The following is a 110,438-nucleotide window of genomic DNA, read 5'->3' as shown; positions in this document are numbered from 1 at the left end:
AGTCCTCCCGGGCCCCGCCGCACACCGTTGACCACCACGACGATCCCGATCCCCCTCAACGGGGCGAGCCTCGGATCGTCCGGCTCGGTCCACAACTCCCGGTCTGCCGAGATGAGCTCCAACTCGTAACCGGTCAGCGCCAGTTCCGGGCAGACCAGCACCTCCACGCCGGCCTCTCGCGCCTCCTCCGCCAGATCCGCAATGGTCCTGACATTGGTCGCCACATCTCCGGCAACGCAGGCGAACTGAGCTGCCGCCACCCGCACTTTCCCCATCCGACTCCCTCTCCCATGATCACGATGGCCGTCGGCCCCGCCCGACCCACGCCATTCTTCCCAACCCGGCCCGCACCCCTACGACAGGCCTCCGCCGTCGAAGACCGCACAGGCGGGCATCGTCGACCAACTCTCCCCTTCCCGCCCCCTTCGGCGCTCACTTCTGACACCGAACCCTAGCCGCACCACAAAGGAGCAGGAAATAAATTTCCCATAAGATCCGAAGCCATTCGAGAACCCCCAAGATGGCATCCAGAAAAAACGTTTCTCCTCAAAAAATCAAAGAGGTTCAATCGGCCGCAGAAAATCCGAGATCGCGCCCCGATAATTAATTTGCACACGGCTCCCCCGACCTCTAGCCTCTCGAATCACCGAAGACGGTCAGGTGGCCGGCAGAAGTCGAGCGGAGGTGTGCGATGGTTCCGATAAGCGGTGTCCGTTCCACGGCACCCCCGATCGTGACCGCCCCTGGCAAGCTGGATTCTCCGTGCTGCGGTGAGCGCGGATCGCCATGATCGGTTGGGTGCTTCCACCTCTCCTTCCCAGGAGGCACCGTGATCTTCCGTCCGATCGTCCCTCAAGAAATCGGTTCCGTTCTGGCCCATGTCCGGCCGGACTCCTCGACCACCCTCTCCGCCGATCTCATTCGCTCCCGCCTCGCGTTGGGCGAGTACAGGCCCGGATGGATCTGGATCGCGGAACCCGTACCCGGCAGGGCGCCCATGGCGATCGCCGTCTGGTGGGGACGGCCGCTGGACTGCCATCCCGGCAGCCTGGACGCGCTGTTCGCACCACTCGGCCCGCTCCCGGTTCCCGCCGGTCCACCCCGGCGGACGGCCTGGGCCGCGTCCTGCTCCACCGATCCGCGCAGTGCTGTCGCCGCTGCCCTGCTCACGGCAGCTCATCAGGTCTTTGCCGCCGACGGTCTCGCCATCGCGCCGCCGTTCCACCTCTTCCTCCCGCCCGCATGGCGCGCCCGTTCGGACGTGGCTGCCGCGGTCGCCTGGCGTCGCCGTGCGGCGGAGGCGGCAGGTCTTCACTGCGCCAACGAACGCCTCCGCTTCGAGTGGACGACCGACCGGCCCGTTCCGGCGCTTTCCGGGAGGCTGCGGTTCGTTCCCGAACCCGATGACGAAGTCTTCGTCCGGCTGATACGCCGTGTGCTTCCCGGCACCCTGGAGCGGTCCGGTGCACGTGAATGCATGCTCGTCGGTGCCGAGGCACAGGCCCGGTCCGAAGTCGCCTTCTACCGCCAGGAGATGCTCGGGAAGCGGGCCTGGTGGCGAATAGCCCGCACGACGACGGGCCACGTGGTGGGGTTCGGCATCCCCTCCCACAACTCGGAGGTGCCCGTCACCGGCCCCCTCGGGGTGCTTCCGGAATTCCGCGGTCGCGGCTTCGCGGCCGAGATCCTCGCCGAGACGACCAGAATCCTGGCCGCCGAAACGGGGGCTGCCGTGATCCGTGGAGAGACCGACATCGCCAATCACCCGATGGTCGCCGCCTTCGAGCTGGTCGGCTATCTCGACCACGCCCGCCGCCTCGTCCTGTCCGCCGGCTGACCAGCCACAGGTGCGACGCCCGGTCCCCGCCCCGCCGGGCGTCGCGCCCCACAGTTTCTCCACCTCAACGCGAAGACTCCGAACGACGAAGGAGATCCCGTGCAGTACGACTTCACCTACACCGGACCACCGCAGCCGCTGCTGGGCTCAGTTCAGCGAAAAAGCCCCGGCCGGCGGCGGTGGCGAATCCTCGGCCGTCGCGTCGGTGACCGGCTCTGCCGCCTGCTCCGGCGACTCCGTCAGCCGTGCCGGGAAAGGATCGGCGGCGAGCAGTCGCGCCAGTTCCCCGACCGGGATCGGCCCGTCGGAGCCGATCAGCAGGATGTTCCCGTACCGGCGTCCCCGGAGCACCGAGGGCTCGGCCACCAGACAGACGTGTGCGAACACGGCCGCGAGCGTCGCCGCCTGGGCCTTGGCGAAGGCCAGCGGCGGCCCGTCGGCGAGGTTCGCCGCGTAGTGGCCCCCGGGGCGGAGCGCAGCCGCTGCGGACTGCACGAATTCGACGCTGGTGAGATGGGCCGGCGTCCGCGAGCCGCGGAACACGTCCGCTACGACCACGTCGACGCTCGCGTTCTCGACCTCGGCGAGCACGGCCCGGGCGTCGCCGACGGTCACCTCGATACCGGTCGGCCACGGCAGGTGGTCCGCGACGAACTCCGTCAGCGGGCCGTCCACCTCGACCACCTGCTGCCGCGAGCCCGGGCGCGTCCGAGCCAGGTAGCGGGGCAGCGTCAACGCCCCTCCGCCCAGGTGCAGGGTGTCCAGCGGTTCACCGGGCTCCGCGACCACGTCCAGCAGGTGCGCGATCCGTTGGACGTACTCGAACTCGAGGTACGTGGGGTCCTGGAGATCGACGTAGGACTGCGGGGTGCCGTCGAGAGTGAGCAGCCAGCCACCGTCGCGATCGATGTCGGGCATCAGCTTCGCCGTCCCCAGCGCGACCGCCCGTTCGACCGGAAGCGGCTCCGACGCATCGGCTGGCGTGCCCGTCATCGGCCGGGCCGCCGGAAAGCGACGGGGCGAAGAACGAACGATGAAGCGACGATCATGCGGGCAGCTTAGGCCCCATCAGGGCCGTCTTCCCAAACGGGCGGGGCTACCGACCGGTATGGTCGCTCAGGAGGTCCCGCCCGGGGTGGTCCCTGGCGGTGCGGCGCAGCGGGAAATGGGTGTGGCTGGCGTGGAATTCCGTGAAGACATCCTGGGTGCTCCGTACGAGGCTACGGAGCTCCCCCTCCGCCCGGACGAGGAAGGGGAGGTGAGTGCCACCCTGGTCCGTCGGCTGGTCCAGGGCTCGCGCCAGGCGGTGCTGTACCTGCACGGCTACACCGACTACTTCTTCCAGACCCATCTGGCCGACCACTACAACGCTGCGGGTTTCTCCTTCTACGCGCTGGACCTGCGCAAGTACGGCCGCTCGCTCCGGCCGCACCAGTCGCCGAACTTCGTGACGGACCTCCACACCTACGACGAGGAACTGGACGAGGCGGTCCGAATCATCCGCGAACTCGACGGACACACCAGGCTGTTGGTGAACGGGCACTCGACCGGCGGTCTGGTGGCGGCGCTGTGGGCGGCCCGGCACGAGGGGCACGGCCTGGTCGACGGCCTGTTCCTGAACAGCCCGTTCCTGTCGATGCCGGCCGCTCCCGCCGTCAGGACGCTCGGTGCCCCGGCGCTCGACGCCCTCGGGCGGGCAGCGCCCACCCGCAAGCTCCCGGCCCCGCTGAATCCGCACTACGTGCACAGCCTCCACCGGAACCACCGCGGCAGCTGGGAGTTCGACCTGGCGCTGAAGCCTGCCGAAGGCTTCCCGCTCTTCGCGGGGTGGCTCGCGGCGATCCAACGCGGGCACCGCCAGGTCCGCCGCGGACTTGCCGTCGACTGCCCGGTCCTGCTGATGGCCTCGACCGCCTCCACCATCACCAACAACTGGGACGAGGCGCTGATGCGCACCGACGCGGTCCTCCGGGCCGATGACATCGCCGCACTCGCACCGCGTCTCGGACGGCACGTGACCACCGTCCGGATCGAGGGAGGCGTCCACGACCTGGTCCTGTCCGGCGAGCAGGCCCGCGCCCAGGTGTTCGCCGAACTCGACCGGTGGCTGGCCGCCTACTTCCCGACCCCCTGACGGTCCGTCGGGCCGCGCCTCCTTCGGGGCGCGGCCGCAGGACTGGCGGGGAAGCCGACAGATCGACAGGCTGACCGGCCGGTGTCAGTCCTCGGTGCGGGTGCGCCTGCGTCGACCGGTCGGCACACCCTGCGGCCCGGCGCCGTCACGAAGGACGGAGACCACTCCGAGGCCGGCCGCACTGACCGGGACGGCCAGCAGCGCACCGATGATTCCGGCGATCCCCGAACCCGCCACCACCGCGATCATGATCGTGGCGGGATGCAGTTCGACGGTCCGGCTCTGGATGACGGGCTGCAGGATGTTTCCCTCGATCACCTGGACGGCCAGCACCACGCCCAAGGCCCACAGCGCGGTTCCCAGACCGCCGTTCGCCAGGGCCACGAGCACGGCCACCGTCCCCGACAGGAAGGCCCCGACAAACGGAATGTAGGCCCCCATGAACACCAGTGCGCCGAGGCCGGCCGCGCCGGGCACGCCCAGAACCAGCAGTCCGATGGAGATGAAGGTCGCGTCGATCAGCGCGATCAGGGTGGTCCCGCGCATGAAACCCGCCATCGCCGCGAAGGCCTGCTGACCGCAGGCGATCAAGGTGTCGGCGTGACGGCCGGGGAAGACGTCCTGCACGGCGTCCCCGAAGCGGTGGCCGTCGCGCAGGAAGAAGAAGACCAGGGCGAGGGCCAGGACACCGCCGGTGAGGAGCTGCGTCACCAGGCCGAGGCCGGACAGTACGCCGTTCGCCAGCGAGTCGACCAGTGTGCTCCCGGAACCCGAGCTCTGCTGCAGCGCGTACTGGACCTTGTCGCCGAACGGCCCAAGCCAGGAGGCGATCCGGTCTCCGGCCTGCTGCAGCCCGGAGACGATCTGCGGGGCGCTGTTCACCAGGGAGTTGACCAGCAGCGCGATGCCTCCGGTGACGGTCAGCACCAGGACGGTGCAGGTCAGTCCGGCTGCTGCGCCACGGCCGACGCCCCGGCGGACCAACCACGGCATGACGGGGTAGAGCAGCGCGGTGGCCAGGAGCGCGATCAGGATCGGGATCGTCGCCGCCCTCAGCTCCACCACCACGAACACCGCGAAGGCAGCCACCGTGAGGAGGAGGATCACCGCCGCCGACCAGGCGGCAGCCGCCCGAACCGATGGCGGCAGCATCTGGGAGGGCCGCCGGTCGTCCGGCAAGGACCGTCCCACCGCGACCATCACTCCCGCGGAACCTGATGCCCCGCCAGAGCCCATGGAGGTGTTCCCTGCTGACGACGACTCGCCACCGGGCCCGTCGCCCTGCCCAGGCTCCTGGTACGAGCCCCCATCCCCCTGCGCAGACCCGGGGGCGACCTGATCGCCACCCCGGCCCGGCTGCTCCGGTGGGGCCGGGGCCGGGCCCTGGTCCGACCGGCTCCTCGGACCTCGGGGGTCCTGCGGGCCCTGCGAATTCGAGGAGTCCTCTGCCGCCACCGCCACCTCCGCGACAAGACGCCATCATGATCGTCTCATTCCAGCACATGGGGGTGGTATCCGACGGAACGGACAGAACGGCCCGGCGCGTCGGCCACGCGGCCGCTCCTCCCCGCTCGAACCCTCCGAGCCCTCCGAGCCCTCCGAGCCCGAGCGGCGGGTGTCCGACGGCCGGGGGCGGAACCCGCTCCGGCAGCGGGTCAGCCGCTGTACTCGTCGATCGTCCGACGCAGCAGGGCGACCCGGTTGGAGGTCAGCGAGTCGATGCCCAGGGTGAGCACCTTCCGCATGGTCCTGCGCAGATCGACGGTCCAGGTGGCCAGGCCCATGCCCGCTTCGTGGACCGCCGCGACCAGCCGCTCGTCGACCAGCCCGAACGGCGGGTTGAGGTAGCTGGGGCGCAATTCGTCGAGCAGCCGAGGCTTGGGGAGTTGCAGGCGGTTCCAGGTCAGCGAGATCTCCGCTTCGGGGACGAGTTCCCGGACGGCGAGCATCGCCGGCACCGGTCCGCAGAACGCGACACGGCTCTCCGCCCCGAGGTCCCTGACGACCTGCCAGGCCGCGGCAACGGGGGCCGCGTCGTCGAGATCGATCAGCAGTTGCCTGCCCCCGGTTGCGGCGACAGCGGTGAGCGCCTCCGCCAGGGTGGCGATCCGCAAGCCGGGAGTGGCGACTTCCTCCAGCTGATCGGCCGTCACCCGGGCGATCGGACGGGGGTCGTTCCACAGCCGCGCCAGCGTGCGGTCGTGGAGCAGTACCGGCACCCCGTCCTTGGTGAGCTGGACGTCGACCTCGACGGCGTCGGCGCCGGCCGCGAGAGCCGCCTCGACCGCCGGCAGGGTGTTCTCGCGGTGCAGGTACGGGTCACCCCGGTGGGCGACGGCGCGCACGCGGCTCTTCAACGGAATCGTCCTCTCGCACGGTCGGGCAAGTCACGGTCCGGGCCGCCCCGCCACAGGTCGGCCACCGGACTCCGCATCCTAGGCGGCCCGGGAGCGCGGGCTTCGGCCGGTCACCGGTACCGGCCCGCGGTCCTGGTGAAGGCTCTCTCCTCCGGCGGAGAACGGCGCCGTGCCCGACCGCGCCATTGCCGTCGAACGTCCTGCGAGCGGCCGTCCGTCCTGCGGGGCCGCTGCCGCCGGACGATCCGTCAGCGTCGCTCGACCACCACGTTGGTGGACTTGATCACGGCGGTGGCGGGTGCGCCCGGCACCAGTCCGAGTTCCTCCGCCGAGTCACGGCTGATCAGCGAGACCACCCGGAACGGTCCGGCCTGGATCTCCACCTGCGCGGCCACGTCACCGAGGACCACGGCGGTCACGATCCCGGGGAAGCGGTTCCTGGCCGAGGAGCGCCCCTCCGCCTCGCTGGTCTCCGTCCGGGCCAGTTCCCTTGCGAAAGAGGCGAGTTCGGTCCCGGCAATGATCCGGTGGCCGTGCTCGTCGCGCACCGCGGCCAAGCGCCCCGCGTCCACCCACCGGCGCATCGTGTCGGCGCTCACCCCCAGCATCGAGGCCGCCTCGCCGATGCGGTACGGGTGGACGGGCCGATCGGAGGTGGCCATCGGTGCAGCTCCCGGGCGGTCGGAGGAGGGACGAACTGACCCCGTCATCCTGCCGTACCGCCCGCCCGTCCCGCGCACGCCCCACGCCCAACCCGGCAAGGCCCCACACCGGGCACACCCGCGACCGCGCGACTCGGCGCGCCCGGCCACCTTCCCCGGCCTCCCGCCGACCGGCTCCGAACTCGGACTCGGACTCGGCCCCGGCCCCGGCCCCGGCCCGACGGGGCAGAGCCGCGCCGCAGCCGGAGCTGCCTCACTCTCCTCCGAACAGCTCCCGGCGGGCCGCGTCGCCCGCGGTCAGCACCGCCCCGGCAAGGACGGCACCGCCGCCCGCCGTCCCGGCCTGGACCTCGGTGGCGAGCGGGGAGAGCGCGGCCAGCCGGCGCTCGACCCTGGCCGCCAGGTCGGGGCCGCCTGCCTGGCCGATCTCGCCGCCCAGCACCACGCAGCCCGGGTCGAGGACGACACAGATCGCGGAGGCCCCGAGGGCGATCCGGGCCGCCAGTTCCTCCAAGAACTCCTCGGCCCCGGTCTCCACCGCGTGCCGTACCACCGCCTCGGCGGCGGGCTCGATGACGTCCTCCCCGAGCCGAAGCCGACCGGCCTCAAGGGCGACACCACCGCAGCCGTCCGATCCCGGGCCGCCCGGTGGACGGCCCGCAGGCTCAGCGGCATTGGCGCCAGGCGCTCCGGGCTCGGGCTTCAGACCGTGACGCTCGGCGAGTTCGCAGATCGCCGCACTCGACACCATCGAGTGGAAGCCCCCGTCGCAGTTGGTGGCGCCGGGCAGTCCGACCGTGCCGGGCACCGGGAGGAAGCCGATCTCTCCGGTACCGCCGGAGGCGCCGCGGCGCAGTCGGCCGTCCAGCACCACGGCGGCGCCGACGCCGTGCCCGAGCCAGATCAGGGCGAAGTCCCGTCGGCCCCGGGCGGCGCCGAGCCGGTGCTCGGCGATGCCCGCGAGGTTGACCTCGTTCTCGAGGATCACCTCGGTTCCGGGGCGGGAGCGCAGGGCGGCCAGCAGTTTGGTGTGCCACTCGGGGAGCTTCCCCGAGTTGTTGAGGGCGCCGGTCGAAGGGTCCACCAGACCGGGCGCGCCGACCGCGACGGTGTGCAACTCCTTCGCACCGGCTGCGGCGGCGGTGGCGAGCAGCGTCTCGACGGTCCGCTCGACGAGCAGGTCGCCCTCCGCCCCAGCACCGACGGACGCGCTGTCCGCGCCCTCGCCTCCCAGCACGTGGCCATCGGTCGCCGCCGCCTCCGGCACGGCGGCCGGGATGGTCGCGGTGCCGAGGGTGCGTCCGGTCAGGTCGGCGACCACCAGGCTGACGCCAGTGGAGCGGATGTCGATCCCGGCGAGGTGGGCACGGTCGGCGACCAGCTCGTACAGGCGAGCGTTGGGCCCCCGGCGCAACGCGGCGCTCTCGCCCGCCTGGGCGACCAGGCCGCCCCGCTGGAGGCGGTCGAGCAGGTCTGCGACGGTGGGTCGGGAGAGGCCGGTCAGGGTCCGCAGGTCGGATGCGGTGAGCGGGCCCCGTTCGAGCAGCAGCTCGAGGGCAAGCCGGTCGTTGATGGCCCGGGCGGTGCTCGGCGTGGCAGTGCGAGCGGTCGTCATGAGCCTGCATCCTTCCAGAGGTTTCTATCAGGCAGGGTCCCTGATAGTTTACTGGCATCCGATCGACCCAAGGGGGAGCCCGGCATGGGCGAGACTCTCAAGGACGTCCAGCGCGCAAGGGTGAGCGTGGCGCTGGTGTTCGCCGTTCACGGTGCCGTCACCGGCACCTTCGTCACCCGCATTCCGTGGATCAAGGACCACCTCGATCTGAGTCCCGGTCAGCTGGGCATCGCCCTGGTCTTCCCGGCCGTCGGCGCGTCCGTGGCGATGCCGCTGGCGAGCCGGATCGTGCACCGGCTGGGTGCCCGCACCGCGCTCCAGGGCCTGCTGACGCTCTGGTGCCTCTCGCTGGCCCTCCCGGCCCTGGTCCCGAACCTCGCCACGCTCTGCCTGGCGCTGTTCCTGTACGGCGCCACCGCCGGCATGTCGGACGTGGCGATGAACGCCCAGGGCGTCGAGGTCGAGGAGCGGCTCGGCCGGTCGATCATGTCCGGCCTGCACGGCATGTGGAGCCTCGGCGGGCTGGTCGCCTCCGGGTTCGGCGTGCTGGCGGCCCATCAGAAGGTCGACGCCCGGCTCCAGTACGCGGTGACCGCCGCGGTGCTCACGGTGCTCGCCCAGATCGTCTCGCGCGGGGTGCTCGACGTCCGCCCCGCCGCCGAGGAGGAGGCCCCGCCGCGCTTCGCGCTGCCGCCCAAGGAGGCGCTGCTGATCGGCCTGGTCGGCTTCTGCGCGGTCTTCGCCGAGGGTGCCTCGATGGACTGGAGCGGCGTCTACCTGCGCGACGTCACGGGTGCCTCCGACTCGACCGCGGCCGCCTGCTTCACCGCCTTCGCGGCGACCATGGCCGCGGCCCGGCTGGCGGGCGACGCCGTGGTCCGGCGGCTGGGCCCGGTGCGCGCCGTCCGGCTGAGCGGCGCGGTGGCCACCACCGGCGGCCTGCTGGTGGTGTTCGCCGACCGTCCGTACGTGGCCGTCCCGGGCTTCGCCCTGATCGGCATCGGCATCGCCGTGGTGGTGCCGCTGGCCTTCGCCGCCGCCGGGCGGGCCGGCACCAACCCGAGCCAGTCGATCGCCGGTGTCGCCACCGTCACCTACACCTCCGGCCTGGTCGCCCCGGCCGTGGTCGGCGGCATCGCGCAGGCGAGTTCGCTGACGGTCTCCTTCGTCGCCGTCACCGTGCTGGCCGCCGCGCTGATCCCGGCCGCGACGGCGCTGCGCCACCGCAGGCCGACCGACACCCCGGCCACGACGGCCTCCCTGGAGCCCATCCGCTGACGGGCGGTCCCGGGGCGCGGGCGCCGTCCACCGAGGGGGCACGGCCTCCCCTCGACGCGTCCCGCCCCGCCCGAAAGCGAACCCGAACAGGCCCGAACAGCGCCGGACGGGCGCGAACGAGCCCGGACGAGCCCCGACCCTCCGGAGCATCAACCCGGTTTCCGCTGCGTCACCCGCCACAGTCGGCGCGGGAGTTCGCCCTCCTCGAAGGGCTCGGTCCCGGGCGCCGTCCAGCCCTCCGCCAGCCGGTCCACCAGTTCGCGCGAGAAGAAGTGCACCGCGAAGCCGCCGTGCTCCCAGATGTCGTCGCCGTGCCCCGTCCCGGCGCCGAAGTGCGCGTCGCCGGTGTGCCGCACCGTGTACACCAGGGTGCCGCCGGGTCGGAGCACCCGCCGCACCTCCCCGGCCAGCGCCACCAGTTCGTCGGTCGACAGGGCCATGCAGAACAGCATGTGCGCGTACACCGCGTCCACCGCGCCGTCGGGCAGGCGCAACGGCTCGCGGACGTCCTGCACCAGGGTGTCCACCGCCAGCCCCTCGGCCCCGGCCCGCTCGGCGAGCTGGTCCAGGCCCACGGGGCTGAAGTCGGCCGCGGTGACGGCGAAGCCCCGGCGGCCGAAGTACAGGGCGTCCCGGCCGTGGCCCGCGCCGAGTTCGAGCACCGCCCCGCCCGGGCGGAAGACGGTGGCCCCGTACGCGGCCGACTCGGAGGGCCGCTCGCCGTACATCTCGGGGTGCGCGGCGTACGTCCGCTCCCAGTGCTCGCGCTGTGCCCGCGCCAGTGCCTCGCCCATCGCCTCCGCCTCGTTCCGCGTCCCGCTCCCACCGACACCGACACCGGTGCCGGCACCCGACCACCAGCGCGATCGACCACACCGGCCGCACCGGCCGCACCGGCCGATGAACACACGGACCGACGGGCGGCGCGGGGGAACCCGGTCCGCGGTGCCCACCCCGGGGAGCTGCGGTTCCATCCTGCCGTGCGATGCTCCTGGTCATGGACTCCGCCCCGCGCAACCCGATCGGCGCCCACGTCCCGGTGGCCGGCAAGGGCCTGGCGGGCACGGGGCTGGCCTACGCCGACAAGGTGGGGGCGGAGGCGGTGCAGGTGTTCGTCGCCAACCCGCGCGGCTGGGCGACCCCGGCCGGGAATCCCGCGCACGACCTGGCGTTCCGGACGGCCTGCGCCGAGCGGGGCGTCCCGGCGTACGTGCACGCGCCGTACCTGATCAACTTCGGTTCGGACTCGGCCGCGACCGTGGAGCGCTCGGCCGAGTCGCTGACGCACTCCCTGCACCGCTCGGCGGCGATCGGCGCGCGCGGCGCGGTGGTCCACACCGGGTCCGCGCTCTGCGGCGGCGGCACCCGCGCCGAGGCGCTGGCGCAGGTCCGCGAGCAGGTTCTGCCGATCCTGGACGGCCTGGACCGGTACGGGGCGGACGCCCCGTGGCTGCTGCTGGAGCCGACGGCCGGGCAGGGCAGCTCGCTCTGCGCCCGGATGGAGGACCTCGCCGCCTACCTGGCCGCCCTGGAGCACCACCCGCTGGTCGGGGTCTGCCTGGACACCTGCCACGCTTTCGCCGCCGGGCACGACCTGGCCGCGCCCGGCGGCGTGGACCAGTTGTTCGCCGCGCTGCACGAGGCGGTCGGCCCGGGACGGCTGCGGCTGATCCACGCCAACGACTCGCAGGACGTGGCCGGGGCCCGCAAGGACCGGCACGAGAACATCGGCGCGGGCCACATCGGCGCCCCCGCCTTCGCGGCGCTGCTGGCCCACCCGGCGACGGCCGGGGTCCCGCTGGTCATCGAGACCCCGGACGGCCGCCACGATCCGGCCCGGATCGAGGGTGCCCGCCATGCCGCCGACATCGCGCTGCTCAAACAACTGCGCGACCGCACCGCCGGTTAAGCTCACCGGGTGCCCGCCCCTCACCCGATAGCCGGTCCCGACTCCCCGACCGCCGACGACTCCGGCGCCCCGGCCCGGGGAACGGCGTCCGGAGCAGCCGCCGAAACGGACGCTGCCCCGGCCACCGGCACCCACCCGCCGCACCGCCACGCGCTCCAGCGGCTCGCCCTGCTGGTGGCGCTGCTGGCCGCCGCCGCGTCCTCCCTGCTGCTGTGGGACCCGTCCACGATGCTGACGGCGGTGTCCGGGCCGTGGCGGGTGCCGTTGGCGGTGGCGGTGTACGGCTTCGGGACGGTGGCGTTCCTCCCCCGTCCCGCGCTCAACGCCGGGGTCGGGCTGCTGTTCGGCCCGCTGTGGGGCGTGCCGGTGGCGCTCGCGGGGTCGGCGCTGGGGGCGGCGGTGGCGTTCGGGCTGGGGCGCCGGCTGGGGCGGGACGCGCTGCGGCCGCTGCTGCGCGGCAAGGTGCTGACCGCGATCGACCGGCGGTTGTCCGAACAGGGTTTCCGCAGCGTGCTGCTGGTCCGGCTGTTCCCGGGGGCGCCGTTCCAGGCGGGCAACCTCGCTTGCGCGTTCTCCGGCGTCCGGTTCCGGCCGTACCTGGCGGGCACCGTGCTCGGCGTGGTCCCGACCACCGCCGCGTACGTGGTCGCCGGGGCGAGCGCGGGGTCGCCGACCTCGCCGGTGTTCCTGATCTCCGCCTCGGTGATCGCCGTGATGTGCGTGTTCAGCGCGGTCACGCTCTGGCGGGCCCGCCCGCGCCGCTCCTCGTCCTGACCGCCTCCGCCCCTCCCCCGGGTGCCGCCCGGGGCGCGGCCGTCAGCGCTCGACGGCCGGCGACCACTCGCCGAGCAGCGCCAGCACCACCGTGTTGAGGACCATCACCGCACCGATCCCGAGCGCCCACCCCGGGCGCCCGGTGACCGCGAGCAGCGCCACCGCCCCGCCCCAGACCAGCAGTTGCACGGCGTACCACGCCACCGGGGCGTCCCGGACCGGGCGGCGCGGCGCTGCGTACCGCCCCCACAGCACGATCGCGACGGCGGGCAGCACCAGCGCGAGCAGGACGCGCACCGGCAGCGGGCCGTCCGCCCACAGCCCGTACCCGCCGATCGCGAGCGCCACCAGCGAGACCAGCTCCAGCAGCAGCCGGAGCGCCAGTTGACTTCCCGTCAGCACCTTGCGCATGCCCGTTCCCCCCGTACCGGCGGCCCCCGTGACCACCACGACCGGGAATTCCTACCACAGCACCGGCCCGCCGGACCTGCCCCGGACGGGCCCGAAAAGGGTTCGCCGACCGGGCGGGGCTGCTCCACCATGGCGACATGACGAACGAGACCTCCCCCGAGAATCCCACCGAGACCCCCGCCACCACCCGGGTCGACCCGCCACTCGCCGCCGACGAGGCCACCATGCTCGGCGCCTGGCTGGACTTCCACCGCGCCACGCTGGCCGTCAAGTGCGCGGGCCTGACGCCCGATCAGCTGCGCGAGCGCTCCTGTCCCCCGTCCACGCTGTCGCTGCTCGGCCTGGTGCGGCACATGGCGGAGGTGGAGCGCCACTGGTTCCGCGGGGTGCTGGACGGCCAGGACCTGGGTGGCTCCGGCCGCTACTGGTCGGAGCAGTACCCGGACGGCGACTTCGACCTGATCGACGACGCCGACCCGGTGGCCGACACCGCCGCCTGGCAGGAGGACGTGGCGTTCGCCCGCGAGACCGCGCGCGGCCTGTCGCTGGACACCGTGGCCAAGGGGCGGTCCCGCGACGGCGAGGTGACGCTCCGTTGGATCATGGTCCACATGATCGAGGAGTACGCCCGGCACAACGGCCACGCCGACCTGCTGCGGGAGCGCATCGACGGCGCCACCGGCGAGTAGCCCACGACCGGCGGCCGGCCACCGGTCAGGCCCGACCACGCCCGACCCAGCGTGGCTCGCCCGGGCCGAACCGAAGCCGTTACATGATTGTTGACACCCAGTCAACTGAGCCCGGGCCGTCACCGATATGGTCGTCGCGCGCAACCGTTCAGGGATCATGGGCGTCATTGCGGGTATCCGGGGAGCACGGATTTTCCTCCGCGCCACAACCCGTGCGGCGGGCACAAGCGGGCACATCTGCGGTGATCAGTGCGATACTCGGACAGTTCCAACAAGTGGATGACGTGTCAAAACGACCCGTCGTCCCTCCGGGGGACGAGTACGGAACGAGACAGGGAGGCGCGGCTAATGGGAGCACTTCGCGACGAGCACCACAACGGGTGGCTGATGCCCTCCGGAAGCTACCCGGCCGCGATGTACGAGGAACCGTGGGAGGGCGAGGAGACGCTGCCCGGCGTCCAGATCGGCCCGTCCAGGATCGTCTCGCTCCGCCCGACCGGCTTCGAGGCCGCCCGCACCGTGGGGGAGCACATCCGGGCCTCCACCCCGGTGGTCATGGACCTCACCGAGATGAGCGACGCCGAGGCCAAGCGCATGGTCGACTTCGCCTCCGGCCTGATCTTCGGCACCTGCGGCGGCATCGAGCGGATCGCCCGCCGGGTATTCCTGCTCACCCCGGCCGAGGTCGAGGTGATGGTCATCGACCGCCCGCTGGACGACACCGGCTTCTACAACCAGAGCTGACGCCCGGGCGGCCACGCCCCGCCACCTCGACGCCCCGGCCGAACCTCACGGCCCCGAAGGCCCCGCGCCCCGCGCGGGGCCTTCGTCGTGCCCGCTCCCGGCCCGCCCGGCCTCCCCCTGAGACCCGTGCATTTAAATTGAGACACGAATGTCTCATCCGCGCTATGCTCCTCCCATGGCAACCGACCGCGACTCCGTCCTCGAAGCGGCCGTCGGCGTCCTCTCCCGGCGCCCGACGGCCCATCTCGACGAGATCGCCCGCGCCGCGGGCATCAGCCGGGCGACGCTGCACCGGGTCTTCCCGGGGCGCGAGGCCCTGATCCGCGAGGTGGGCGCCCTCGGCCTGCGCCGGTTCGCCACCGCGCTGGACACCGCGCAGGTCGAGGAGGGCGACGCCGAGGCGGCACTGCGCCGCCTGGTGGACGCGGTGGTGCCGGATGCCGCGCTGTGCGCGTTCCTGGCCGGCGAGAACCAGCTGTACGACGACGAGGAGATCAACGACCTCTGGGAGTTCCAGGACGCCCGGGTCCGCGCACTGTTCCTGCGCGGCCAGCAGGAGGGCGTGTTCCGGGTCGAGCTCTCGACCGGCTGGCTCAGCGAGGCGTTCTTCGACCTGGTGGCCGGCATCGGCTGGGCCGTCCAGGAGGGGCGGCTGGCCCCGCGCGAAAGCGCCTTCTCACTCGCCGAGCTGTTCCTCGGCGGCGCCCTGCGAAGAGACCCCCGGCGGAGCCCCGAGCAGGAGAAGCCGTGGCATTCGCACCAAGAACAGCACCAAGAACAGCACCAAGAACCACGACAGGAACCGCAGCAGAATCCGCAGCGAAACCTGCAGCACGACCTCGAGCACGACCCCGAGCCCGAGAAAGATCCACGGAGATCTGATATCCCATGAGTTCCACCCCCGTCGTCCGGTCCGGCCACCGCTGGACCGGTCTCGGCGTCCTCGTGCTGGCCGTCACCCTGGTGGCGGTCGACGCGACGGTGCTCTCCCTCGCCATCCCTTCGATCACCGAGACCCTCCGCCCGTCCGGCACCCAACTGCTGTGGATCGGTGACGTCTACTCCTTCGTGCTGGCCGGCCTGCTGGTGTCGATGGGCGCGCTCAGCGACCGGCTGGGCCGCAAGCGGGTGCTGCTGGTGGGTTCGGCGGCGTTCGGCGCGGCCTCGCTGCTGGCGGCGTACGCGCCGGGTCCGGGCTGGCTGATCCTGGCCCGGGCGCTGCTCGGCGTGGCCGGTGCGACGATCATGCCGTCCACCCTGTCGCTGATCCGCACGCTGTTCCCGGACACCCGGGAGCGGGCCACCGCGATCGGCATCTGGGGGGCCGGCGCGGCGGCGGGCGCGGCGCTCGGCCCGCTGGTGGGCGGCGTGCTGCTGGAGCACTTCTGGTGGGGGTCGGTGTTCCTGCTGAACCTGCCGGTGATGGTGCTGCTGCTGGTGTTCGGCGCCTGGCTGCTGCCGGAGTCCCGCGATCCGCAGCCGGGCCGCTGGGACATGCCGAGCGTGCTGCTGTCGATGGCGGGTGTGATCGGCGCGGTGTACGGCGTCAAGGAGTTCGCCGCGCACGGCTTCGCCGACTGGTCGACGCCGGTGGTGTTCGTGCTGGGCGCGGGCCTGCTGGTGGCGTTCGTCCGCCGTCAGCTGCGGCTGGAGACGCCGCTGCTGGAGGTCCGGCTGTTCCGGAACCCGCGTTTCACGGCGGCGGTGGTCTCCTCGCTGATCAGCCTGATCGGCCTGTCCGGCGTGATCTTCTTCATGTCGCAGTACCTGCAGCTGGTCCGCGGCTACTCGCCGTTGGACGCGGGCCTGGCCGAGATGCCGGCCTTCGTCGGCTCGGTGGCGGGCGGTCTGCTGACGGCCCGTCTGGTCCGCCGGGCGGGTGCCCGCCGGGTGCTGACGGTGGGCCTGTTCGTGATGGGCGTGGGCATCGGCGTGCTGGGCTTCGTCCGGGTGGACAGCGCCTACCTGCTGCTGGGTGCCTCGTTCCTGGCGCTCGGCACGGCAGAGGGCGTGGTCTACACGCTCTCCTCGGACCTGGTGCTGGGCACCGCCCCGGCCGACAAGGCGGGCGCGGCCTCGGCGGTGTCGGAGACGGCGTACGAGCTGGGCGCGGCGCTGGGCATCGCGCTGGTCGGCTCGGTCGTGACGGCCCTGTACGCGGGGTCGCTGACGGTTCCGGCCGGCGTCGATCCGGCGCTCGCCGATCGGGCGGGCGAATCGCTGGGCGGTGCCCACGAGGCGGCGTCCACGCTGCCGACGGGTCTCGCCGAGCAGCTGATGGGCAGCGCGAGCAGCGCCTTCGTGCACGGCATCACGGTCGCCGCCTGGGTGTCGGCCGCCCTGCTGCTGGGCGCCGCCGTCCTGGCGCACCGCCTGCTGCGCGCCACCGCCCCGGCCCGAACCGCGCCGGACCAGGCGCCGCAGCACGGGGAAAGCCCGCAGGCGCACGAGCACGAGCAGAAGCACGAACGCGAACAGAGCCAGGGACAGGGCCAGGAACAGGGACAGGGACAGGAGGAGCGCATACCCACCGGTCACTGACCGGCGCGCCCGCCCCGGGCGGGCATCCGGCACCCGGCGCCGCGCATCTGACGGCCCGTCGGGCCCGCCCCGCCGGCGCGGGCGCCGCACTCGTCCCAATGGCGCAGCGCCGCTGGCCCGGGGCGCGGGCGGGCTCGGACGATGGGTGGTGGCGGGTCCGGCCGGGCCGGTTCCGCACGTCCGGACGCGGGCCGCGGGCCCGCCGGACCGACCGCGGCGCGCACGGGCCGGCGCGGGGTCCGTCGAGCGAAGGGTGCATCGGCCATGCAGGAGACGGAGCGGGACGGTTCGGGCGGCGGCGGCCTGCGGCGGCAGGGGCCGGCGACGGGCCCGGCGCGGGGTCCGGTGGCGAAGCCGGTCGCGGGTCGGCGCGGGCTGCGGGTGGGGCTGGCGATCGGCGCGGCGGTGGCGGGCATCGCGGGCATCGCCGCGTGCGGCGGCACCTCGGGCGAGGACCCGGTGCAGGCGGCGCTGTCGACGTTCACGGTGGGGGCGCCGCCGGAGACGGCGGGCTTCTCGGGCGAGCCGCCGTCCGCGTTCGCCTCGGCGCACGAGTCGGCGTTGGCCTCGGTGTCGGCGGCGGAGGCGTCGGCCTCGGCCCGGGCGTCGGCGTTCGAGGCGTCGGCGAACGCCCAGTTGGCGGCGACCCACGACAAGGCCGTGCAGGTGCTGGCGAACGTCCCGGACGCGGGCAACGCGATGACCGACGTGACGCTGACGGGGGTGCCGAACTCGGTGTCGGGCGATCTGACGGCGGCGGTGGTGAACGTCACCAACAGCACCGGCGAGACCCGCTCCTACGCGATCCAGGTCGATTTCCTCGACAACACGGGGAAGGCGGTGAGTTCGACGGTGCTGGGTGTGGAGCAGTTGGCGGCGCGCGCGACCGCCAACCCGGTGGCCTTCTCCAAGGCGGGCAAGGACGTGAACGTGAACCCGGTCGTGGTGAAGGCCTACCGGTACTGACGGGTGCCGGGGGCGGCCGTCAGTTGCGGTTCAGCGCGCGGGTGATGCCGGCCACGGCGGCGGTGGTGAGCACCCAGCCCGCGGCGACCAGCAGGTAGCCGACGGTCTGCCGGTAGTCCGTCCAGTACCAGGCGGAGCGCTGCCCGAAGCCGCCGATCGGCACCAGCAGGTCGAGGGTGTAGACGAGCGGGTTGAAGGGCGTGCCGGAGCCGCCGCCGGACTGGGTGGACTGCTGGCCGCCGCCGGAGAACAGCGCGGTGCCGAGCGCGGTGAGGAGCAGCAGCCAGAGCCCGGCCTGCCAGGGGCGGTAGCCGTAGCCGACGGTGGCGTCGAGCAGGCGGCCCCAGGCCCGGCCGGCCGGGCCGAGGGTGTGCCGGCGGCGGCGCTGCTTGGCGAGCAGGACGCGGCGGGCGTCGTCGTCGTGGCCGATCTTGCGGTACCAGGCGGCGAGTTGCTCGTAGGGCTGGGGCGCGTAGCCGGGCAGGGCGGCGAGCCAGTCGAGGCGGTGGGCGAGGGTGCCGGCGTCGCCGTCGGGGTGGATCGAGGTGTAGGTGAAGCCGTCGAGGCGGCTGTCGGCGGGCCAGCTGCGGGCGTGGTCGTGCAGCACGGTGACCTGCGCCTCCTGCAGGTCGACGGCGCCGGTGGGGGTGGCGGCGGGGGTGAGGCGCAGTTCGCCGGCCTTGAGCCGCTGGGCGTCCAGGGCGACCAGGTCGGCCGGGTCGCCGCCGGTGGGCCGGCCGCCGTCGAGGACGGCGCCGTGCAGGGAGAGTCTGCTGCGGACGGTGGCGCCGGGCAGCCGTATCGGGCCGTGCGCGCGGAAGCCGTCGGAGAGCATCATGGTGCCGGTGCTGAGGTCCTCGCCGCTGAGCGCGTCGCCGCAGGGGTTGTGCAGTTCGGCGCCCTCCAGGAAGAGGCCGCCGCCGAGCTGGGCGCCGACCAGGCGCAGGCCGCCGCGCACGGTGAGGCCGTGCCGGCCGAACAGGCCGCCCTCCATCACCAGGCCGCCCGCCCAGAGCGCCCAGACGTCGCCGGCGGGCAGGGCGGCGGCGCGGCCGGCGGGGCCATCAGGACCGTCGGGGCCTTCGGGGGTGTCGGTGCCGACGAGTTCGCGGGCGGTCAGCCGGACGCCGCTGAGCCGGAGTTCGCCGGTGATGTGGGCGCGGGTCAGGGTGAGGCGGCCGTCGATGACGGAGTCCTCGAAGAACAGGTTGCCGTCGACGCGCAGCAGCCAGCCGTCCAGTCCGGGCAGTCGGCAGCCGACCAGCCCGGTGGAGCGCAGTTGGGCGCCGCGCAGCATCACCGGCTGTTCGAAGTGGCAGCCGGTCAGGGTGAGCGCGTGCGGGACGGCGGTGTCGGCGAGGTCGAGGCGGCCGGTGATCCGGGCGCCGGTGAGCCGCAGGGCGCCGGGCGTGCCGGAGGTGAGCAGGGCGTGCAGCGCGGCGGCCCGGACGGTGCGCTCCGCGCCCCAGGCGGCGCCGTCGCACGGGTCCTCCGCCCCGTCGCGCGGGTCCTCGGCCCGGGCGTCCTCGGGTCGCAGGTCCACGTGGGCCCCGGTGGCGAAGCCGTCCCAGACCCGTTGTTCGATCTCGCTCAGTTCGGCGTACGCCAGCACTGCCCGTTCCCCCTGCCCGCCCCGTCGGTCAGCGCACAGCGTACCGGGGCGGCGGGGACGGTCAGTTGACGGAGCGGAGGATGACGTCCTCGTAGTCGCAGACGCCGTCCTCGGCGTAGCGGGGGCCGGTGTGTTCGGCGGCGGGCAGGCCGTCCCCGGCGGGGAGCGGGTCGCCGGGGCGGTGGGCGGTCGGTTCGGCGGGGGCGGTCGGTTCGGTGAGGTGTCCGGTGTACGTGTCCATGGCTCCATAGTGGGCGGGTCCGCCTGTACGGGCCTGGTGCCCGGCCGGAGAGCCCCCCGATCGGGTGTACGGGTGGTACCTTCCTCTCCTTCACCCGGCCGCCGCACCGGGTCGTCCGCGAACCTCCCGGCCGCCGGGGCCGTCCTGACGCCCCGTCACCCGGTCGGCGGGCGGCGGGAACCACCCGGGCGGCGGCGTCGGGCGGCCCGGGTGCGCCGACCGGCTGGCCGGGCCCGGGGCGCGACCTTAGCTTCGAGGCGGCGGGCGTGCCGACGCCGCCCGTGACCGCGACTTCCGGAAGCCGGCCTGTTCGATGACTGCTCCCCCCGCCCCGGCGCGCCCGCGCGCCCGACGTCTGCGCAACCGACGTCTGCGCACCCGACGGCCCAGCGCCCCGCTCCCCGCCGGCCCGTCCCCCCGTGCCCCGCTCCCCGGCGCCCCGCGGCCGCGTCCCCGCACCCGGCTCGCCGCCGCCCTGCTGTCCTGCGCCTGCGCGCTGCCCGCCGTGCTGGCGGTCGCCCCGGCGGCGGCCGCCCCGACCGGCCCGGGGGTGTTCCGGGTGCCGCCCGGCGGCTCGGTGCAGGCGGCGCTGGACGCGGCCCGCCCGGGCGACGTGGTGGAGCTGGCCGAGGGCAGCTATCCGGGCAGTCCGACGCTGGCCACCGACGGGGTGACGCTGCGCGGCGCGGGCCCGGGCACCGTGCTGGTGCCGGACCCGGGCGACCGGGGCGCCTGCGCCCGGACCGGGAACGGCCTGTGCGTGGCGGGCACCGCGGACGACCGGGGCGCGCCGGTGCGGGTGCTGTCGGGGGTGGTGGTGGAGGGGCTGACGGTGGCGGGTTTCGCGCGCGACGGCCTGAGCGCGGCCGTCACCGACGGTCTGACGGTGCGCGGGGTGACGGCCCGGGACAACGGGCTGCAGGGCATCAGTGTCGAGATGTCGACCCGGACGGTGCTGACCGACAACGCGGCGCACGACAACGGCCAGGCCGGGATCTTCGTCGCCAACTGGTACGACCGCAAGGGCGGGGCGCTGGACACCCGGGGCACCGAGGTGTCGGCGAACCGGCTGACCGGCAACCGGATCGGCCTGCAGCTGCGCCGGGTCCGCGGGCTGGCGGCCCGGGCCAACCTGGTGTCGGGCAACTGCGGCGGCGTGTTCGTGGTCGGCGACGACGGGGTGCCGCGGGCCGGGGCGCTGACCGTCGCCGAGAACGTGGTGCGCGCCAACAACCGCTACTGCGCGCCGATCCCGCGCCTGGACGCGGTGCAGGGCACCGGCATCCTGCTGACCGGCACCGAGGACGTCACGGTCTCCGGCAACCGGGTCTCCGACCACACGGGGGCGTCCCCGATGTCGGGCGGCATCGTGCTCTACCCGAGCGTGGTGGGCGCCCCGAACGCCCGCGCCACCGTCACCGGCAACGTGCTGGCCGACAACCTGCCCGCCGACCTCGCCGACCGCGACCCGGCCGGGACCGGGCACCTGTTCACCGCCAACTCCTGCCGCACCTCCGAGCCGGCCGGCCGCTGCTGACCCACCGGCCCGCTCCCCCGCCGAAAGCCCGACAGGCCGCTGGCCCGAGAGCCCGACAGGCTGAGAGCCCCAGAGCCCGAGAGCCCCGCCGGCCGAACAGACCGAAAGGCAGTCCCCCATGACCTCCGCCCCTCCCCTGTCCGTCCCGCCCTCGATGCTGCTGCGCGAGCTGGTCTTCGGCGCGGCCTGCGCGGGCGCGGTCCGCGCCGCCGCGAGCCTGCGGCTGCCGGACGCGCTCGACGAGGAGCCCGCCTCCGCCGCGGAGCTGGCCGCCCGGCTCGGCGTCGAGCCGGGCCCGCTGGAGCGCCTGCTGCGGGCGCTGGCCTGCTACGAGGTGTTCGCCGAGGACGGCGACGGCCGCTACCGGCACACCCCGCTGTCCCGGCTGCTGCGCGCCGACGAGCCGGGCAGCCTGCGCGACATCGCGCTGTGGTGCACCGAGCCGTGGACCTGGCAGTCCTGGTCGCGGCTGGACGACGCGGTGCGCACCGGGCGCAGCGTGTTCGGCGACACCTTCGGCAAGGAGTTCTTCCAGTACCTGCACGACGACGCGCCGGAGTCGGCGGCGCTGTTCAACCGGGCGATGACGCAGTCCAGTCGGCAGTCTGCGCAGGACCTGGCGGGGTTCCTCGACCTGGCGGGCGTCGCCTCGGTGGCGGACGTCGGCGGCGGGCAGGGCCTGGTGCTGGCGGAGCTGATGGAGCGTCACCCGGACCTGCACGGGACGCTGCTGGACCTGCCGAAGGTGGTGGAGCACGCCGATCCGCGGCTGCTGCCGGGCGGGGCGCTGGCCGACCGGGCCCGGCTGGTGCCGGGCGACTGCCGGGTGGCGGTGCCGGTGCAGGCGGACCTGTACATCGTGAAGAACATCCTGGAGTGGGACGACGACTCGACCCGCCGGACGCTGCGCAACCTGCGCGAGGTGGCCCGGCCGGGTGCCCGGGTGGTGATCGTGGAGAACCTGGTGGACGACTCCCCCTCGATGCGGTTCACCACCGCGATGGACCTGCTCCTGCTGCTGAACGTGGGCGGCGCCAAGCACACCCGGGGCAGCCTGACCGCGCTGATCGCCGAGTCCGGCCTGGTGCTGGACTCGCTGGCGCCGGTCAACCCGTACCTGCACGCCTTCTCCTGCACGGTGCCGTAGCCGGCCGCCCGCGCGCGGGCGCGGGGGGGGGGGGCCGGGGGGGGCCGGGGGGCCCCGCCCCCCCCCCCCCGGGGGGGCCGGGGGGCGGGGGGGGGCGGGGGGGGGCCCGCCCCCCGCCCCGGCCCCCCCCCCCCCGCCGGCGCCCGCCCCCCCCCCCCCCGCGCCCCCGCGGGGGGGGGCCGCCGCCCCCCCGGGGGCCCCCCCCCCCGGCGCCCGCGCGCGGGCCTCAGTGCACGGCGGCCTGCGCAGTAGCCTCCTCGGCGGCCATCTCGGCGACCAGCGCGGTGGTGTGCCGGCCGGCCCGGAAGCGCGGGTCGGCGAGGACCCGGCGCAGGTAGCCGGTGGTGGTGCGGACAGCGGGGCCGTCGATCCGGAACTCGTACAGGGCGCGGTCGAGCCGGGCGATCGCCTGGTCGCGGTCGGGGGCCCAGGCGACGGTCTTGGCGAGCAGCGAGTCGTAGTCGGGGCCGACCGGCCAGCCGGGGTAGGCGTGGGTGTCGACCCGGACGAACGGGCCGCCGGGCGGCACGAACTCGGTGAGCAGGCCGGGGGTGGGCAGGAAGCCGCGTTCGGGGTCCTCGGCGTTGACCCGGGCCTCGACGGCGCAGCCGCGCGGCCGGACGGCGTCCTGGCGGATCGTCAGCGGGAGGCCGGCGGCGACGGTGAGCTGTTCGCGGACCAGGTCGATGCCGGTGACCATCTCGGTGACGGGGTGTTCGACCTGGAGCCGGCAGTTGACCTCCATCAGGTAGAACCGGTGGTCGGGGGCGAGCACGAACTCGAAGGTGGCGGCGCCGACGTAGCCGACGGCGAGGGCGCCGCGGACGGCGGCGGCGCAGATCTCGCGGCGCAGCGGGTCGGGCAGGTTGGGCGCCGGGGACTCCTCGACGAGCTTCTGGTGGCGGCGCTGCACGGAGCAGTCGCGTTCGGCGAGGTGGACGGCGTTGCCGTGGGTGTCGCAGAGCACCTGGACCTCGATGTGCCGGGCGCCGTCGACGTAGCGTTCCAGGTAGAGCCGTTCGTCGCCGAAGACGGCGCGGGCGTGCGCCCGGGTCTCCTGGTAGCTGCCGGCCATGTCGGCGGGGTCGCGGACCACGGCCATGCCGCGTCCGCCGCCGCCGGCGACGGCCTTGAGGATGACGGGGTAGCCGGTGCGGGCGGCGGTCTCGCGGGCTTCGGCGGGGCTGCGGAGGGCGCCGGTGGAGCCGGGCAGCACGGGGAGTCCGGCCTCGCCCATCAGGCGGCGGGCGACGGCCTTGTCGCCGAGCTGTTCCATCACCCGGGGCGGCGGGCCGATGAAGGTGAGGCCGTTGGCCTGGCAGATCTCGGCGAAGTCGGGGTCCTCGGAGAGGAAGCCGTAGCCGGGGTGGACGGCGTCGGCGCCGGTGAGCCGGGCGGCCTCGACGATGGAGGGGATGTGCAGGTAGCTGAGCTTGGCGGCGGGCGGGCCGAGGTGGACGGCCCGGTCGGCGAACCGGACCACCGCCGAGTCGCGGTCGGCGGTGGAGTGCACGGCGACGGTGCGGATGCCCATCTCGCGGCAGGTCCGGGCGATCCGCAGCGCGATCTCGCCGCGGTTGGCGATCAGCACGGTGGTGAACACGCCGCCTCCTCAGGCCGGTTCGACGGCGATCAGCCGCTGCTGGAACTCGACGGACGCGCCGTCCTCGACCAGGATCTCGACGACCCGTCCGGCGGTGTCGGCCTCGACCGGGCTCATCATCTTCATCACTTCGAGGATGCCGATCGGCTGGCCGGCCGCGACGGTGTCGCCGACGGTGACGAACGGGGGCGCGCCGGGCTCGGGCGAGCGGAAGAAGGTGCCGACCATCGGGGCGCGCACGTGCCGGGCGGTGCCCCGGTCGGCCGGGGCGTCCCCGGGGGCGTCCACGGGGACGACCGCCGGCACGGCCGAGGCGGCGGCGGTCCCGTCCGCGGGCCATTCGACCTCGACGGCGGTGCCGAGGTGTTCGAGCCGGATGCGGCGGGGCGGCCGGGCGGTGGTGCGGGCGAGTTCGGCGACGCTGCGGCAGAGCGCGGTCAGGTCGGCGACGGGCCCCGCGGCGGAACCGGCGGAACCGGCCGCGGCTTCGGCGGCGGTCGCGGCGGCGGTGCCGATCAGGGCGATCCGGCCGCGGTCGGTCCCGGGGTTCACCTCGGCGGTCATGACTGGCTCCTATCTGCCGCGGCCGGGTCGGCGGGGTCGCCGGAGCCGTAGCGGTGGAAGCGGGCCCGGCGGTCGGCGAGCAGCCGCTCCGGGTGCCACGGGATCAGTTCGTGCAGGGCGGCGGTGACGGCGGCCTCCAGCAGGTCGGCGGCGGCGGCGTGGTCCCGGTGCGCGCCGTCGGGCGGTTCGGGGACGATGCCGTCGACGACGCCGAGGCCGAGCAGGTCGCCGGGGTGCAGCCGGAGCGAGGCGGCGGCGGTGGGCGCGGCCTGCGGGTCCTTCCACAGGATGGCGGCGCAGCCCTCGGGGCTGATCACCGAGTAGGTGCCGTGCGCGGAGACCAGGATCCGGTCGGCGACGGCCAGGGCGAGGGCGCCGCCGCTGCCGCCCTCGCCGATCAGCACGGCGACGATCGGGACGGGCAGCCGGGCCATCAGCCGCAGGTTCTCGGCGATGGCGGCGGCCTGTCCGCCGGTCTCGGCCGCGGGGCCGGGGTGGGCGCCGGGGGTGTCGATCAGGGTGACGACGGGGAGGCCGAGTTTCGCGGCGAGCCGCATCAGCCGGTTGGCCTTGCGGTAGCCGGCGGGTCCGGCCATGCCGAAGTTGCGGCGGCGGCGTTCGCCGAGGTCGTTGCCGCCCTTGTGGTGGCCGATCAGCACCACGGGGGTGCCGGCCAGGCGTCCGGTGCCGGCCACAATGGCGGGGCAGTCCTCGGTGAGGCGGTCGCCGTGCAGTTCCTGGAAGTCGTCGACCAGGCGGCGGACGTAGTCGAGGGTGCTGGGGCGTTCGGGGTGCCGGGCCAGCCGGACGCTCTGCCAGGGGTCGCGGCCGGCCAAGTCGTCGGCGGCGCGCAGGATGGCGTCGGTGTCGCCGGGCGGCAGCGGGCCGGTGGGGGTGCGCAGGCCGAGCAGCCGGCCGAGGACGGGGCGCAGCCCGACCCGGGGGACGACGTCGTCGACCATGCCGTGGGCGAGCAGGAACTCGGCGGTCTGGAAGCCTTCGGGGAGGCTCTCGCCGGTGGTCTGTTCGATGACGCGGGGTCCGGCGAAGCCCATCCGGGCGCCGGGTTCGGCGAGGATGACGTCGGCGAGGGCGGCGAAGGAGGCGGCGACGCCGCCGTAGGTGGGGTCGGTGATGATCGAGACGGTGAGGATGCCGGCCTCGTCGAGTTCGGCCATCGCCTGGGCGGTCTTGGCCATCTGCATCAGCGACAGCACGCCCTCCTGCATCCGGGCGCCGCCGCTGGCGGTGACCAGGACCAGCGGGACGCGGCGGGCCAGCGCGGTGCGGGCGGCGTGCGTGACGAGCGCGCCGGCGCCGCAGCCGAGGCTGCCGCCGAGGAAGCGGAAGTCCATCACGGCGGTGACGCAGGGCTGGCCCTCGACCGTTCCGGCGGCGCACAGCACGGCTTCGTCGAGGCCGGTGTCGGCGCGGGCCCGGTCGAGGCGCTCGGTGTAGGGGCGGCTGTCGACGAAGTCGAGCGGGTCGTGCAGGGCGGGCACCGCCCCGAGAGGTTCGGCGGTGCCCGGGTCGAGCAGCTGGTCGAGCCGTTGCGGGGCGGTGAGCCGCCCGTGGTGCCCGCAGTCGGGGCAGACGTGCAGGGTGCGCGTCCAGCGTTTGCCGTAGACCAGGGCGCCGCAGCCTTCGCAGCGCTCCCAGTCCGCCGGGTGTTCCCGCTCGGCCACGGCGGCTCTCCCTTCCTCGTGTGCGTCGGTGGTTCAGCGGTCCCAGCGGTAGAACTCGTGCGCCATGGCGTCCTTCAGTCCGCGCCAGGTCGCCGGGTCGTAGGCGTCGACGTAGACGGCGAGGCGGTCGCTGATGTCGCGGAACTCGGGGTGGGCGGCGTACTTGGCGACCTCCGGTCCGGCGGGGCGCTCGGACTCGATGAGGTGCAGGTAGACGTCGCCGAACTGGAACAGGCTGCGGCCGCTGACGCCGATCAGGCCGGGCAGTTCGCCGCGGTCGGAGTCGGCGAAGACGCCGGCGATGTGCTCGGCGGTGCCGGGTTTCATCCGGGCGACGATCAGGGTGCGGTGCGGGGCCGGGGTGCGGTGCGGGGCCGGGGTGCGGTGCGGGGCGTTCATCCGGCGGCTCCGGCCCGGTGCTCGACCTTGGCCCGGATCAGCTCCATCTGGACCTTGGAGTTGCGGTCGATCCGGTCGGTCATGCCGAGGTCGTCGACGGGGGCGGTGGGCTTCATGGCGAAGTCCTGGACCCAGCGCATGCTGGTGCCCTGCGGCACCTCCTCGTACTCCCAGCGGATCTCCATGAACTCGAACGGGCCGGGTTCGACCCGGCGGGCCCGGACGGCGAGCCGGTCGCGGTCGGCCTCGCGCTCGGAGACCCAGCTCCAGACCTTCCCGTTCTCGTCGGGGTGCATGGTGAGCCGGAACCGGACGAGCTGGCCCTGCCGGTCGAGGACCTCGACGGCGGCGTACTCGCTGAACAGCTGCGGCCAGTTCTCCAGGTCGTTGGTGACGTCCCAGACCAGGTCGACGGGGGCGTTGATCAGGACGGTGTTGTCGGTGTGTCCGGGCATCTCAGGCACCAGCCTTCACGGTGGAGTTGACGGTCCGCAGGAACTCGGCGACGGGGCGGCCGAGCAGTTCGGAGGAGTCGATGGAGACGCCGTAGCGGTTCTCCAGGTCGGCGAGGACGCCGAGCACGCCGAGCGAGTCGACGCCGAGGTCGAGGAACATCCGGCCGGGGTCGGCGAGGTCGTCGACGGTGACGGCGACGCCGGCCCGGGTCTTGATCAGGGTGGCGAGTTCCTCGTAGGTGATCTCGGAGGACATGGCAGCTCCTTGGGACGGTTCAGGCCCGGCGCAGCAGCAGGGCGGTGTTGGAGCCCATCAGGCCGCGGCTGAGCACCAGCGCGGTGCGCAGTTCGGCGGCGCGCGGACGGCCGGTGACCAGGTCGAGGCCGTACGGGCAGTCCGCGGTGTGCGGGGTGGGCGGGACCAGGCCGTGTTCCAGGGCGAGCACGGCGGCGGCGACGTCGAGCGCGGGGGCGCCGCAGTGGGCCCGGCCGAGGCCGGCCTTGGGGGCGGTGACGGGGACGCGGGCGGCGTGGTCGCCGAGGGCGTCGGCGAGGGCGAGGGCCTCGGCGCGGTCGGCCTCGGGGACGCCGAGGGCGTCGGCGAAGACCACGTCGACCTCGTCGGGGGCGCAGCGTGCCTCGGCGAGGGCGCCGCGGACGGCGTGGGCGAGTCCTTCGCGGCTGTCGGCCCAGCGGGCGGCGCCGGTGAAGGTCGCGGCGTGCCCGGCGATCCGGGCCCGGGCCCGGGCGCCGCGGGCGCGGGCCCGGGCGGCGTCCTCGACGACGAACATGGCGCCGCCCTCGCCGGGCACGAACCCGGTGGCGTCGGAGCCGAAGGGGCGGTAGGCGCGGTCGGGGTCGGCCTCGGTGGACAGCCCGGGGTAGCCGAGCTGGCAGACCATCGAGTAGGGGGCGACGGGGGCCTCGGCGGCGCCGGCCAGGACGGCGTCGGTGCCGCGGGCGACGGCGCGGGCGGCGTGCGCGAGCGCGTCGAGGCCGCCGGCCTCGTCGGAGGCGACCACCCCGCAGGGGCCCTTGAAGCCGCCGCGGATGGAGATCTGGCCGGTGGAGGCGGCGTAGAACCAGGCGATCGACTGGTAGGGGCCGACGTGGTGCGGGCCCTCGGACCACAGGTGCTGGAGTTCGCGCTGGCCGAACTCGCCGCCGCCGGAGCCGGCCGCGGTGACCACGGCGACGCCGAACGGGTCGTCGGGGTGGTCGGCCAGGCCGGCGTCGGCGGCGGCGAGTTCGGCGGCGGCCATCGCGAAGTGCGTGAACCGGTCGGTCTGGACCAGGTAGCGGGGTTCGACGTACGCCTCGGCGTCGAAGCCGCGGACCAGTCCGGCGACCTTGAGCGGCAGGTCCGCGCAGCCCTCGCGGTCGATCGGGGCGAGTGCGGAGCGGCCCTCGGACAGCGCTTTCCAGTGGTCGTCCGCGCCGATGCCGTGCGGGGCGACCACGCCGACGCCGGTGATCACCGCGCTGCGCGCGCTCATGCGGCCGCCCCCGCCCGGCTGAGCACGACGGCGGACTGGAAGCCGCCGAAGCCGCTGCCGACCGACAGGACGTGCCGCAGCGGCGCCTCGCGGGCGGTGCGGGGCACGTAGTCGAGGTCGCACTCGGGGTCGGGTTCGGTGTAGTTGGCGGTGGGCGGGACGACGCCGTGGTGCAGGGCGAGGGTGCAGGCGACGAGTTCGATGGCGCCGATCGCGCCGAGCGAGTGCCCGACCATCGACTTGATGGAGCTCATCGGGGTGCGCCGGGCGTGCGGGCCGAGCGAGCGCTTGACGGCGGCGGTCTCGTGCCGGTCGTTCTGCTTCGTCCCGGAGCCGTGCGCGTTGACGTAGTCGACGGCCTCGCCGGGGAGTCCGGCGTGCCCGAGGGCGCGGTCGATGGCCCGGGACATCTCCAGGCCGTCCTGGGTGAGGCCGGTCATGTGGTAGGCGTTGCCGAAGGTGGCGAAGCCGCCGAGTTCGGCGTAGATCCGGGCGCCGCGGCGCCGGGCGTGCTCCCACTCCTCCAGGACCAGGACGGCGCCGCCCTCGCCGAGGACGAAGCCGTCGCGGCCGGCGTCGAAGGGCCGGGAGGCGTGCGGGGCGTCGTCGTTGCGGGCCGAGGTGGCCTTGATGGCGTCGAAGCAGGCGACGGTGATCGGCGAGATCGGGGAGTCGCCGGCCCCGGCGACGACCACGTCGGCGCGGCCCTCCTCGATGGCGAGGGCGGCGTAGCCGACGGCGTCCAGGCCGGAGGTGCAGCCGGTGGAGACGGTCTGCACGGGGCCGTGCGCGCCGATCCGCTCGGCGACGGCGGAGGCCAGCGTGGAGGGCGAGAAGGCCCGCTCCAGGTGCGGTTCGGCGGGCCGGTGGTCGACGTCCCAGTGTTCGCCGCGGCCGCTGACCAGCACGTAGTCGTGCTCCAGCCGGGTGGTGCCGCCGACGGCGGTGCCGAGCGAGACGCCGATCCGCCAGGGGTCCTCGCGCTCCGGGTCGAGTCCGGCGTCGGCGACCGCCTCGTCGGCGGCGACCAGCGCGAACTGCACGTAGCGGTCGTTGCGGGCGGTCTGCTCGGGGGTGAGGCCGTGCGCGGCGGGGTCGAAGTCGCACTCGGCGGCGATCCGGGAGCGGAAGCCCTCCGGGTCGAACAGGGTGATGCCGCGGGTGGCGGTGCGGCCGGCGGTCAGCAGGTCCCAGAACCGCGGCACGCCGATGCCGCCCGGCGCGACGACGCCGATCCCGGTGACCGCGACCCGGCGGTTCACGAGGCCGCCCCCGCCGGTTCGGGCGGTCCCGCTTCGGTCGCGCCCTGCTCCTCGGTGTCGACGTGCCCGAGTTCGGGGCGCGGGGCGAGCGGGCCGAGGTGGAAGACCATCCGGGCGTCACCGGTGCCGACGTTGCGGAAGCGGTGCCGCATGCCGATCGGGATCATCAGGCCCTGGTCGGGGCGGAGCTTCTGCGGGACGCCGTCGAGGTCGACCTCCAGGTCGCCCTCGACGACGAACACGAACTCCTCGGAGTACGGGTGGTAGTGCTCGCCGATCCGTTCGCCGGGGCCGACGATCGCCACCCCCATGAAGCCGCTGGTGGCGCCGACCGCGGTCGGGGTCAGCATGGCCCGCAGGTCGCCGCCGCGCTTGCGGTTGGGCGGGGCGTCGTCGACGTGGACGACGCGTGGCAGCTCGGTGGTCATGGTGGGTCTTCCTCTCGGTCGGGGGGGCACGGGCCGGGCGGCGTCCGCTCAGTCGTCGGCGGAGCTGCGGTCGGTGACGGGGGTCATCGCGCACTCGGCGAGCAGGCGGCGCAGGCCCTCGGGGGTGCGGTCGGCGGGCGCGGTGAGCTTGCCGAGGACGGCGGCGGCGCCGGGTCCGGCGACGCCGAGCGCGGTCGCCGGGTCCTGGCCGGGGTCGGCCAGCAGGTCGACCAGCCGGACCACCAGGTCCTCGCGGCGGTGCACGGTGGAGCGCACCAGCGGGCTGCCGGGGTCGGCGACGGCGTGCTCGTCCTCGGTGGCGAGCAGGTCGGCGAGGAAGCCGCCGGCGCCGGGGCGGACGGGGTACAGGTAGGCGTGCCGCTGCACGGGGCCGGTCTTGAGCCCGGCGTGGTGGTGGACGGCGGGGAGCGCGGCGCGCTGGAAGAAGTCCCGGGCGGACAGCGGGTCGTCGAGGTCGCGGTCCTCCTCCAGGTACGGGTTGATCGCCTCCTCGACGGCCCGCACTTCGGGCTGCCGGGCGACGTGCCGCAGCGCGGCGACCAGGTCGCCGGCCACTTCGACGCAGCGCACGACCCGGTTGCCGCGGATGAACAGCGAGGTGCGCAGCAGGCGGGTGGTGTCGTCGACCCGGGCCTGCGGGGAGCGGTAGCCGGCGAGCAGTTCGGCGGCCTTCGCCTCGGCGCCGGGCCGGACGGTGAAGCTCAGCCCGTGCCGGACCACGCCGTCCGGGCCGGGCCGGGGCGTGCCGGGGACGCCGGGGTGGTGCTCGCCGGGGCGCAGCGGCGGGGCCGCGGTGTCGGTGGCGGTGGTGCCACGGGTTTCGCGGAGCACGGTGTAGCGCAGCGAGCGGTTGTCGCGGACGCAGCCGTGCATCGGCTTGACCATCTCGCGGTGGGCGGGGCTGTCGACCCAGGCGAGGAACGGTTCGGCGCTCTCCCACTCGCTGGTGATCAGCCAGCGGGACGGGTCGTCGATGGACTGGCAGAGCTGGTCGCTGACGTGGCCGGGGACGGCCGAGACCTGGTAGCGCAGCAGCTCGTAGGCGTCCAGGAAGCGGTCCTGGGCGCCCTCGTAGACCTCCAGCATCAGGATGACGCGGAGCCGGCCCGGGGTGGGCCGGCCGGTGGCGGGCTGTTCGGTCTCGGACAGCAGGGTCATGGCGGGGAATCCTGTCGTTTGCTCACGGAGGGCCCTTGGCCGACTTGGCTTTCGGACGGCGTTCGCCGGAGGTCGGCCGGGCTGGTCGCGGTTCGCCCTCGATCGTCATTGCGGTACGGGGCGGGCGCGAGAGTTCACGGCCATCCGGGCGAAGCACCCTGCGTGGCCGTCCGCGGCGGGGGATGGATGTCCGGTCCGGCGCGTCCCGCGCCCCGCACGGATGGAGCAGAGCAGATGAACACACAGATGGCGGACCGGGTGCCGGTCCTGATCGCGGGCGGCTCGTTGGTGGGGCTGTCCGCCTCGCTCTTCCTCGGCCGCCTCGGCGTCCCGCACCTGCTGGTGGAGCGGCACGCGGAGACCTCCCGGCACCCCCGGGGCCGCGGCAACAACCTGCGCACCATGGAGCTGTTCCGCACCGCCGGGGTGGAGCGGGACGTCCGCGAGGCGGCCTCGGTGCTGGCCGGCAACCACGGCATCCTGCAGGCCCGGACGCTGGCCGGGGACGAGCAGGAGTGGCTGTTCCGGGAGATCGACCCGGGCGGGGGGCTGGCCAGGTTCAGCCCGTCCGGGTGGTGCCTGTGCAGCCAGAACGACCTGGAGCCGGTGCTACTGCGGCACGCCGCGCTCCGCGGCGACCTGCGCTTCAACACCGAGTTGCTCTCCTTCGAGCAGGACGCCGACGGGGTGGCGGCGCGCCTGCGGGACCGGGCCACCGGCGAGGAGCGCGAGGTCCGCGCCGACTACCTGATCGCCGCGGACGGGCCGCGCAGCCCCGTCCGCGAGCGGCTGGGCATCGGGCAGTCCGGGCGCGGCGACCTCTTCCACAACGTCTCCGTCACCTTCCGCGCCAAGCGGCTGCCCGAGGTGGTCGGCGACCGCCTGTTCATCGCCTGCTACCTGACCGACCCGGCGGGGGCGGGCGCGCTGCTGCCCGTCGACAACCGCGAGCAGTGGGTCTTCCACCTGCCCTGGCACCCGGAGCGCGGCGAGCGGGTCGAGGACTTCACCGACGAGCGCTGCACCGCGCACATCCGGGCCGCCGCGGGCGTCCCCGACCTGGAGGTCGAGATCACCGGCCGGGCCCCGTGGCACGCCGCCGAGCGGGTCGCCGACCGGTACGCCGAGGGCCGGGTGTTCCTCTGCGGGGACGCCGCCCACGAGATGCCGCCGACCGGCGCGTTCGGCTCCAACACCGGCATCCAGGACGCCCACAACCTGGCCTGGAAGCTCGCCGCCGTGCTGGCCGGCTGGGGCGGGCCGCGCCTGCTGGAGAGCTACGGGGCGGAGCGGCGCCCGGTCGCCGTGCAGACCGCGGCCCGGGCCGCGGCGCGCTCCGTCGAGCACCGGCACCCCGGCTTCGACGCGGCGCCCGTCGGCGGGCCCCGGACCAACGTGCTCGCGGTCGCGCTCGGCTACCGCTACCTGGAGGGCGCGCTGGTCGGCGCGGACGCCACCGCCGGGGTCGTCCCCGAGAAGTTCGCCGCGACCGGGGAGGTCGGCACCCGCGCCCCGCACCTGTGGCTGCGCGACGCCTCCGGCGAACGGGTCTCCACCCTCGACCTGTTCGAGTCCTCGCTCGTCCTGCTCGCCCCCGCCGAGGGCGGCGGGCGCTGGCCGGAGGCGGCCCGGCGGGTCGCCGAGGAGACCGGGGCCCCGATCCGCTGCCTGCTGCTCGGCCCGGACGGGGACCTCTCCCCCGAGCCCGTCCCCGAGACGCCGCCCGGCCGCGGACCCGCCGGGCCCGCCAACTGGCCCGCCGTCTACGGCCTGCGCCCCGGCGGCGCGGCCCTGGTCCGCCCGGACGGCTTCGTCGGCTGGCGCGCCACCAGCGCCGTCGGCGACCCGGTGGGGGCACTCAGGATCGCGGTGCGGGGGATCGCCTGCGCGTAGGCAGACGCAGGGGCTCGGGGAACTTTTCGGCAGGCGGGACGGGAGAAGTCAGGGGCCCGGGGAGCGGCGGGGCCGAGAGGCTGATCGCCGGAACCCGGCAGGGCGCCACGGGGCGTCGGCCGAGGACCTCGGGCCCGAAACGGGGTGGCGCTCCGCGGCCCGTGGGTCACCCGCCACTGGGCACCGCCGTTCCCCGGGCCCCTGGAGCTTCGCTCACAACGGGCCCGGAAAAGCGAAGCCCCAGCGAGCCCCGGAAGAGAGGAGCCCGGCGGCCCCGGCAGGTGTGGCGCGGATCACTGCGGATCGAGAACCTGGGCGGTGGGCCCGACGTCTGGCTGGTGTGAGAGCACGTGGGAGAGCACTGGACGAGCTGGACGAGCTGGACGAGGAACGTCTGCTCCGGCGGGTCGCCAAGGGGGACCGGGGGGCGTTCGACGAGTTGTACCGGCGGACCGCGCCGTGGTTGGCGGTGCGGTTGCGGCGGCGGTGCGCGGACGAGCAGATCGTCGCCGAGGTGATGCAGGAGACCTACCTCGCGGTGTGGCGGGCCGCCGGGGCGTTCGCCGGGAGCGCGGTGGGCGGTTCGGCGGTGGGCTGGCTGTGGACGATCGCGGCCCGCCGGCTGGTGGACGCCTTCCGGCGGCGGGCGCACCACGCGGAGCCGCCCGCCGCGGCGGCGGGGTGCGCGACGGTCCCGGCCGCCGAGGAGGAGGCGCTGGCCGGCACGGTCGGCGGCGACGTGGGCGACGCGCTGCGCCGGCTGGCGCCGGAGTTGCGCGAGGTGCTGCAGGCCACCGTCCTGGACGGGCTGACCGTCCGGGAGACCGCCGTCCTGCTCAGACTGCCCGAGGGCACGGTGAAGACCCGTGCGCGCCGGGCCCGAATCGCGATGCGGGAGGAGCTGGCATGAGCGCGGAACACGCATCGGCCGGGTTGATCGAGGACTACGCCCGGGGCGGGGCGGCGCTGCCGGTGGACACCGTGTGGGCGCTGGAGGCGCACCTGGAGGGGTGTGCGCGCTGCCGGGGCCGGCTGGCCGCGGTGGTGCCGGCGGCGGCGCCGGACGTCGCGGCGCTGGTGGAGTCGGTCCGGGCCGGTCTCGGGCCGGGGCTGGACGCGGCGGCGGGGGTGCGGCGGGCCCGGCCGCGGCGGTGGCACCACCGCGGCCGGCCGGCCTGGGCGGCGCCGCTGGCGGGGCCGTGGCTGTCGGCGGCGTTCGCGGTGGTGCTGCTGGCGCTGCTGCTGGACTCGGCGGGGCCGCCGGAGCTGTTCGGGGAGGTGTCGGCGCTGCTGCTGGTCGCGCCGGTGCTGCCGCTGTGCGCGGTGGCGGCGGCCTGGTCGCCGGCGCTGGACCCGATGCACGGGCTGGTGGCGTCCACGGCGCGGTCGGGGCTGCCGCTGCTGCTGCGGCGGGCGGTGGGCGCGCTGGCGGTGGTGGTGCCCGGGCTGCTGCTGGCGGGCGGCCTGACCGGGGCGATGACGGCCGGGCAGTGGCTGCTGCCCGGGCTGGCGCTGGCAGCGACGGCCCTGGCGCTGGGCAGCGCGGTGGGCGTCGGGCGGGCCGCGGCCGGGCTGGTCGCGCTCTGGGCCGCCGGGACCGCCGTGCCGGTCTGGCTCACCGGGCAGCTGCCGTTCCTCCTGAAGACCGCTCAACTCCCCTACTGGGCAGTGCTGCTGGCTCTCGGGGCCGCCGTCTCGGCGGTCCGTCGGCGGAGCTACGCCGCCCCCCGCGTCTGATATCCGGAACATGTTCGAAAGGGAACACTTCGCCATGCCACGCACCACCGGCGCGACCGACATCGCGCCCAAGACCCACGCCTGGGAGATCCGGGCCGAGGACCTGCGGGTCCGGGCCGGCCGGACGAAGCTGGCCGTGGACGGGCTGGACCTCGCCCTGGGCACCGGCGCGCACGGGCTGCTCGGCCCGAACGGGGCCGGCAAGACCACGCTGATCCGGGCGCTGGCGACGGTGCTGCGCCCCGCCGGGGGCCGGCTGGAGCTGCTCGGCACCCCGGCGGGGAGCGGCGACCTGCGGGCGCTGCGCCGCCGGATCGGCTACCTGCCGCAGGAGTTCGGCTACTACAAGCGTTTCACCGTAAGGGAGTTCGTCGAGTACATGGCCTGGCTGAAGGAGGTCCCGAAGGCGGAGGTCCCGGGCGCGGTGCAGCGCGCCGTGGAGCGGGTCGGGCTGGCGGACCGGGCCGACCACCGGATGCGGACGCTGTCCGGCGGCATGGTGCGCCGGGCCGGGCTGGCGCAGGCCATCGTCAACGACCCCGAACTGCTGCTGCTGGACGAGCCGACGGCCGGGCTGGACCCGGCGCAGCGGCTGCGGTTCCGGGAGCTGCTGCAGGAGCTGGGCCGGGACGCCTGCGTGCTGGTCTCCACCCACCTGGTCGAGGACGTGGCGGCGGCCTGCTCGGACGTGGTGCTGTTCGCGGACGGCCGCCTGGTGTTCCGGGGCACGCCCGACGAGCTGGCCGCCGCGGGCGGCCCCGAGCACCCGGGCGACAGTCCGCTGGAGCGCGGGTACTCGGCGCTGCTGCGCGACGACTCCGGCGCGCGCGGGGGGAACTGGTGAACCTCCGGATCCTGGGGACGGAGCTGCGGCGCTCGGCCGCGCCGTGGGCGGGGCTGCTGGTGCTGGGCGGCTCGCTGGGCGTGTTCTTCGGGTTCGACGGCATCTGGTGGCAGGGCACGGCCGGGTGGACCGCGCAGTGGACCTCGATGGCATTGTGGAGCCGCTACCTGCTGGCGCTCTGGTGGCCGCTGGTGGTGGGCGTCGGCGCGCTGTACGGCCTGCGGGACGCCCGGTCGGGCACCTCGGAGCTGCTGGGGACCACGTCGCGGCCGGCCTGGCGGCGGGCCGCGCTGCCCGCCGGGGCGCTGGCCGGGGCGCTGGCGGCGGGCTACGGCCTGCTGGTGGCGGTCGGCGCGGTGCTGGTCGCGGACGGCGGGACGGCGTACCGGCCGCTCGGCTGGCTGCCGATCGTGCTGGTGGCGGGCCTGGCGCTGGTCGCGGGCGCGGTGTTCGGGATGGGCGTGGCGCGGGCCGTGCCCTCGGTGCTGACGCCGCCCGCGCTGGTGGTGGGGTTGCTGCTGCTGACCGGCACGCTGCTGCGGCAGAACAACGAGGGCGCGCTGCCCGGCAGTTCGGGCCCGTTGCGGCTCGCGCTGCTCTCCCCCGCGGTCGCCGAGCCGCGCGAGCTGCTGCTGACGCCGTCCGGCCCGGTGCACCTGGGCCAGGCGGTGTGGCTGCTGGGCGTGGCCGGGACGGGTTTCGCCCTGCTGGTGGCGGGCTCGCGCCGGGCCCGGCTGCTGGCCCTGGTGCCGGTGCTGGCCGGGGCGGCGGTGGCGCTGGCGGTGCTGCCGGGCACCGCCCGGGACGCCTGGACGGTGGACCGGGCGGCCGCGCGGGCGGTCTGCGCGGGCCCCGTGTGCGTGACGGCCGCGCACCGGGACCGGCTGCCCGGGCTGGCGGCGAGCGGCGGCGAGGCGCTGCGGGTGCTGGGCGGCGCGCTGGGCGACGGCGCGCCGCGGACGGTCCGCGAGGACACCGAGCTGCGGGCGCTCGGCGACCCCCGGACGCCCGACCCCGGCGCGGTGGTGGTCGACTTCGACGAGCGGGCGTTCGCGGACGCCCGCGGCGCGGCCCTGACCCGGGCGCTGGTCGGCCGGGGCCTGGTCCCGGCCTGCCGGGCCCGCACCGCCTGGGAGGGCGGCTCGGTCGAGGACACCGCGGCGCAGGGCATCGCGGCCGCCTGGGCGCTCGGCGAGCGCACCGTGACACCGCTGGAGAAACCCGGCACCGGCACGTACGAGCAGCAGGTGCGGCAGGACGCCGAGGCGGCCTGGACGAAGTTCTCCGCCGCCGCCCCGGCCGAGCAGCGGGCCCGGATCGCCGCGCTGCGCGAGGCCGCGCTGTCCTGCTCCGGGGACCGTCCGCTGTCGCTGCTGACCGGGGCGGAGGCCCGGTGAACGCCCTTGTGCTGTACGGGCGTTCGCGCCGGTTGCCGGTCTCGGCCGGGGTGCTGGCCGCCGTCGCGGCGGCGCTGTGGGCGGCGCTCCGGGGCACCCGCGCCGGGCCGGACGACCTGCCGCTCGCGGTGTTCGTGCTGACCGGGAACGTGGTCGCCGCCACCCTCGGCCTCGGCGGGCAGGACCTCGCCCTGGACCGTGCCGCCGCGATCCGCTGGGCGCCGCGCCGGGCCGCGCACGTCCTGCTGCTCGGCGCGGCGGCGGCCGGCGCGCTGCTCGCCGTCCAGGCGCTCGGGCCCGACCTCGCCCCGGCCGCCGTGGTGCTGCGCGACAGTGCGGGCCTGGCCGGCCTGGCCGCCCTGGGCGCGGTCTGCTTCGGCCCCGTGTGCGCCTGGACCCTCCCCACCGGCTGGCTGGCCCTGACCCTGTTCGTCCCGCCCCCGGCCGGCCGCACCGGCCAGGTCGTCCACTGGCTGCTCCAGCCCGCGGGCACCACGGCCGCCACGGCCACGGCGGCCCTGCTGCTCACGGCGGGCACCGCCCTGTACGCGGCCCTCGGCCCGCGCGGCTGACCGTCGTACCGGACGCCCCCGGAGCCCCGGCACCCCGCCGGAGCGCCGGGGGCTCCGCCGTTGACGGGGCGTCAGTTGCGGAGGGCGGCGGCCAGGGCGAGGAGGACGAAGGCGAGGACGACGGCGAGGCTGAGCTGGAAGGCGGCCGGGTAGTCGGCGGGGGTGCGGAGGTGGGTGAAGAAGGTGGCGCCGACGGTGGCGATGCCGGCGGCGGAGCCGATGCGCTGGGCGGTCTGGAGGACGCCGCCGGCGGAGCCGGCCCGGGTGACGGGGACGTCGGCGAGGGTGAGGGCCTGGTTCGGGGAGACCACCAGGCCGCTGCCGGTGCCGGCCAGCAGGAGCGGGAGGGCGGTGGCCCAGCCGACCCCGGGGCCGTCGAAGAGGTGGACGGCGAGCGCGGCCAGGGCGAGGCCGACGGTGACGGTGAGCAGCCCGGCGGCGATCAGGCGGCGGCCGTGGCGGGTGACCAGGCGTCCGCCGACGGTGGAGGCGACGGCCGAGGCGAGGGCGAAGGGGGTGATGGCGAGTCCGGCCTGCAGGGCGCTGTAGTGGCGGCCGGACTGCAGGTAGAGCGTGAAGACGAAGAACACGGCCGTGAACCCGGCGAAGTACAGCAGCGACACCAGCGACCCGGAGGTGAAGGAGCGGGTGCGGAACAGCTCGGGGTGGACCAGCGGTTCGCGCCGCCGCGCGTACCGGCGCTCCCAGCCGGTGAAGGCCGCCAGGACGGCCGCCGCGCCGGCCAGCAGCAGCCACTTGCGGGCGTCGTGCCACTGCGCCTGGACCAGCGGCAGGAGCAGCAGCACGGTGCCGGTGCCGAGCAGCAGCACGCCGACCGGGTCGAAGTCGCGGCGGGCGCAGGTGTCGGGGGTGGGGGCGGGGAGCAGGCGGCGGGCGAACGGGAGGGCGGCCAGGCCGATCGGGAGGTTGACGTAGAACACCCAGCGCCAGCCCTCGGCGGTGCCGAAGGCGGCGATCAGCAGGCCGCCGAGCAGCGGGCCGACGGCGGTGGAGAAGCCGATGGTGGTGCCGAGCAGACCGAAGGCGCGGGCCCGTTCGCTGCCGCGGAAGAGCTGCTGGACGAAGCCGGAGACCTGCGGGACGAGCAGTCCGCCGGCCATGCCCTGGAGCAGTCGGGCGAGGACCAGCCAGAGTTCGGTCCGGGCGGCCCCGGCGAGGGCGCTGGTGGCGGTGAACAGGGCGAGGCCGGTCAGGAAGACGGGGCGGCGGCCGATCGCGTCGCCGAGCCGTCCGGCCGGGACCAGGACGAGTCCGAAGGCCAGCGAGTAGCCGGAGAGCACCCACTGGAGTCCGGCCTCGGACATGTGCAGCCCGTCGCGGACGGACGGCAGGGCGACGTTGACGATCGACACGTCGAGCAGGGTCATGAACCCGGCGACCAGGCAGACCGCGAGGGCCCGCCAGCGGCGCGCCTGCGTGAGGGGGGCGGCCTGGGTGGGCTGGGTGGTCATCCGGGGGTTCCTTCCGTCCGCGCCCCAGTCTGGGCGGCGCGGACGGTGCGGGGCGGGCGGCGCGCCGGGGCCGGGGGCCGGTCGGCCGACGGGGCGTCAGGACGCGGGGGCCTGGTCGAGGAGGACCTCGCGGGCGTCGGCGGCGGCGGGCGGGGTCGCGCCGAGGTCGGTGAGGGTGGTGATCAGGACGGCGTCGACGCCGGGCAGCCAGTTGCTGGTCTTGGACGGGACCACCACGGTCTGGGTCTGCTCGGTGCCGTCGCAGACCACCTGGGTGGGCGAGGTGCGGGTCGCCCCGAAGGCGACGGTGGCCGGGTCGGTGGGGTCGGTCTGCTCGGCCGAGGTGTTCAGCGAGCGGGGGCCCTCGGCCGGGGCGCAGGTGTAGGCGAGGGTGACCCGGACCCGGCCGGGGTACTTCGGGTCGATGACGGCGCCGCGCAGCGCGATCACGGTGGTGGCGGGCGCGGCGGTGGTCGGTGCGGTCGGCGCGGCGGTGGTCGGTGCGGTCGGCGCGGAGGAGGGGGCGGGGGACGTCTCGGGGGCGGCGGTGGGCGGCGCGGTGGGTGACGGGCCCGCCGGGTCGCCGGTGGAGGACGGGGGCGGGGACGGGGACAGGGCCTGGGACGGCGGCGGGGCGAGCGCGGCGGTTCCGGCGGTGAGGGCGAGCAGGCCGGCGGCGGTGAGGAGGCGGACGGACACGGCGGGACCTTTCGGCGGGGCGGATTCCTCCGACTCTCCGTCAGCTCCGCCGCCCCGGCGACCGGTTGCCGCCACCCGGGTGCCGGGTCGCCGCCGGGCCCGGTCAGCCCGGGCGGTACGGCAGTTCGATCTCGGCCCAGACGACCTTGCCGTGGCGGGTGGGGCGGCTGCCCCAGCGGTGGGCCAGCTCGCTGACCAGGTGGATGCCGCGGCCGCCCTCGTCCTCCTCGGCGGAGGAGCGCAGCCGGGGCGGCTGGCCGCCGGCGTCGGAGACCTCCAGGGTGAGGGTGCGGTCGCGGAACAGGCGCAGCCGGCGCGGGGCGTCGGCGTGCAGCAGGGCGTTGGTGACGAGTTCGCTGACCACGAGTTCGGCGTAGTCGGTGAGCGCGGACAGGCCCCAGCTCTCCAGGGTGGCGCGGGTGAAGCGGCGGGCCCGGGCGGGCAGCGGGCCCTCGCCGGGCAGCAGCAGGGTGGCGATCCGGTCGGACGGGACGGGCAGCACCCGCGCCATGATCATCGCGATGTCGTCCTCGGTGCCGTCGGTGACGAGCGCGGCGAGCGCGGCGTCGCAGCTCTCCTCCAGGGTGCGGCCGGGGACGGCGAGGGTGCGGGCGAGCAGGTCGATGCCCTCGTCGAGGTCGCGGCCGCGCCGTTCGACCAGGCCGTCGGTGTAGAGCGCGAAGGTGGAGCCGGCGGGGAGGGTGAACTCGGTGGACTCGAAGGCGCCGCCGCCGACGCCGAGCGGGACGCCGGGCGGCAGGTGGACGACGTGGGTGGAGCCGTCGGGGTCGACCCGGACCGGCGGCAGGTGGCCGGCGGAGGCGATCACGAAGCTGCGGTCGACGGGGTCGTAGACGGCGCAGACGCAGGTCGCGAACTGGCCGTCGCCGATCGCCGAGGCGGTCTCGTCCAGGCGGCCGAGGACCTGTTCGGGCGGCAGGTCGAGGGTGGCCAGGGTGCGGGCCACGGTGCGCAGTTGGCCCATCGTGGCGGCGGCCCGGATGCCGTGGCCCATCACGTCGCCGACCACCAGGGCGACCCGTCCGCAGGAGAGCGGGACGACGTCGAACCAGTCGCCGCCGACCTCGCTGACCACGCTGGAGGGCAGGTAGCGGTGGGCGATCTCCAGGCCGAGGGTGCGGTGGATCTCCTGCGGCAGCAGGCTGCGCTGCAGGGTGAGGGCGGTCTCGCGCTCGCGCCGGTAGAGCCGGGCGTTGTCGATGGCGAGGGCGGTGCGGGCGACCAGTTCCTCGGCGAGCGAGACGTCGGCGGCGCCGAACGGCTCGGGGTTGCGGGTGCGGACGAACTCGGCGCCGCCGAGCACCATGCCGCGGGCGATCAGCGGCACCAGCAGGTAGGAGTGGATGCCGGCGGCGAGGCCGGGCGCGACCCGGTCCGGGTCGGGGACGAGGCCGCGCAGCACCTCCTCGTCGACGTGCGCCTTCAGCAGCGGGCGGCCGGAGCGCAGGCACTGGGCGTAGACCCGGTGGGCGCCGTACTCGGTGGTGCCGCCGACCTGGGCGGCGGCACCGGTCAGGCCGGAGCCGTACGCCTCGCCGACCGCGACGGCGCGCACCTCGATGGGCTTGTCCGGCTGGATCGGGGCGGGTTCCTCGCCGCGCAGCACCGGCTCCAGCAGGTCGACGGTGGCGAAGTCGGCGAACCGCGGGATCACCGCCTCGACCATCTCCTCGGCGGTACGCCGCAGGTCGAGGGTGGTGCCGATGCGGGCGCTGGCGGAGGCCAGCAGGGTGAGCCGCTCCTGGGCGCGGGCGGCGCGGGCCTCGGCCTGGAAGCGCTCGGTGACGTCGATGATCGAGGAGGAGACGCCGAGCACCCGGCCGGTGGAGTCCTCCAGCCGGAAGTAGGACGCCGACCAGGCCCGGTCGCGGCGCGGGTCGCCGGGGACGCGGCCGTGCGAGCGGGCGTCGATGACGGGCTTGCCGGTGGTGAGCACCTGCCGCATCACCGCCTCGACCTCGGCGGCGTTGATGCCGGGCAGCACGGCGGAGATCCGGCGGCCGAGGTGCTGTTCGACGGTGAGGCCGTTGATCCGGGCCAGCGCGGCGTTCAGCCGGACGAAGCGCAGGTCGGTGTCGTAGACGGCGAGGCCGATCGGGGACTGGGTGAAGAAGCCGTCCAGCACGGCGAGGTCGGACTCGACCTCGCGCAGGGTGTGCACGTCGGAGGCGGTGGCGAGCAGCAGGGCGCTGCCGTCCGGGCCGGTGATCGGGTAGGTGTGGAACTCCAGCTCGACCGCGACGCCGTCGCGGCGGCGGACCCGGTGGGTGCCGGACCAGCCGCGGCCGGCCACCAGCTGGCGGAACAGCTTCTCGCCGGCCTCGCGGGCCTCCTCGGGGAGCAGCAGCCGGGCCGGGTAGGCGCCGATCGCCTCGTCGGCGGTCCAGCCGGTGAGGGCCTCGGCCTCCTCGCTCCAGTGCAGGATGCGGCCGTCCTCCTGGACCAGCGCGGTGGCCAGCGTGACCAGGCGGTGCCCCGCCAGGCGTGCGGAAGCGGCGCCCGCCGCGTCGTGGTCGGGCGTCTGTTCGAACCCGTGCGTGCTCAGTTGGCCACCTGCCCGGTACGTACCTTCCCCGGTGCCGCCGGGAGTTCCGGCTTCCACCAGACTGCACGTCCGGCAGCACGCTGGCGACTGGTGGTCGTGCGGGCGGTCGGACCGAAAAGGCGAGTCTGGTGGATTCCGGCCTTTCCGGGCAAGGGTGCGGCGGCGATCTGCCGGTGCCGTCCGCCGGTCGGCGCGTCGCGGCCGGTCAGCGCCGCGTCCCAGCAGGTCACGGCTTGATCACGAGGGGTGCGGCAGGTCGTCCCGGGCGGTGCGCGGGGCGCCGTCCGCGCCCGGGGCGGCGAGCGCGGCGTCCAGCAGCCGGGACCACTGGCGGACGATGCCGGCCCGGCGCGGCCCGTCGTCGGTGAGCAGGTTGGCCAGGCCCAGGCCGCGGGCCAGGTCGAGGGTGGCCTGGACGGTCTCCCGGACGCCGGTGGCGCCCTCGTCCGCGCCCAGGCACTCGACGGCGGCGCGGTGCGCCTCCCGGCCGATGTGGTTCTCCAGGCTCACGATCCGCTCGCGCAGCGCGTCCTCGGTGGCGGCGGCCACCCACAGGTGCAGGGCGGCCCGGAACAGCGGGCCGGTGTACAGCCGGACGATCATCTCGACCACGGCCTCGGTGCGGGCCGGGCCGGTCGGCGGGAGCCGCTCGACGTGCGCGAGGACGACGGCCAGCCGCTCGGCCGCGACGTGCTCGACGGCTGCGGTGAACAGGTCCTCGCGGGTGCGGAAGTGGTGCTGGGCGGCGCCGCGGGTGACGCCGGCCCGTTCGGCGACCACCAGCACCGTGGAGCCGTTCCAGCCGACCTCGGCCAGGCACTCCACCGCCGCCTCCAGCAGCCGGCGGCGGGTGGCGCGGCTGCGGTCCTGCTGAGGGGTGCGGGCGGCGGGGGTGCTGGTCGGCATCGGCGGCTCCTGCTCGGCGGGTTCGGCCCCGGGGCGCCGGGGGTGCGGGGTCCGATCCTACGTGCGGGAGCCGCCGCCGGACCCTTGCGCGGGAGCCGCCGTCGGGCCTGTCGTGCCGGGCCCCGGTTGCCGGTGCCGGTCGCGTCGGCCCCGTCGGCCCGGTCGGCCCGGTCAGCCGCGCCGGGCGCGGTCGCGCAGTTCGCGGCGGAGGATCTTGCCGCTGGCGGACTTCGGGACCTCCGCGATGAACTCCACCGCGCGGACCTTCTTGTACGGGGCGACCCGGCGGGCCACGTACTCGGCGACCTCCTGCTCGGCCAGCTCGCAGCCGAACGCGGGCACCACGTACGCCTTGGGGTGCTCGGTGCCCTCGGCGTCGGTGACGCCGACCACGGCGGCGTCGGCGATGCCCGGGTGGGTGAGCAGCACGGCCTCCAGTTCGGCCGGGGCGACCTGGTAGCCCTTGTACTTGATCAGCTCCTTGACCCGGTCGACGACGTACAGGTAGCCGTCGGCGTCGACGTGGCCGACGTCGCCGGTGTGCAGCCAGCCGTCCGGGTCGATGGTCGCGGCGGTCTCGGAGTCCCGCCCGAAGTAGCCTTTCATCACCTGCGGGCCGCGGAACAGCAGTTCGCCGTCCTCGCCGGGGCCGAGGTCGCGGCGGGGACCTCGGCCGGGCTCTTGGCCGGGCTCGTCGAGGGCGATCACCCGCAGTTCGGTGCCGGGGACCAGGCGGCCGACGGTGCCGACCGGCGGGTGCGGGTCGTTCGGCGGGACGACGTGGGTGACCGGGGAGAGCTCCGTCATGCCGTAGCCCTGGAGCAGGTGCGGCAGGCCGAGGCGGCGGGCGCAGGCGGCGGCGAGTTCGGCGTCCAGCGGGGCGGCGGCGCTGAGCACGTGGCGGATCGAGGACAGGTCGTAGCGGTCGACCAGCGGGTGCTTGGCGAGCGCGAGGACGATCGGCGGGGCCACGTACACCGCCTCGATCCGGTGCTCCTGGATGGCCGCCAGGAACTGCTCCAGGTCGAAGCGGGGCAGCACCACGATGGTGGAGCGGGCCCGCAGCGGGCGGTTGAGCAGGGCGGTCAGGCCGTAGATGTGGAAGAACGGCAGCACCGCGAGGATGCGTTCGCCCGGGGCCGGGCCGAGCAGGGTGTCGACCTGGGCCAGGTTGGTGGAGACCGAGCGGTGGGTGAGCATCACGCCCTTGGGCAGGCCGGTGGTGCCGCTGGAGTACGGCAGCACGGCCAGGTCGGCGGCCGGGTCGAGGACGGGCTGCGGCTCCGGGGCGGAGCCGGCGGCCAGGTCGGCGAGCGAGCGGTGGCCCTCGGCGGGGTCGCAGACGAAGATCTCCGCCACCGGGTGCGCGGCGGCGGCCTCCCGGGCGACCGGCAGGAAGGCCGCGACGGTGATGATCCAGCGGGCGCCGGAGTCGCGCAGCTGCCCGGCCAGCTCCTCGGCGGTGGCGAGCGAGCTGACCGGGGTGACGGTCGCGCCGGTGCGGGTGACGCCGTAGAACGCCAGCGGGTAGGCCGGCGAGTTGGGGCTGAACAGCGCCACCACCTCGCCCTTGCCGACGCCCGCCTCGGCCAGGCCCGCCGCGACCCGCCGGGTGCCGGCGTCCAGTTCGCGGTAGCTGACGCTCCGTCCGGTCAGGCCGTCGATCAGCGCGGGCCGGTCGGCGTCCTCCCCCTCGGCGCAGCCGCCGAGGACGGCCTCGTGGATCGGCAGGTCCAGCGGGGCGACGAACGGGTAGTCGCTGTGGAACACCATGCGGGCCTCCGGGCGGATCGGTGGGCGGGCGGTGGGCGGTGACGGGTGGTGGTGGCGTTCGGGTGGTCGGCAGGGTGGTGTTCGGGCGGAGCGGTGTTCGGGCGGGGTGGCCCGGACGGTGTGACGGTGTGCGGCCAAGACTGCCGTCCTTCCGTCCGGATCACCAGGGCGCGTGCCCGGCTTACCGGCGTACGCCGCCGCCCCGTTGGCGTTCGATCAGCTCCAACAGGCGGGCGTGCGTCCTGGCGTCGGCGGCGACGACCAGTCCGCCCCCGCCGCTGTGCAGCGGTTCGCCCCGGAGGTCGGTGACGGTGCAGCCGGCCGCCAGGCAGAGCGCGATGCCCGCGGAGAAGTGCACGCAGTTCTCGAAGTGACCGTCCGTCAGGTAGGCGGCGCGGCGGCCGGCCGCGACCCAGGCCACCGCGATCGTGCTCGACACCACCCGGGGCCGGAACTCCGCCTCGAAGTCCGGTTCGGTGAGCAGCCGGGCGACCCGGACCTCCGGGGCGTTCGGGTAGGGCGGGTCGAGGTTGAGGTCGACCAGCCGGGACTCGGCGGACGGGACCAGCGGGCTGTCGGCGCCGTCGCGGCGCAGGCAGGCCCGCTCGCCGTCCGTCCAGTACGTCTCGCCGGTGTACGGGTCGGCGGTCGCGGCGGCGGTGGTGCGGCCGTCCTCGCTCAGGGCGACGTTGACGCCCACCAGGTGGGTGCCGACCGCGTAGTTGAGCGTCCCGCAGAGCGGGTCGACCAGCCAGCGGCGGGAGGCCCCCGCCGCGCCGCCGCTGCCGTACTCCTCCCCCGTGAAGGCGTCCTGCGGGCGGGCGGCGCGGAGCACGTCGAGGACGGCGCGCTCCGCGGCGAGGTCGGCGGTGGTGGCGAAGTCGCCGCTGCCGCCCTTGTGGTGCTTCGCCGCGTCGTGCCACGGGTGGGCGCGGACGGCTTCGGCGCCCGCCTCGGCGGCGCGCAGCGCGAGGGCGGCGTCGTCGACCGTCGGGGCGGGGTCGGTGTGGGCGCGCGGGTGGCGCGTGGTCATGGCTGCTCCGTCCGGGGCTGAGGGTGTTTCAGGTGTCCGGGCCCGGTCGGCGGTCCGCTGCGGAACCGTCGGCGGCGCCCTCGGCCTACGGGCCGGTGATCGCCGATCCGGGGCAACCCTAGAACGTGGGCAGGTGGGTGGTGGTGCGGGGACGGGATGGTGCGGGAACGGGGCAGTTCAGGGACGGGGCGGTGCGGGGACGGGGCGGTGCGGGGACGGGGCGGTGCGGGGACGGGGTGGGTGCGGGGACGGTGCGGGTGCGGGATGTGCCGGCCCGGTCCGTCCCCGCCGGCGGCCTCAGTAGGAGCGGGGCAGGCCCAGGGTGTGCTGGGCGACGTAGTTGAGGATCATCTCCCGGCTGACGGGCGCGACCCGGCCGACCCGGGTGGCGGTGATCAGCGCGGCCAGGCCGTACTCCTGGGTCAGGCCGTTGCCGCCGAGGGTCTGGACGGCCTGGTCGACGGCCCGGCAGGAGGCCTCGCCCGCCGCGTACTTGGCCATGTTGGCGGCCTCGCCCGCGCCGAGGTCGTCACCCGCGTCGTAGAGCTGCGCGGCCTTCTGGGTCATCAGGCGGGCGAGTTCGACCTCGATGGCGCACTGGGCGAGCGGGTGGGCGATGCCCTGGTGGGCGCCGATCGGACGGTCCCAGACGGTGCGGGTGCGGGCGTAGGCCACGGCCGTGTCGAGCGCGTAGCGGGCGATGCCGAGGGTGAACGCGGCCGTCATGATCCGCTCCGGGTTGAGGCCCGCGAACAGTTGCAGCAGCCCCGCGTCCTCGTCGCCGACCAGGGCGTCGGCGGGCAGTCGGACGTCGTCCAGGAAGACCTGGAACTGCCGCTCCGGGGCAGTGAGTTCCATCGGGATCGGGCGGTACTCGAAGCCCTGGCTCTCGCGCGGCACGACGAACAGCGCGGGCTTGAGCTTCCCGGTCCTGGCGTCCTCGGTGCGGCCGACGAACAGCACGGCGTCGGCGTGGTCGATGCCGGAGACGAACACCTTGCGGCCGCTGAGCAGCCAGTCGCCGCTGCCGTCCTCGGCGCGGCGGGCGACGGTGGAGATCCGGTGCGAGTTGGACCCGGCGTCGGGCTCGGTGATGCCGAACGCCATCACCCGGGTGCCGTCGGCGAGTCCGGGCAGCCAGCGCTGCTTCTGCTCCTCGGTGCCGAACCGGGCGATCACGGTACCGCAGATCGCCGGGGAGACGATCAGCATCAGCAGCGGGCAGCCGGCCGCGCCCAACTCCTCCAGCACCAACGCGAGTTCGGCGATGCCCGCGCCTCCTCCGCCGTACTCCGCGGGCAGGTTGACCCCGAGGTAGCCCAACTTGGCCGCCTCCGACCAGAGTTCCTCGACGGGCTCACCGGCCCGGGCCTTGCGCTGGAAGTACTCGCGGCCGTAGCGGCGGCCGAGGGCGGCGACGGCTTCGCGCAGGGCGCGACGGTCCTCGGTCTCGATCAGCGGTGCGGACATGAGGGTGGTCCTTTCCGTGCTTCCGAGTGGGTGGTGCGGGGCCTGGTGGTGCGGGGCCTGGTGGTGCGGCGGCCGGGCGTGAACGGTGCTCGCGGGTCAGGCAGTCGCGGCTTCGGGGGCGGGGTCGACGACTGCGAGGACGGCTCCGGTGTCGACCTGGCGGCCGGCTTCGGCGTGCAGGGCGGTCAGGGTGCCGTCGGCCGGGGCGGTGACCTGGTGCTCCATCTTCATCGCCTCCAGCCAGAGCAGGGGTTGGCCCGCGGTGACGCGGTCGCCGGCCCGGGCCGCGACCCGGACGACGGTGCCGGGCATCGGGGCGAGCAGGGTGCCGGGAGCGAGTTCGGCGGCGCGGTCGGGGAAGCGGTCGAGGGCGACCAGGGCGTGGTGACCGGTCGGACCGTCCACGTGGACCCGGTCGCCGTAGCGGGCGATCCGGTAGCGGTGGCGCACGCCGTCCACCAGCAGGTCGACGGACTCCCCGGTGGAGTGCAGGAGTTGGACGCCCGGGTGGTCCTCGGCGAGCAGGCCGTCGCGGGTGAGGCGGTAGCGGACGTCGAGCGTGGCGGCGGGGTGGTCGGGGGCGGTGTCGGCGTCGGCGGGGCGGTAGTGCTTGGTCTGCGGCTGGGACGGCAGGTTGCGCCAGCCGGAGGGGAGGGCGTGCGGTCCGGGGCGGCGGGCGGCGGCGTCCGCGAGGGCGGCGGCGAGGGCGGCCAGCGGCGCCGACTTGTCGTCCGGGGCGGTGAGTTCGGCGGCGTGGTCGGTGAGGAAGGCGGTGTGCACGGCGCCGTCGAGGAAGGCGGGGTGGCGCAGGGCGCGGACCAGCAGGTCGCGGTTGGTGGCCGGGCCGTGCAGGCGGGCCCGGCCGAGGGCGTCGGCGAGGCGGCGGGCGGCGGCGGCGCGGGTGGGCGCCCAGGCGATGACCTTGGCGAGCATCGCGTCGTAGTGCACGGTGATCCGGCCCCCGTCGGCGACGCCGGAGTCCAGGCGCAGGCCGGTGGCCGTGACCTGGGCGGCCGTGGCGGTTGCGGCGGTTGCGGCGGTCGGGAGGGTGGCGAACTCGACGTCCACGCCCGGGATGTCGAGCAGGTGCAGGGTGCCGGTGGCGGGGCGCCAGCCGCGTGCCGGGTCCTCGGCGTACAGCCGGGCCTCGATCGCGCTGCCGCGGCTCGGCGGCGGGTCGGCGGGGAGCTTCTCGCCCTCGGCGACGGCGAGTTGGAGCGCGACCAGGTCGAGGCCGGTGACGCATTCGGTGACGGGGTGCTCGACCTGGAGGCGGGTGTTCATCTCCAGGAACGCGAGCCGCCCGTCCGAGGCGAGCAGGAACTCGGCGGTGCCTGCGCCCCGGTAGCCGATCGCCCGGGCGGCGGCGGTCGCGGCGGCGTGCAGGCGGGCCCGCAGGTCGGGGGCGAGCCCGGGGGCCGGGGCCTCCTCGATCACCTTCTGGTGCCGGCGCTGCAGCGAGCAGTCCCGGTCGCCGACGGCCCAGACGGTGCCGTGCGCGTCGGCGAGCAGCTGCACCTCCAGGTGGCGCCCGGTGGGGAGGTAGGGCTCGCAGAACACCTCGTCGTCGCCGAACGCGGCGGCGGCCTCGGCCCGGGCGGCGGCGAGGGCGGTGGGCAGTTCGGCGAGGGTGCGCACCACCCGCATCCCGCGGCCGCCGCCGCCCGCGGCCGCCTTGACCAGCAGCGGCAGGTCGGCCTCGACGGGTTCCGCGCCGACCGTCAGGACCGGGACGCCCGCCCCCGCCATCAGCGCTTTCGCGGCGGTCTTGGAGCCCATCGCGGCGATCGCCTCCGGCGGCGGGCCGATCCAGGTCAGTCCGGCGTCGAGCACCGCACGAGCGAACCCGGCGTTCTCGGACAGGAATCCGTACCCCGGGTGGACGGCGTCCGCGCCCGCGTCGAGCGCGGCCCGGACCAGCAGGTCGGCCCGCAGGTAGGTGTCGGCCGGGGCGGCACCCGGCAGGCGGACGGCGAGATCGGCCTCCCGGACGTGCGGGGCGTCGGCGTCGGGGTCGGAGTGGACGGCGACGGTGGCGATGCCGAGGGTCCGGCAGGTGCGGAAGATCCGGCGGGCGATCTCGCCCCGATTGGCCACCAGCAGGGAGGTGATCATCCGTCGGTTCGCCTTTCTGGCGGGAGTGAGGGGGTGTTACCTGCGTGTGTGGGTGTCACTGGTGCGAGGGGTGCGAGGAGTGCGACCAGTGCGTGAGGGTGTTGCTGGCGCGTGAGGGTACTGCCGGTGCGTGAGGGTGTTGCTGGCGCGTGAGGGTACTGCCGGTGCGTGAGGGTGTTGCTGGCGCGTGAGGGTGTTGCTGGCGCGTGAGGGTGTTGCTGGCGCGTGAGGGTGTTGCTGGCGCGTGAGGGTGTTGCTGGCGCGTCGCAGCATCACTGGCGTTAGAGGGTGTAACTGACGCGTGGTGGTGTCACATCCGGAAGACGCCGTAGCCGCGGGCGCCCTCCACCGGGGCGTTGTGGATGGCGGAGAGGCACAGGCCGAGGACGGTGCGGGTGTCGCGCGGGTCGATGACGCCGTCGTCGTAGAGGCGGCCGGAGAGGAAGACGGGGAGCGACTCGGCCTCGATCTGCTGCTCGACCATGGCGCGGATGGCGGCGTCGGCGTCCTCGTCGTACGGCTGGCCCTTGGCGGCGGCGGACTGGCGGGCGACGATGGAGAGGACGCCCGCGAGTTGCTGGGGGCCCATGACGGCGGACTTGGCGCTGGGCCAGGCGAACAGGAAGCGGGGGTCGTAGGCGCGGCCGCACATGCCGTAGTGGCCGGCGCCGTAGGAGGCGCCCATCAGAACCGAGAGGTGCGGGACGGTGCTGTTGGACACCGCGTTGATCATCATGGCGCCGTGCTTGATGATGCCGCCCTGCTCGTACTCCCGGCCGACCATGTAGCCGGTGGTGTTGTGCAGGAAGAGCAGCGGGATGTCGCGCTGGTTGGCGAGCTGGATGAACTGTGCGGCCTTCTGCGACTCCGCGCTGAACAGCACACCCTGGGCGTTGGCGAGGATGCCGACCGGGTAGCCGTGCAGTTCGGCCCAGCCGGTGGCCAGGCTGCTGCCGTAGCGGGGCTTGAACTCGTCGAAGTCGGAGCCGTCGACGATCCGGGCGATCACCTCGCGCGGGTCGAAAGGGGCCTTCAGGTCGCCGGGGACGATGCCCAGCAGCTCGTCCTCCGGGTACTTCGGCGGCTCGTAGCAACTCCTGGGCGCGGGGCCTGACTTGTGCCAGTTGAGGCGGTGCACGACCCGGCGGGCCAGTCGGAGCGCGTCGGGCTCGTCCAGGGCGAGGTGGTCGGCGAGTCCGGAGGTGCGGGCGTGCATCTCGGCGCCACCGAGCGACTCGTCGTCGGACTCCTCGCCGGTGGCCATCTTCACCAGCGGCGGGCCGCCGAGGAACACCTTGGCCCGCTCCTTCACCATGATCACGTGGTCGGACATGCCGGGCACGTACGCCCCGCCCGCCGTGGAGTTGCCGAACACCACCGCCATGGTGGGAATCCCGGCCGCGGAGAGCCGGGTGAGGTCGCGGAACAGCGCGCCGCCCGGGATGAAGATCTCCTTCTGGCTGGGCAGGTCGGCGCCGCCGGACTCGACCAGGTTGATCAGCGGGAGCCGGTTGCGCAGCGCGATCTCGTTGGCCCGCAGGGCCTTGCGGAGCGTCCACGGGTTGGACGAACCGCCGCGCACGGTCGGGTCGTTGGCGGTGATCACGCACTCGGTCCCGGCGACGGTGCCGATGCCGGTGACCAGTGCCGCGCCCACCGGGTAGTCGCTGCCCCAGGCGGCCAGCGGGGAGAGTTCGAGGAACGCGGAGTCCGGGTCGAGCAGCAGCTCGATCCGCTCGCGGGCCAGCAGCTTGCCCCGACTCCGGTGCCGCTCCACGTACTTGGGGCCGCCGCCGGCCAGCGCCCTGGCGTGCTCGGTGTCGAGTTCGGCGAGCTTGGCCAGCATCGTGGCGCGGTTGGCGGCGTGCTCGGCCGCGGCGGGGTCGAGCCGGGTGGGCAGGACGGTCACAGCAGGGCCTCCGGGATGTCGAGCCGGCGCGAGCGCAGCCACTCCCCCAGCGCCTTCGCCTGGGGGTCGAACCTGGCCTGGGCGGCGACGCCTTCGCCGAGCAGGCCGTGGATGGTGAAGTTGACCGCCCGCAGGTTCGGCAGCAGGTGCCGTTCCACCGCCAGGTCGGCCGTCTCCGGGAGCAGTTCGCGCAGGCGCTCGACGGTGAGGGTGTGCGCCAGCCAGCGCCAGCCGGCCTCACTGCGGGCCCAGACCCCGAGGTTGGCGTCGCCGCCCTTGTCACCGCTGCGGGCCCCGGCGACCAGGCCGAGCGGCGCCCGGCGGGTCGGGCCCGGGTCCGGGTCCGGTGGCGGCGGCAACTCGGGCTCGGAGGTTCGCTCCTGAGGGTGGGTCAGTTCTGGTGCGGAGACGGTGGTTCGGGTGCCGGACGGCAGGTGGGCCACCTGTTCGACCGCCTTGGCGTCCACGTACTTCGCCTCGAACACCCCGTAGGGCGTGGGCTTTCCGGGCGGGGCGGTCAGGTGAAAACCCGGGTAGCCGGCCAGTCCGAGTTCGACGGCGGCGGCGGTGAGGGCGCGCCCGACCCGGTGTTCCTGCGGGTCGCGGGCGGTGAGGCGGAGCAGGGCGCTCGCGGCCTCCTCGGTGTCGGCGTCCGGGTGGTCGGTGCGGGCCAGCGTCCAGCGCAGTTCGGCGGGCTGGGAAGGGACGTCGGCGGCCGTCAGGGCGCGGGTCAACTGCCGTTGGACGAGGGCGGCTTTGGCCTCGATGTCGAGTCCGGTCAGGACGAACACCAGCTCGTTGCGGTAGCCGCCGAGCCGGTTGAGGCCGACCTTGAGGGTGGCGGGCGGGGCCTCGCCGCGGACGCCGGTGATCCGGACCCGGTCGGGGCCGTCCGGGGTGAGGACGGCGGTGTCCAGGCGGGCGGTGACGTCCGGTCCGAGGTAGCGCGGTCCGCCGGTCTCGTACAGGAGTTGGGCGGTGACGGTCTCGACGGTGACCGCGCCGCCGGTGCCCGGGTGCTTGGTGATCACGCTGCTGCCGTCGGCGTGCAGTTCGGCGATCGGGAAGCCCGGGTGGTCGGTGTCGTGCTCGGTGAAGAACGCGTAGTTCCCGCCGGTGGCCTGCGCGCCGCACTCCAGGACGTGTCCGGCGACCACCGCCCCGGCGAGGGCGTCCAGGTCGGCGGGCGTCCAGCCGTAGTGGGCGATGCCCGGGCCGACCACCAGGGCGGCGTCGGTGACCCGCCCGGTGACCACCACGTCCGCGCCGCCGCGCAGGCACTCGGCGATCCCGTACGCGCCCAGGTAAGCGTTGGCGGCGAGCAGCGGCCGCGGGTCGGCGCCCTCCCCCGTCCAGCCGAACTCGGCTGCCCTGGGCAGGAGTTCGTCGCCGGTGAGGTGGCCGATCCGGACGCTCAGACCTTGCCGTTCGGCGAGTTCGCCGAGCGCGTCGGCGAGCCGGGCCGGGTTGAGGCCGCCCGCGTTGACCACGATCCGCACGCCGCGGTCGAGCGCCTGCGCGAGGCACTCCTCGGCCTGCCGCAGGAAGGTCCTGGCATAGCCGAGCCCCGCATCGCGCAGCCGGTCGCGGGCCAGGATCAGCATGGTCAGCTCGGCCAGGTAGTCGCCGGTCAGGACGTCCAGCGGGCCGCCCGCGAGCATCTCGCGGAACGCTCCGAACCTGTCGCCGTAGAACCCCGACGCGTTGCCGATCCGCAGCACGAAACCTCCCCGACTCGCCCGACTCGCCCGACTCGCCTGCACCGCACGGCCGTTCACCCGGTGAACGGCCTGGCCGGTCGACGGTCCGCACCGGCGGCCCCGGGCGGGTCCGGCCGCGACCGAGCGTGTCACCGGAGCGGCGACAAATCAAGCACGCGTGCTTGTTTTTCTCGCCGGGGAGGGCTGCGGGCGTGGGCGCGGCGCGAGAATCGGCCACCGGCGGAGGTGGGCCCGGCCGCCGTCACCCCCAACCGGGCGGCAGCAGGCCCCAGGAGTCGCGGCCCAGCCACTGGCCGAAGGTGACGGGCTCCGCGCCGCCCGAGTGGTCGAGGGACAGCGGGAGGATCAGCTCGCAGGTGGCCCGGCCGTCCCACCACATGGTGCCGGCCAACGGGCCGGTGATCGCCAGCAGGGTGCTGAAACCGCAGCCGTGCTCCTGGACGACGATCGCGCCCGCCGTCTTCCGGTCCTCGAAGTCGTCGCACTCCTCGGACCAGCCGCAACGGGCCCGGTCGTAGGACTGCTCGTCGGGGAAGTCCTCCGGCCCGGGGCGGCGCCCGTACAGTTCGTCGTCGGCCGCGACGTAGGAGTCGGGGTGGGGAAAGGGCAGCGCCAGCAGCCCGCGCCGCACCGGATCGTCCCCCGCCCAACGCCAGCCCTGCTCCGTCCGTTCGAGCCGGGCGACGGCCAGGCCCGCGCTCACGGTCAGCAGGTAGGTGCGGTACTCCGTCGGGAAGGAGACCCCGAACTGCCCCTCGGCCTCGGCGACTTCGGCCTCGGTCAGCGGCGGTGGCGGTGGCGGTGGCGGTGGCGGTGGCGGTGGCGGCAGGGAGGGATCGCCGGTGCACCGGTCGCGGTCGTCGGTGTTCACTCAGGCACCGCCGTCCGACGCTGCTCTCCATGGCGCAGCCCCGAGGCGGATGGCGCCGTTCGGCCGTCCGGTACGCAGTCGTGTCCTTGCCCGGAACTGCCTTGTCCTGCCCATGTTTTCATCTCTCCGTCTCCCTGGGGCCGTCAGTCTGCCGCAGGCGGGCCGTCGCCCGTCGGGGATTTTTGATCACGCTCCGAAGCGGAGGGCGGCGCGTTCGAGTTCGGCGAGGTACCTGGGCAGGTCGAAGCGGACTTCCTCGACGAGGTGGCCGTCGGCGTCCGGGTACGCCAGGTCGCTCCAGATCACCGTCCGGCCGCGGAGGTGGAGTTGGAACCGTACTTCGGCGTCGTCGTCCGCGACGGTCACCCGGACCGTCCGGGGACGGTCGGTCGGGTGGAGTGGGCCGCCCGGGCGGAGCAGGTCGGCGGGCGGGGCGCCGAGGGCGGTGGCGTTGGTGCGGGTGATCAGGTCGAGGCCGTCGACGAAGAGGTAGCTGTGCAGGGCCCCGCAGGCCGGCGGGCCCGGGCAGGTGCCGATCAGCAGCGTGCCGAGGTTTTCGTGCGCGGCGCGGTTGGCGGTGCGCACCGCGCGCGGAGGTCTACGCGGCACGGCGCAGCTGCCGCGGGTGGCTTCGTTCACTTCTCAGGGCTCTGGTCCGACTTCTGTGGCCATTGGTCTTGCCGCTGCGCGGCAGTCTGACAGACCGGTGGGCGAGGGTGCGCGGGGTTTCAGGGCAGAGGCTCGTAGAAAGCTCCGTCGGACCCGAAGTTGCGGGAGCCCGCCATCACGTCCTCGCCGCGGAGGTAAGCCAACAGCCATTCGCCGAACGTCATTTCGTAGAGGGCCCAGGAGAAGCTGTCGAACTCCTGGACGAGGACGCGCCAGGGCGACGAGGGCCCGGCCGGAACGCGGAGGAAAACCGTCTCGCTCGTCCGGCCTGTCGCGATCGGCATCAACTCGCCGGGCCCTGCCCCCACCGGTCCCGGGAGGAACTCTGTCGAGTCCTCCTCCTCCCAGAAATCGAGGTTGTCGCGGACGGATTTCTGAAGGTTGTGCGGGAGAGGACCGGCCGGGTGCTCCAGGTACAGCTGATCATTGATCAGGACCGACCCGTAGGCGTCCACGACTTCACGGAAGTCCGCCGGGAGCTCGACCCCGAACTCCCGCTCCATCTCCGCCCACGGCTCCGGGTACGACCGGTTGACCCCGGGCTCGCCCAGCAGCGACCGGACCTCCGACAACAATGCCACCCCTGTGCCCTTCCGCCCGACTGCGGATGCCCCGGTTGGAGCCCCCGCACCGGCGGCATACGAAAGGCCGACCGGTTGTAGCGGCCAGGATCGCACGGCAAGGACTCGTGATCGACCGATCGTTCCGGGATGACGCCGGATCAGGTGTCGTCCGCCCTGGGCGGGGAGGCGGCATCGTCGCGCGGCACCTATCACCCCTTCCCCGCGGGCACCCCCCGGGAGGGCCAGGGTGACCCTGCGGAGGAGCGGCCGGTCGAGGAGCGCTTCGAGGTTGCCGGTGTCCGCGCGCACTACCCGGGGTGGGAACAGGGCCGCGGCCCACTCGACCGGCCACCGCCGTCGGGGCCGACGCCGTCAGGCGCCTCATCGACAACGGCCTCGGTGTGCCGGCGCGTACCGACCGTATCGGCGGCACCGCCATCAGCGAGGCCCGGCTCGGGGCGGAGCAGTGGTACGAGGAGTGATCCTGCCTCGGCCGATCGCTTCAGAATGATCAGAATGAGTTGAGCCGCACGCTCTCGTACTCGTCGGTCGTGGTCGGCAGGGCGTGCGGAGTACGGCTACGACTTCGACGAGTACGGCTGCCCGCTCCGGTTGTCGGCGGTCGTGGTCGGTTGTCGGTCCGTCGGGTCAGGCGGTCCAGCAGTACAGGGAGTCGCCGTTGTGGTGGGCGGTCGTGGCCAGGGCGGCCACCTCGGTGAGGATCTCGGCGGCGGTCTCCGGGGCGAGGTCGGGGTCCTCTGCTGTCCAGGCTCCGACGGTCCTGTCCAGTTGGGCCGGGGCGGCTGCGGCCAGGGCGGTGGTCAGGCGCGGGGAGAGGGCGAGGACCAGGCAGCCGCTGTTGTCGGGGTCGGTGAGCCAGCGCGGCTCGTCGGCCTCGATCAGTGCCTCGACGGTGTCGCCCGTCAGTGCGCTCTCCCACTCCAGGATCGCGCCCTCGGCGTCGAAGTTGCCGAAGCGGCGGGCGGGGAGGGCGCGGCCGGGGCCGGTCGGTGCGGCGAGTGCGGCGGAGGCGTCGTCCGGGGCTGCGAAGAACTCCACGATCACGCTCACTGCGGTGTCCCCTCCGACGGTCGCGGGCCTCGGCCGCGACTCCTGATCGACGTTCGGACAGTGTGCCATCGGCGACGGACGGCGGCGGGGAGGGGAGGGGCGACGGGGTGAGGGGTGGTGGGGTGGCCGGGTGGTGTCGGGGGGTGGTGTCAGGATGCCGGGTGGGGGTGTTCTCCAGCGGTACTTCGTTGCTGGGGACGATGCGCAGGGGGCGGGCCGGTGGCGGAGGGCGGGGAGGCTGTCGTGGTGTCGGCCGCGGAGTGGGCGGTGGTCGAGCGGTTGAGCGGGTTGCCGTTCCCGGTGGCGGAGGTGCGGCCCGGGCCGGGTGGGGCGGAGTGGGGCGGGCCGGGGTACTGGGTGGTGGCGCTGCGGGAGAGTCGGGACTTCTGGGAGGACCGCGGTGCCGAGGTCGTCGAGCCGGCCGAGCAGGAGATCGAGGCGGCCCGGGACGCGCTGGCGGCCGTGCTGACGAGCCGTTGGGGGGCGCCGCGGCAGGTCGAGCTGGCGCCGTACATGTTTCCGGAGGACCCGGAGGAGGACGTGCCGGAGCCGTTGGGGTACCTCGCCATGGTGGCCGTCCGGCTGCTGTGCTGGCCCCTGCCCGGGGCGGCCCGGTGGGTGGGGCTGGCGGTCGGGCAGGCGGACCGGGAGTTCCCGTTCGAGCTGCTGCTGGCGGTGGGCGAGCTGTCGGTGCTGGACGGGGCGGCGGGATGAGCGGACGGTCCGTCACCGTCCTTGGCCGGTCGGGGTGGTGACGGGCCGGCGGGCGGGCACCCCGGTGGCGGGATTGTCGGTGAGGTGCGGCATGCTCCACGCATGCTTCACGCGATGACCGAGCGCGGACTGTCGATGCGCGACCCGGGGCCGACCGCCCTGGGCCTGATGGTGGCGAACCTGCAGCGCGGCGACTCCTTCCTGATCGTCGAGCGGTTCGGGCCGGACGAGCCGGCGGGCGACTGGTACGTCCAGGTCCGGTTGCGGGAGGACGGCGTCTTCGAGGTGGAGTACCGGGACGGGGTTCCGGCGGAGCACTACCGGACGCTGACGGTGTCGGCGGAGCGGGCGACGGCCGCCGTGGTGGGCTGGGTCGCCGGGGAGCCGGCCTGGCGCGAGCGGTTCCGGTGGACCTCGATCGGCCACTGGTTCACCGGGCCCGGGGCGCGGGACGCCGCCGTGCCCGTCGGGGAGGGACCGACCCCGTAGCGGGGCAGCGAGCGACAGCGGCAGCGGGGACGCCGGCACCGGCCGGGGCCGTTTCAGAGCAACCAGAGGCCGAGGCCCGCGACCAGGATGCCGGTGGCGATCAGCAGCGGGCCGAGCAGGTGGTCGCGGGGCCGGTCGGCGCCGGGGCGGATGCGGATGGTCGAGGCCAGGCCGACGCCGGAGAGCAGAACGCCCAGCGGGGTCAGGAGCGCCCAGAGGGCGGGTGCGGCGAGGTGGCCGGAGATCATCGGGCCGTCGGCAGGGCGGCGGCTCGGGGGTGCCCGCCGGGCGTGGACGGTGCGTGGGGTACGGCCATGGTGGGTCCTCCTGCTGGGCTCCGCACGACGCTACCGGGGCACGGAACAAGACTCCGCCACGGATTGGCAAAGCCTTCACCGCAGCCGGTCTCCGGGGGCCGGGGGAACCGGTCCTGACGGCCCGTCAGCTTCACCCGGGCGGCCCACCAGCGCGAACGTCCCCCTGCGGATTCCCGGCGAACGTCCAGGATGTTCCCAGCATTCGCTCACCGCGCGCGGATCGGCGGGAGGAGAGGCGGGAGGAGAGGCGGGAGGGCCCCGGTCCGGCGGTGCCGGACCGGGGCCCTCGGGGGCGGACCCGCTCAGCCCGTCCGGGTGGTGGCGGGACGCGGGACGGCCTGGGCCGCGGAGGCTGCGGGGCCCGTGGTGGCCGCAGGGGCCGCGGGGGCGAGCGCGTCGGCCGGGGCGGAGCCGGCGGCGTCCGTGGCGCTCGGGGCACCGGCGCCCTCTCGGGCGGCGCGGCGCGCCGTCCAGCGGTCCGCGATCCGGTTCATCAGGGCGACCATCGCCCAGGCGTAGGCCCAGCCGACCAGGATGTCGATGATGAAGTGCTCGGCGCCGTAGACCAGGGTGAACGCCATCGCCAGGGGGTACGCGGCGAGCAGGACGCGCAGCGCCCGGCCGGCCTTCGGCCAGAACACCAGGGCGATCATCATCGGGTAGGCGGCGTGCAGCGAGGGCATCGCGGCCACGTCGTTGGCGAACCTGCTGCCGTTCTCGAAGATGGTGCCGGCCCGGTGCAGGCCGCTGTTGTCGAGGACGGTGGCGACGACCCGGTTGACGGCGGGCAGGTGGCCCTCCAGGGCGGCCAGCCACGGCGGGTCGGCCGGATAGAGGAGGTAGGTGACGAAGCCGATGAAGGTGATCGCCAGGTAGCAGGAGAGGAAGCGGCGGAACCGGGCGTGGTCGCGCTTCCACAGCACGGCGAGGATCACGAAGACGGCGAAGAAGTGCGACATGTAGACGGCGACGGCGGCGTAGTCGTACCACTGCGGGTCGCCGGGGTGGTACAGCCAGTGCTGCAGGCGCACCGTCCAGGTCTCGCCGAAGCCGAGCACCTCGTCGAAGGCGATCTGCGGGGCGTAGTGCGGCGGCCAGGGAGTGTGCGAGCCGTAGCCGCGGAGCAGGGAGTACGTCCAGACCACGGCCATCACCGGCACCCAGTCGCGCAGGACGCGCAACCAGCCCTTGCGGCCGCCGCTGTGCACGGACGCCGCGACCAGCGCGGCGATCAGCCAGAGGAAGACCACGTCGTTGGCGTAGGGCAGGCCGTAGACCGCCAGGTAGCGCCAGAACGCCAGGGCGAACAGGGGCCAGGCGAGGTGGCGTGGCTTGAGCCGGGCCAGCCCGTGGTGCGCCAGGGAACGTGACCGGGTTGCCGAAGGGGACGAGTCGATCATGCGTCCTGAAGTTAGCAAGGGCGTCTTGGAGATTCCTCCTGCCGCACGGCGGGGTTCCCAGCGAGTTCACAGGCGGCTACAGGCAGGGGTCGTTCGACCGCCGACCGATCTCATGGTGGACATTAATAATGTCGAGTATTAATCTGTTTGTATGCCAAGAGCATCCGAACGGCAGGACGAGCAGCAGGACCAACGGCAGGACGAGCACCGGGGCTCCACCCGGGAGCGGCTGATCCGCGCCGCCGAGCGGCGCTTCGCGGCGGACGGCGTGCACGGTGCGCAGCTGCGCGAGGTGGTCCGGGAGGCCGGGCAGGCCAATCCGTCGGCGGTGCAGTACCACTTCGGCTCGCGCGAAGGGCTGTTGGAGGCCGTGATGGCGGAGCGGCAGCAGCGCACCGAGCGGGCGCTCGCCGCCCGGCTGCCGGAGCCCGAGGGGCAGCCGCTCGACGAGCTGCTGGCCGCGCTGGTGGACGCCGAGGCGACCGAGCTGGCCACCGAGCGCGGCCGGGCCTGCCTGCGGATCTCCACCCAGGTCAGCCACCGCAGCGGCATCCGGGAGCGGCAGCCGCACCCCGGCCTGGCCGGCACCCTGTACTGGCGGCTGATCCTGGCCCTGGAACCGCCGCTGGGGCGGGTGGCGCCGGAGCCGGTGCGCCTGGAGCGGATCGACCTGGCGCTGACCCTGGTCGGCGCCGCGCTCGCCGAACGGGCCCGGCAGCTGACCGCGGGCGAGCCCACCCTGACCGGGGACGAGGCGTACCTGGCCGACCTGGTCGCGGTCTGCGCGGCCCTGCTGACGGCGCCGCTCCCCCGGCCGCCGAAGCGCCGAGCGGCACAGCCGGCGGCGGAGCAGGCGGCGGAGCAGTGACCCGAACCACCGGGCGGCGGCCGGTCCCGGCCGTGGCCCACCATGCGAGGAGCAAGTCATGAACGAGCTGTCCGGCAAGACCGTCGTCATCACCGGCGGGGCCCGCGGGCTGGGCGCGGAGACGGCCCGGCAGGCCGTCGCGGCCGGGGCGAACGTGGTGATCACCGACGTGCTGGACGAGGACGGCGCGGCGGTCGCGGCGGAGCTGGGCGAGCGGGCCCGCTACCGGCACCACGACGTCGCCTCGGAGCGGGACTGGGCCGAGGTGGTGGCGTACGCGCAGGCCGAGTTCGGCGCGGTGCACGGGCTGGTCAACAACGCGGGCATCTCGACCGGCAGCTTCCTGGTGGAGGAGTCGGTGGAGCACTTCCGCCGGGTGCTCGACGTCAACCTGACGGGCGTGTTCATCGGCATGAAGACCGTCGTCCCGGCGCTGCGCGCGGCGGGCGGCGGCTCGGTGGTGAACATCTCCTCGGCGGCCGGGCTGATGGGCCTGGCGCTGACGGCCGGGTACGGGGCGTCCAAGTGGGGCGTGCGCGGCCTGACCAAGATCGGCGCGGTGGAGCTGGGCGTGGACGGCATCCGGGTCAACTCGGTGCACCCGGGCATGACGTACACCCCGATGACGGCGTCCACCGGCATCCAGCGGGGTGAGGGCAACTACCCCAACACCCCGATGGGCCGGGTCGGCGAGGCGCCGGAGATCGCGGCCGCCGCGGTCTTCCTGCTCTCCGACGCGGCGTCCTACGTCACCGGTGCGGAGCTGGCGGTGGACGGCGGCTGGACCGCCGGGCCCACCGTCCGCTACGTGATGGGCCAGTGAAGGCCAGTCGCTGAAGGCCCGTCGGTGAGAGCCCGTCGGTGAGGCCCCCTCGCTGACGGGCTGTCAGCGAGGGGCCGTCAGCCGCTGAAGGTTCGTCAGGGGAGGTCGGCGGAGGCGCCGAGGGCGATCCGGGCGTAGCGGGTGGCGCGCTCCTCGCCGAGCCAGCCGTCGAAGTTCTCCATGCCGATCTCGCTGAGGTTGGCGTCGTGGATCGGGAAGGTGTGCTCGGGGCGGACGGCGCGCACCATCTCGATCGCCGCGCGCAGCGCCAGCCAGGGCCCGGAGGCGGGCAGCAGCAGGGCGCGGACCTCCTCGTCCGGGACGTGCAGGGCGTCGCCCGGGTGGTAGACGCCCTCGACCAGGTAGCCGAGGTTCGCGCAGTCCGGGTGGTTGTCGATGGTCACGGCGTGCCGCCCGCCGACCGCGCGGACCTCGAACCCGCCCGCGGTGAAGCGCTCCCCCACCTCGACCGGGCGGCCGCCGATCTCGGCCGCCAGCGCCGGGTGGGTGTACACCTCCAGCTCCGGCTGCGCGGCGCGGGCCGCGGCCAGCAGTTCGTCGTCCAGGTGGTCGCCGTGCTCGTGCGTGATCAGCACGGCGCGGACGCCGTGGAACGCGGCGGGGTCGGTCCAGCACCCCGGGTCGATCAGCAGGGAGCGGTCGCCGTCCTCGATCCGGACGCAGGCGTGGGCGTACTTCGTCAGGCGCATGACGCCAACCTACCGATCGGTCGGGGCGCGGCGCCCCGGGTTTTCCGGCCCCCGCTCGCCCCGCCGACCGTCGGCCGGTGAGGCCGGCGGGGCGAGCGCGGCGTGCAAGCGGGCGGCCCACTGCTCGGCCGAACCGTGCAGCACCGGGTGGCCGGGGTGCGCGGCGAGCAGGTCGGCCCAGTCCGCGGGCGGCGCGGGGAGGGCGGTGGCGAGCGTGCCCGGGTGGCCGGGTTCGCGGGCCAGGACGCGGCGCAGCAGGGCCGGTTCGAGGGTGCGGGCGCAGTGTTCGGCGAGCAGGACGGCGTCGTACAGGTCCTTGGCGCGGGCGCGTTCGCCGTCGGCGTGCAGCCAGAGCAGCTTCCAGGCGAGCGCGAGTTCGGGGCTCGGGGTGCGGACCACCGTCGTGCCGGTGCCGTTGCCGCGCGGGACGGCCGTGCGGACGGGCGGGGCGGGCATCCGTTCGTCGCGGGCGAAGTCGACCGTGACGGTGCCCTCCGGGCCGGTGCGGTCAGCGTCCCCGGTGTCGCCGGTGTTCTCATCGTCTCCGGCGTCTCCGGCGCCGCCGGTGTCCCCGGTGTCATTCGTGGTCCAGCGGATCTCGATGCCGACGCCGGGCACGTTCTCGTCGTCGTACGCCCAGGTGCCGGTCTCCCGGACGGAGGCCGGGTCGAGGCGCAGGCCCGGGGCGACCTGCGGGTGGCGTTCGACCAGTTCGCGCAGCACCTCCTCCGGGCCGGTGGTCTCCGGTTCGGCCTCCGGCACCCAGTGCAGGCCCTCGGGCGGGAGGTGGGCGCGCAGGCCGCCGGTGTCGAACTCCTCGAACTCCCACATCTGGTGGGCCCCGGCCCCGTCGGCGGCCTCCGGCCACTGCTGGACGGCGGCCAGGTCGGGCAGGTACGGGTACGGGTCGAGGACGTCGATCGGGACCAGGGTGGACGGCGGGACCAGGAAGTCCAGGTCGGCGGGCTCGCGCGCGGCCGGGCCGACCCAGGCGGGCATCACCATGCTGCCGCGCAGCACCAGGGTCTCGGACCAGGGCGAGGCGGCGAGCAGCGCGAGCAGGTGGTCGAGCACGGCGCGCCGGGCCCGCCGGGCGTCCCACGGCTGCCCCGGGTGTCGGGCCGGGCGGGTCCGCCGGGCCTGCCCGGCCGACCGGGCCTGCCGCTGGCGTCGCGGGTCGCTGCTCATCGGGCTCGGGCCGCCTCTCTCCCCGCCTCGCGGGTGGTGTGGCGGGAGCGTAACCGGCCCGGCCGACAGCGCCGGTGCGGCGGGTCGGCCGGGCCGGTGAACGGCCGTCAGGCGGTGGCGAGTTGGCGGGTGGCGGCCTCGACCGTCTGGGCGAGCAGGACGGCGATGGTCATCGGGCCGACGCCGCCCGGGACGGGGGTGATCAGCGAGGCCCGGGTGCGGGCCGACTCGAAGTCGACGTCGCCGACGTTGCCCTCGTTGTAGCCCGCGTCGATCACCACGGCGCCGGGCTTGACGTCCTCGCCGGCGAGGAACCGGGCCCGGCCGACCGCCGCCACTAGGACGTCCGCCTCGCGGACGATCGCGCGCAGGTCGCGGGTCCGGGAGTGGCAGTACGTCACCGTGGCGTCCCGGCCCAGCAGCAGCATCCCGGCGGGCTTCCCGAGGATCGCGCTGCGGCCGACCACCACCGCGTGCTTGCCGCGCAGGTCCACCTGGTACTCGTCGAGCAGCCGGAGAATGCCGCCGGGCGTGCAGGAGGCGAACCCGGGGAGGCCGAAGCCCATCGCGGCGAAGGAGTGCATGGTGACGCCGTCCACGTCCTTGGCCGGGGTGATCGCCTCGAACGCCGCCCGCTCGTCGATGTGCGGCCCGACGGGGTGCTGCAGCAGGATGCCGTGCACCGTCGGGTCGGCCGACAACTTCCCCACCGTGTCGACGAGTTCGGCCGTGCTGACCCTCGCGGGCAGCGCCACGTGCCGGGACTCGATCCCGGCCTTCGCACAGCGCGCCCGCTTCATCCGGACGTACGTCACCGACGCCGGGTCCTCGCCCACCAGGACGGTGGCCAGACACGGGGCGACGCCCGTCCGCTCCCGGAGCGCGGCCGCGTCCGCCGCCGTCCGCTCGGTGATCCGGCGGGCCGGGCCGGTGCCGTCCATCAACCGCGCCTGCTGCGGGGCGGGTTCGTGCGTCGTGGGGTCGGAGGTCTGCGTCGTGGGGTCGGAGGTGTGCGTCATGGCTCGGCGCTCCCGGGCTCGTGGAGGGGTCGCCCAGGCGCGCGGCAGCGACGAGGCGTCGGGCCGCTCCCCGGTGGTACTCCACCCTGTGCGCCAGTCACGGCCTGCCGCCCACCCTACCCGGCCCGGTCGTTCCCGTCCGCCCTCGGCTGTCCCCGGCCGCCCCCGCGGGGCATACTCACCGGACGGCGCGTCGACAAGGAGCCCTTCGGATGCGGGACTTGACCGAGACCCAGGCGCGCGGGCTGCTGCTGCGCCACCTCACCGGAACCCTGCGGGCGCTGCCGGCCGGGACGGCGCTGGTCCACCGGCACCCCGGGCTGCCGACGGCGGTCTTCGGCAACGAGCGGGTCGTGCCGGCCGACGACGTGCTGTACGAGCCGGGCGAGCGCGACGACGCCGCGTACCTGCGGGCCGCCTACTGGGTGCTCGGGGTCGAGCCCTTCGCCTCCGCCGAGGAGGCGGCGGCCGCCGCGGCCGCCGGGGCCGATCCGCTGCTCGGAGCGGTGCTGGCGGCCTGGCGGCAGTGGGGCTGGCGGACCCGGCTCGTCGACCGGCACCCGCGGACGGCGGGCGGGGAGAGCCCCGACGGCTTCGGCGTCTCCGTGTACCGCAGCCTCCGGGGGCACCTGAGCGTCTTCGGCTCCTCCCCCGTGTTCCGGGCCCGCCCCGCCGACCCCCCGTTCGAGCCGCTGCCGGACCGGATCGACCGTCCGGCCGGGCCCGTCCCGGCCGATGGCCCGATCTGACAGATCCCGGTCGTTGCGGCCGTCCCCGGCCGGGCGGAAGGATCGGGGCATGCCCGCACCGCACCACGTCGTGATCGCCGCCTTCCCCGGGATCGAACTCCTGGACGCCACCGGACCGGCCGAGGTGTTCTCGGTCGCCTCCCGGTTGGCCGGCGCCGACCGCCCCGGCTACCGGGTGCGGATCGCCACCGCCGACGGCGGCCCGGTGGCCAGCTCCGGCGGGGTCCGGCTGCTCGCCGACCTGGCCTTCGCCGAGGTCTCAGAGGTCTCAGAGGTCTCAGAGGTCTCAGAGGTCTCAGAGGTCTCAGAGGTCTCAGAGGTCTCAGAGGTCTCAGAGGTCTCAGAGGTCTCAGAGATCTCAGAGATCTCAGAGATCGCCGATCCGGTGGACACCCTGCTGGTCGCGGGGGCGATCGAACTCGTCGACGGCGGCGGCGTGGAGCCGGTGATCGACCGTCCGGTGGTCGACTGGCTGCGGACGGTGTCGCCCCGGGCCCGGCGGATCGGTTCGGTCTGCGCCGGGGCGCACCTGCTGGCCGCCGCCGGGCTGCTCGACGGCCGCCCCGCCACCACGCACTGGCTGACCGCCGGGCGGCTGGCGGCCGACCACCCCGGCGTCCGGGTCGACCCCGACCCGATCTTCGTCCGGGACGGGCCGGTGTGGACGTGCGCGGGCGTCACCTCCGGAATGGACATGGCGCTCGCCATGGTCGCCGAGGACCACGGCCCCGAACTCGCCCTCGCCACCGCCCGGATGATGGTGATGTACGTCAAACGCCCCGGCGGGCAGAGCCAGCTCAGCGTGCCGCTGTCCGTCCCGGCCGGCGCGGACGACCCGATCGACGAACTGCGCCGCTGGATCGCCGACCACCTCACCGCGGAACTCTCGCTGGACGCCCTCGCCGCCCGGACCCACCTGAGCACCCGGCACTTCACCCGGCTGTTCCGGCAGCGCACCGGCACCACCCCCGCCGCCTACGTGGAGGCGGCCCGGCTGGAGGCCGCCCGGCGGCTGCTCACGGACGGCGCCCGCGGCCTGCCGGAGGTCGCCGCCGCCAGCGGCCTGGGCTCCGTGGAGACCCTGCACCGCGTCTTCCGGCGGCGGCTGGGCACCACGCCCGCCGAGTACCGCCGCCGTTTCTGACCTGCCGTCACTTTCCTTCTGCCGTAAGGCCGGGCGCGTCCGCGCACCGGTCGGCCCCCGGCGTGCCCGCACGCCCCCGCCACCTCCTGGAGGAGAACCGTGTCCCGCACCACCGCGTCCCGTACGAAGGTCGTCCCGATCCCCGTCCTGGGGCGGCACCACATCAACGCCTACCTGCTGCTCGGCCGCCGCCCCGTGCTGGTGGACGCCGGGACGCCCGGCAGCGGGCGGAAGATCCACGACGCGATCGCCGCGCACGGCGTCGACCCCGCCGACCTGGCGCTGATCGTCCTCACCCACGGCCACCTCGACCACTTCGGCTCGGCCGCCGAACTGCACCGCCTCACCGGCGCCCCGGTGGCCGGGCACGCCGCCGACCTCGGGCAGTACCGCTCGGGCCGGGTCCGCGAGCCCTACCTGCCGACCGGCCCGATGGGGCGACTGCTGGCCCGCAACCGGAAACTGCACGTGACGGCGGAGCCGTGCGACCCCGAGGTGGTGGTGCGCGGCGAACTGGACCTGGACGGGTTCGGGCTGGCCGCCCGGATCGTCCCGACCCCGGGCCACACCGCCGGGTCGGTCTCGCTCCTCACCGACGACGGCGCCCTGGTCGCCGGCGACCTGATCGCCAACTCCTTCATGGGCCTGCTCCCCGGCCGCCCCGCCGACCCGCCCTTCCACGACGACCCCCGCCGCAACCTCACCAGCCTCCGCGCCATGCTCGACCTCTCCCCCACCACCCTGCACGTCGGCCACGGCACCGCCCTCGACCCGGCCCGCGCCCGCAAGTGGGCCGACCGCGAACACCGCCGCCTCACCCGCCGCGAAGCCGGCGGACGCCTCCCGGCCCGCACCGAGTGACCGGCCCCGGCCCCGACACCGGCTTCAGGAGGTCCTCCAAGGCAGAGCCCCGACCTGGACCAATGCACGCTGCACCCATCTTGACCTGCAAAGGTTCCCTTCACGGCTTCGAGCTGGTCAGCAGCACTTCCCATCCTTCGACTGTCCGGGACGGGGTCCACGCGGCGCCCCGTACGGACCCCCTATGCCTCGAGGAGGCCGATGGCGTGACCGTCGTGGTCCACCACCGGCCACGTGTCCAGTCCGCGGACGCGCATGGCGGTGAGGGCGTCGGCGGCCGGCATGTCGGCGGTGGCGAACGGGGCGCGGTCGAGGGCGATGTCGCGGACCGGGGTGCGTTCGGTGTACCAGGAGCGGGCCTGGAACGGTGCGAGGTGCAGGCGGGTCAGCAGCCCGGCGCAGCGGCCGTCTTCGGTGCGGACCAGGAGGTGGTCCGCACCGGAGCTGTGCAGGATGTCCATCGCGGTGTCGGCGGTGACGTCGTCGCTGATCTGCAGTTCGGGGTGTTTCATGAGGTCGCCGACCGTGGTGGTCGCGGGGCGTTCGAGGGTGACGGTCATGGGTGAAGTCCTTCGGGTCGTTGCCGCCGGTGGTGGCGGCGGTCCGGGCGCGGGGGGAGACGGGTCGAGGGCGTCCGCAGGGGCGGGTCGGGCGGGGCCGTGTCGCGGTCCCGCCCGTACGGTGTCCTACCGGGCGACGGCGGTGTGCCCGGGTGCCGTGTTGCGGGTGTCGGTGCTGGTCCGTGCGGTGCGGTTGGCCCGGCGGCGGCGGTTGCGGCTCGTGGAGGTGCTGCGGCGGGGGCGTTCGACGACGGGGTCGGCGATCGTGGTGGGGATGCCGGTGGGCACGCGGGCGCCGGTGATGCGGGCCAGTTCCTCGTCCCCGGCGCTGACACGGGTGGTGAGGGGGGTGATGGCCGCGGTGGCCATCAGCCGGCTGACCTCGCGGCGCTGTTCGGGCAGGACCAGGGTGACGACGGTGCCGGACTCGCCGGCCCGGGCGGTGCGGCCGCCGCGGTGCAGGTAGTCCTTGTGGTCGGTCGGCGGGTCCAGGTTGACGACCAGGTCGAGGCCGTCGACGTGGATGCCCCGGGCGGCGACGTTGGTGGCGATCAGCGCGGTGACCGCTCCGGTGCGGAACTGCTCCAGGGTGCGGGTGCGCTGCGGCTGGGACTTGCCCCCGTGCAGGGCCGCCGCCTTCACCCCGTTGGCGAGCAGGTCCCGCGCCAGGCGGTCGGCCCCGTGCTTGGTGTCGGTGAACATGATCACCCCGCTCCCCCGGGAGGCGATGTGCGCGATCGTGGCGGCCTTGTCGGAGCGCTGGACGTGCAGCACGTGGTGCTCCATCGTGCTGACCGCGCCCGCGGACGGGTCCACCGAGTGGGTGACCGGGTCCTTCAGGAAGCGGCGCACCAGGCGGTCGACGTTGCGGTCCAGGGTGGCGGAGAACAGCATCGTCTGGCCCTCTTCGGCGACCTGGTCGAGGAGTTCGACGACCTGCGGCAGAAAACCCATGTCGGACATCTGGTCGGCCTCGTCGAGGACGGTGACGCCGACCCCGTCCAGTCGGCAGTCGCCGCGCCGGACCAGGTCCTTGAGGCGGCCGGGGGTGGCGACCACGACCTCGGCCCCGCGGTTCAGCGTCTGGGCCTGGCGGCCGATCGACATCCCGCCGACCACGGTCGCCAGGCGCAGGCGCACCGCGTGGGCGAACGGGGTGAGGGCGTCGGTGACCTGCTGGGCCAGCTCGCGGGTGGGGACCAGGACCAGCGCCAGCGGCTGGCGCGGCTCGGCCCGTCGTCCGGCGATGCGGGCCAGCAGGGCGAGGCCGAACGCGAGGGTCTTGCCCGAGCCCGTCCGGCCCCGGCCGAGGACGTCGCGGCCGGCCAGCGAGTTCGGCAGCGTCGCGGCCTGGATCGGGAACGGCGCGGTGACGCCCTGGCGGATCAGCATCGACAACAGCGCCTCCGGCATGCCCAGCTCACCGAAGGACTCGACGGCCGGCAGCGCCGGGGTGGTGCTCACCGGCATCGCGAACTCGCCCTGCACGCAGGCTCCCTGACGGGAGCGGCGGCCGGAGGAACCACCCCCGGAGCGGGAGCCCGCGGCGGAGCGGGGATTGGAGCTCTGGTGCGAGGGGCGACTGGAGCGGTTCATGCGGGAAACCTTCCTCATGGCGGCACGTCACGGGGAAGGCTCCGCAGCGCGGGGCGCCGGGCGGAGACCGCGAGGGAACGGGCCGGAAGTACGACGGGCGGGGCGTGGACGGTAGAACCGTGCGGCACGTCACCTGCGGTCGACGCCCACCGGCAAGGGGCGGGAGCGAAGAACCTCGAACCGTGGGATCTCACGGCAGGGCGGCGATCCGGACGCGGCGTCGGGCGTCTCGCGCGGGAACGGCCGCCGGTGGCGGGGCCAGGGGCGTACATCGGGGTGGGACAAGGCCGAGGGGCCCGCACCGAGCGTGTACGCGGTGCGGGCCCCTCGCTGCCGGGCGGGTGCCGTGGCAGAAGAACTACAGCGGACGAATGTTCTCGGCCTGCGGGCCCTTCTGGCCCTGCGTGACGTCGAACTCGACCTTCTGGCCCTCGAGCAGCTCACGGAAGCCGTTGGCGTTGATGTTCGAGTAGTGGGCGAAGACGTCGGGGCCGCCACCCTCCTGCTCGATGAAGCCGAAGCCCTTTTCCGCGTTGAACCACTTCACAGTGCCATTAGCCATGAATAAATCTCCTTCAAGGGGCTGTCCGAAGTCCGCACCGTGCCGACTCCGAGTGCCGCGATGATGACCCACCCGGACGAGAACCGGGAAAACAAAATGCGCCTGCGACACATCAGCAGGCGCACACAAAGTTCATGGGAACCACTACTGCAACTACGACGACTCTAGCAGCCCGGAGCCCGCAGCGGGTGGATGTTCCGCCCCTGTTTCCCGGGCGCCGCATTTCCGGACCGACCGCTGCTCCCGGAGCCGCCGGTGACCCCGATCCTCTTCGCCGCCAAGCACGTCGGCGACATGACCGCGGTCCACGCCGTGCGGCCGTGCGGCGGCGGAGACCGGCCGCCAGGAGACCGGGGCCGAGCACGGCGACTGCACCGGCGTCCGCGCCGCATGACTACGAACCTTGTGCCGGCCGGGGGGGCGGGGACGAGGGCCACCATGATCATTCCCACCGGCGTCGGCCTCGGCCCGGTGACCGCGTCCGGGCGGCCCGCAGCGCGGCTCCCGCCCGCCGCCTACGCCGGCGGGGGCCAGGAGACGGCCCGGCTCCGGGCGGTGTCCGCCCGCCGGTCGGCCGCCCCGGTGCCGCCGGGAGGTGCGACGGACGACGGGAGGAACCCGGGACCCGGCTCCTGCCGCGTCCCGCCGCCGAGGGTGTCCGCGGCGAACAGCTCGCTCGCGGTCCTGGTGTTCGCCGGGTCGGCGGCCTCGGCCATCAGCCGCGCGGCGCCCGTGCTGTCCGTCTGCGGTGGGACGACCAGCAGTTCCAGTCGGCGCGGGGTGTACGAGCACACCATGATCATGTGCTCGTCCTGCTCCGTGGTGTACCAGCCCACGTGGACGGTGTGCCCGGTGACCGGAACGCGCCGGGGTATCACGGGCCACTGCGCGGGGTTGACGGTGATCCGGGTGACCCGGCCCCACCGCGCGTCGAGCTCGGCGGCCAGGGAGGGGAGTTCGAGGAGGAGGTCGCGCGAGCGGGGCCACCAGGCTCCGTCCAGGCGGCCGGGGCGGGCCCCGCGAGGGCTCAGGGAGAGCCGCGGGGTGGATTCCAGGGCGGCGGGTGCCGTCGGGGCACGGTCGGACGTCGTGGTCATGGCTGAGGACCTGTCTCCGGGACCGGCCCGAGGGCTCGGGCCCGGCATCGCCGTTCGCCGGAGACGACGCCAGTATCCGGTGCCGGCATGCGAAGTGCCTTCGGTGATGTACAGCCTACTCTCCGCCCTCCCCCGCTCCGCGCTCCTCCGGACCGCCCCTCCCGGCCGGGCCGGCGAGAGGCGTCCGGAAGGACGTCATGCGCTGCCTCGGGCGATTCGTCGCGCGCGGGGTCCATGGCACCCTGACCCGTTACGCCGACGCGGCACGTCACTCAAACCGACCTGGCTCCTGCGGCTTGACAGCCGTAGGAGCATCCCGCGGCCCCGCACACCGGGGTGGTGGCGGTGACGTCGTCAGACGGTGGCGGCCTCGGCCCGGCCGGGTGCCGGGGCGCCGGTGTGCTCGGGGCCGGGTGGTGGCGCAGGTCAGTTGTCGATGCGGCGCTTGCTGAGCCACGCGACCATCTCGGGGTCGTGGTGGTCGAAGAACAGGGTCCTGCCGGTGTCGAGGGCGGCGATCCGGGTCATCTGGTCGTCGGTGAGGGCGAAGTCGAAGACGTCGATGTTCTGCGCCATCCGGTCGGGGTTGACGGACTTGGGGATGGTGACGATGTCGCGCTGGATCAGCCAGCGCAGCACGACCTGGGCGACCGACTTGCCGTGCGCCTCGCCGATCTTGCTGAGGACGGGGTGGGTGAACAGGTCGTTCTTGCCTTCGGCGAAGCCGCCCCACGCCTGGTGCTGGACGCCGTGCTCGCGCATCAGGGCGTGGTCGGCGGTGCGCTGGAAGAAGGGGTGGGTCTCGATCTGGTCGACGGCAGGGGTGGTCTCGTTGTTGAGGATCAGGTCGAGGAGCCGGTCGGGGTGGAAGTTGGCGACACCGATGGCCCGGGTCAGTCCCTCGCGGTTCGCGGCCTCCATGGCGCGCCACTGGCCGTAGACGTCGCCGTAGGGCTGGTGCATCAGGTAGAGGTCGACGTGGTCGAGGCCGAGCTTGGCCAGGGAGGTCTCCAGGGCGCGGCGGGTGTTGTCCTGGGCGGGGGCGTCCTGGACCCACAGCTTGGTGGTGACGAACAGCTCCTCGCGGGGGATGCCGCTGTTCTTGACGGCGCGGCCGACGGCTTCCTCGTTGCCGTAGGCGGCGGCGGTGTCCAGCAGCCGGTAGCCGGCCTCCAGGGCCTGGGTGACGGCGCGCTCGGTCCGGTCGGCGGGGATCTGGTAGACGCCGAAGCCGAGGATGGGCATCCGGACGCCGTTGTTCAGGGTGACGTGCTGCACGGGGAATCTCCTGGGACGAGGGGTGGGGTGGTACGGGTGCGGTCGGCGGATCCCGCGGGTCCGGTGGTCAGCGCTCCATCATGCGCATCTGGGCCTGGTTGTGGGTGTCGCCGGCGGCCGGGGGCAGGGCGCTCAGCCGGGCGAGCTGGTCGTCGGTGAGGCGGACGGCGTCGGCGCCGGTGTTCTCCTCCACGCGGGCCACCCGGCGGGTCCCGGGGATGGGCGCGATGAAGTCGCCCTGGGCGAGCAGCCAGGCCAGGGCAACCTGCGCCGGGGTGGCGCCGGTCTCGGTGGCGATGGCCGCGACCCGGTCGGCCAGGCGCAGGTTGTGCGGGAAGTTGTCGCCGCTGAAGCGGGGGTTGTCGGCGCGGAAATCGGTGGCGTCGAACTGCCCGGGGTCACGGACGGCACCGGTCAGGAAGCCGCGGCCGAGCGGGGAGAAGGGCACGAAGCCGATGTTCAGCTCCCGCAGCACGGGCAGGACGCGGGCCTCGGGGTCGCGGGTGAACAGCGAGTACTCGGACTGCACCGCGGTGATCGGGTGGACGGCGTGGGCGCGGCGGATGGTCCCGGGTCCGGCCTCGGAGAGGCCGATGTGCCGGATCTTTCCTTCGGTGACGAGTTCGGCGAGGGCGCCGACGGTCTCCTCGATCGGGGTGTCGGGGTCGACGCGGTGCTGGTAGTACAGGTCGATGCGGTCGGTGCCCAGGCGCGTGAGGGAGCCCTCGACGGCGGCGCGGACGTTGGCCGGGCTGCTGTCGGTGGGCCCGGGGCGGCCGGTGTGCGAGATCAGGCCGAACTTGCTGGCCAGCACCACCTGGTCGCGGCGGCCCTTGAGGGCGCGGCCCATCAACTCCTCGTTGGTGCAGGGGCCGTAGACCTCGGCGGTGTCGAGGAGGGTGACGCCCAGCTCCAGGGCGCGGTGGACGGTGCGGATCGACTCCGCGTCGTCGGTGCCGGCACCGGTGTAGCCGTGGGACATGCCCATGGCTCCCAGGCCGATGCGGGCCACGTCGAGGTCGCGCAGCTTGACGTGCTTCACGGAGGATTCCTGTTCGTTGTCGTCGATCGGTCGGGTGACCGGCAGCGGTCCGGCATCAGGTGCGGCGCGGGTGGCGGGGACGACGGAGGGCGAAGGCGGTGGCTCCCCCTGCTTCTGGCCCCTTCCTCTCCTTCGTCGTCACGTTGCGCGTTCGCGCCCCGGGGGAAGCCGGGGCCCGGAATGCTCGGACCGCCCCGAACGCGACCATTCCAACACCGGCCGCCACCGGACGCGAGGGACTGCTTGTACGCGTACTGGCAGTCCCTCCTGAAGGACACCCGGACGGCCGTACCGTGGAGGCCATGGACAACCAGGCCGAGGTGCGGGACTTCCTGCGCACCCGACGCGACCGCATCACCCCCCAGCAGGCCGGCATCCCCACGGCGGGCCGACGCCGACTGCCCGGCCTGCGCCGCGAGGAGGTCGCCATGCTCGCCGGAATGAGCAGCGACTACTACGCCAAGATCGAGCGCGGCCACCTCGCCGGCGTCTCCCCCGAAGTCCTCGACGCCCTCGCCCGCGCCCTGCGCCTGGACGACGCGGAGACCGAGCACCTGCACGACCTCGCCCGCGCGGCCAGCCCCGCCCCGGCCCGGCGCCGCGCCCGCCCCGCGCCCGATACCGTCCGGCCCTCCCTGCAACGCTTCCTCGACGCGATCACCGGGGCGCCCGCGTGGATCGTCGACCAGCGCGCCGACGTCCTCGCCACCAACCCCCTCGCCCGCGCCCTGCTCGCCCCGCTGCTCGACGACCCGGACGCCCGCGGCAACACCGCCCGTTTCACCTTCCTCAGCCCTGCCGCGCGCACCTTCTACCCCGAGTGGGAGCGGACGGCCGACGCCTCCGCCGCCAACCTGCGCACCGCCGCCGGACGCGACCCCCGCGACAAGGCCCTGACCGACCTCATCGGCGAACTCGCCGCCCGCAGCGACGCCTTCGGCACCCGCTGGTCCGCCCACGCCGTGCGCCTGCACCGCACCGGCACCAAGCGCATCCGCCACCCCGACGTCGGCGACCTCGAATTCGTCTACGAAGGCGTCGGGCTCCCCGACCACCCGGGCTGGACGATGTACGCCTGCACCAGCGCGCCCGGCTCCCCGACCGAGGAGCGGGTCAGGCTCCTCGGCAGCCTCGCCGCCACGCCGGCCGACGGGTAGGCCGACAACCGCTGCGGCGGAGGCGCGGGGAGGGAGAACCCTCGTTCCCGGACCGGCCGGATTCCGGGGGCCGGAAATTCCGGGCGCGCGTTTCCGCCCGTTGCGGACCGGGGGCTGTTACAGTCGACGTAGTTGCAGTAATGGTCCCCATGAAATTCGTGTGCGCCTGCTGATGTTTCGCGGGCGCATTTTTGTTTTCCGGGTCTTCTCCGGGCGGGATCCCATCACGGTGACTCGGCATCCGCACCGCGCGGGTCCCGGAAGACCTCCGAAGGAGATTTCCCACATGACCAACGGCACCGTGAAGTGGTTCAACGCGGAAAAGGGCTTCGGCTTCATCGAGCAGGAGGGCGGCGGCCCGGACGTCTTCGCCCACTACTCGAACATCAGCTCCGGCGGCTTCCGGGAGCTGATCGAGGGTCAGAAGGTCGAGTTCGACGTCACTCAGGGCCAGAAGGGCCTGCAGGCCGAGAACATTCGCCCGCTGTGATTCCGCTGCCCGGCCGCAGTCGGGCAGCAAGGGGCCCGCACCGGGCGCGTCGAGCCCGGTGCGGGCCCCTCGGCGTGCCGTGCCGCCCGTCAGGACGGGGGCGTCCTGCCGTACCGGTCCGGAGTAGGCTGGTCGGCGCCGAGGGCACTCCGTGGACCGGCACCGTACACCGGCCCCGTCTCCGGCGAACGACTGATCCCGGACCGGGTGCGGCCGGGTCCGGAGACGGGTCCTCGACCATGAACGCGATCGCCGATCGCACCGAACCCGCCGTTCCCGGCCGCCCCTTGCGGCTCCTGCTCGCCCCCGAGCGGCGGAAGCCGGGCCGGCTGGACGGTGCCTGGTGGCCCCGGTCGAACGACCTGCTGCGCGAACTCCCTTCGCTGGCAGCCAAGTTGGATGCGCGGTGGGGCCGGGTCACCCGGATCACCGTGAACCCCGCGCAGTGGCCGGTGATCCCGCGCCGGATCCCGGTCACGGGCCACGTCGTGCACGCGGGCTGGTACGCGGCCGAGCAGGACAAGCACATGGTCATGCTCCGCTCGTACGGTCGGCGACTGGACCTGCTGGTCGTCCCCCCGCAGACGGACGCGGTCGACGCCGACCGGCTCATGGCGGAGGCGTCCGACCCGAGGAACACCCGGACCGCGAGCGAGTTGCTCATGCTGGAGCCGGTCCGCCGGGAGGGGCCGCGGCCGCGCCCCGGTCGGGCGGCGGCGACCGCACGCTTCGACGGCACTCGCGGGGCCGGTCGGCGGGTGACCCCGCCGCGGCAGCGCGCCGCGTACTGGACGGCGGGCCGGTAGCCGGGAACGTGCGTCAGCGCCGTGCCGTCGGGAGGGGTCGCGCCGGAACGCCTGGCTCACCCGTCCGCCCGACTGCCCGGCACGGCGAGCAGGAGCGCGGCCCGGTCCGCGGTGAGGACGCCGAGAGGGTAGCCGTCCTCGTCGACCACGGGCCAGACGGCCAGGCGTCTGACCCGCATGGCGACGGCGGCGAGGGCCAGCCCCAGGGTCGGCCAGGCGAACGGGCCGCGCTGGTGTGCGGTGGTGCCGACCGTGGTCCGGCCGGTGTGCTCGGTGTGCCGGGGACGGGCCGGGGCGGAGCGCAGCCCCGTCCGGGTGACGACGCCCTCACAACGGCCGTCGTGGTGACGGACCAGGAGGTAGTCGACGCCGGACCCCCTCAGGACGTCGTTCGCCCGGTCGACGGTGCTGTCGTCGGCGATCTGGTGCTCCCACGGCTCCATCGCGTCGGCGACGGTGAGCCCGCGGCGGTGCCGCGGCGGGAGGGCGGGGCGTTCGGTGGCGGTCACGGGGCTCACCGCTTCCTCTCCGGCGGCCCGCGCGCGCGGCTGCCGGGCTTGCGTTCACCCAGAACGAGGCCGGAACGGCTACCGGGATGCGGAATGCCCTGGACGCCTTCGAGGCTACTCCTGCCCGGAGCGGGAACCGCGAGGCGTTCCGCCCGGCTCCCGACCCGGTCGGGCCGTGGGCGGTGAAGCCGGGTCGCGCCCCGTACCGCGGTGTTCAGCCCGGTGCGTCCATCAGGGAGGTCAGGTAGGTGTTCAGCCGTTGCTCCACGACGCGTACCGTCAGTTCGGCCCGCCCCGCCTCCTGCCACGGCCGCGCCACCCACCGCACTTCCTCCGAGAACGCCAGGGGTACCCGCACCTGCCAGTACAGCCGCGCGGCCGCGGTCGCGGCCAGCGTGCCGCCCGCCTCCTGGTAGGCCTCGGTGAAGCGCGGGCCCCACTCCGGGCCGTGCAGCAGCGCGAGGTTGGTGGAGCAGTGCGCGACGTCGAGGTCCGCCGGACCCCAGGAGGCCGCCGCCCAGTCGACGACACCGCTGATCCGGGCGCCGGCGGCACCGGCCGGGCCCGCGGGCGGCAGGTCGAACAGCACGTTGCCGGGCTGGAAGTCCCGATGCAGGAAGCGCCCTTCGTAGCGCGGCGGAGGCGTACGGATCACGTCGATCGCGGCGGCCCAGGCCGCGGCGTCGGCGCCCCCGGGGACCACGGCGGTGTCGGCGGTCGACAGCGCCGTGTACTCCCGGGGCCGGACGGCCGGCCGCACCGCGTGGATCGCCACGAGTTGACGGGCCAGCAGGGGCAGGCGCGCCTCCAGCCCCCCGTCGTCGGTGACCGGTCGGCCCGGCAGGTGGGTCATGAGGAGCGAGGGGTGCTCGCAGTGCGCGGCGGTCGGGTCCACGGCGACGAGCCCGGGCGCCGTTGTGCCGGTGCCGGTGAGCGTGGTCAGGGCATCGGCCTCACGGTGCAGGAGGTCCTCGGCCGGCCCCTGCCGGGTCGGGTCGACGAAGGAGCGCAGCACCAGGTGCCGGACGCCTCCGTCCCGCGCGCCCACGGTCAGCTTCCGCATCTCGGCGGTGGCCCCGCCGTGCAGCACCTCGGCCCCGACGATCCGCTCGTCGGCCTCCAGGTGCCGGCGCACCCAGGCCAGTGTCAACGGCCGGACGGTCGCCGCCTCGTCATGGTTGGTCACCGTGCCACTCCATCATCCGGACGGCGGCCCGCACCAGCCCTCACGGACCCCCGTTCACGGGTCGGCGCGCACGTGGTGGGCCGGGCCGGGCGAGCGGACGGGCCGGTCCGCAGCCCCGGCGCGGGTGGGGGAACGCGGTGGCCCCGGCGCACCGGAAGAGGCGACCGGGCCGCTCAGCGCCACTCGATCAGGAAGAGCGTGGCGTCGTCGCTGGTGCGCCCGCCCCGGCGGGCCTTCAGCGCGTGCGAGAGGGCGCGCACCGTGGCCCGCACGCCGGAGCCGGTGCGTTCGATGCGGTCGACCCAGTCGATCAGCTGCTCCTCGCCGAACTGCTCACCGCCCGCCCCCCGTTCCTCGACCAGGCCGTCGGTGAAGCACAGCACCCGGTCCCCGCGCCGGAGTTCCCGTTCGCTGACCACCGGCTGCTCGCCGCCGAACCCGACCGGCAGCGTGGTGGCGCTCTCCAGGCGCTCGACGACCGCGCGGTCCCGGATGAGCAGCGGTTTCGGGTGGCCGGCGTTGACCCACTGGAGCTGGCCGGTGGCGGTGTCCAGGCGCATCATCTGCGCGGTGACGAAGTGGTCGGGGCCGAACTGCTCGGCGACGGCCCGGTCCATGAAGGCGTAGATCCCGGCGAGTCCGACGCCTGCGCGGCGGGCGTGGCGGTAGGCGCCGACGGCGACGGTCGCCATGGTGGCCGCGTCCAGGCCGTGGCCCATCGCGTCCAGGGTGGCGACGTGCAGCACGTCGCCGTTGAGCGCGTAGTCGAAGCTGTCGCCGGCCACCTGGTAGGCGGGCTCCAGGATGCCTGCCACCGCGACCCGGGGCGCGGACATCGACAGCGGCGGCAGCAGCGACCACTGGATCTCGGCGGCCACGCTCATCGGCTCCAGCCGCCGGGCCCGGGAGAGCAGGTCGGTGTAGCCGTTCCTGGTGATCAGCAGGTCCGCCACCAGGGCCGACAGCCACCGCAGCACCGACCGGTCGCCGTCGGCGACGGCGTCCAGGGTGAAGGCCAGCACCCCCGCCTCGTCCCCGCCGTCCAGCAGCGGCAGGTACACCCGCACCCCGTCGTCCTGCGGCACCTCCACCGCGGCGCCCCCCAGGAACGCCTCACCCGCCGCGGAGCCCGCGATCGGGACGGGCGGGCCCCCTGCCAGGCCGTCACCGGGCAACGGGACCAGCACCGACTGTCCGTAGTCCTGCAGCAGCAGCACCGGCTCCCGGCCGCCCAGCCCCGCCACCGCCTCGGCGACCAGCGGGGCGACCAGCGTCGGCGCGAGCTCCCGCGCCCGGTCGAGCAGCACCTCCAGCAGGTGCTCCCCGGGCCCCGCGGGCCGGTCCGCTCCCCCCGCGGGCCGCCGTCCGTCCTCACCGCTCACCGCCATGCCTGCCTCCCGAACCGCTCCGGGCCACGCATCCGGCCCGACGAACCGGTTCCCTCCATTACGCCCGAGACCGCCCCGGTCCGCCCCCGGCCACGACGCGGGGGCGAAGGCACCGGCTGCCCGACCGCCGGGTCCGCCCGCACGGCCTTCCCGCCGCGCTCCGCCACCGCCACCATCCCGTGGTGAGCCGGTCGAGGAGGACGGTGCCGAATCCGCCGGGCACCCCGGGTGAACGCCTGAGGCAGGGCCCCGCACGCCGTTCGGCGCCGGGCAGGACGCCCGGTGCCGACCAGCGGCCCCGGCACGGGCTGTCTGCTCAACCGGATCCGGCGCCACCCCGCGCCTGTCCACACCCTGACCCGGCAAACCCGACCCGCCCCGGCAACCCGTACGGCAGAAACGCCTCGGTCTCGGCCTTGTGCAACGACCTTCAGGGCCGACGGTCCTCACGAGGGGCCGGGGCGCGCGGCGTCCCGGGGTCCGGTTCGGTGAGGTGGGTGTCCATGGCGGCGTTCAGGTCGGCGATGAACCGGACGAACTGTTCCAGCAGTTGGGGCGGGTAGGGGGACATCGCGGCGTCGAGGCGGTGGGCGAGCGGGCCGAAGAACTCGTCCGCCCGCTGCTGGATGTGCGGTCCGCTGTGCAGGGTGACGATGCGCCGGTCGGTGTGCTCGCGGGTGCGGGTGATGTGCCCGGCTGCTTCGAGGCGGTTCAGGAGCGCGGTGGTGGCACCGGTGGACAGGGAGACGCGCTCGCTCAGCCGGGCCGGTGACAGGGGGGTGCCCCGCTCCTCGGCGGCGGCGATCTCCAGCACCGCGGCCGCGTCGGTGGAGTGCAGGCCCAGCCATGCCGCGAAGCGCCGACTGAGCTCGGCGTAGTGGCCGCCGTAGGTCCGCAACCCCTCCATCACGTGCTCGTGCCGTGCCGCGACCTCGTCGCCCATCGCTTCCTCCACGGGGCCTGCCACCTCTCTCCCGCCGGTCTCTCCCGCCGGGCGGCCGCGTGGGCGGCTCGCTTTGACAACCTACCCCGGCCAATTTATCTTCATGATGAAATTACTTCACCATGGAGGTATTGAGCATGCGCGACCCGGCCCCGACCACCGACGGGACCTCCGAGCCCTACCGATGGCGCCGGCTGATCCTGGTCGCGATGCTCGCCGCCGAGACCATGGACCTCCTCGACGCCTCGATCGTCAACGTCGCCGGACCGGCCCTGGAGGACTCCCTCGGAGCCGGCTCCGCCGGCCTCCAGTGGGTGATCGGCGGCTACACCCTCACCCTGGGAGCCGGACTCGTGCTCGGCGGCCGACTCGGCGACCGCTACGGGCGCCGCCGCATGTTCCTGATCGGCCTGGCCGCCTTCACCACCGCCTCGCTGCTGTGCGCGCTCGCACCGAACATCGAGACGCTGATCGCCTTCCGGCTGCTCCAGGGCGCAGCCGGGGCGATCCTGCTGCCCCAGGGCCTCGGCCTGCTGCGGGAGAACTTCTCCGGCCCCGAACTCACCAAGGTCTTCGCGGTCTTCGGCCCCGTCCTCGGCCTGGGCGGCGTCATCGGCCCCGTCCTCGGCGGCTTCCTCGTCGAGGGCGACTTCTTCGGACTGGGCTGGCGCTCGGTGTTCCTGGTCAACCTGCCCATCGGCCTCGCCGCCCTGGCCGCCGCCGCGAAGTTCGTGCCCAAGAAGCCCGGCGACCGCGCCGTCCGGGTCGACCTGACCGGGGCAGCCCTGGTCGTGGCCTCCTGCGCCCTGCTGGTGCTGCCGCTGAACCAGGGGCAGGAGGCAGGCTGGCCACTGTGGACCTGGCTGTGCACGGCCGCCTCGGCACTCGGCTTCGCCCTGTTCGCCGTCCAGCAGCGCCGCGCCGCCGATTCGGGCCGCGAGCCGCTGATCACCCCCGGTCTGCTGCGCAAACCCGCCTTCACCGTCGGGCTCGGCGGCATCGCCCTGTTCTTCGGCGGGCTGGTCGGCACCCAACTCGTACTGACCCTGTTCCTCCAGATCGGCCGGCACTTCACCGCCGGCGACGCCGGACTCGGCAACCTGCCGCTCGCGGTCGGCACCGCCGTCGGCGGAGCCGTCAGCGGCGCGTTCCTCGCCGACAGGATCGGCCGCAAGGTGCTGCAGGTCGGTCCGCTGGTCCAGTTCGCCGGTGCCGCCGTGCTCTGGTTCGAGCTGGACGGCCTCACCGGCGGCTCGTTCTCCGCCTGGGACATCGTCCCCGGGGTGGCAGTCGCAGGCGTCGGAGCGGGCATGGTGATCGCCGCCCTGTTCGGCTTCGTCCTGGCCGCAGTCGACGACGACGAGATCGGCTCCGCCTCCGGCGTCCTGTCGGCCGTCCAGGCCATCGGCGGCTCCATCGGCGTGGCGGTCTTCGGCTCGGTGTTCTTCGCCCGGGCCAAGACCGGCGACTTCACCGGCGGGTTCCACTACGCGCTGACCGTCCAGGCGTGCCTGCTGGCGGCGTTCCTCGCGATCACCTTCCTGCTGCCCCGAAAGAGCCGCCCCGACGACGAGCAGCACGGCAGCGTCCCCGGACCCGCCGGCGGCTCCGACGCCGAACAGCGCCTCACCGTCTGAAGCACGGCCGGGGAGAGCGCCCGCGGAGGCCCTCTCCCCGCGACCGACGTGGACGGCCCGGACGACTCGGCCGCACCAAGCCGCCGGGGCCGCCGATCGGCCTGGTCGACGACCACCACTTCCGCTGGATCGCCGACGTCGCCCCGCCCGGAGCGTACGGACCCGGCGGCGACAGGCACCTGCCGCTGCCGCCCGGCCACGACGGGCCCGTGCCCAGCGAAGGCTACGAGGTGGTTCGCCGCGACACCCGGACGGTGTTCTGCGCACTGCGCGCCCGCCGCCGGGCGGCGACGTGGAGGGCGCCAGGAAGCTGCTCGCCTCCGTGCGCTTCTACCCGTCGGCCCGGGCGGACAACCCGTCCCCGTACCCCTTCACCGACTACGGCGACCGGGCCGTCGACCGCACCTGCCCGCGGTGGGAGGACAACCTGGAGTCCTGGCGCGTCCTGCACGCGGTGATCGACTCCGAACCAGCTGTCGAGGAACCGCGGCCGATGCTCGGCCTGCTCGCCGAACTCGGCACCGAGGCCGGCCGTTCGCCCCCGACGAGCGGACGACACGGGTGCTGACCGGGGCCGCCCGCGAGGGACGCGACGACATGCTGGTCTCCGACTTCGCCCGCGACCGCCCCCGACCGCCCCCGACCGCGCGGTCCGGCCCGACCGCACCGGGGAGTGGGCCGGCCTGCGCCTCGAGAGCGGCGCCTTCGAACGCGAGGGCTCCCTCGACGTCGAGGCCGAGGACCACTGGTTCGTCGAGGCCGTCGGCGTCTCGCCCGCGATGTTCCGCCGCACCGTCGGCCAGGGCTCGCTGTACCGGCTCGGCCTGCGCGACGCCACCGGCACCCACCTCGACGACGCCCACGCCTCCCGGCTCACCGTGCCCCTGCCCGTCCCGGCCGGACTCTTCTGGTCCGTCACCGCCTACGACGCCCGGACCCGCTCCGAAGTCGACACCCCGAGGGCCGGGCCGCGCTCCGCTCGCTGTTCGACAAGCTCGGCTCCGACGCTGCCGACACCGTCGACCTGTACTTCGGCCCCACCCAACCGGACGGTGCCGACGGCCGCTGGATCCAGGCCCTCCCCGGCCGGGGCTGGATCCAGGCCCTCCCCGGCCGGGGCTGGTTCACCTACTGAGGCGGGCGGCGGGCGGCACCCCGGGCCGAGTCGGCTCGCCCCGGGGTGGAGGCTTCGATGCTGGTGGTAGCGGGTATTGACGGTCTGTCGGCCGTTCGCCGGCCGGGCGTCGCGGCTTCGGCGGGGGCGCTCCGCCGCTGACGGCCGGCTCCCCCTCCCTCACCGATTCCCGTTCCGGCGGTGCCCGTCCGCGCCCGCCGTTCTTCGCCCGTTCTTCCGCGGCCCACCGCTGCCGTGACCGGCGTGGCCGCCACAACTCCCTTGCTTCGCCCGGCTCTTCGGAGTCCGGGCTGTTCAGTGCGCCCCGGAGGACCCCATGCGCGACGAATTCGTGGCCCTGCTGCTCGGCCAGGTCGGTCAGCACGAGGGACGCGACCCCGACGGCAACTGGAACAACCAGCAGCGCTACAGCACCGAGACCCCCGGCCTGGAGTGGTCCGACGGCCAGCCCTGGTGCGCCACCTTCGAGGCCTGGGCCGCGCACCGCACCGGCATGGACGGTCTGTGGCCGATCACCGCCTCCTGCCTCTACGCCGTCAACTGGTGGAAGGGGAAAGGGCGGTGGAGCGAGTACCCGGTGCTCGGCGGCCCGTTCTACCTCGGCCCCGACGGCGGCACCCACACCGGCGTCGTGGTCGCCTACGACGCCGACACCATCACCACCGTCGAGGGCAACACCAACACCGGCGGCTCCCCGCAGGGCGACGGCGTCTACCGCCGCACCCGCGACCGCCGCGGCCCCGGCTCCCCCTACGGCTACGGCGTCCCTGCCTACCCCGAGGGCACCGTCTCCGCCGACCCCGGACTCGGCGGAGTACCGACGGCCGCGGTCGCCGCCCCGAGCACCACGAGCGCCCTGCCCCCGCCACCGAGCGCCCCGCCGCCGAGTGCTCCGGTGGCCGATCCGGACGGCTTCCCGGGGGCGGGGGCGTTCGGGCCGGGCCGGTCGAACGCGTACGTCACCCGGCTCGGCCGGATGCTGGTCGGGCGCGGGGGCGGCCGGTTCTACGCCGTGGGTCCGGGGCCGGACTGGGGCGAGGCCGACCGGGTGGCGACCGCCGCGTTCCAGCGGGCGCAGGGCTGGACGGGCGGCGGCGCGGACGGCCTCCCGGGGCCGCTCACCTGGGAGTTGCTGGTGTCCGGCCGGGGCAGCGACATCCCGCCGGCCGCGCCCGCCGGGCCGCCGCCGTTCCCCGGCCGGGACAGGTTCGGGCCGGGGCAGGTCAACGACTCGGTCCTGCAGCTCGGCGAGCAGCTGGTGCGGAAGGGCTTCGGCGGCGCCTACCGGGTCGGCCCGAGCCGCAGTTGGAGCGAGGCCGACCGCCGCAACGTCGCCGCGTTCCAGCGCTCCCGCCCCGAGCTGTCCGGCGACGCCGACGGCTACCCGGGCCCGCTCACCTGGCAGTTGCTCTTCTCCTGAGGCCACGGGGACCGCAGGGTGCTCCGTTCCGGGGAGGCGGGGTGTCGGTGCCGGAGGTTCGTCGGCGAACGAGTCAGCATGGGCGGGACGGAACGGCGAGGAGCGGAGGTCGGCGGGTGCGGCGCAGCGGGTGGGTGGCGGGGCTGGTGGCGGTCGGGGTCGTGGTCGGGGGGTCGGGCGGGGCCTGGGCGGAGGGGCGGGTGTTCCGGGGGAAGACGGACTATCCGGTGGGGCACGATCCGCGGGCGGTGGCGGTGGGGCGGTTCGCCGGGGACGGGCCGCCGAGCGTGGTGGTGGCGAACACCGGCGACGGGACGGTCTCGCTGCTGGCCGGGTACGGGGACGGCCGGTTCGCGCCGCAGCGGGTGTTCGGGGTCGGCCCGGGCCCGACCGCGCTCGCGGTGGGGGACGTGAACGGGGACGGCCGGGCGGACGTGCTGACGGCCGATCAGGACGGCGCGGCCGTCTCGCTGCTGCTCGGCCGGGGCCGCAACGACTTCGAGCCGGAGCGCCGGATTCCCGTCGGGGCGTACCCCGACGCGGTGGCGCTGGGCGACTTCGACGGGGACGGCCGTCCGGACCTGGTGGTGGCCGGTCTCGGCGAGAAGGAGGTGGAACTGCTGCACGGCTGCCCGGACGGCGGGTTCGACGCCCCGGTCGGCTACCCGACCGGGGAGAACTCGAACCCGGCCTCGCTGGCGGCGGTCGACCTGGACGGCGACGGGCGCCTCGACCTGGCGGTGGCGCTGGACGGCCTCGGCGAGGTCGCGGTGTTCCCCGGCCGCGGCGACGGCACGCTCGGTCCGCTCGTCCGCTACCCGACGTCGGGCGCGCCGGTCTCGCTGGCAGCGGGCGACTTCGACGGCGACCGGCACCCGGACCTGGCGGTGGTGGACGAGGGCAGCGACGTCCGGGTGCTGCTGAACCGCGGCGACGGCACCTTCGGGCCGCAGCACGCCTTCCCGGCCGGCCAGGGCCCGCACGCGCTGGTGGCCGGTCCGTTCACCCGTCCCGGCCGGACCGACCTGGTGGTGGCGACCGGCGGCAACACGGCGGCGCTGCTGCGCGGCAACGGCGACGGGACGTTCCGCGCCCCGGACGCCTACCGTGTCGGCCGGGGCCGGTACTCGACGCCGAACGGCATCGCGGCGGCCGACCTCACCGGCCGCCACCGGCCGGACCTGGTGGTGGCGTCCGCGCAGGACGACACCGTCTCGGTGCTGCTGCACCGCTGACGGGGCGTCGGCTCCCGGACGCCGTCCGGGAGGCGTCCGGGAGGTGTCCGGGAGGTGTCCGGGAGGTGTCCGGCGGGTCAGGCCGCGTCGGCCTCGATCCGGCGGACGATCTGCTCGCACAGCTCGTGGGTGCGCAGCGCGTCGGTGGCGTCGAGGGTCTTGTCGGCCCGGAGCGCGTCGAGGAAGTGCAGCACAATCTGTTCGATGCCGCGCTGGCGGGCGACCGGCACCCAGTCGCCGCGGCGCCGGACGGTCGGCTGGCCCTTGTGGTCGATCACCTCGGCCAGGTTGTGCACCTCGCGCTTGGCGTCGGCGCCGGAGACCTCCAGGATCTCCTCGGTGGAGCCGGAGACCCGGTTCATGATGCCGAGCGCGGTGAAGCCGCTGCCGGCCAGCGTGAGCACCACGTGCTCGACCAGGCCGCCGCGGGTGCGGGAGCGGACGTCGACGTGCTCGATCTCGCCGGGGACCAGGAAGCGCAGGCTGTCGACGACGTGGATGAAGTCGTCGTAGACCAGGGTGCGGGCCGCCTCGGGCAGGCCCTCGCGGTGCTTCTGCAGGACGATCAGGTCGCGCGGGCGCTCGGCGGCGAGCAGGTAGCCGGGCGCGTGGCGGCGGTTGAAGCCGACCATCAGCGAGCGTCCGGTGTGCGCGGCGAGGTCGACCAGGCGGCGGGCGCCGTCGAGGTCGTAGGCGAGCGGCTTGTCCACGTAGACGTCGACGCCGCGGGTGAGCAGCTTCTCGACGATCGGCACGTGCTGGTCGGTGGCGGCGTGCACGAACGCGGCCCGGATGCCGGAGTCGATCAGCTCGTCCAGGTCGGTGGTCCGGAACGGGAGCCGGTGGGCGTCGCCGATCCGGTCGAGCTTGGCCCGGTCACGGGTCATCAGGCGCAGGTCGATGCCGGGCTGCGCGGTGAGGACCGGGAGGTAGGCCTTCTGCGCGATGTCGCCGAGTCCGACGACGCCGATCGGGATCGTGGTGCGGTCTTCTGACTCGTGGTCACTCATCGGGCACTCCTGCGGGCGTCGGTGGTGGTCCTCGCTGACCACCCGGCAGCATATGCCAGCCCGGCCGTTGAGCTGTTCGAACACCCCGGATCGGCCGGTTCGCGCCGCCCGGCCCCGCCGCCGAGGACGGGCCCGCCGGGGAGGACGGGGCCCGTGGACGGGGCGGGCGCGGGCCGACCGGCTCAGGCGGTGAAGTTCTGGTCGATCAGCATCTGCAGGACGTTGACGTGGAAGTCGGGGAAGTCCATCGGGACGATGCCGTAGCGGCCGGGGCGCCCGGCGTGGGCGGTCAGGTACGGGTAGATCGACTGGTCCATCAGGGTCTGTGCAGCGCTCTTGGGCCAGTAACCGCCCGCGTAGCTGAGGAAGTTGACGTACATCTGCGGGGAGGCGGGGTCCGCGACGGCGGCGTCGAACTGCTGGGTGATCGCGCGGCCCTTGGCGGGGAGCGGGAAGAGCTGGTCGATCTGCCAGAGGTCCTGGGTGCGGAAGTAGGCGTTGCTGCCGCTGGACCACTGGATGACGCCCCAGTCGTTGGCGAAGTCGGCGACCAGGACGATCCGGCCGCGGGCGGTGCCGAGGGTGGGCCAGCCGGAGAGGTGGAACAGCGGGCGGTAGCCGAGGTCGTCGAGGTAGTGGCCGACCCGGCGGCGGAACTCGGCGGCGTCGAGCGCCTGGCCGCCCGCGTTCTCGTTGCGCAGCCGCATGACGATCGTCTCGCCCCGGTGGGCCGCCAGGAAGGACCGGCACTGGTCGAGGACGTCCTGGAGCCGGAGGTACTGGTAGGCGTCCGAGTGGTAGACGCCCAACTCGTCGGCGGTGCCCTGGAGTCCGTTGCAGCGGATGTCGAGGAAGCGGACGCCCTGGGTGAGCTGCTCGGGGACGCCCCAGTTCTGGGTGTGCGACCACTCGGTGCCGTGGGCGGGATCGGTGCAGCAGGAGTCGTGGGTGCCCGGGACGGTCAGCCCCAGCAGCGGCCGGCCGGCGTCGAGGCGGCCCATCCAGTCGGCGGTGGGCAGCCCGCCGGGGGTGCGGCCGGCCGTGGACGCGACACCGGGCGCGGTCGCGGCGCGGGCGCTGCCCGGGAGGGCGAGCCCGCCGAGTCCGCCGAGGGCGCCGGCCAGGGTGGCGGCGGCTCCGGTGAGCAGTGTGCGGCGTGCCACGGTCATGGGTGCGCTCCCCCGGTCGGCCGGGGCGACCCGGCTCAAATGTTGTCCGGTTCATGCCCACTCTGCTCGGCGCCCATGCGCCCGCCCCGGTCCGGGGACCGGGGCGGGGACCGGATCAGGGCGGGGCGTCACCCGCCGAGCAGCTGCCGGAAGTCGGTGACCGCGTCCTCGAAGCGGCCCGCGTAGCCGCCCTGGGCCAGGCGCAGGACGAACTCGACCGCCGGGTCCGGGTGCGGATCGGTGTAGGGCTGCCCGTTGTAGTCCAGGAACAGCAGCATCGACTCGAAGGCGGTGCGCTTGTTCCGGTCCGTCAGGGGGTGGTTGCGGGCCAGGGACTCGCCGAGCGCGACCGCCTTGGACCAGGCGTCCGGGTAGGCGTCCGCGCCGAAGGCGGTGGCCTGCGGGCGGCCCAGGGCGGAGTGCAGCAGCGAGGGCTCGCGGAGCACGGCCGCCTCCCCCATCAGGAAGAGCACGTCCTCCTCGTCGAGGTGGTCGGTGCAGGGCTGACGGGTGGTCACAGGTCGGCCAGCCTCTCCAGCGTCTCGGCGTTCGCCGCGCGGATCCGCGCCACCAGGGCGGCTCGGCGGGCGGCGCGGGCGAGTGCCTGCCGCGCCCGGTCCTGGTCCTGGTGCTCGTCCTGCTGTTCCTGCTGCTCCATGGCGTGGTTCCCCCGGTCCGGTCGAATCCGCAAAGTAGCCGGTGGGACGGGTGGTGGTCGATCGAATAAGCCCCGGTGGACGGGCCGGAAAACCGGTGGCGGGCGGGGCCGGGCGGCTGGGACGCTCGCGCGATGGGAGCGATGGACGCGGTGGCGGCCCGGGTGGCCGCGGGGGCGACGGTGGAGTTCCGGCCGACGGGGTCGTCGATGGTCCCGCTGATCCGGAGTCGGCAGCTGGTGACGGTCGCCCCGGTCGATCCGACGGGACTCGCGGTCGGCGACATCGTGCTGGCCCGGGTCGCGGGCACGGTGTACCTGCACCTGGTCTCGGCGCTGGAGCCCGCCCGCCGCCGGGTGCAGATCAGCAACAACCGGGGCCGTGTCAACGGCTGGACGGGCCACGACCGGGTCCTCGGCATCTGCACGGCGGTCGACGGCGTCCCCCGCCCGGGCGCGGCGGCGAAGGTCCGCTGACGCCCCGTCAGGGCCCGCCGCGCCCGGGGGCGGGGCGGGTCAGGTGGGGCGGTCGAGGTGGGTGGCGGCTTCGGCGAGGGCGGTGAGGACGGGGCGGATCAGGGGGTGGTGCTCGGCGCCGGCGCGGGCGGCGGCGAAGACGCGGCGGGTGGCGAGGGCGCTGTCGACGGGGCGGACGGCGACGGTGGAGAGTTCGGCGCCGCGCAGGGCGGAGCGGGGGACGAGGGCGACGCCCGCGCCGGCGGAGGCGAGGGCGGTGACGGCGCGGAAGTCGTCGGAGGAGTGCACCAGGCGGGGCTGGAAGCCGGCGTGTTCGCAGGCGAGCAGGACGACGTCGTGGCAGGGGTTGCCGGGGTAGGGGCCGATCCAGGGTTCGGCGGCGAGGTCGGCGACGGCGACGGGGCCGTCCTGGCCGGCCAGCGGGTGGTGCAGCGGGAGGACGGCGTCGAAGGGCTCGGCGTACAGCGGGAGCATGGCGAGCCGGCGGTCGTCGGGGCGGGGCGCGCCGCGGTACTCGACGGCGACGGCGATGTCGGCGCGGCCGTCGAGCAGCATCGGGAGGCTGGCGTCGCCCTCGGCGTCGAGGACCCGGACCCGCAGGCCGGGGGCGGTGTCGGCGAGGTCCGCTATCGCGGGGGCCAGGACGAGGGCGATGCCGGTGGCGAACGCGGCGACGGTGACCTCGCCGGCCGCGCCGGTGCTGTACGCGGCGAGGTCGGCCTCGGCGCGTTCCAGTTGGGCGAGGACGGCGTCGGCGTGGCTGAGCAGGATCTCCCCGGCGGCGGTGAGGCGGACGCCGCGGCCCGCGCGGACCAGCAGGGTGTGGCCGGTCTCCTGTTCGAGGGCGGTGAGCTGCTGGGACACCGCGGAGGGGGTCAGGTAGAGCGCGGCCGCCGCGGCGGTCACCGTCCGGTGGTCGGCCACGGCCCGGAGGGTCCGCAGCCGTCGTGCGTCGATCACGTGGTCAATTCTGCCAGGGCTGCGGAGTGCGCCGGGACGGGACCGCGAAGGACGGGCACGGGCACCGGGCGGGCACGGGCACCGGGCGGGCACGGGGTCGGCACGGGGCGGGCATGGGAGGGCGCGGGGAGCCGGGTGCATCGGCTCCCCGCGCCGGACGGGGCGCCCCGGCTGCGGGCGGGGCGTTCCCGTCGGGGAACGGCGCGGTCGAGGGTGGGTACCGCGCCTTGGTCGGTGGGGCGCTCAGCCCTCCAGCGCGGCCCGGGCGTCGACGAACGCGGCGACGGCGCGCTCGACGTCCTCGGTGCTGTGGGCGGCGGAGAGCTGGACCCGGATGCGGGCGGCGCCGTGCGGCACCACCGGGTAGGAGAAGCCGATCACGTAGACGCCGCGCTCCAGCAGCAGTTCGGCGAGGCGGCCGGCCTTGGCGGCGTCGCCGACCATGACGGGGGCGATGGCGTGCTCGCCGGGCAGGATCTCGAACCCGGCCTCGGTCATCCTCGTCCGGAACAGCTCGGTGTTGGCGCGCAGCCGGGCCCGCAGGTCGTCGCTGGTCTCCAGCAGGTCGAGCACGGTGAGCGAGGCGGCCGCGATCACCGGGGCGAGCGAGTTGGAGAACAGGTAGGGGCGGGAGCGCTGGCGCAGCAGGGCGACGATCTCGCGGCGGGCGGCGACGTAGCCGCCGGAGGCGCCGCCGAGGGCCTTGCCGAGGGTGCCGGTGATGATGTCGACGCGGTCCATGACGCCGTGCAGTTCGGGGGTGCCACGGCCGGTGGGGCCGACGAAGCCGACGGCGTGCGAGTCGTCGACCATGACCATGGCGTCGTAGCGGTCGGCGAGGTCGCAGATCTCGGCGAGCGGGGCGATGTAGCCGTCCATGGAGAACACGCCGTCGGTGACGATCAGGCGGCGGCGGGCGTCCTGGGTGTCCTGGAGCTGCTTCTCGAGGTCGGCGAGGTCGCGGTTGGCGTAGCGGTGGCGGCGGGCCTTGGAGAGGCGGATGCCGTCGATGATGGAGGCGTGGTTGAGGGCGTCGGAGATGACGGCGTCGCGCTCGTCGAGCAGGGTCTCGAAGACGCCGCCGTTGGCGTCGAAGCAGGAGGAGTACAGGATGGTGTCCTCCTGGCCGAGGAACTGGGAGAGGCGCTGCTCCAGTTCCTTGTGGACGTCCTGGGTGCCGCAGATGAAGCGGACCGACGCCATGCCGTAGCCCCAGCGGTCGAGGGCGTCCTTGGCGGCGGCGACCACGGCGGGGTGGTCGGCGAGGCCGAGGTAGTTGTTGGCGCAGAAGTTGAGCACCTGGCCGCCGGTGCCGGAGGTGACGGTGATCTCGGCGGACTGCGGGGTGCCGATGACGCGTTCCGGCTTGAACAGGCCGGCGTCGCGGATCTCGACGAGGGTGGCGGCGAGGTCGTCGCGGACGTTCTCGAACACGGGGTGTCGCTCCTAACGAGGGGTCGGCGGGCTGGTCGGGAAAGCGCTTACAGCGTCGTCCAGTCGAGGATGACCTTGCCGCAGTTGCCGCCGGCAGCCTCGTCGAAGGCGGCCTCGAAGTCCTGGGCGGCGTGCCGGCCGGTGATCACCGGGGTGAGGTCGAGTCCGCCTTCGAGCAGCACGGACATCGCGTACCAGGTCTCGAACATCTCGCGGCCGTAGATGCCCTTGATGGTGATCATCGAGGTGACGACGCGGGCCCAGTCGATCGGGAAGTCCTCGGCGGGCAGGCCGAGCATGGCGATCTTCCCGCCGTGCGTCATGTTGGCGATCATCGACTGCATGGCCTCGGGGCGGCCGGACATCTCCAGGCCGACGTCGAAGCCCTCGCGCAGGCCGAGCTTCTGCTGGCCCTCCTCGATGGTGTGCTGCGAGACGTCGAGGGCGAGGGTGACGCCGATCCGGCGGGCCAGGTCGAGGCGGTACGGGGAGACGTCGGTGATCATGACGTTGCGGGCGCCGGCGTGCTTGGCGACGGCGGCGGCCATGATGCCGATCGGGCCGGCGCCGGTGACGAGGACGTCCTCGCCGACCAGCGGGAAGGACAGCGCGGTGTGCACGGCGTTGCCGAACGGGTCGAAGATCGCGGCGACGTCGAGGTCGACGGGGACGCGGTGGACCCAGACGTTGGAGGCGGGCAGCGCGACGTACTCGGCGAAGGCGCCGTCCCGGTTGACGCCCAGGCCGACGGTGTTGCGGCACAGGTGGCGGCGGCCGGCCAGGCAGTTGCGGCACTTGCCGCAGACCAGGTGGCCCTCGCCGCTGACCAGGTCGCCGACGTTGACGTCGGTGACGGCGGCGCCGGTCGCGGCGACCTCGCCGACGAACTCGTGGCCGATGGTCATCGGGGTGCGGATGGTCTGCTGGGCCCAGCCGTCCCACTTGCGGATGTGCAGGTCGGTGCCGCAGATGCCGGTGCGCAGGACCTTGATCAGGACGTCGCCGGGACCGATCTCGGGCTCCGGGACGTCGGTCATCCAGAGGCCGGGTTCGGCGTTCAGCTTGACGAGTGCCTTCACGGCGAGCGCTCCTGACGCAGGGTCGGTCCGGGTCTGCGGGTCGGCAGGCCGGTGGGCGGGCCTGCGCGGGCGCAGGTCCGGTCGGGCGGCCCGGCGTGCGGCGGCCACCGACCGGGCAGGGTGAAATCTGCCTGGTCACGGCGGGTGCGGTCCATCGAGGAATTCTTAACGGGTGCCACAGCAGGGCTGAACGATCGTGCCCGAGCAGGGCCCCGGAGCCCGGCGCGGCGTGCCGGGGGACACCCGGACGGAGCAGCGGCGTTCCGCTCCGGCGGGGCGGGGCGGGCCGGGTCGCGGCGTGTCGGCGGTGCGTCAGGCGGGGGTTGACGGAGGGTCAACGGAGGGTCCGGGTTTTGACCAAGCCTTGACATCCGCAATTGGTCCAGTCCATTTTGTAGTCCGCGCTCCCCCGCACCTCCACCCCCAACCCCCACTGGAGGTACCCGTGCACGCCCCCAACCGTCGCTTCACCGCGGTCGGTGCCGCCGCCCTGCTGCTGGCAACCGCCGCGGTCGCGGCCGTCCCGAGCAGTGCGAGCGCCGCGAACATCCTGACCAACCCCGGTTTCGAGACCGGGACGCTGAGCGGCTGGAGCTGCTCCGGCGGCCTCGGCTCGGTGGTCTCCACGCCCGTCCACGGCGGCGGCAAGGCGCTGGCCGCGGCGGTCAGCTCCGCCGACAACGCCAAGTGCGTGCAGACCGTCGCCGTGCAGCCCAACACCACCTACTCGCTGTCGAGTTGGGTCCGCGGCAACTACGTCTACCTGGGCGTGACGGGCGGCGGCTCGACCTGGACGCCGTCCGCCGCCAACTGGCAGCAGCTCACGGTGTCGTTCACCACCGGCGCCGCCCAGACCACCGCCGAGGTGTACCTGAACGGCTGGTACGGGCAGGGCACGTACTACGCGGACGACATCAGCCTGGACGGCCCCGGCGGCGGCACGCCGGACACCCAGGCGCCGACCGCGCCGAGCGGCCTGGTCGCCACCTCGACCGCCGCCACCCAGGTCTCGCTGTCCTGGGGCGCGTCCACCGACAACGTCGGCGTCACCGGCTACGACGTGTACAAGAACGGCGCGCTGGCCACCACCGTCACCGGCACCACCGCGACCGTCACCGGCCTGACCGCCGCCACCGCGTACACCTTCACCGTGAAGGCGCACGACGCGGCGGGCAACGCCTCCACCGCCTCCAACTCCCTCTCCGTGACCACGGGTTCGGGCTCGGACACGACCGCGCCGAGCGCGCCGGCCAACCTGGTCGCCACCGCCACCGCCGCCACCCAGGTGTCGCTGAGCTGGGGCGCGTCCACCGACAACGTCGGCGTGACGGCGTACGACGTGTACCGGAACGGCACGCTGAACACCTCCGTCACCGGCACCACCGCGACCGTCACCGGGCTGAGCGCGTCGACCGCGTACACCTTCACGGTCAAGGCCCGGGACGCGGCGGGCAACGCCTCGGCCGCCTCCAACACCCTCGCGGTGACCACGCCGCCGGTGACCGTCCCGAGCGGCTTCAAGCAGGCCGCGCCGTACCTGTACAACGGCTGGGGCAACCCGCCGGCCGCCGCCACCGTCATGAACGCCACCGGCATCAAGTGGTTCACGCTGGCCTTCGTGCTGGCGCAGAACGGCTGCAACCCGACCTGGGACAGCCAGCGCCCGCTGCTGAACGGCGTGGACCAGCAGACCATCAATGCGGTGCGGGCCGCGGGCGGCGACGTCGTCCCGTCCTTCGGCGGCTGGTCGGGCAACAAGCTCGGCCCGAACTGCGCCGACGCGACCGCGCTGGCCGGGGCCTACCAGAAGGTGATCGACGCCTACGGCCTGAAGGCGATCGACATCGACATCGAGAACACCGACGAGTTCGAGAACTACACCGTCCAGGACCGCATCCTGAACGCGCTGAAGATCGTCAAGCAGAAGAACCCGGGCATCCGGACGATCGTCACCTTCGGCACCGCGACCAGCGGCCCGACCGCGGACGGCAACCGGCTGATCGAGCAGTCCAAGGCGCTCGGCGCGGACATCGACGTCTTCACCATCATGCCGTTCGACTTCGGCAACGCCTCGACCGACATGTACGCCGCCACCGTCAGCGCCGCCACCGGCCTGAAGAACAAGCTGAAGTCGGTGTACGGCTGGGACGACGCCACCGCGTACGCGCACGTGGGCATCTCCGGCATGAACGGCCTCAGCGACAACAACGAGACCACCACGATCGCCAACTGGACGGCGATCCGCGACTGGGCCAACACCAACCACATCGCCCGGCTGGCCTTCTGGTCCGTCAACCGCGACCGCGGCTGCGCGGGCGGCGGCCTCCAGGAGACCTGCTCCGGCATCGCCCAGTCCGACTGGCAGTTCACCTCCATCACGGCCGGCTTCACCGGCTGACGCACCACCACTCCCCGCCGGCCCCGCCCCCACCCCACAGGGCGCGGGGCCGGCCCCTTTCCGCCCGCGCTTCAGGACCGCAGGTAGTGCGCCAGGTGGGCGAGGTGCTCCGGGTCCAGGTCGCCGGCCCGGCGGCGTTCCCGGGCTGCGGTCCGCAGCGTCTCCTCGGCCAGGTAGCGGTAGGCGAACACCTCGGCGCTCGGGGCGCACCAGAACAGCTCCACCGGCCCGACCGGCACCGACTCGCCGTCGGGGCCGTACCGTTCGACCGGCTCCTCGGTCAGGTCCCGGGTGGAACCGACCACGGCGGAGGAGCCGTCGCGGTGCAGGTAGATGTACTGGAGGTAAAGGCTCTGGCCCTCGCGCAGGAACGGCACCAGCCGGTCGTCCGGGTGCAGCGGGCTGGGCAGCGGCCCCGCCACGTCCGTCCGGTCGCCGCCCGCTCGGTCGAGGCAGCGGTGCAGCCTCGACCGGGTGATCAGCGCGACGAAGTCGGCCGGGAGGGCGAGGCCGTCGGGTGCCAGGGCGGCGGCGATCCGGTCGGTCACGGCGGTGCGGTGCTCCAGCGGCTCGCCGGTTCCGTCGGTTCCGCCCCTTCCGTCGGTTCCGCCCCTTCTGTCGGTTTCCCCGAACCAGGACCAGTCACCGGTGAAGGAGTCCTCGTCGAGCGGCGGGAGCAGGTCGAAGGAGCGGCCGAAGCCGTCCTCGGGGTCGCGCGCCCACGGGTCGGCCGGCGGGTACGGGACGCCCGCGTAGCAGAACCAGCGGGCCGGGAGCCGGAGCGCCAACGGGCCGTCACCGATCCACCGGTACCCGTCGTCGGAGTTTTTCCGGTCGGTCGGGCGGGCCTCCAGGACGCGGGTGCGCGGGCTCCACGCGACGGCGGGCAGCACGAGGTCGGGGCGGCCGAGTTCGTCCGGCGGCACCACCCGGTCCGGGTCGTCCAGCGGGTCGGGCTCCGGCGGCGGGGCCAGCAAGTCCCCGTAGCCCTCCCGCAGTTCCTCCGGCCAGCGGGCGTCCACGGCCAGCGCCTCGGCCCGGCAGTCCGGGCACTCCTCCTCGTCGTACCCCCACCCGCCGTACGGGGAGCCGGCCAGGTCGGGCCGTTCGATGCCGCACAGCGTCCGCCCCCGGCTGCTGTACGCGTGCCGCCCCGCGTCCGGCAGCAGGTCCGAACAGGCACGCTCCCAGCGCAGGTCCCACGGAACGTACGGTTGCCGACTCACCGTCAGCCAGGGCCCGTGCCGGGTCACCTTCGCCCGGCACCACCCGCACTCCCAGCACTCCCGCCACCACCGGCCGGGCGGCACGTCCCACCGCTCCATCGCCCGCCCGCACACATCGCAGATCACGCCGGGCATCCTGCCACCCGGCCCCGACGGCTCCGGATCACCTGTCCGATCGGCACTCGGCGTCGGTGATCTCCTGGGCGGAGCGGGCGACGTAGCCGGTGTCGCCGACCGGCTGCTGCCAGAACTTGCCGTCGGACGGGTTCTCCTTGGGCAGTCCGGCGGTGTTCACCACCACCTCGTACTCGTAGTCGTCGCCCTGGCAACCGAGCCCCACCTCGAAGAGGGCGGGGAGCGGCCCCGCCGGGGCAAGCGCGACGTCCCGGAACTGCGACGCGCTCCCGACCGTGAAGTCCCCCTGTACGGTCGCCCGGGCGACCGGGCCGGAGACCTGCCAGAACAGCGCTCCCACGGTCCGGTCGTCAAGGGGCTTGGCAGTCACTCGTTCGAGGTTTCGGCTGCACGACGGGAAGAAGAACTCGATCGCCCCGTCCGGCGTCGTCCGTATCCCCGCACGGCGGGGCGCCGGATCGCCGAACCCGCAGCCCGCCGTGAGCAGGACGGCGGTCAGGGCGAGCAGCAGGACCCGTCGGTCCGGTCGTGTGCCAGTGGCGGTTCCCACGTTCCGTTCCCCCGTTCGGAAGTGCTGTCCGTCGCCGATTCTTTCGACCGGCGACCTGCCGGGGCAGTCCGGGTCCGTTCCGAACGGGCCACGGTTCGGACACACCCGGCAGGAGTGGGTCCGTGGCCTGCTGGAGGGCGGGCGGGCTGGCCCCTAGCATGCGGCGCATGGGACTGATGGACGACATGGAGCGGGCGCAGCGGGCCGCCCGGGAGCGGGTGGCCGAGGGTGATCGGCGGAAGGCGGAGCGGCGGGCGGCGGCCGGGCGGGTCTGGGCGGACTTCCTGACGTACTGCGCGGATTTCGCGCGGGTCGCGCCCGGGCAGGGGCTGGCTCCGTCGACCGGGCGGGAGAAGGTCGGCGACAAGGTGGTGCGGGTGCATCCGGGCGGCTGGGTGGTCGGGGTGGCGGGTCAGGCCGACCGGTCGTTCTACATCACCACCGAGGGGCGGCCGCTGCGCCAGGTGGGCCGGAAGCGGAGCGTGTTCTCCAGCACGGTGCTCCAGGAGTACGCCCCGCTGGAGGTCGATCCGGCCCGTGAGGTGCCCTTCCCGTTCCACCTGGAGACCGGTGCCGTGATGGGGACCCCGGCGTTGGCGCTGGCCGACTTCGCGGCCCTGGGCGGGAGCCTGGCGCTGCCCGACCCGCCCCGGTCGGACTCGCCGGACCCGCAGTGCGTCAAGGTGCTGCTGGTGGCGATGCTGGCCTCCCGGCGGAGGCCGGCGGGCGGTGGCCGGCGGCCGGACGACGGGCGGGCAGGTCCGGGGAGCGGCGGGGCGGCTCACCCCCGGGGGACGGCGAACGCGTCGGTGCAGTCGGGGAGTTCGACCTCGCTCGCCTTGGCGACCTGGGCCTCCATGATGCGGCGCAGCGGCCAGCGGGTCATCCAGCGCATGGAGGCGGCGCGCAGGCGGATCATGGCGGCGCTGCCCGGGGCGTAGCCGGACATGCCGCCCGGGGGGAGTTCGCGGGCCTTGGCGGCGTAGGGCTGCATCCGGTGCTGGTAGTTGGCGTAGGCGGTGGTGAAGTCGCCGCGGGCGGTGGCGAGTTCGCCGGCCAGCAGGTAGGCGCCGACCAGGGCGAGGCTGGTGCCGAGGCCGGTGAGGGGGGTGGGGCAGCAGGCGGCGTCGCCGATCAGGGCGGTGCGGCCGCGGGTGAAGCTGTCCATGCGGACCTGGCCGAGGGATTCGAAGTAGAAGTCGTCGGCGTCGGCCATCGCGGCGAGCAGCCGGTCGCTCTCCCAGCCCGCTCCGGCGAACTTCTCGGTGAGCAGGCGCTGTTGGGCGGCGCGGTCGTGGCGGTCGTAGGCGATCGGGGCGGACCGGAAGCCGAAGCCGGCCTTGGTCTCGCCGGGGAGGCGGCCGGGCCGGGCGGTGGCGACCAGGCCGCCGGGGGCGTTGTACATCAGGAACCAGCCGTCGAGGTCCAGTTCGGTGCGGGCGGTGAACCAGGCGGTGTAGCCGCCGATCGGGACGACGAATTCGCTCTCGGGGCCGAAGGCGAGGCGGCGGGTGACGGAGTGCAGGCCGTCGGCGCCGACCACCAGGTCGAAGCGGCGGGGCGGGGAGTTCTCGAAGGTGACGTGCACGCCGTCGGCGTCCTCGGTGAGGGCGGTGATGCTGTCGTCGAAGCGGTACTCGACGTCCTCGGCGCTGGCCTCGTACAGGACGGCGGCCAGGTCGCCGCGGAGGATCTCCAGGTCGGAGACGATGCCTTCGCCGCCGAAGAGTTCGGTGGGCAGCCGGGCGGTGTGCCGGCCGTCGCGGTCGACCAGGGCGATGCCGCGCTGGTCGACGGCGAGGTCGCGGACCCGGTCGAGCAGTCCCATCCGGGTGATGACGGTGCGGCCGGCGCCGCGCAGGTCGACGGTCTGGCCGCCGGGCCGGGGGGCGGGGGCGCGCTCCACCACGACGGGGCGGAAGCCTGCCTTGCGTAGCCAGTACGCCAGGGCCGGGCCGGCGATTCCGCCGCCCGAAACGAGGATGTCGGTGTTCTCCATGGCTCTGAATGTACGGCGTACGCAGTGCACTGGTCAACCGCTGAAGCCAAGGCAGTTGGGCCACCGCACTAGTGCACTAGTGCGGTGGCGGGGCGGCCCCGCCCTGGCGCCCCGACCGTCCCGGCAGCTAGCATGGCCCCACTGGTGCACTAGTGCGGAGGTGGGGCGGGTGGACCGCTACGAGCAGATCGCGGCCGAACTCCGGGAGCGGATCGAGTCCGGCGACCTGCGACCGGGCGACCGGGTGCCGTCCACCCGGGAGATCACCCGGCGGTGGAGCGTGGCGATGGCGACCGCCACCAAGGTGCTGGCCGAGCTGCGCACCCGGGGCCTGGTGCGGGCCGTCCCGGGGGTCGGCACGGTGGTCGCCGAGAACACGGGCACCGCGGCGGCGGCCCGGCCCGCCACCCGCCCCGCCCAGGCGGCCCGGCGCCCGGCCGCCGACGGCGGCCTGACGGCGGAGCGGATCGTCACGGCGGCGGTCGCGGTCGCCGACGCGGAGGGCCTGGAGGCACTGTCGATGCGCCGGGTGGCGGCCGAACTCGGCGTCGCCACCATGTCGTTGTACCGGCACGTGCCCGACAAGGACGGCCTGGTCGACCTGATGATGGACCGGGTCTTCGCCGAACTGCGGTTCTCCCCCGCCGAGACGGCGCTGCCCTGGCGGCCCCAGCTGGAGCTGGCCGCACACCGCTTCTGGGCGCTGTGCCGGGAGCACCTGTGGCTGGCCTCCGCACTGTCGGTGACCCGGCCCCAGCCGCTGCCCAACGCGCTCCCGTTCGGCGAGTGGATGCTGTCCGCGCTGGTCGGCGCCGGGCTGGCGCTGCAGGACGTGCTGACCGCCTACCTGACACTGGTGAACTACGTCCGCGGCACGGCGCTGAACCTGGAGCTGGAGGCCGCCGCGGAGGCCGCCACCGGGCAGGACGCGGAAGCCTGGATGGACCAGCAGGAGCCGCGCTACAGCGAGTTGGTGGCCGGCTTCCCGACCTTCCGCCGACTCACCGAGGAGGGCTACGACTTCGACCTGGACGGCCTGTTCGAGTTCGGCCTGCAGCGCCAACTCGACGGCCTGGCCGCCCTGGTGGAGCGGACGGCCCGCCTCGGCTGAGGCGGGCCGGGACAGGCTGGGACGGGCCGGGCCGGGCCGGGCCGGGATGGGACGGGCCGGGCCGGGATGGGACGGTCAGTCGAACAGGTCGGGCTGCTCGCGGACGATCTGGTCGTGCAGCGGCTGGTAGTTGACCCAGCCGGCCAGGTCGTTGCCGATCTGGCGGTACGTCAGGGCGGCGTTCTCCGCCGAGATCGGGACGGGTGTCCCGGCGGCCTGGGCGAGCAGTTGGACCTGGCAGGAGCGCTCCATGGTGATGAACCACCAGGCGGCGGCGTCCACGGTGCTGCCGACGGTGAGCAGGCCGTGGTTGCGCAGGATCAGCGCCTTGTGGGGGCCGAGCGCGGTGGCGATCCGCTCGCCCTCCTCCAGGTCGGTGACCAGGCCGGTGTAGTCGTCGAACAGGGCGTGGTCCTGGTAGAAGGCGCAGACGTCCTGGGTGATCGGCTCCAGGGTGCGGCCGAGCGCGGAGAGCGCCCGGCCGTGGGTGGAGTGGCTGTGCGCGGCGGCGACGGCGTCGGGGCGGGCCCGGTGGATGCGGGAGTGGATGACGAAGGCGGCCTGGTTGACGGGGTAGCGGCCCTCGACGACGGTGCCGTGGTGGTCGACCAGCACCAGGTCGCTGACCTTGACGTGCTTGAAGGACATCCCGAACGGGTTGACCCAGAAGTGGTCGGTGCGCTCGGGGTCGCGGGCGGTGATGTGCCCGGCCACGCCCTCCTCGAAGCCGAGCTTGCCGAAGATCCGCAGCGCGGCGGCCAGCCGTTCCTTGCGGTGGCGGCGCTCCTCCTCGACGGTGGCGAAGCTCGGCGGGAGGCGGAAGACCAGATCGGCGGGCAGCCGGTCGAGGATCGACTCGGTGTCGGACATGGCGGCTCTCCTCAGGGGCGGGGAACGGGGCCGGTTTCGTCCCGGCGGGCCAAGCACAGCAGAGCGGCCGCGGTCGGCCTAGGCTGTGGGCGCCCAAGGCGGACGGCCCGGATTGTCCGCCGGGGACAACCACGGGAGGCGGGCACCATGGACGGCGGGACGGACGGCGGGACGGACGGCACGGTGGGCGGCGTGGCGGACGGCGCGGACGGTTTCGTGCGGCTGGTGGCGGGGCGGACCGCCGACCCGGAGGTGCTGGCGGCGGCGGTGCGGGCCGCCCGGGCGGCGTCCGGGCTGGTCGCGGGGCTGCCGGAGGGCGAGGTGCGCCGGCACACCCGGGCGCTGCTGGACGGGGTGCGCACCGCGCTGGAGGCGGGCGGCGCGGTGGACGCCGGGGTGCTCGCGGCGGCGGCGCTGCTGGGCTCGGACCGGGCCCGGCAGGGGGTGCCGGTGGCGGCGCTGCTGGACGGGTTCCAGGCGGGCCGCGTGCACCTGGTGGAGTCGGTGGTGGCCGAGGGGCGGCGGGCCGGTGTCCCGGCGGACCGGCTGCTGGACGGGGTGACCCGGATCGACCGGATCACCACCGCGCTGGCCCGGCGGATGGTGCAGGCGCACCGGGAGGCGGAACTGGAGTCGGCCCGCACCGCCCGGGAGGGGGCGGTGCTGGCGCTGCGTCAGCTCCTGCACGGGGAGGCGGTGCAGGCCCTGCCGGAGGTGCTGTCGGCGGCGGGACGCTACCACTGCGTGGTGACGGCGGTCGGCGACCCGGCGTCGGCCGGGCCGCTGGAGCGGGCGCTGTCGGCGGCGGGGCCGGGCCTGTGCGGGTTCGTGGACGGGCGGCTGACGGCGCTGGTCGCCGCCGGGCCGGGAGCGTTCGCGTCGGGAACGTTCGCGTCGGGGCCGTCCGTGGCAGGGGTGCCCGGGCCGGGGGCGTACGGGTCGGAGGCTGCGGGGCCGTCCGCGTCGGCCGTGCTGCCGCCGGACGGCCCGCTCGCGGTGGTGACGCCGGCCGCGCCGCCGGACGGGCTGGCGCCGCTGTACGGGCTGGCCCGGGAGGCGCTGCGGGCGGCGGAGGAGGCGGGGCTGGCGGGGCCGCACCGGCTGGCCGACCTGGCGCTGCTGACGGCGGCGCCGACCGGGCCCGGCGGGCTGGGCGCGGTGCTGGCGGCCGAGCTGCTGGGCGGGTTGGACCGGTCCGACGCGTTCCACCGCGAGCTGGCGGCCACCGCGCTGGCGCACCTGGCGCACGGCGGCGGCCCGGAGCGGACGGCCGCCGTCCTGCACGTACACGCCAACACGGTGAAGTACCGGCTGCGACGGCTGCGCGAGCTGACCGGCGCGGACCCGTTCGCGGGCGGGGTGGAGCGGGCCGCGCACTGGTGGTGGGCGCTGCGCTGCTGGCTGGCAGGCCCGTCCTGACGCCCCGTCCCGCCCCTCGTCCTGACGCCCCGTCACTCCCCGGCGGGGGCGGGCGCGGTCCCGTGCGCGAAGCGGTCGCGGGCGGTGCGGCCGCGCTGTGCGGCGGGGACGGTGCCGGTGGCGGCGCCGAGGCCGTAGGGCGGCATGTCGCCGTAGAGGGACTCGTAGTTGCCGGGCGGGACGACGTAGGTCTCGTGCCAGATGCCGACGTGGCGGCGGCCCAGGCGCTCGAAGCGGTGGATCATGCCCCAGGAGCGGCGGTGCAGCTTCTCGGGGGCGGCGGCGTAGGCGAGCAGCTTCTCGGCGGACTCCCAGTACTGGACCACGTAGTAGGTGCGCGGGGAGCCGGTGAGCAGCTGGTAGTGCAGCAGGCCGGAGGCGGGGTCGCGGGAGAGTTCGCGCAGCATCCGCGGCATGCCGAGGAAGACGGGCAGCCAGTGGTGGACGGCCCGGAAGTGGTTGATCCGCATGCCGATCAGGAAGACGACGACCTCTCCCTCGGCGGCGGCAGTGGTTCGGCCCGGCAGTGGTTTCGCGAACATGGCAGCCCCCTCGCCGGAGCACCCCGGGGTGGGATGCTCCTACTCTTCAGTTGCTCACTTTCTTGGATAGTGGCACTCACCAATGGAGGGCACAAGAGGATGCGCCTGGCGGATCTGGGCGAGCGCAGCGGGGTTCCGCTCGCCACCGTGAAGTACTACCTGCGCGAGGGCCTGCTGCCGCCGGGGCAGCGGGTCAACGCGACCCAGGCCGAGTACGACGAGTCGCACCTGCGGCGGCTGCGGCTGGTGCGGGCGATGATCCAGGTCGGACGGCTCCCGGTGGCCACCGTCCGCGAGGTGCTGGCGCATGTGGACGACGAGTCGCTGGGCACCTCGATCCGGCTGGGCGCGGCGCTCTGGGCGCTGCCGCACTCCGCGGGCGGGCCCGAGAAGGAGACGGGCCCCGCGGCGGAGCCCGGGCAGGCCGACCCGGCGCGGGCCGCCGCGGACGCGCTGGTCGGGGAGCTGCTGGCCGAACTCGGCTGGGACGCCGCCCGGGAGATCGGCGGCCTGTCCCCCGCGCACCGCGCCCTGGTCACCGCGCTGGCGACGCTGCACCGGCTCGGCTACGAGTTCACCGCCGCCGACCTGCTGCCGTACGCCCGCACCATGGAGCAGGCCGCCGAGCACGACCTGGACCGGATGGAGCAACTGCCCGACATCCGGGCCCGGATCGAGTACGCGGTGGCCGGGGCGGTGCTGTTCGAACCGGTGCTGCTCAACCTGCGCCGGATCGCCCAGGCCGAGCAGTCGAGCCGCCGCTACGGCATCTGACGGACCGTCATGTCAATGGCGGTCAGCTGCCGTCAGCTGCCGTCAGCTGCGCAGGAACTCCCGGTTGAGGCGGGCGATCCCGGTCAGCGGGATGCCCTTGGGGCAGGCGGTGGCGCACTCGCCGGTGTTGGTGCAGCCGCCGAAGCCCTCGTCGTCCATCGCGCCGACCATGTTCCGCACCCGGGAGGCGCGTTCGGGAGCGCCCTGCGGGAGGACGTTGAGGTGGACGACCTTGGCGGCGGTGAACAGCATCGCGGAGCCGTTCGGGCAGGCGGCGACGCAGGCCCCGCAGCCGATGCACTCGGCGTGCTCGAAGGCCAGGTCGGCGGCCTCCTTGGGGACGGGGGTGGCGTGCGCCTCGGGCGCGGAGCCGGTGGGGACGCTGATGTAGCCGCCGGAGCCGATGATCCGGTCCAGGGCGGAGCGGTCGACCACCAGGTCGCGGACCACGGGGAAGGCGCCGGCCCGCCAGGGTTCGACGTCGATGGTGTCGCCGTCGGCGAAGTGCCGCATGTGCAGCTGGCAGGTGGTGGTGCGTTCGGGGCCGTGGGCCTGCCCGTTGATGACCATGCCGCAGGCGCCGCAGATGCCCTCGCGGCAGTCGTGGTCGAACGCGACGGGGCGCTCCCCGCGCAGGATCAGCTCCTCGTTGAGGGTGTCGAGCATCTCCAGGAAGGACATGTCCGCGCTGATCCCGGAGACCCGGTACTCGGTCATCTCGCCCGGGGTGTCCGGGCCTTGCTGGCGCCAGATGCGCAGGGTGAGGTTCACGCGTAGCTCCGCTGGGTGGGGTGGACGTGCTCGAAGACGAGCTCTTCCTTGTGCAGGACGGGGGCTTCGCCGGTGCCGGTGAACTCCCAGGCGGCGGCGTAGCCGAACTCCTCGTCGCGGCGGGCGGCTTCACCCTCGGGGGTGGCGGACTCGGTGCGGAAGTGGCCGCCGCAGGACTCGGCGCGGTGCAGCGCGTCCAGGCACATGAGTTCGGCGAGTTCGAAGTGGTCGACCAGCCGGTTGGCCTTCTCCAGCGCCTGGTTGAGCTCCTCGCCGGTGCCGGGCACCTTGATCCGGCGCCAGAACTCGTCCCGGATCTCCGGGATGCGGGCCAGCGCGCGGCGCAGCCCGGCCTCGTCGCGGGCCATCCCGCACTCCTCCCACAGGAGTTCGCCGAGTTCGCGGTGGAAGGAGTCGGGGGTGCGGTCGCCGTCGACGGCCAGGATCAGGTTCAGCCGGTCGGCCGACTCGGCCTCCACGGCGGCGAGTTCGGGGTGGTCGGCGGGGACGGCGGCGAGCTTCGTGCGCCCCAGGTAGTCGTTCAGGACGGGCGGCAGCACGAAGTAGCCGTCGGCGAGGCCCTGCATCAGGGCGCTGGCGCCGAGCCGGTTGGCGCCGTGGTCGGAGAAGTTGGCCTCGCCGATCGCGAACAGGCCGGGGACGGTGGTCTGCAGGTCGTAGTCGACCCAGAGGCCGCCCATCGTGTAGTGGATCGCCGGGTAGATCCGCATCGGGACGGTGTACGGGTCCTCGGCGGTGATCCGCTCGTACATCTCGAACAGGTTGCCGTACTTGGCCTCGACGGCGTCCCGGCCGAGCCGGGCGATCGCGTCGGCGAAGTCCAGGTAGACGCCCTGGCCGCCGGGACCGACGCCGCGGCCCTCGTCGCAGACCGTCTTGGCGGCCCGGGAGGCGATGTCGCGGGGCACCAGGTTGCCGAACGCCGGGTAGATCCGCTCCAGGTAGTAGTCCCGCTCGTCCTCGGGGATCTGCGCCGCCGGGCGGGTGTCGCCCTTCGCCTTCGGCACCCAGATCCGGCCGTCGTTGCGCAGCGACTCGCTCATCAGGGTCAGCTTGGACTGGTGGTCGCCGGAGCGCGGGATGCAGGTCGGGTGGATCTGGGTGAAGCACGGGTTGGCGAAGTGCGCGCCGCGCCGGTGGGCCCGCCAGATCGCCGTGGCGTTGGAGTTCTTGGCGTTGGTGGAGAGGTAGAAGACGTTGCCGTAGCCGCCGGTGGCGAGCACCACGGCGTCCGCGGTGTACGAGCGGATCTCGCCGCTGACCAGGTCGCGGGCGACGATGCCGCGGGCCCGGCCGTCGACCACCAGCAGGTCGAGCATCTCGGTGCGCGGGTGCATCTCGACGTTCCCGGCGGCGATCTGCCGGGACAGCGCCTGGTAGGCGCCGAGCAGCAGTTGCTGCCCGGTCTGGCCGCGGGCGTAGAAGGTGCGGGAGACCTGGACGCCGCCGAAGGAGCGGGTGTCGAGCAGGCCGCCGTACTCGCGGGCGAACGGGACGCCCTGGGCCACGCACTGGTCGATGATCTGCACCGAGACCTCGGCCAGCCGGTGCACGTTGGACTCGCGGGCCCGGAAGTCGCCGCCCTTGACGGTGTCGTAGAACAGCCGGCGCACCGAGTCGCCGTCGTTGCGGTAGTTCTTGGCGGCGTTGATGCCGCCCTGTGCGGCGATCGAGTGAGCGCGTCGTGGGGAGTCCTGGAAGCAGAACTGGACGACGTGGTAGCCCTGTTCGGCGAGCGTGGCGCCGGCCGCGCCGCCGGCCAGGCCGGTGCCGACCACGATCACGGTGTGCTTGCGGCGGTTGGCCGGGTTGACCAGCTTGGCCTCGAACCGCCGCCGCTCCCAACGCTGTTCGATCGGCCCGGCGGGGGCGGCGGTGTCGGCGACGGGCTCGCCGAGGGTGTAGTCGGAGTAGCTCATTCCCGGCCTCCCGGTGGGGTGTTGGGGTTTCGACGGGCTCGACGGGTCCGACGGGTACGGCACCGGGCTCACCGGACCAGTCCGGCCATCACGGCCACCGGCACCGACAGGAACCCGGCGGTCAGCAGCAGCGCCAGCGCGTTCGCCGCGATCTTCAACGCCCGGTCGCGGCGCGGGTTGTTGACGCCGAGGGTCTGCGCGGCGCTCCAGAACCCGTGTCGCACGTGCAGGCCGAGCGCCAGCATCGCCAGGCAGTAGATCCCGCCCGAGTACCAGGTCGAGAACGAGGCCACGATGTTCTGGTACGGGTGCCCCTCCTCGGCGGCCGGGTTCACCGTGAGGGTGGTCAGGTCGAGGATGTGCCAGACGATGAACAGCCCGAGGATCACCCCGCCCCAGCGCATCGTCCGGGTCGCGTACGTCGCCCGCCGCCGCTGGTGGACGTACTTCACCGGGCGGGCCCGCAGGTCGCGGCGGGAGAGCTGGTAGGCGGCGGTGCCGTGGGCGACCGCGGCCGCCAGCAGGACCGGCCGGGCCAGCCAGAGGAACCAGCCGTGGTGCAGGACGGGCTCGCCGAGGGTGCGCAGCCAGTGCGCGTAGCCGTTGATGTCGTCCGGGCCGAAGAACACCTTGAGGTTGCCGAGCATGTGGGCGACCAGGTAGGCCAGCATCACCAGTCCGCTGACCGCCATCACCGCCTTCTTGCCGACGGAGCTGCGCCACAGCGCGACCGGGGAGAACGGTGGCCGGCCGGGGGCAGGGGTCCGGTTCATCCGTTTCATCCGGTTCACCGGTTTCGTCCGGGTAGCAGGAGCCATGACCATGACCGTAGGCCGGGCGTGTCGGAGGTGTCCAAGACATGAAAGCGCGGTCGGTGATAGGCAGTGCCTATGATGGCTGCTGTGCAGTTGCAGCAGCTCGCCTACTTCGTCGCGGTCGCCGACGCCCGGCACTTCACCCGGGCCGCCGGGGCCAGCCACGTCTCGCAGCCCTCGCTGTCCCAGCAGATCCGCGCCCTGGAGCGGGAGTTGGGCGCCGAACTGTTCCACCGCTCACGGTCCGGGACGTCCCTGACCGACGCCGGGGAGGCCCTGCTGCCGCTGGCCCGGCGCATCCTCGCCGACGCGGACAGCGCCCGGCGGGCCGTCGCCGAGACGGTGCAGCTGCGCCGCGGCCGGGTCCGGTTCGGCGCGCCGCCCTCGCTCTGCGCCAGCCTGGTGCCGGAGGTGCTGCGCGCCTACCGGGCCCGGCACCCCGGCGTGGACCTGCACCTGACCGAGGGCGGCTCCCGCGACCTGGTCCGCGACCTGGAGGCCGGCGAACTGGACCTCGCCCTGGTCATCGCCCCCGGCCCCGCGCCGTGGGCGGCGCTCGCCGTCACCCCGCTGCTGCACGAGGACCTGGTGCTGGTCTCGGCCGAGCCGCTGCCCCGCCGCCGGGCCCGGATCACCGACCTGCGCGACCGGGGCCTGGTGATGTTCCGCGAGGGCTACGACGTCCGCGAGACCACCCTCGCCGCCTGCCGGGCGGCCGGCTTCGAGCCCGGCTACGCCGTCGAGGGCGGCGAGATGGACGCCGTGCTGGCCGCCGTCCGGGCCGGGCTCGGCCCCGCCGTCGTCCCCGGCATGGTCGCGGCCAGCTCCGGCCTGCCCGCCGCGCCCTTCGCCGCCCCCGGACTGGGCCGCACCATCGCCCTCGCACACGGCCGCGAGCTGCCGCTCGGCCGGGCCGCCGCCGCCTTCCGCGACGTGCTGCTCGCCCAGCTCGCCGACGCCGACCGGGCGGGCGCGCTCCCGCCCGGCACCCGGCTGCTGCCGCCCGACTGAGCTGTGGCCAGCGTGATTCGACGGACCGTCAGGACTGCTCGGGAACCCGCAGCCCGATCGTCCGGAAGGTCGCGCCCGGGTCGCGGCGGGCGATCGCCGCGCAGGACGCGTCCAGGTAGGCCAGCAGTTCGGCGCCGTACGCCACGGTGCCGCCGGTGAAGCCCAGGCCGGTGGCGAACAGCAGCGAGGCGGTGCCGTCGGCGGTCATGCGGTCGGTGGCCGTGCGGTCGTCGGCCGTGCGGTCGTCATGGAAGACCTCCCAGAACATCGGCAGGTCGTCGCGGGCCACCGCGACGGTCGCCTCGCCGGTGTCCGGGGCGGCGACGTAGCGGACGTACGGCAGGTACGCGCCGTCGGCCCCGGCCAGGATCGCGGCGTTCCGGGCCACCACCACCCGGCCGTCCTCGCGCCCCTTGCGGGTCAGGCCCCGGGTGAAGGTGCGGCGGCGCAGCGCGACCGCGCTCGCGCCCTCCACCATCCGGTCCAGCAGCGCCCCCGGCCCCTTCGAGGTCGCCAGCACGGCGACGGGCAGCACGCCGCCCGGGGCGGGCGTCCACTGCGGGCCGGGCACCTGGTCGGTCCACGCCTCCGTCCAGGTGCCGGTGTCGGCCGAGGCCGCCGCGACCCGGGCGACCGCCTCGTGCAGGGCGGCGGACGCCGGGTGGTCGCGGCCGAGGTCGACGGCCAGGTTGTTGAGCAGCCGCAGGCTGCGGCGGCGCACCCGCTGCCGGTCGATCGGGGTGAGCGCGCCGCCCGCCGCGAAGACCAGGTCGGTGGCCCCGTTCAGGTCTGCGTTCAGGTCTGCGTTCACGGCCAGGACCCGGACGGTGCCGAGGTCGGGGCGGCCGCCCGGCGCGAGGTGGATCAGCGGGTCGCCGGTGGCCGGGTCGCGGTCCAGGACGTGGCCGCGCGCGGCCGCGGCGTCCAGCAGCGCGGCGGGCGGGCAGGCCAGCCGGACCGGCGGCGGCACCGTCGCGGCCGCCGAGTCGCAGTGGTCGCCCGCCGTCGGGGAGGAGTCGCTGTCCCGACGGACCGTCACCAGGTGCGCGGCGGGGTCCGGGCGGCCCTCGGCGACCAGCAGCCGGGGCCCGTGCGCGAGCGCCCCGGCGAGCGCGGCGCGCACCCGGTCCAGCCGCCCGGCGTTGGCGATCTCGCCGTCCCAGGTCCGGTACTCCGGGACGGTGATCTCGCCGGCGGCCGCGCCGATCGCGTACTTCAGGCTCCAGTCGGTCCGCCAGTCCAGCACGTTGCCGGGGGTGCCGAGGGTCAGCCGGGCGGAGGCGCCGAAGCCCTCGAAGCGGAGGATCGAGTCGCGCTGCGACATCATCCGCGCCGTCACCGACTGCTTGCCCTCGCCGAGGATGCTGGTCCGGCTGTCCGCGACGGCGGGCCCCGCGTCCAGCACCGCCTGCAGCCCCGCCAGGTACAGCGCCTGGGTCTCCGTCAGGAACGGCAGCTCCGCGCGGACCCGGCCGAGCCAGGGGCCGACCTCCGCGGTGACGGGGGCGATCCGCTTCTGGATCGCGCGCTGGGAGAACAGGCCCATCAGTACCTCCGGGTGGGTGCGGGAGAGCGGTCGGGACGGTCGGGACCGGGGTTCCGGCGGCCGGTCACCGCCCGGGCCCGTCGTGCTGCGTCAAGGCCAGGACGGTCGCGGCGAGGACGCCGAGCACGGCCAGGACCGAGACCGCGCCGAGCAGGATGATCCGGAGCCCGGCGGCGTCCATGGCCAGGAAGGCCGCGAAACCGACCGCCCCGAGCAGGGCCACCACCAGTCCCTCCCCCGCCTTCCTCGCCCGGCTCGCCGGGGCCCTGGGTGCGGGGTCGGAGGCGGACCCGGTCGGGGGGTGCTGTTCGGACATGGCTGCGCTCCTGGTTCCGGGTGCTGGGAATGGCGAGGGTGGCGGGGCGTGGTCAGCAGGCGTCGAGGGCGCCCTGGGCGCGGGTCTGCAGGACGGCGACCCGGACGCCCGCGCCGCCGAACGGGACGGGCGGGTAGGAGCAGAGCGTGCCGCCGACGGGGGCGATCGACTCGGGGCCGGTGCTTTCGAAGTCGGCGAGGCCGTAGCCGAGCGGGGAGTTGAGGACCGCGGCCAGGGCGGGCGCGGTGTCCTCGGGGACGCCGGAGACCCGGAGGCCGTTGCCGCTGCTGCCGGAGACCGCGAGGTCGTTCCAGGTGTAGGGCACCGGGGTGTCGGCGGGGAACGTCCGGTCGAGGGCGCGCCGGGCGGCCGGTGCGCCGAGGACGGGCTGGATCAGCAGGTAGCAGGTCCGGCCGTTGGTGCCGCCGGGCGTCATGCCGAGGCCGGAGTGCGTGGCGAGGTCGAACCCGCCGCCGCCGGCGGGCAGTCGGCAGGCCGCCGACCCGGCCGGGTAGAGCGCGACCAGCGCCACCGCGTCGAAGTCGCCCGAGCCCGGGAGGCGGGGCAGCGCGCGGCCGCCGACGGTGGTGCCGGTGACCGTCCCCGCGAACGAGGCGCCCGCGAAGGCCAGGTCGGTCTTCCCCGGCGGGTTGCTGCCGACCTCGGGCACCCCGGCGTCCGCCGCCCACCGGACGGCCAGGGTGAAGGTGTAGCCCTCCGGGGTCCGGTACGGCACCGACCCGGTGGCCGCCAGGCCGAGCGTCGCGGCGGCCGAGGAGGAGGCCGAGGCCGAGGAGAGGGACTGCGGCGACGGCGACGGGCCCCGGCCCGAACTGCGGTCGCCGAACTGCTCCATGGCGTAGTCGCGGGCCTGCCAGTGGAACAGGAACAGCACGAACGGGGAGTCCGGGAAGCCGTAGGACCAGGTGTTGTGGTTGTCGACCAGCTGGGTCGCGGCGGTGGCCGCGTGCGCGGCGGAGTCGAAGCGGACGATCAGGAAGGAGTCGCCGCCCGCGTGGCAGGTCTCCCACTCCTGCGCCCCGTGGCCGGTGAGCCGGTCCGCGGACTGGCCCAGGCTGCTCGGCCCGATCGACCGGGACTC

The 110,438-nt window shown here is 74.6% G+C and carries 106 protein-coding genes and 1 riboswitch (2 of these 107 cut by a window edge); of the genes, 39 read left to right on the top strand and 67 right to left on the bottom strand.

Features of this window, described 5'->3' with window-relative positions; genetic code table 11:
• Positions 1-260, bottom strand: the 5' portion of a protein-coding gene (locus ACIQBJ_RS15160; RefSeq protein ID WP_400708972.1) for a carbon-nitrogen hydrolase family protein. Its footprint begins 457 nt before the window's first position; 260 of the gene's 717 nt are visible here — the first part of the coding sequence; the start codon lies at positions 258-260; its stop codon lies off the left edge, out of view.
• Positions 261-829: 569 nt separating this feature from the next.
• On the opposite strand from ACIQBJ_RS15160, the gene ACIQBJ_RS15155 reads away from it, so the two are divergent.
• Positions 830-1,837: a GNAT family N-acetyltransferase gene (locus ACIQBJ_RS15155; RefSeq protein WP_400708969.1), complete on the top strand. Its 1,008-nt coding sequence runs from the start codon at positions 830-832 to the stop codon at positions 1,835-1,837.
• 147 nt (positions 1,838-1,984) lie between these two features.
• Here the strand turns inward: ACIQBJ_RS15155 and ACIQBJ_RS15150 are convergent, their stop codons facing one another.
• Entirely contained in the window at positions 1,985-2,755 is a 771-nt protein-coding gene (locus tag ACIQBJ_RS15150) for a spermidine synthase (RefSeq protein WP_400708966.1), read from the bottom strand.
• A gap of 340 nt (positions 2,756-3,095) precedes the next feature.
• Here ACIQBJ_RS15150 and ACIQBJ_RS15145 point away from each other — a divergent pair, with 340 nt between their 5' ends.
• A complete protein-coding gene (locus ACIQBJ_RS15145) occupies positions 3,096-3,971 on the top strand; it encodes an alpha/beta hydrolase (protein WP_400708963.1) in 876 nt (291 codons plus the stop codon).
• 84 nt (positions 3,972-4,055) lie between these two features.
• Here ACIQBJ_RS15145 and ACIQBJ_RS15140 read toward each other — a convergent pair whose 3' ends face one another.
• The 4 genes from ACIQBJ_RS15140 to ACIQBJ_RS15125 all read right to left on the bottom strand — a co-directional run bounded on the left by ACIQBJ_RS15140 (position 4,056) and on the right by ACIQBJ_RS15125 (position 8,605).
• Positions 4,056-5,171 (bottom strand): AI-2E family transporter, encoded by a 1,116-nt coding sequence (locus tag ACIQBJ_RS15140; protein WP_400709779.1) that lies wholly within the window; start codon positions 5,169-5,171, stop codon positions 4,056-4,058.
• Between the two features lie 455 nt (positions 5,172-5,626).
• The gene (locus tag ACIQBJ_RS15135; RefSeq protein WP_400708960.1) at positions 5,627-6,328 is read right to left on the bottom strand and encodes a glycerophosphodiester phosphodiesterase; all 702 of its coding nucleotides are present in this window, start codon (positions 6,326-6,328) and stop codon (positions 5,627-5,629) included.
• Between the two features lie 248 nt (positions 6,329-6,576).
• Positions 6,577-6,990 carry a molybdopterin-binding protein gene (locus tag ACIQBJ_RS15130; RefSeq protein WP_400708957.1) on the bottom strand — a complete coding sequence of 138 codons (414 nt, stop codon included), beginning with the start codon at positions 6,988-6,990 and terminating at the stop codon, positions 6,577-6,579.
• Positions 6,991-7,243: 253 nt separating this feature from the next.
• Positions 7,244-8,605, bottom strand: a complete 1,362-nt coding sequence (locus ACIQBJ_RS15125; RefSeq protein WP_400708954.1) for an ROK family transcriptional regulator — start codon at positions 8,603-8,605, stop codon at positions 7,244-7,246.
• Positions 8,606-8,689: 84 nt separating this feature from the next.
• Between ACIQBJ_RS15125 and ACIQBJ_RS15120 the strand changes: the two genes are divergently transcribed.
• Positions 8,690-9,883 (top strand): MFS transporter, encoded by a 1,194-nt coding sequence (locus ACIQBJ_RS15120; protein ID WP_400708951.1) that lies wholly within the window; start codon positions 8,690-8,692, stop codon positions 9,881-9,883.
• Positions 9,884-10,032: 149 nt separating this feature from the next.
• On the opposite strand, the gene ACIQBJ_RS15115 is transcribed toward ACIQBJ_RS15120, so the two are convergent.
• Complete coding sequence (locus tag ACIQBJ_RS15115) at positions 10,033-10,677, bottom strand: class I SAM-dependent methyltransferase (protein WP_400708948.1); 645 nt, start codon at positions 10,675-10,677, stop codon at positions 10,033-10,035.
• A gap of 191 nt (positions 10,678-10,868) precedes the next feature.
• Here ACIQBJ_RS15115 and ACIQBJ_RS15110 point away from each other — a divergent pair, with 191 nt between their 5' ends.
• Together ACIQBJ_RS15110 and ACIQBJ_RS15105 are read left to right on the top strand one after the other, a co-directional pair.
• Positions 10,869-11,792 carry a deoxyribonuclease IV gene (locus tag ACIQBJ_RS15110; RefSeq protein WP_400708945.1) on the top strand — a complete coding sequence of 308 codons (924 nt, stop codon included), beginning with the start codon at positions 10,869-10,871 and terminating at the stop codon, positions 11,790-11,792.
• A gap of 9 nt (positions 11,793-11,801) precedes the next feature.
• Positions 11,802-12,566, top strand: coding sequence for a TVP38/TMEM64 family protein (locus tag ACIQBJ_RS15105; RefSeq protein ID WP_400708942.1), 765 nt, complete (start codon positions 11,802-11,804; stop codon positions 12,564-12,566).
• A 42-nt stretch (positions 12,567-12,608) separates the two neighbouring features.
• Here ACIQBJ_RS15105 and ACIQBJ_RS15100 read toward each other — a convergent pair whose 3' ends face one another.
• On the bottom strand, positions 12,609-12,977 hold the full coding sequence (locus ACIQBJ_RS15100) for a YrdB family protein (RefSeq protein WP_400708940.1): 369 nt from the start codon (positions 12,975-12,977) through the stop codon (positions 12,609-12,611).
• Between the two features lie 137 nt (positions 12,978-13,114).
• On the opposite strand from ACIQBJ_RS15100, the gene ACIQBJ_RS15095 reads away from it, so the two are divergent.
• The 5 genes from ACIQBJ_RS15095 to ACIQBJ_RS15075 all read left to right on the top strand — a co-directional run bounded on the left by ACIQBJ_RS15095 (position 13,115) and on the right by ACIQBJ_RS15075 (position 17,917).
• Positions 13,115-13,666 carry a DinB family protein gene (locus ACIQBJ_RS15095; RefSeq protein ID WP_400708938.1) on the top strand — a complete coding sequence of 184 codons (552 nt, stop codon included), beginning with the start codon at positions 13,115-13,117 and terminating at the stop codon, positions 13,664-13,666.
• Between the two features lie 348 nt (positions 13,667-14,014).
• On the top strand, positions 14,015-14,410 hold the full coding sequence (locus ACIQBJ_RS15090) for a cell division protein SepF (RefSeq protein WP_400708936.1): 396 nt from the start codon (positions 14,015-14,017) through the stop codon (positions 14,408-14,410).
• A gap of 175 nt (positions 14,411-14,585) precedes the next feature.
• Entirely contained in the window at positions 14,586-15,302 is a 717-nt protein-coding gene (locus ACIQBJ_RS15085) for a TetR/AcrR family transcriptional regulator (protein WP_400708934.1), read from the top strand.
• Entirely contained in the window at positions 15,299-16,951 is a 1,653-nt protein-coding gene (locus tag ACIQBJ_RS15080; protein ID WP_400708932.1) for an MFS transporter, read from the top strand. Before ACIQBJ_RS15085 ends, ACIQBJ_RS15080 begins: the two co-directional genes overlap by 4 nt.
• A gap of 264 nt (positions 16,952-17,215) precedes the next feature.
• A complete protein-coding gene (locus tag ACIQBJ_RS15075) occupies positions 17,216-17,917 on the top strand; it encodes a hypothetical protein (RefSeq protein WP_400708930.1) in 702 nt (233 codons plus the stop codon).
• Between the two features lie 19 nt (positions 17,918-17,936).
• On the opposite strand, the gene ACIQBJ_RS15070 is transcribed toward ACIQBJ_RS15075, so the two are convergent.
• Together ACIQBJ_RS15070 and ACIQBJ_RS15065 are read right to left on the bottom strand one after the other, a co-directional pair.
• A complete protein-coding gene (locus ACIQBJ_RS15070) occupies positions 17,937-19,529 on the bottom strand; it encodes an oxidoreductase (RefSeq protein WP_400708928.1) in 1,593 nt (530 codons plus the stop codon).
• A gap of 61 nt (positions 19,530-19,590) precedes the next feature.
• Positions 19,591-19,770, bottom strand: coding sequence for a hypothetical protein (locus ACIQBJ_RS15065; RefSeq protein ID WP_400708926.1), 180 nt, complete (start codon positions 19,768-19,770; stop codon positions 19,591-19,593).
• Positions 19,771-20,083: 313 nt separating this feature from the next.
• On the opposite strand from ACIQBJ_RS15065, the gene ACIQBJ_RS15060 reads away from it, so the two are divergent.
• Complete coding sequence (locus ACIQBJ_RS15060; RefSeq protein WP_400708924.1) at positions 20,084-21,307, top strand: nitrous oxide reductase family maturation protein NosD; 1,224 nt, start codon at positions 20,084-20,086, stop codon at positions 21,305-21,307.
• Positions 21,308-21,425: 118 nt separating this feature from the next.
• A complete protein-coding gene (locus ACIQBJ_RS15055) occupies positions 21,426-22,454 on the top strand; it encodes a methyltransferase (protein WP_400708922.1) in 1,029 nt (342 codons plus the stop codon).
• Positions 22,455-22,680: 226 nt separating this feature from the next.
• Here ACIQBJ_RS15055 and ACIQBJ_RS15050 read toward each other — a convergent pair whose 3' ends face one another.
• Genes ACIQBJ_RS15050 through ACIQBJ_RS15005 form a run of 10 tightly spaced genes read right to left on the bottom strand, consistent with a single transcriptional unit; the run spans position 22,681 to position 31,525 of the window.
• Positions 22,681-24,057, bottom strand: a complete 1,377-nt coding sequence (locus tag ACIQBJ_RS15050; protein ID WP_400708920.1) for an acetyl/propionyl/methylcrotonyl-CoA carboxylase subunit alpha — start codon at positions 24,055-24,057, stop codon at positions 22,681-22,683.
• Between the two features lie 9 nt (positions 24,058-24,066).
• The gene (locus tag ACIQBJ_RS15045; RefSeq protein WP_400708919.1) at positions 24,067-24,621 is read right to left on the bottom strand and encodes an acetyl-CoA carboxylase biotin carboxyl carrier protein; all 555 of its coding nucleotides are present in this window, start codon (positions 24,619-24,621) and stop codon (positions 24,067-24,069) included.
• Entirely contained in the window at positions 24,618-26,306 is a 1,689-nt protein-coding gene (gene accA, locus ACIQBJ_RS15040; RefSeq protein ID WP_400708917.1) for an acetyl-CoA carboxylase carboxyl transferase subunit alpha, read from the bottom strand. The genes ACIQBJ_RS15045 and accA overlap by 4 nt, the downstream gene beginning before the upstream one ends.
• 33 nt (positions 26,307-26,339) lie before the next feature.
• Complete coding sequence (locus ACIQBJ_RS15035) at positions 26,340-26,705, bottom strand: TcmI family type II polyketide cyclase (RefSeq protein ID WP_400708915.1); 366 nt, start codon at positions 26,703-26,705, stop codon at positions 26,340-26,342.
• Complete coding sequence (locus ACIQBJ_RS15030; RefSeq protein ID WP_400708913.1) at positions 26,702-27,160, bottom strand: SRPBCC family protein; 459 nt, start codon at positions 27,158-27,160, stop codon at positions 26,702-26,704. The genes ACIQBJ_RS15035 and ACIQBJ_RS15030 overlap by 4 nt, the downstream gene beginning before the upstream one ends.
• A gap of 1 nt (position 27,161) precedes the next feature.
• A complete protein-coding gene (locus tag ACIQBJ_RS15025; RefSeq protein WP_400708911.1) occupies positions 27,162-27,416 on the bottom strand; it encodes an acyl carrier protein in 255 nt (84 codons plus the stop codon).
• 19 nt (positions 27,417-27,435) lie between these two features.
• A complete protein-coding gene (locus ACIQBJ_RS15020; RefSeq protein WP_400708909.1) occupies positions 27,436-28,656 on the bottom strand; it encodes a beta-ketoacyl synthase N-terminal-like domain-containing protein in 1,221 nt (406 codons plus the stop codon).
• Positions 28,653-29,918: a beta-ketoacyl-[acyl-carrier-protein] synthase family protein gene (locus ACIQBJ_RS15015; RefSeq protein ID WP_400708907.1), complete on the bottom strand. Its 1,266-nt coding sequence runs from the start codon at positions 29,916-29,918 to the stop codon at positions 28,653-28,655. The genes ACIQBJ_RS15020 and ACIQBJ_RS15015 overlap by 4 nt, the downstream gene beginning before the upstream one ends.
• Complete coding sequence (locus tag ACIQBJ_RS15010) at positions 29,915-30,346, bottom strand: cupin domain-containing protein (RefSeq protein ID WP_400708905.1); 432 nt, start codon at positions 30,344-30,346, stop codon at positions 29,915-29,917. The genes ACIQBJ_RS15015 and ACIQBJ_RS15010 overlap by 4 nt, the downstream gene beginning before the upstream one ends.
• Positions 30,347-30,394: 48 nt before the next feature.
• Positions 30,395-31,525, bottom strand: coding sequence for a SchA/CurD-like domain-containing protein (locus ACIQBJ_RS15005; protein WP_400708903.1), 1,131 nt, complete (start codon positions 31,523-31,525; stop codon positions 30,395-30,397).
• Positions 31,526-31,759: 234 nt separating this feature from the next.
• On the opposite strand from ACIQBJ_RS15005, the gene ACIQBJ_RS15000 reads away from it, so the two are divergent.
• The 6 genes from ACIQBJ_RS15000 (at position 31,760) to ACIQBJ_RS14975 (ending at position 37,968) form a co-directional block, all read left to right on the top strand.
• Positions 31,760-33,418 carry an FAD-dependent oxidoreductase gene (locus tag ACIQBJ_RS15000; RefSeq protein ID WP_400708901.1) on the top strand — a complete coding sequence of 553 codons (1,659 nt, stop codon included), beginning with the start codon at positions 31,760-31,762 and terminating at the stop codon, positions 33,416-33,418.
• Between the two features lie 361 nt (positions 33,419-33,779).
• Positions 33,780-34,328, top strand: coding sequence for an RNA polymerase sigma factor (locus tag ACIQBJ_RS14995; protein ID WP_400709776.1), 549 nt, complete (start codon positions 33,780-33,782; stop codon positions 34,326-34,328).
• The gene (locus ACIQBJ_RS14990) at positions 34,325-35,155 is read left to right on the top strand and encodes a zf-HC2 domain-containing protein (RefSeq protein WP_400708899.1); all 831 of its coding nucleotides are present in this window, start codon (positions 34,325-34,327) and stop codon (positions 35,153-35,155) included. The genes ACIQBJ_RS14995 and ACIQBJ_RS14990 overlap by 4 nt, the downstream gene beginning before the upstream one ends.
• 34 nt (positions 35,156-35,189) lie before the next feature.
• Positions 35,190-35,999, top strand: a complete 810-nt coding sequence (locus tag ACIQBJ_RS14985; RefSeq protein ID WP_400708897.1) for an ABC transporter ATP-binding protein — start codon at positions 35,190-35,192, stop codon at positions 35,997-35,999.
• Positions 35,996-37,396: a hypothetical protein gene (locus ACIQBJ_RS14980; protein ID WP_400708895.1), complete on the top strand. Its 1,401-nt coding sequence runs from the start codon at positions 35,996-35,998 to the stop codon at positions 37,394-37,396. Before ACIQBJ_RS14985 ends, ACIQBJ_RS14980 begins: the two co-directional genes overlap by 4 nt.
• Positions 37,393-37,968: a hypothetical protein gene (locus tag ACIQBJ_RS14975; protein WP_400708893.1), complete on the top strand. Its 576-nt coding sequence runs from the start codon at positions 37,393-37,395 to the stop codon at positions 37,966-37,968. The genes ACIQBJ_RS14980 and ACIQBJ_RS14975 overlap by 4 nt, the downstream gene beginning before the upstream one ends.
• Positions 37,969-38,039: 71 nt before the next feature.
• On the opposite strand, the gene ACIQBJ_RS14970 is transcribed toward ACIQBJ_RS14975, so the two are convergent.
• From ACIQBJ_RS14970 to ACIQBJ_RS14905, 14 genes are all read right to left on the bottom strand, one after another.
• Complete coding sequence (locus ACIQBJ_RS14970; RefSeq protein ID WP_400708891.1) at positions 38,040-39,440, bottom strand: MFS transporter; 1,401 nt, start codon at positions 39,438-39,440, stop codon at positions 38,040-38,042.
• 96 nt (positions 39,441-39,536) lie between these two features.
• Positions 39,537-40,139, bottom strand: a complete 603-nt coding sequence (locus ACIQBJ_RS14965) for a hypothetical protein (protein ID WP_400708889.1) — start codon at positions 40,137-40,139, stop codon at positions 39,537-39,539.
• Positions 40,140-40,242: 103 nt separating this feature from the next.
• Positions 40,243-42,762 carry a SpoIIE family protein phosphatase gene (locus tag ACIQBJ_RS14960; protein WP_400708887.1) on the bottom strand — a complete coding sequence of 840 codons (2,520 nt, stop codon included), beginning with the start codon at positions 42,760-42,762 and terminating at the stop codon, positions 40,243-40,245.
• 180 nt (positions 42,763-42,942) lie between these two features.
• Positions 42,943-43,611 (bottom strand): TetR/AcrR family transcriptional regulator, encoded by a 669-nt coding sequence (locus ACIQBJ_RS14955; protein WP_400708885.1) that lies wholly within the window; start codon positions 43,609-43,611, stop codon positions 42,943-42,945.
• 171 nt (positions 43,612-43,782) lie between these two features.
• The gene (locus ACIQBJ_RS14950; RefSeq protein ID WP_400708883.1) at positions 43,783-45,384 is read right to left on the bottom strand and encodes a 4-coumarate--CoA ligase family protein; all 1,602 of its coding nucleotides are present in this window, start codon (positions 45,382-45,384) and stop codon (positions 43,783-43,785) included.
• A gap of 181 nt (positions 45,385-45,565) precedes the next feature.
• Complete coding sequence (locus tag ACIQBJ_RS14945) at positions 45,566-46,417, bottom strand: inositol monophosphatase family protein (protein ID WP_400708881.1); 852 nt, start codon at positions 46,415-46,417, stop codon at positions 45,566-45,568.
• A 297-nt stretch (positions 46,418-46,714) separates the two neighbouring features.
• Positions 46,715-47,887 carry an acyl-CoA dehydrogenase family protein gene (locus tag ACIQBJ_RS14940; protein ID WP_400708879.1) on the bottom strand — a complete coding sequence of 391 codons (1,173 nt, stop codon included), beginning with the start codon at positions 47,885-47,887 and terminating at the stop codon, positions 46,715-46,717.
• Between the two features lie 96 nt (positions 47,888-47,983).
• Positions 47,984-50,002 carry an acetyl/propionyl/methylcrotonyl-CoA carboxylase subunit alpha gene (locus tag ACIQBJ_RS14935; protein ID WP_400708877.1) on the bottom strand — a complete coding sequence of 673 codons (2,019 nt, stop codon included), beginning with the start codon at positions 50,000-50,002 and terminating at the stop codon, positions 47,984-47,986.
• Positions 50,003-50,312: 310 nt separating this feature from the next.
• Positions 50,313-51,911 (bottom strand): acyl-CoA carboxylase subunit beta, encoded by a 1,599-nt coding sequence (locus tag ACIQBJ_RS14930; protein ID WP_400708875.1) that lies wholly within the window; start codon positions 51,909-51,911, stop codon positions 50,313-50,315.
• On the bottom strand, positions 51,908-53,572 hold the full coding sequence (locus ACIQBJ_RS14925; protein WP_400709773.1) for an acyclic terpene utilization AtuA family protein: 1,665 nt from the start codon (positions 53,570-53,572) through the stop codon (positions 51,908-51,910). The genes ACIQBJ_RS14930 and ACIQBJ_RS14925 overlap by 4 nt, the downstream gene beginning before the upstream one ends.
• Before the next feature lie 301 nt (positions 53,573-53,873).
• A complete protein-coding gene (locus tag ACIQBJ_RS14920; protein ID WP_400708873.1) occupies positions 53,874-54,503 on the bottom strand; it encodes an SMI1/KNR4 family protein in 630 nt (209 codons plus the stop codon).
• 186 nt (positions 54,504-54,689) lie between these two features.
• Complete coding sequence (locus ACIQBJ_RS14915; RefSeq protein WP_400708871.1) at positions 54,690-55,088, bottom strand: hypothetical protein; 399 nt, start codon at positions 55,086-55,088, stop codon at positions 54,690-54,692.
• A 143-nt stretch (positions 55,089-55,231) separates the two neighbouring features.
• Positions 55,232-55,753 (bottom strand): SMI1/KNR4 family protein, encoded by a 522-nt coding sequence (locus ACIQBJ_RS14910; RefSeq protein ID WP_400708869.1) that lies wholly within the window; start codon positions 55,751-55,753, stop codon positions 55,232-55,234.
• 630 nt (positions 55,754-56,383) lie between these two features.
• Positions 56,384-56,806, bottom strand: coding sequence for a hypothetical protein (locus ACIQBJ_RS14905; protein ID WP_400708867.1), 423 nt, complete (start codon positions 56,804-56,806; stop codon positions 56,384-56,386).
• Between the two features lie 243 nt (positions 56,807-57,049).
• Here ACIQBJ_RS14905 and ACIQBJ_RS14900 point away from each other — a divergent pair, with 243 nt between their 5' ends.
• Both ACIQBJ_RS14900 and ACIQBJ_RS14895 read left to right on the top strand, forming a co-directional pair.
• Complete coding sequence (locus ACIQBJ_RS14900) at positions 57,050-57,520, top strand: hypothetical protein (protein WP_400708866.1); 471 nt, start codon at positions 57,050-57,052, stop codon at positions 57,518-57,520.
• Between the two features lie 114 nt (positions 57,521-57,634).
• On the top strand, positions 57,635-58,009 hold the full coding sequence (locus ACIQBJ_RS14895) for a hypothetical protein (protein ID WP_400708865.1): 375 nt from the start codon (positions 57,635-57,637) through the stop codon (positions 58,007-58,009).
• A 53-nt stretch (positions 58,010-58,062) separates the two neighbouring features.
• On the opposite strand, the gene ACIQBJ_RS14890 is transcribed toward ACIQBJ_RS14895, so the two are convergent.
• Both ACIQBJ_RS14890 and ACIQBJ_RS14885 read right to left on the bottom strand, forming a co-directional pair.
• A complete protein-coding gene (locus tag ACIQBJ_RS14890; protein WP_400708863.1) occupies positions 58,063-58,257 on the bottom strand; it encodes a hypothetical protein in 195 nt (64 codons plus the stop codon).
• Positions 58,258-58,628: 371 nt separating this feature from the next.
• Positions 58,629-59,726, bottom strand: a complete 1,098-nt coding sequence (locus tag ACIQBJ_RS14885) for a phosphatase PAP2 family protein (RefSeq protein WP_400708861.1) — start codon at positions 59,724-59,726, stop codon at positions 58,629-58,631.
• 151 nt (positions 59,727-59,877) lie between these two features.
• Here ACIQBJ_RS14885 and ACIQBJ_RS14880 point away from each other — a divergent pair, with 151 nt between their 5' ends.
• Both ACIQBJ_RS14880 and ACIQBJ_RS14875 read left to right on the top strand, forming a co-directional pair.
• A complete protein-coding gene (locus ACIQBJ_RS14880) occupies positions 59,878-60,594 on the top strand; it encodes a TetR/AcrR family transcriptional regulator (protein ID WP_400708859.1) in 717 nt (238 codons plus the stop codon).
• A 58-nt stretch (positions 60,595-60,652) separates the two neighbouring features.
• Complete coding sequence (locus tag ACIQBJ_RS14875; RefSeq protein WP_400708857.1) at positions 60,653-61,417, top strand: glucose 1-dehydrogenase; 765 nt, start codon at positions 60,653-60,655, stop codon at positions 61,415-61,417.
• 95 nt (positions 61,418-61,512) lie between these two features.
• On the opposite strand, the gene ACIQBJ_RS14870 is transcribed toward ACIQBJ_RS14875, so the two are convergent.
• The 3 genes from ACIQBJ_RS14870 to ACIQBJ_RS14860 all read right to left on the bottom strand — a co-directional run bounded on the left by ACIQBJ_RS14870 (position 61,513) and on the right by ACIQBJ_RS14860 (position 64,256).
• Positions 61,513-62,127 (bottom strand): MBL fold metallo-hydrolase, encoded by a 615-nt coding sequence (locus ACIQBJ_RS14870; RefSeq protein ID WP_400708855.1) that lies wholly within the window; start codon positions 62,125-62,127, stop codon positions 61,513-61,515.
• A gap of 9 nt (positions 62,128-62,136) precedes the next feature.
• Positions 62,137-63,315 carry a nucleotidyl transferase AbiEii/AbiGii toxin family protein gene (locus ACIQBJ_RS14865; RefSeq protein ID WP_400708853.1) on the bottom strand — a complete coding sequence of 393 codons (1,179 nt, stop codon included), beginning with the start codon at positions 63,313-63,315 and terminating at the stop codon, positions 62,137-62,139.
• A gap of 107 nt (positions 63,316-63,422) precedes the next feature.
• Positions 63,423-64,256 (bottom strand): bifunctional 5,10-methylenetetrahydrofolate dehydrogenase/5,10-methenyltetrahydrofolate cyclohydrolase, encoded by an 834-nt coding sequence (locus ACIQBJ_RS14860; protein WP_400709770.1) that lies wholly within the window; start codon positions 64,254-64,256, stop codon positions 63,423-63,425.
• A 102-nt stretch (positions 64,257-64,358) separates the two neighbouring features.
• Positions 64,359-64,445, bottom strand: a riboswitch (ZMP/ZTP riboswitch).
• Positions 64,446-64,546: 101 nt separating this feature from the next.
• On the opposite strand from ACIQBJ_RS14860, the gene ACIQBJ_RS14855 reads away from it, so the two are divergent.
• The 3 genes from ACIQBJ_RS14855 (at position 64,547) to ACIQBJ_RS14845 (ending at position 67,088) form a co-directional block, all read left to right on the top strand.
• Positions 64,547-65,083, top strand: coding sequence for a hypothetical protein (locus ACIQBJ_RS14855; protein ID WP_400708852.1), 537 nt, complete (start codon positions 64,547-64,549; stop codon positions 65,081-65,083).
• A 49-nt stretch (positions 65,084-65,132) separates the two neighbouring features.
• Complete coding sequence (locus ACIQBJ_RS14850; RefSeq protein WP_400708851.1) at positions 65,133-66,227, top strand: GlxA family transcriptional regulator; 1,095 nt, start codon at positions 65,133-65,135, stop codon at positions 66,225-66,227.
• Positions 66,228-66,326: 99 nt separating this feature from the next.
• Complete coding sequence (locus ACIQBJ_RS14845) at positions 66,327-67,088, top strand: MBL fold metallo-hydrolase (RefSeq protein ID WP_400708849.1); 762 nt, start codon at positions 66,327-66,329, stop codon at positions 67,086-67,088.
• A gap of 182 nt (positions 67,089-67,270) precedes the next feature.
• On the opposite strand, the gene ACIQBJ_RS14840 is transcribed toward ACIQBJ_RS14845, so the two are convergent.
• The 6 genes from ACIQBJ_RS14840 to ACIQBJ_RS14815 all read right to left on the bottom strand — a co-directional run bounded on the left by ACIQBJ_RS14840 (position 67,271) and on the right by ACIQBJ_RS14815 (position 73,223).
• The gene (locus tag ACIQBJ_RS14840) at positions 67,271-67,648 is read right to left on the bottom strand and encodes a CBS domain-containing protein (RefSeq protein ID WP_400708847.1); all 378 of its coding nucleotides are present in this window, start codon (positions 67,646-67,648) and stop codon (positions 67,271-67,273) included.
• A gap of 126 nt (positions 67,649-67,774) precedes the next feature.
• Positions 67,775-69,244: a DEAD/DEAH box helicase gene (locus ACIQBJ_RS14835; protein ID WP_400708845.1), complete on the bottom strand. Its 1,470-nt coding sequence runs from the start codon at positions 69,242-69,244 to the stop codon at positions 67,775-67,777.
• A gap of 358 nt (positions 69,245-69,602) precedes the next feature.
• Positions 69,603-69,806 carry a cold-shock protein gene (locus ACIQBJ_RS14830; RefSeq protein WP_030918248.1) on the bottom strand — a complete coding sequence of 68 codons (204 nt, stop codon included), beginning with the start codon at positions 69,804-69,806 and terminating at the stop codon, positions 69,603-69,605.
• 515 nt (positions 69,807-70,321) lie between these two features.
• Positions 70,322-70,903, bottom strand: coding sequence for a DUF5994 family protein (locus ACIQBJ_RS14825; RefSeq protein ID WP_400708843.1), 582 nt, complete (start codon positions 70,901-70,903; stop codon positions 70,322-70,324).
• Between the two features lie 426 nt (positions 70,904-71,329).
• On the bottom strand, positions 71,330-72,181 hold the full coding sequence (locus ACIQBJ_RS14820) for an aldo/keto reductase (protein WP_400708841.1): 852 nt from the start codon (positions 72,179-72,181) through the stop codon (positions 71,330-71,332).
• A gap of 67 nt (positions 72,182-72,248) precedes the next feature.
• On the bottom strand, positions 72,249-73,223 hold the full coding sequence (locus tag ACIQBJ_RS14815; protein ID WP_400708839.1) for an aldo/keto reductase: 975 nt from the start codon (positions 73,221-73,223) through the stop codon (positions 72,249-72,251).
• A 302-nt stretch (positions 73,224-73,525) separates the two neighbouring features.
• On the opposite strand from ACIQBJ_RS14815, the gene ACIQBJ_RS14810 reads away from it, so the two are divergent.
• The 3 genes from ACIQBJ_RS14810 to ACIQBJ_RS14800 all read left to right on the top strand — a co-directional run bounded on the left by ACIQBJ_RS14810 (position 73,526) and on the right by ACIQBJ_RS14800 (position 75,676).
• On the top strand, positions 73,526-74,380 hold the full coding sequence (locus tag ACIQBJ_RS14810) for a helix-turn-helix transcriptional regulator (protein ID WP_400708837.1): 855 nt from the start codon (positions 73,526-73,528) through the stop codon (positions 74,378-74,380).
• A 286-nt stretch (positions 74,381-74,666) separates the two neighbouring features.
• Entirely contained in the window at positions 74,667-74,870 is a 204-nt protein-coding gene (locus ACIQBJ_RS14805; RefSeq protein WP_400708835.1) for a cold-shock protein, read from the top strand.
• 239 nt (positions 74,871-75,109) lie between these two features.
• Entirely contained in the window at positions 75,110-75,676 is a 567-nt protein-coding gene (locus tag ACIQBJ_RS14800) for a DUF5994 family protein (protein ID WP_400708833.1), read from the top strand.
• A 56-nt stretch (positions 75,677-75,732) separates the two neighbouring features.
• Here the strand turns inward: ACIQBJ_RS14800 and ACIQBJ_RS14795 are convergent, their stop codons facing one another.
• The 4 genes from ACIQBJ_RS14795 to ACIQBJ_RS14780 form a co-directional block, all read right to left on the bottom strand.
• Entirely contained in the window at positions 75,733-76,185 is a 453-nt protein-coding gene (locus tag ACIQBJ_RS14795) for a CBS domain-containing protein (protein ID WP_400708831.1), read from the bottom strand.
• 214 nt (positions 76,186-76,399) lie between these two features.
• The gene (locus ACIQBJ_RS14790; RefSeq protein ID WP_400708829.1) at positions 76,400-77,371 is read right to left on the bottom strand and encodes a phosphotransferase family protein; all 972 of its coding nucleotides are present in this window, start codon (positions 77,369-77,371) and stop codon (positions 76,400-76,402) included.
• Positions 77,372-77,544: 173 nt separating this feature from the next.
• The gene (locus tag ACIQBJ_RS14785; RefSeq protein WP_400708827.1) at positions 77,545-78,759 is read right to left on the bottom strand and encodes a PP2C family protein-serine/threonine phosphatase; all 1,215 of its coding nucleotides are present in this window, start codon (positions 78,757-78,759) and stop codon (positions 77,545-77,547) included.
• 430 nt (positions 78,760-79,189) lie between these two features.
• Positions 79,190-79,702, bottom strand: coding sequence for a MarR family winged helix-turn-helix transcriptional regulator (locus ACIQBJ_RS14780; RefSeq protein WP_400709767.1), 513 nt, complete (start codon positions 79,700-79,702; stop codon positions 79,190-79,192).
• A gap of 137 nt (positions 79,703-79,839) precedes the next feature.
• Between ACIQBJ_RS14780 and ACIQBJ_RS14775 the strand changes: the two genes are divergently transcribed.
• The 5 genes from ACIQBJ_RS14775 (at position 79,840) to ACIQBJ_RS14755 (ending at position 85,129) form a co-directional block, all read left to right on the top strand.
• Positions 79,840-81,339, top strand: coding sequence for an MFS transporter (locus ACIQBJ_RS14775; protein ID WP_400709764.1), 1,500 nt, complete (start codon positions 79,840-79,842; stop codon positions 81,337-81,339).
• A 292-nt stretch (positions 81,340-81,631) separates the two neighbouring features.
• The gene (locus tag ACIQBJ_RS14770) at positions 81,632-81,907 is read left to right on the top strand and encodes a hypothetical protein (protein ID WP_400708825.1); all 276 of its coding nucleotides are present in this window, start codon (positions 81,632-81,634) and stop codon (positions 81,905-81,907) included.
• 211 nt (positions 81,908-82,118) lie between these two features.
• On the top strand, positions 82,119-82,544 hold the full coding sequence (locus ACIQBJ_RS14765) for a DUF1214 domain-containing protein (RefSeq protein WP_400708823.1): 426 nt from the start codon (positions 82,119-82,121) through the stop codon (positions 82,542-82,544).
• A 246-nt stretch (positions 82,545-82,790) separates the two neighbouring features.
• Entirely contained in the window at positions 82,791-83,894 is a 1,104-nt protein-coding gene (locus ACIQBJ_RS14760) for a peptidoglycan-binding protein (protein ID WP_400708821.1), read from the top strand.
• A gap of 227 nt (positions 83,895-84,121) precedes the next feature.
• Positions 84,122-85,129, top strand: a complete 1,008-nt coding sequence (locus ACIQBJ_RS14755) for an FG-GAP repeat domain-containing protein (protein ID WP_400708819.1) — start codon at positions 84,122-84,124, stop codon at positions 85,127-85,129.
• Between the two features lie 77 nt (positions 85,130-85,206).
• Here ACIQBJ_RS14755 and ACIQBJ_RS14750 read toward each other — a convergent pair whose 3' ends face one another.
• From ACIQBJ_RS14750 to ACIQBJ_RS14735, 4 genes are all read right to left on the bottom strand, one after another.
• The gene (locus tag ACIQBJ_RS14750) at positions 85,207-86,139 is read right to left on the bottom strand and encodes a Gfo/Idh/MocA family protein (protein ID WP_400708817.1); all 933 of its coding nucleotides are present in this window, start codon (positions 86,137-86,139) and stop codon (positions 85,207-85,209) included.
• Between the two features lie 182 nt (positions 86,140-86,321).
• Entirely contained in the window at positions 86,322-87,308 is a 987-nt protein-coding gene (locus ACIQBJ_RS14745) for a phosphatidylinositol-specific phospholipase C (RefSeq protein ID WP_400708815.1), read from the bottom strand.
• Between the two features lie 128 nt (positions 87,309-87,436).
• Positions 87,437-87,826, bottom strand: coding sequence for a type II toxin-antitoxin system death-on-curing family toxin (locus ACIQBJ_RS14740; protein ID WP_400708814.1), 390 nt, complete (start codon positions 87,824-87,826; stop codon positions 87,437-87,439).
• A complete protein-coding gene (locus ACIQBJ_RS14735; RefSeq protein ID WP_400708812.1) occupies positions 87,823-87,966 on the bottom strand; it encodes a hypothetical protein in 144 nt (47 codons plus the stop codon). Before ACIQBJ_RS14735 ends, ACIQBJ_RS14740 begins: the two co-directional genes overlap by 4 nt.
• A gap of 132 nt (positions 87,967-88,098) precedes the next feature.
• Here ACIQBJ_RS14735 and ACIQBJ_RS14730 point away from each other — a divergent pair, with 132 nt between their 5' ends.
• Positions 88,099-88,440: a S26 family signal peptidase gene (locus tag ACIQBJ_RS14730; protein WP_400708810.1), complete on the top strand. Its 342-nt coding sequence runs from the start codon at positions 88,099-88,101 to the stop codon at positions 88,438-88,440.
• A 39-nt stretch (positions 88,441-88,479) separates the two neighbouring features.
• On the opposite strand, the gene ACIQBJ_RS14725 is transcribed toward ACIQBJ_RS14730, so the two are convergent.
• From ACIQBJ_RS14725 to tdh, 3 genes are all read right to left on the bottom strand, one after another.
• A complete protein-coding gene (locus ACIQBJ_RS14725) occupies positions 88,480-89,400 on the bottom strand; it encodes a LysR family transcriptional regulator (RefSeq protein ID WP_400708808.1) in 921 nt (306 codons plus the stop codon).
• A gap of 243 nt (positions 89,401-89,643) precedes the next feature.
• Positions 89,644-90,834 (bottom strand): glycine C-acetyltransferase, encoded by a 1,191-nt coding sequence (locus ACIQBJ_RS14720; RefSeq protein WP_400708806.1) that lies wholly within the window; start codon positions 90,832-90,834, stop codon positions 89,644-89,646.
• 47 nt (positions 90,835-90,881) lie between these two features.
• Positions 90,882-91,913 (bottom strand): L-threonine 3-dehydrogenase, encoded by a 1,032-nt coding sequence (gene tdh / locus ACIQBJ_RS14715; RefSeq protein ID WP_400708804.1) that lies wholly within the window; start codon positions 91,911-91,913, stop codon positions 90,882-90,884.
• Between the two features lie 445 nt (positions 91,914-92,358).
• On the opposite strand from tdh, the gene ACIQBJ_RS14710 reads away from it, so the two are divergent.
• Positions 92,359-94,311: a fibronectin type III domain-containing protein gene (locus tag ACIQBJ_RS14710; RefSeq protein WP_400708802.1), complete on the top strand. Its 1,953-nt coding sequence runs from the start codon at positions 92,359-92,361 to the stop codon at positions 94,309-94,311.
• A 71-nt stretch (positions 94,312-94,382) separates the two neighbouring features.
• Here the strand turns inward: ACIQBJ_RS14710 and ACIQBJ_RS14705 are convergent, their stop codons facing one another.
• From ACIQBJ_RS14705 to ACIQBJ_RS14695, 3 genes are all read right to left on the bottom strand, one after another.
• The gene (locus ACIQBJ_RS14705) at positions 94,383-95,663 is read right to left on the bottom strand and encodes a hypothetical protein (RefSeq protein ID WP_400708800.1); all 1,281 of its coding nucleotides are present in this window, start codon (positions 95,661-95,663) and stop codon (positions 94,383-94,385) included.
• A gap of 37 nt (positions 95,664-95,700) precedes the next feature.
• Entirely contained in the window at positions 95,701-96,042 is a 342-nt protein-coding gene (locus ACIQBJ_RS14700; protein WP_400708798.1) for a hypothetical protein, read from the bottom strand.
• Positions 96,043-97,003: 961 nt separating this feature from the next.
• Positions 97,004-98,221 carry an FAD-dependent monooxygenase gene (locus tag ACIQBJ_RS14695; RefSeq protein ID WP_400708796.1) on the bottom strand — a complete coding sequence of 406 codons (1,218 nt, stop codon included), beginning with the start codon at positions 98,219-98,221 and terminating at the stop codon, positions 97,004-97,006.
• Positions 98,222-98,390: 169 nt separating this feature from the next.
• On the opposite strand from ACIQBJ_RS14695, the gene ACIQBJ_RS14690 reads away from it, so the two are divergent.
• Entirely contained in the window at positions 98,391-99,332 is a 942-nt protein-coding gene (locus ACIQBJ_RS14690; protein ID WP_400708794.1) for a TetR/AcrR family transcriptional regulator C-terminal domain-containing protein, read from the top strand.
• Between the two features lie 75 nt (positions 99,333-99,407).
• On the opposite strand, the gene ACIQBJ_RS14685 is transcribed toward ACIQBJ_RS14690, so the two are convergent.
• Positions 99,408-100,202 (bottom strand): class II aldolase/adducin family protein, encoded by a 795-nt coding sequence (locus ACIQBJ_RS14685; protein ID WP_400708792.1) that lies wholly within the window; start codon positions 100,200-100,202, stop codon positions 99,408-99,410.
• Positions 100,203-100,349: 147 nt separating this feature from the next.
• On the opposite strand from ACIQBJ_RS14685, the gene ACIQBJ_RS14680 reads away from it, so the two are divergent.
• Positions 100,350-101,621 (top strand): helix-turn-helix domain-containing protein, encoded by a 1,272-nt coding sequence (locus ACIQBJ_RS14680; RefSeq protein ID WP_400708790.1) that lies wholly within the window; start codon positions 100,350-100,352, stop codon positions 101,619-101,621.
• A gap of 32 nt (positions 101,622-101,653) precedes the next feature.
• On the opposite strand, the gene ACIQBJ_RS14675 is transcribed toward ACIQBJ_RS14680, so the two are convergent.
• Positions 101,654-102,163 (bottom strand): DUF4188 domain-containing protein, encoded by a 510-nt coding sequence (locus tag ACIQBJ_RS14675; protein ID WP_400708788.1) that lies wholly within the window; start codon positions 102,161-102,163, stop codon positions 101,654-101,656.
• A gap of 99 nt (positions 102,164-102,262) precedes the next feature.
• On the opposite strand from ACIQBJ_RS14675, the gene ACIQBJ_RS14670 reads away from it, so the two are divergent.
• Positions 102,263-102,937 carry a MerR family transcriptional regulator gene (locus ACIQBJ_RS14670; RefSeq protein WP_400708786.1) on the top strand — a complete coding sequence of 225 codons (675 nt, stop codon included), beginning with the start codon at positions 102,263-102,265 and terminating at the stop codon, positions 102,935-102,937.
• A 42-nt stretch (positions 102,938-102,979) separates the two neighbouring features.
• Here the strand turns inward: ACIQBJ_RS14670 and ACIQBJ_RS14665 are convergent, their stop codons facing one another.
• From ACIQBJ_RS14665 to ACIQBJ_RS14655, 3 genes are all read right to left on the bottom strand, one after another.
• Complete coding sequence (locus ACIQBJ_RS14665) at positions 102,980-103,708, bottom strand: succinate dehydrogenase/fumarate reductase iron-sulfur subunit (RefSeq protein WP_400708784.1); 729 nt, start codon at positions 103,706-103,708, stop codon at positions 102,980-102,982.
• A complete protein-coding gene (locus ACIQBJ_RS14660; RefSeq protein ID WP_400708782.1) occupies positions 103,705-105,648 on the bottom strand; it encodes a fumarate reductase/succinate dehydrogenase flavoprotein subunit in 1,944 nt (647 codons plus the stop codon). Before ACIQBJ_RS14660 ends, ACIQBJ_RS14665 begins: the two co-directional genes overlap by 4 nt.
• Positions 105,649-105,716: 68 nt before the next feature.
• Entirely contained in the window at positions 105,717-106,421 is a 705-nt protein-coding gene (locus ACIQBJ_RS14655; RefSeq protein ID WP_400708780.1) for a succinate dehydrogenase cytochrome b subunit, read from the bottom strand.
• Between the two features lie 129 nt (positions 106,422-106,550).
• On the opposite strand from ACIQBJ_RS14655, the gene ACIQBJ_RS14650 reads away from it, so the two are divergent.
• A complete protein-coding gene (locus ACIQBJ_RS14650) occupies positions 106,551-107,474 on the top strand; it encodes a LysR family transcriptional regulator (protein WP_400708778.1) in 924 nt (307 codons plus the stop codon).
• 28 nt (positions 107,475-107,502) lie between these two features.
• On the opposite strand, the gene ACIQBJ_RS14645 is transcribed toward ACIQBJ_RS14650, so the two are convergent.
• The 3 genes from ACIQBJ_RS14645 to ACIQBJ_RS14635 all read right to left on the bottom strand — a co-directional run.
• Positions 107,503-109,020 carry a hypothetical protein gene (locus tag ACIQBJ_RS14645; protein WP_400708776.1) on the bottom strand — a complete coding sequence of 506 codons (1,518 nt, stop codon included), beginning with the start codon at positions 109,018-109,020 and terminating at the stop codon, positions 107,503-107,505.
• Positions 109,021-109,084: 64 nt separating this feature from the next.
• Positions 109,085-109,336: a hypothetical protein gene (locus ACIQBJ_RS14640; protein ID WP_400708774.1), complete on the bottom strand. Its 252-nt coding sequence runs from the start codon at positions 109,334-109,336 to the stop codon at positions 109,085-109,087.
• A 52-nt stretch (positions 109,337-109,388) separates the two neighbouring features.
• Positions 109,389-110,438, bottom strand: the 3' portion of a protein-coding gene (locus ACIQBJ_RS14635) for a hypothetical protein (RefSeq protein ID WP_400708772.1). It continues 243 nt past the right edge of the window; the window shows 1,050 of its 1,293 coding nt (coding positions 244-1,293); its start codon lies off the right edge, out of view; its stop codon occupies positions 109,389-109,391.

It is taken from the genome of Kitasatospora sp. NPDC088391 (assembly GCF_044753345.1).
GTDB lineage: Bacteria > Actinomycetota > Actinomycetes > Streptomycetales > Streptomycetaceae > Kitasatospora.
The sequence above is the reverse complement of the archived record's forward strand: the minus strand, read 5'-3'. Positions and strand labels throughout refer to the sequence as shown.

What these genes read in the sequence shown, in the direction of transcription:
- ACIQBJ_RS14985 (WP_400708897.1), top strand. Translation starts at nt 35,190, where the DNA reads ATGCCACGCACCACCGGCGCGACCGACATCGCGCCCAAGACCCACGCC.
- ACIQBJ_RS14990 (WP_400708899.1), top strand. Translation starts at nt 34,325, where the DNA reads ATGAGCGCGGAACACGCATCGGCCGGGTTGATCGAGGACTACGCCCGG.
- ACIQBJ_RS15060 (WP_400708924.1), top strand. Translation starts at nt 20,084, where the DNA reads ATGACTGCTCCCCCCGCCCCGGCGCGCCCGCGCGCCCGACGTCTGCGC.
- ACIQBJ_RS14745 (WP_400708815.1), bottom strand. Translation starts at nt 87,308, where the DNA reads ATGACCGTGGCACGCCGCACACTGCTCACCGGAGCCGCCGCCACCCTG.
- ACIQBJ_RS15115 (WP_400708948.1), bottom strand. Translation starts at nt 10,677, where the DNA reads ATGGGCGAGGCACTGGCGCGGGCACAGCGCGAGCACTGGGAGCGGACG.
- ACIQBJ_RS14805 (WP_400708835.1), top strand. Translation starts at nt 74,667, where the DNA reads ATGACCAACGGCACCGTGAAGTGGTTCAACGCGGAAAAGGGCTTCGGC.
- ACIQBJ_RS15045 (WP_400708919.1), bottom strand. Translation starts at nt 24,621, where the DNA reads ATGACCGCCGAGGTGAACCCCGGGACCGACCGCGGCCGGATCGCCCTG.
- ACIQBJ_RS15010 (WP_400708905.1), bottom strand. Translation starts at nt 30,346, where the DNA reads ATGACCACCGAGCTGCCACGCGTCGTCCACGTCGACGACGCCCCGCCC.
- ACIQBJ_RS14735 (WP_400708812.1), bottom strand. Translation starts at nt 87,966, where the DNA reads ATGGAGCAGCAGGAACAGCAGGACGAGCACCAGGACCAGGACCGGGCG.
- ACIQBJ_RS14670 (WP_400708786.1), top strand. Translation starts at nt 102,263, where the DNA reads ATGCGCCTGGCGGATCTGGGCGAGCGCAGCGGGGTTCCGCTCGCCACC.
- ACIQBJ_RS15080 (WP_400708932.1), top strand. Translation starts at nt 15,299, where the DNA reads ATGAGTTCCACCCCCGTCGTCCGGTCCGGCCACCGCTGGACCGGTCTC.
- ACIQBJ_RS15110 (WP_400708945.1), top strand. Translation starts at nt 10,869, where the DNA reads ATGCTCCTGGTCATGGACTCCGCCCCGCGCAACCCGATCGGCGCCCAC.
- ACIQBJ_RS14645 (WP_400708776.1), bottom strand. Translation starts at nt 109,020, where the DNA reads ATGGGCCTGTTCTCCCAGCGCGCGATCCAGAAGCGGATCGCCCCCGTC.
- ACIQBJ_RS14640 (WP_400708774.1), bottom strand. Translation starts at nt 109,336, where the DNA reads ATGTCCGAACAGCACCCCCCGACCGGGTCCGCCTCCGACCCCGCACCC.
- ACIQBJ_RS15095 (WP_400708938.1), top strand. Translation starts at nt 13,115, where the DNA reads ATGACGAACGAGACCTCCCCCGAGAATCCCACCGAGACCCCCGCCACC.
- ACIQBJ_RS15150 (WP_400708966.1), bottom strand. Translation starts at nt 2,755, where the DNA reads ATGCCCGACATCGATCGCGACGGTGGCTGGCTGCTCACTCTCGACGGC.
- ACIQBJ_RS14885 (WP_400708861.1), bottom strand. Translation starts at nt 59,726, where the DNA reads ATGATCGACTCGTCCCCTTCGGCAACCCGGTCACGTTCCCTGGCGCAC.
- ACIQBJ_RS15090 (WP_400708936.1), top strand. Translation starts at nt 14,015, where the DNA reads ATGGGAGCACTTCGCGACGAGCACCACAACGGGTGGCTGATGCCCTCC.
- ACIQBJ_RS14675 (WP_400708788.1), bottom strand. Translation starts at nt 102,163, where the DNA reads ATGTTCGCGAAACCACTGCCGGGCCGAACCACTGCCGCCGCCGAGGGA.
- ACIQBJ_RS14860 (WP_400709770.1), bottom strand. Translation starts at nt 64,256, where the DNA reads ATGGACGGCACCGGCCCGGCCCGCCGGATCACCGAGCGGACGGCGGCG.
- ACIQBJ_RS14765 (WP_400708823.1), top strand. Translation starts at nt 82,119, where the DNA reads ATGTTCCGCCGCACCGTCGGCCAGGGCTCGCTGTACCGGCTCGGCCTG.
- ACIQBJ_RS14785 (WP_400708827.1), bottom strand. Translation starts at nt 78,759, where the DNA reads ATGGCGGTGAGCGGTGAGGACGGACGGCGGCCCGCGGGGGGAGCGGAC.
- ACIQBJ_RS14850 (WP_400708851.1), top strand. Translation starts at nt 65,133, where the DNA reads ATGCCCGCACCGCACCACGTCGTGATCGCCGCCTTCCCCGGGATCGAA.
- ACIQBJ_RS15030 (WP_400708913.1), bottom strand. Translation starts at nt 27,160, where the DNA reads ATGCCCGGACACACCGACAACACCGTCCTGATCAACGCCCCCGTCGAC.
- ACIQBJ_RS14895 (WP_400708865.1), top strand. Translation starts at nt 57,635, where the DNA reads ATGACCGAGCGCGGACTGTCGATGCGCGACCCGGGGCCGACCGCCCTG.
- ACIQBJ_RS14660 (WP_400708782.1), bottom strand. Translation starts at nt 105,648, where the DNA reads ATGAGCTACTCCGACTACACCCTCGGCGAGCCCGTCGCCGACACCGCC.
- ACIQBJ_RS14840 (WP_400708847.1), bottom strand. Translation starts at nt 67,648, where the DNA reads ATGACCGTCACCCTCGAACGCCCCGCGACCACCACGGTCGGCGACCTC.
- ACIQBJ_RS14760 (WP_400708821.1), top strand. Translation starts at nt 82,791, where the DNA reads ATGCGCGACGAATTCGTGGCCCTGCTGCTCGGCCAGGTCGGTCAGCAC.
- ACIQBJ_RS14655 (WP_400708780.1), bottom strand. Translation starts at nt 106,421, where the DNA reads ATGAACCGGACCCCTGCCCCCGGCCGGCCACCGTTCTCCCCGGTCGCG.
- ACIQBJ_RS15005 (WP_400708903.1), bottom strand. Translation starts at nt 31,525, where the DNA reads ATGACCCTGCTGTCCGAGACCGAACAGCCCGCCACCGGCCGGCCCACC.
- ACIQBJ_RS15140 (WP_400709779.1), bottom strand. Translation starts at nt 5,171, where the DNA reads ATGGTCGCGGTGGGACGGTCCTTGCCGGACGACCGGCGGCCCTCCCAG.
- ACIQBJ_RS15025 (WP_400708911.1), bottom strand. Translation starts at nt 27,416, where the DNA reads ATGTCCTCCGAGATCACCTACGAGGAACTCGCCACCCTGATCAAGACC.
- ACIQBJ_RS14780 (WP_400709767.1), bottom strand. Translation starts at nt 79,702, where the DNA reads ATGGGCGACGAGGTCGCGGCACGGCACGAGCACGTGATGGAGGGGTTG.
- ACIQBJ_RS14880 (WP_400708859.1), top strand. Translation starts at nt 59,878, where the DNA reads ATGCCAAGAGCATCCGAACGGCAGGACGAGCAGCAGGACCAACGGCAG.
- ACIQBJ_RS15125 (WP_400708954.1), bottom strand. Translation starts at nt 8,605, where the DNA reads ATGACGACCGCTCGCACTGCCACGCCGAGCACCGCCCGGGCCATCAAC.
- ACIQBJ_RS14680 (WP_400708790.1), top strand. Translation starts at nt 100,350, where the DNA reads ATGGACGGCGGGACGGACGGCGGGACGGACGGCACGGTGGGCGGCGTG.
- ACIQBJ_RS15035 (WP_400708915.1), bottom strand. Translation starts at nt 26,705, where the DNA reads ATGAACGCCCCGCACCGCACCCCGGCCCCGCACCGCACCCCGGCCCCG.
- ACIQBJ_RS14835 (WP_400708845.1), bottom strand. Translation starts at nt 69,244, where the DNA reads ATGAACCGCTCCAGTCGCCCCTCGCACCAGAGCTCCAATCCCCGCTCC.
- ACIQBJ_RS14695 (WP_400708796.1), bottom strand. Translation starts at nt 98,221, where the DNA reads ATGGAGAACACCGACATCCTCGTTTCGGGCGGCGGAATCGCCGGCCCG.
- ACIQBJ_RS14685 (WP_400708792.1), bottom strand. Translation starts at nt 100,202, where the DNA reads ATGTCCGACACCGAGTCGATCCTCGACCGGCTGCCCGCCGATCTGGTC.
- ACIQBJ_RS15130 (WP_400708957.1), bottom strand. Translation starts at nt 6,990, where the DNA reads ATGGCCACCTCCGATCGGCCCGTCCACCCGTACCGCATCGGCGAGGCG.
- ACIQBJ_RS14800 (WP_400708833.1), top strand. Translation starts at nt 75,110, where the DNA reads ATGAACGCGATCGCCGATCGCACCGAACCCGCCGTTCCCGGCCGCCCC.
- ACIQBJ_RS14870 (WP_400708855.1), bottom strand. Translation starts at nt 62,127, where the DNA reads ATGCGCCTGACGAAGTACGCCCACGCCTGCGTCCGGATCGAGGACGGC.
- ACIQBJ_RS14890 (WP_400708863.1), bottom strand. Translation starts at nt 58,257, where the DNA reads ATGATCTCCGGCCACCTCGCCGCACCCGCCCTCTGGGCGCTCCTGACC.
- ACIQBJ_RS14750 (WP_400708817.1), bottom strand. Translation starts at nt 86,139, where the DNA reads ATGAGTGACCACGAGTCAGAAGACCGCACCACGATCCCGATCGGCGTC.
- ACIQBJ_RS15020 (WP_400708909.1), bottom strand. Translation starts at nt 28,656, where the DNA reads ATGAGCGCGCGCAGCGCGGTGATCACCGGCGTCGGCGTGGTCGCCCCG.
- ACIQBJ_RS14935 (WP_400708877.1), bottom strand. Translation starts at nt 50,002, where the DNA reads ATGATCACCTCCCTGCTGGTGGCCAATCGGGGCGAGATCGCCCGCCGG.
- ACIQBJ_RS15120 (WP_400708951.1), top strand. Translation starts at nt 8,690, where the DNA reads ATGGGCGAGACTCTCAAGGACGTCCAGCGCGCAAGGGTGAGCGTGGCG.
- ACIQBJ_RS14970 (WP_400708891.1), bottom strand. Translation starts at nt 39,440, where the DNA reads ATGACCACCCAGCCCACCCAGGCCGCCCCCCTCACGCAGGCGCGCCGC.
- ACIQBJ_RS14950 (WP_400708883.1), bottom strand. Translation starts at nt 45,384, where the DNA reads ATGGTGTTCCACAGCGACTACCCGTTCGTCGCCCCGCTGGACCTGCCG.
- ACIQBJ_RS14940 (WP_400708879.1), bottom strand. Translation starts at nt 47,887, where the DNA reads ATGTCCGCACCGCTGATCGAGACCGAGGACCGTCGCGCCCTGCGCGAA.
- ACIQBJ_RS14945 (WP_400708881.1), bottom strand. Translation starts at nt 46,417, where the DNA reads ATGACCACGCGCCACCCGCGCGCCCACACCGACCCCGCCCCGACGGTC.
- ACIQBJ_RS15075 (WP_400708930.1), top strand. Translation starts at nt 17,216, where the DNA reads ATGCAGGAGACGGAGCGGGACGGTTCGGGCGGCGGCGGCCTGCGGCGG.
- ACIQBJ_RS15065 (WP_400708926.1), bottom strand. Translation starts at nt 19,770, where the DNA reads ATGGACACGTACACCGGACACCTCACCGAACCGACCGCCCCCGCCGAA.
- ACIQBJ_RS14955 (WP_400708885.1), bottom strand. Translation starts at nt 43,611, where the DNA reads ATGCCGACCAGCACCCCCGCCGCCCGCACCCCTCAGCAGGACCGCAGC.
- ACIQBJ_RS15055 (WP_400708922.1), top strand. Translation starts at nt 21,426, where the DNA reads ATGACCTCCGCCCCTCCCCTGTCCGTCCCGCCCTCGATGCTGCTGCGC.
- ACIQBJ_RS14730 (WP_400708810.1), top strand. Translation starts at nt 88,099, where the DNA reads ATGGGAGCGATGGACGCGGTGGCGGCCCGGGTGGCCGCGGGGGCGACG.
- ACIQBJ_RS14775 (WP_400709764.1), top strand. Translation starts at nt 79,840, where the DNA reads ATGCGCGACCCGGCCCCGACCACCGACGGGACCTCCGAGCCCTACCGA.
- ACIQBJ_RS14830 (WP_030918248.1), bottom strand. Translation starts at nt 69,806, where the DNA reads ATGGCTAATGGCACTGTGAAGTGGTTCAACGCGGAAAAGGGCTTCGGC.
- ACIQBJ_RS14810 (WP_400708837.1), top strand. Translation starts at nt 73,526, where the DNA reads ATGGACAACCAGGCCGAGGTGCGGGACTTCCTGCGCACCCGACGCGAC.
- ACIQBJ_RS14855 (WP_400708852.1), top strand. Translation starts at nt 64,547, where the DNA reads ATGCGGGACTTGACCGAGACCCAGGCGCGCGGGCTGCTGCTGCGCCAC.
- ACIQBJ_RS14865 (WP_400708853.1), bottom strand. Translation starts at nt 63,315, where the DNA reads ATGAGCAGCGACCCGCGACGCCAGCGGCAGGCCCGGTCGGCCGGGCAG.
- ACIQBJ_RS14825 (WP_400708843.1), bottom strand. Translation starts at nt 70,903, where the DNA reads ATGACCACGACGTCCGACCGTGCCCCGACGGCACCCGCCGCCCTGGAA.
- ACIQBJ_RS15100 (WP_400708940.1), bottom strand. Translation starts at nt 12,977, where the DNA reads ATGCGCAAGGTGCTGACGGGAAGTCAACTGGCGCTCCGGCTGCTGCTG.
- ACIQBJ_RS14875 (WP_400708857.1), top strand. Translation starts at nt 60,653, where the DNA reads ATGAACGAGCTGTCCGGCAAGACCGTCGTCATCACCGGCGGGGCCCGC.
- ACIQBJ_RS15085 (WP_400708934.1), top strand. Translation starts at nt 14,586, where the DNA reads ATGGCAACCGACCGCGACTCCGTCCTCGAAGCGGCCGTCGGCGTCCTC.
- ACIQBJ_RS15000 (WP_400708901.1), top strand. Translation starts at nt 31,760, where the DNA reads ATGAACACACAGATGGCGGACCGGGTGCCGGTCCTGATCGCGGGCGGC.
- ACIQBJ_RS14925 (WP_400709773.1), bottom strand. Translation starts at nt 53,572, where the DNA reads ATGCTCGCGGGCGGCCCGCTGGACGTCCTGACCGGCGACTACCTGGCC.